108 protein-coding genes, 3 tRNA genes and 1 other RNA gene (1 of these 112 running past the window's edge) are annotated in these 114,386 nt (G+C 70.7%); 74 read left to right on the top strand and 38 right to left on the bottom strand.

Annotation, left to right across the window (positions count from 1 at the left end; translation table 11 throughout):
• Positions 1-6 precede the first annotated feature (6 nt).
• The 4 genes from P0Y48_08190 (at position 7) to P0Y48_08175 (ending at position 4,221) form a co-directional block, all read left to right on the top strand.
• Entirely contained in the window at positions 7-504 is a 498-nt protein-coding gene (locus tag P0Y48_08190) for a bifunctional nuclease family protein (protein WEK12457.1), read from the top strand.
• 52 nt (positions 505-556) lie between these two features.
• On the top strand, positions 557-1,516 hold the full coding sequence (locus P0Y48_08185; protein ID WEK12456.1) for a squalene cyclase: 960 nt from the start codon (positions 557-559) through the stop codon (positions 1,514-1,516).
• A gap of 72 nt (positions 1,517-1,588) precedes the next feature.
• The gene (locus P0Y48_08180) at positions 1,589-2,908 is read left to right on the top strand and encodes a PLP-dependent transferase (protein WEK12455.1); all 1,320 of its coding nucleotides are present in this window, start codon (positions 1,589-1,591) and stop codon (positions 2,906-2,908) included.
• Positions 2,905-4,221: an LLM class flavin-dependent oxidoreductase gene (locus P0Y48_08175; GenBank protein ID WEK12454.1), complete on the top strand. Its 1,317-nt coding sequence runs from the start codon at positions 2,905-2,907 to the stop codon at positions 4,219-4,221. Before P0Y48_08180 ends, P0Y48_08175 begins: the two co-directional genes overlap by 4 nt.
• A 337-nt stretch (positions 4,222-4,558) precedes the next feature.
• Here the strand turns inward: P0Y48_08175 and P0Y48_08170 are convergent, their stop codons facing one another.
• The 4 genes from P0Y48_08170 to P0Y48_08155 all read right to left on the bottom strand — a co-directional run bounded on the left by P0Y48_08170 (position 4,559) and on the right by P0Y48_08155 (position 7,807).
• Positions 4,559-5,476 carry an ABC transporter substrate-binding protein gene (locus P0Y48_08170; protein ID WEK12453.1) on the bottom strand — a complete coding sequence of 306 codons (918 nt, stop codon included), beginning with the start codon at positions 5,474-5,476 and terminating at the stop codon, positions 4,559-4,561.
• A gap of 68 nt (positions 5,477-5,544) precedes the next feature.
• Complete coding sequence (locus P0Y48_08165) at positions 5,545-6,279, bottom strand: ABC transporter permease (GenBank protein WEK12452.1); 735 nt, start codon at positions 6,277-6,279, stop codon at positions 5,545-5,547.
• Positions 6,276-6,956, bottom strand: coding sequence for an ABC transporter permease subunit (locus tag P0Y48_08160; GenBank protein WEK12451.1), 681 nt, complete (start codon positions 6,954-6,956; stop codon positions 6,276-6,278). The genes P0Y48_08165 and P0Y48_08160 overlap by 4 nt, the downstream gene beginning before the upstream one ends.
• Positions 6,953-7,807 carry an ATP-binding cassette domain-containing protein gene (locus P0Y48_08155; protein WEK12450.1) on the bottom strand — a complete coding sequence of 285 codons (855 nt, stop codon included), beginning with the start codon at positions 7,805-7,807 and terminating at the stop codon, positions 6,953-6,955. Before P0Y48_08155 ends, P0Y48_08160 begins: the two co-directional genes overlap by 4 nt.
• Before the next feature lie 95 nt (positions 7,808-7,902).
• Here P0Y48_08155 and P0Y48_08150 point away from each other — a divergent pair, with 95 nt between their 5' ends.
• Complete coding sequence (locus tag P0Y48_08150; protein ID WEK12449.1) at positions 7,903-9,312, top strand: NAD(P)/FAD-dependent oxidoreductase; 1,410 nt, start codon at positions 7,903-7,905, stop codon at positions 9,310-9,312.
• A gap of 6 nt (positions 9,313-9,318) precedes the next feature.
• On the opposite strand, the gene P0Y48_08145 is transcribed toward P0Y48_08150, so the two are convergent.
• Both P0Y48_08145 and P0Y48_08140 read right to left on the bottom strand, forming a co-directional pair.
• Positions 9,319-9,687, bottom strand: a complete 369-nt coding sequence (locus P0Y48_08145; GenBank protein WEK12448.1) for an HNH endonuclease signature motif containing protein — start codon at positions 9,685-9,687, stop codon at positions 9,319-9,321.
• A gap of 31 nt (positions 9,688-9,718) precedes the next feature.
• Positions 9,719-10,435 carry a TetR family transcriptional regulator gene (locus P0Y48_08140; GenBank protein WEK12447.1) on the bottom strand — a complete coding sequence of 239 codons (717 nt, stop codon included), beginning with the start codon at positions 10,433-10,435 and terminating at the stop codon, positions 9,719-9,721.
• Between the two features lie 95 nt (positions 10,436-10,530).
• On the opposite strand from P0Y48_08140, the gene P0Y48_08135 reads away from it, so the two are divergent.
• From P0Y48_08135 to P0Y48_08050, 18 genes are all read left to right on the top strand, one after another.
• Positions 10,531-11,184 carry a DUF4386 domain-containing protein gene (locus P0Y48_08135; GenBank protein ID WEK12446.1) on the top strand — a complete coding sequence of 218 codons (654 nt, stop codon included), beginning with the start codon at positions 10,531-10,533 and terminating at the stop codon, positions 11,182-11,184.
• Position 11,185: 1 nt separating this feature from the next.
• The gene (locus P0Y48_08130) at positions 11,186-12,265 is read left to right on the top strand and encodes a crosslink repair DNA glycosylase YcaQ family protein (protein WEK12445.1); all 1,080 of its coding nucleotides are present in this window, start codon (positions 11,186-11,188) and stop codon (positions 12,263-12,265) included.
• 114 nt (positions 12,266-12,379) lie between these two features.
• Positions 12,380-13,585 carry an ROK family transcriptional regulator gene (locus P0Y48_08125; protein ID WEK12444.1) on the top strand — a complete coding sequence of 402 codons (1,206 nt, stop codon included), beginning with the start codon at positions 12,380-12,382 and terminating at the stop codon, positions 13,583-13,585.
• Positions 13,582-14,553 carry a sugar ABC transporter permease gene (locus P0Y48_08120; protein ID WEK12443.1) on the top strand — a complete coding sequence of 324 codons (972 nt, stop codon included), beginning with the start codon at positions 13,582-13,584 and terminating at the stop codon, positions 14,551-14,553. Before P0Y48_08125 ends, P0Y48_08120 begins: the two co-directional genes overlap by 4 nt.
• Positions 14,546-15,361, top strand: a complete 816-nt coding sequence (locus tag P0Y48_08115; protein ID WEK12442.1) for a carbohydrate ABC transporter permease — start codon at positions 14,546-14,548, stop codon at positions 15,359-15,361. The genes P0Y48_08120 and P0Y48_08115 overlap by 8 nt, the downstream gene beginning before the upstream one ends.
• Positions 15,362-15,409: 48 nt before the next feature.
• The gene (locus P0Y48_08110; GenBank protein ID WEK12441.1) at positions 15,410-16,660 is read left to right on the top strand and encodes a sugar ABC transporter substrate-binding protein; all 1,251 of its coding nucleotides are present in this window, start codon (positions 15,410-15,412) and stop codon (positions 16,658-16,660) included.
• A gap of 98 nt (positions 16,661-16,758) precedes the next feature.
• Complete coding sequence (locus P0Y48_08105; protein WEK12440.1) at positions 16,759-17,883, top strand: glycoside hydrolase family 15 protein; 1,125 nt, start codon at positions 16,759-16,761, stop codon at positions 17,881-17,883.
• Positions 17,880-20,114 (top strand): glycoside hydrolase family 31 protein, encoded by a 2,235-nt coding sequence (locus P0Y48_08100; GenBank protein WEK12439.1) that lies wholly within the window; start codon positions 17,880-17,882, stop codon positions 20,112-20,114. The genes P0Y48_08105 and P0Y48_08100 overlap by 4 nt, the downstream gene beginning before the upstream one ends.
• Positions 20,115-20,118: 4 nt before the next feature.
• Positions 20,119-20,625, top strand: a complete 507-nt coding sequence (locus P0Y48_08095; GenBank protein WEK12438.1) for a DUF427 domain-containing protein — start codon at positions 20,119-20,121, stop codon at positions 20,623-20,625.
• A gap of 113 nt (positions 20,626-20,738) precedes the next feature.
• On the top strand, positions 20,739-21,761 hold the full coding sequence (locus P0Y48_08090; GenBank protein ID WEK12437.1) for a LacI family DNA-binding transcriptional regulator: 1,023 nt from the start codon (positions 20,739-20,741) through the stop codon (positions 21,759-21,761).
• The gene (locus tag P0Y48_08085; protein ID WEK12436.1) at positions 21,758-22,690 is read left to right on the top strand and encodes a PfkB family carbohydrate kinase; all 933 of its coding nucleotides are present in this window, start codon (positions 21,758-21,760) and stop codon (positions 22,688-22,690) included. Before P0Y48_08090 ends, P0Y48_08085 begins: the two co-directional genes overlap by 4 nt.
• Positions 22,691-22,785: 95 nt before the next feature.
• The gene (locus tag P0Y48_08080) at positions 22,786-23,748 is read left to right on the top strand and encodes a nucleoside hydrolase (GenBank protein ID WEK15039.1); all 963 of its coding nucleotides are present in this window, start codon (positions 22,786-22,788) and stop codon (positions 23,746-23,748) included.
• Between the two features lie 47 nt (positions 23,749-23,795).
• A complete protein-coding gene (locus P0Y48_08075; protein ID WEK12435.1) occupies positions 23,796-24,638 on the top strand; it encodes an ECF transporter S component in 843 nt (280 codons plus the stop codon).
• Between the two features lie 6 nt (positions 24,639-24,644).
• Positions 24,645-25,424, top strand: coding sequence for an energy-coupling factor transporter transmembrane component T (locus tag P0Y48_08070; protein ID WEK12434.1), 780 nt, complete (start codon positions 24,645-24,647; stop codon positions 25,422-25,424).
• Positions 25,421-26,269, top strand: a complete 849-nt coding sequence (locus P0Y48_08065) for an ABC transporter ATP-binding protein (GenBank protein ID WEK12433.1) — start codon at positions 25,421-25,423, stop codon at positions 26,267-26,269. Before P0Y48_08070 ends, P0Y48_08065 begins: the two co-directional genes overlap by 4 nt.
• Positions 26,266-27,120, top strand: coding sequence for an ABC transporter ATP-binding protein (locus tag P0Y48_08060; protein WEK12432.1), 855 nt, complete (start codon positions 26,266-26,268; stop codon positions 27,118-27,120). The genes P0Y48_08065 and P0Y48_08060 overlap by 4 nt, the downstream gene beginning before the upstream one ends.
• A gap of 63 nt (positions 27,121-27,183) precedes the next feature.
• A complete protein-coding gene (locus P0Y48_08055; protein WEK12431.1) occupies positions 27,184-27,840 on the top strand; it encodes an NAD(P)H-binding protein in 657 nt (218 codons plus the stop codon).
• Between the two features lie 93 nt (positions 27,841-27,933).
• Positions 27,934-29,268 carry a M18 family aminopeptidase gene (locus P0Y48_08050; GenBank protein ID WEK12430.1) on the top strand — a complete coding sequence of 445 codons (1,335 nt, stop codon included), beginning with the start codon at positions 27,934-27,936 and terminating at the stop codon, positions 29,266-29,268.
• On the opposite strand, the gene P0Y48_08045 is transcribed toward P0Y48_08050, so the two are convergent.
• Both P0Y48_08045 and msrA read right to left on the bottom strand, forming a co-directional pair.
• Positions 29,239-30,207 carry a hypothetical protein gene (locus P0Y48_08045; protein ID WEK12429.1) on the bottom strand — a complete coding sequence of 323 codons (969 nt, stop codon included), beginning with the start codon at positions 30,205-30,207 and terminating at the stop codon, positions 29,239-29,241. The genes P0Y48_08050 and P0Y48_08045 overlap by 30 nt on opposite strands.
• 15 nt (positions 30,208-30,222) lie before the next feature.
• On the bottom strand, positions 30,223-30,777 hold the full coding sequence (msrA, locus tag P0Y48_08040) for a peptide-methionine (S)-S-oxide reductase MsrA (GenBank protein WEK12428.1): 555 nt from the start codon (positions 30,775-30,777) through the stop codon (positions 30,223-30,225).
• 172 nt (positions 30,778-30,949) lie between these two features.
• On the opposite strand from msrA, the gene P0Y48_08035 reads away from it, so the two are divergent.
• The 4 genes from P0Y48_08035 to P0Y48_08020 all read left to right on the top strand — a co-directional run bounded on the left by P0Y48_08035 (position 30,950) and on the right by P0Y48_08020 (position 35,434).
• Positions 30,950-31,576, top strand: coding sequence for a PadR family transcriptional regulator (locus P0Y48_08035; GenBank protein WEK12427.1), 627 nt, complete (start codon positions 30,950-30,952; stop codon positions 31,574-31,576).
• A 4-nt stretch (positions 31,577-31,580) separates the two neighbouring features.
• Entirely contained in the window at positions 31,581-33,269 is a 1,689-nt protein-coding gene (locus P0Y48_08030) for an AarF/UbiB family protein (GenBank protein ID WEK12426.1), read from the top strand.
• Positions 33,270-33,482: 213 nt separating this feature from the next.
• Positions 33,483-34,700 carry an MFS transporter gene (locus P0Y48_08025; GenBank protein ID WEK12425.1) on the top strand — a complete coding sequence of 406 codons (1,218 nt, stop codon included), beginning with the start codon at positions 33,483-33,485 and terminating at the stop codon, positions 34,698-34,700.
• A 179-nt stretch (positions 34,701-34,879) separates the two neighbouring features.
• The gene (locus P0Y48_08020) at positions 34,880-35,434 is read left to right on the top strand and encodes an NYN domain-containing protein (protein WEK12424.1); all 555 of its coding nucleotides are present in this window, start codon (positions 34,880-34,882) and stop codon (positions 35,432-35,434) included.
• 159 nt (positions 35,435-35,593) lie between these two features.
• Here the strand turns inward: P0Y48_08020 and P0Y48_08015 are convergent, their stop codons facing one another.
• From P0Y48_08015 to P0Y48_08005, 3 genes are all read right to left on the bottom strand, one after another.
• Complete coding sequence (locus P0Y48_08015; GenBank protein ID WEK12423.1) at positions 35,594-36,052, bottom strand: hypothetical protein; 459 nt, start codon at positions 36,050-36,052, stop codon at positions 35,594-35,596.
• A gap of 273 nt (positions 36,053-36,325) precedes the next feature.
• Entirely contained in the window at positions 36,326-37,237 is a 912-nt protein-coding gene (locus P0Y48_08010; protein ID WEK12422.1) for a hypothetical protein, read from the bottom strand.
• A 73-nt stretch (positions 37,238-37,310) separates the two neighbouring features.
• Positions 37,311-38,660, bottom strand: coding sequence for a DUF222 domain-containing protein (locus P0Y48_08005; protein WEK12421.1), 1,350 nt, complete (start codon positions 38,658-38,660; stop codon positions 37,311-37,313).
• Between the two features lie 290 nt (positions 38,661-38,950).
• Here P0Y48_08005 and P0Y48_08000 point away from each other — a divergent pair, with 290 nt between their 5' ends.
• Together P0Y48_08000 and P0Y48_07995 are read left to right on the top strand one after the other, a co-directional pair.
• Positions 38,951-39,127 (top strand): hypothetical protein, encoded by a 177-nt coding sequence (locus P0Y48_08000; protein WEK12420.1) that lies wholly within the window; start codon positions 38,951-38,953, stop codon positions 39,125-39,127.
• A gap of 51 nt (positions 39,128-39,178) precedes the next feature.
• Positions 39,179-39,955 (top strand): isocitrate lyase/phosphoenolpyruvate mutase family protein, encoded by a 777-nt coding sequence (locus P0Y48_07995; GenBank protein ID WEK12419.1) that lies wholly within the window; start codon positions 39,179-39,181, stop codon positions 39,953-39,955.
• Positions 39,956-39,973: 18 nt separating this feature from the next.
• On the opposite strand, the gene P0Y48_07990 is transcribed toward P0Y48_07995, so the two are convergent.
• On the bottom strand, positions 39,974-40,675 hold the full coding sequence (locus P0Y48_07990) for a hypothetical protein (GenBank protein WEK12418.1): 702 nt from the start codon (positions 40,673-40,675) through the stop codon (positions 39,974-39,976).
• Positions 40,672-41,187, bottom strand: coding sequence for a MarR family transcriptional regulator (locus P0Y48_07985; protein WEK12417.1), 516 nt, complete (start codon positions 41,185-41,187; stop codon positions 40,672-40,674). The genes P0Y48_07990 and P0Y48_07985 overlap by 4 nt, the downstream gene beginning before the upstream one ends.
• 74 nt (positions 41,188-41,261) lie before the next feature.
• Between P0Y48_07985 and P0Y48_07980 the strand changes: the two genes are divergently transcribed.
• Positions 41,262-41,663, top strand: coding sequence for a hypothetical protein (locus tag P0Y48_07980; GenBank protein ID WEK12416.1), 402 nt, complete (start codon positions 41,262-41,264; stop codon positions 41,661-41,663).
• A gap of 12 nt (positions 41,664-41,675) precedes the next feature.
• On the opposite strand, the gene P0Y48_07975 is transcribed toward P0Y48_07980, so the two are convergent.
• From P0Y48_07975 to P0Y48_07960, 4 genes are all read right to left on the bottom strand, one after another.
• Entirely contained in the window at positions 41,676-42,053 is a 378-nt protein-coding gene (locus tag P0Y48_07975) for a hypothetical protein (protein WEK12415.1), read from the bottom strand.
• Positions 42,044-42,370 carry a hypothetical protein gene (locus P0Y48_07970; protein ID WEK12414.1) on the bottom strand — a complete coding sequence of 109 codons (327 nt, stop codon included), beginning with the start codon at positions 42,368-42,370 and terminating at the stop codon, positions 42,044-42,046. Before P0Y48_07970 ends, P0Y48_07975 begins: the two co-directional genes overlap by 10 nt.
• The gene (locus P0Y48_07965; protein ID WEK12413.1) at positions 42,367-42,906 is read right to left on the bottom strand and encodes a helix-turn-helix transcriptional regulator; all 540 of its coding nucleotides are present in this window, start codon (positions 42,904-42,906) and stop codon (positions 42,367-42,369) included. The genes P0Y48_07970 and P0Y48_07965 overlap by 4 nt, the downstream gene beginning before the upstream one ends.
• A 67-nt stretch (positions 42,907-42,973) precedes the next feature.
• Complete coding sequence (locus P0Y48_07960) at positions 42,974-44,011, bottom strand: beta-propeller fold lactonase family protein (protein ID WEK12412.1); 1,038 nt, start codon at positions 44,009-44,011, stop codon at positions 42,974-42,976.
• Positions 44,012-44,260: 249 nt separating this feature from the next.
• On the opposite strand from P0Y48_07960, the gene P0Y48_07955 reads away from it, so the two are divergent.
• A complete protein-coding gene (locus P0Y48_07955; protein WEK15038.1) occupies positions 44,261-44,917 on the top strand; it encodes a CoA pyrophosphatase in 657 nt (218 codons plus the stop codon).
• 63 nt (positions 44,918-44,980) lie between these two features.
• Positions 44,981-45,071: transfer RNA gene (locus P0Y48_07950), tRNA-Ser, on the top strand.
• A gap of 68 nt (positions 45,072-45,139) precedes the next feature.
• Here the strand turns inward: P0Y48_07950 and P0Y48_07945 are convergent.
• The 5 genes from P0Y48_07945 to P0Y48_07925 all read right to left on the bottom strand — a co-directional run bounded on the left by P0Y48_07945 (position 45,140) and on the right by P0Y48_07925 (position 50,609).
• A complete protein-coding gene (locus P0Y48_07945) occupies positions 45,140-45,886 on the bottom strand; it encodes an ATP-binding cassette domain-containing protein (GenBank protein ID WEK12411.1) in 747 nt (248 codons plus the stop codon).
• Positions 45,883-46,875 (bottom strand): ABC transporter permease, encoded by a 993-nt coding sequence (locus P0Y48_07940; GenBank protein WEK12410.1) that lies wholly within the window; start codon positions 46,873-46,875, stop codon positions 45,883-45,885. Before P0Y48_07940 ends, P0Y48_07945 begins: the two co-directional genes overlap by 4 nt.
• 44 nt (positions 46,876-46,919) lie before the next feature.
• A complete protein-coding gene (locus tag P0Y48_07935; GenBank protein ID WEK12409.1) occupies positions 46,920-47,963 on the bottom strand; it encodes a substrate-binding domain-containing protein in 1,044 nt (347 codons plus the stop codon).
• A gap of 107 nt (positions 47,964-48,070) precedes the next feature.
• Positions 48,071-49,234: a LacI family DNA-binding transcriptional regulator gene (locus tag P0Y48_07930; GenBank protein ID WEK12408.1), complete on the bottom strand. Its 1,164-nt coding sequence runs from the start codon at positions 49,232-49,234 to the stop codon at positions 48,071-48,073.
• Positions 49,227-50,609, bottom strand: a complete 1,383-nt coding sequence (locus P0Y48_07925) for an FGGY family carbohydrate kinase (protein WEK12407.1) — start codon at positions 50,607-50,609, stop codon at positions 49,227-49,229. Before P0Y48_07925 ends, P0Y48_07930 begins: the two co-directional genes overlap by 8 nt.
• A gap of 143 nt (positions 50,610-50,752) precedes the next feature.
• Between P0Y48_07925 and P0Y48_07920 the strand changes: the two genes are divergently transcribed.
• Positions 50,753-51,721, top strand: coding sequence for a ketose-bisphosphate aldolase (locus tag P0Y48_07920; GenBank protein WEK12406.1), 969 nt, complete (start codon positions 50,753-50,755; stop codon positions 51,719-51,721).
• A gap of 61 nt (positions 51,722-51,782) precedes the next feature.
• Here P0Y48_07920 and P0Y48_07915 read toward each other — a convergent pair whose 3' ends face one another.
• The 3 genes from P0Y48_07915 to P0Y48_07905 are packed head-to-tail and all read right to left on the bottom strand — an operon-like array spanning position 51,783 to position 56,327.
• Positions 51,783-54,062 (bottom strand): DUF3488 and transglutaminase-like domain-containing protein, encoded by a 2,280-nt coding sequence (locus P0Y48_07915; protein ID WEK12405.1) that lies wholly within the window; start codon positions 54,060-54,062, stop codon positions 51,783-51,785.
• Positions 54,049-55,296 carry a DUF58 domain-containing protein gene (locus P0Y48_07910; protein WEK12404.1) on the bottom strand — a complete coding sequence of 416 codons (1,248 nt, stop codon included), beginning with the start codon at positions 55,294-55,296 and terminating at the stop codon, positions 54,049-54,051. The genes P0Y48_07915 and P0Y48_07910 overlap by 14 nt, the downstream gene beginning before the upstream one ends.
• A gap of 8 nt (positions 55,297-55,304) precedes the next feature.
• The gene (locus tag P0Y48_07905) at positions 55,305-56,327 is read right to left on the bottom strand and encodes a MoxR family ATPase (protein WEK12403.1); all 1,023 of its coding nucleotides are present in this window, start codon (positions 56,325-56,327) and stop codon (positions 55,305-55,307) included.
• Between the two features lie 82 nt (positions 56,328-56,409).
• Here P0Y48_07905 and ffs point away from each other — a divergent pair.
• Positions 56,410-56,506, top strand: an RNA gene (ffs, locus tag P0Y48_07900) — signal recognition particle sRNA small type.
• A gap of 50 nt (positions 56,507-56,556) precedes the next feature.
• On the opposite strand, the gene P0Y48_07895 is transcribed toward ffs, so the two are convergent.
• The 4 genes from P0Y48_07895 to P0Y48_07880 are packed head-to-tail and all read right to left on the bottom strand — an operon-like array spanning position 56,557 to position 59,775.
• Positions 56,557-57,177 carry a hypothetical protein gene (locus tag P0Y48_07895; protein ID WEK12402.1) on the bottom strand — a complete coding sequence of 207 codons (621 nt, stop codon included), beginning with the start codon at positions 57,175-57,177 and terminating at the stop codon, positions 56,557-56,559.
• A gap of 26 nt (positions 57,178-57,203) precedes the next feature.
• The gene (locus P0Y48_07890; GenBank protein WEK12401.1) at positions 57,204-57,812 is read right to left on the bottom strand and encodes a hypothetical protein; all 609 of its coding nucleotides are present in this window, start codon (positions 57,810-57,812) and stop codon (positions 57,204-57,206) included.
• A gap of 35 nt (positions 57,813-57,847) precedes the next feature.
• Positions 57,848-59,527 (bottom strand): alpha/beta hydrolase, encoded by a 1,680-nt coding sequence (locus P0Y48_07885; GenBank protein ID WEK12400.1) that lies wholly within the window; start codon positions 59,525-59,527, stop codon positions 57,848-57,850.
• Complete coding sequence (locus P0Y48_07880) at positions 59,527-59,775, bottom strand: hypothetical protein (protein ID WEK12399.1); 249 nt, start codon at positions 59,773-59,775, stop codon at positions 59,527-59,529. The genes P0Y48_07885 and P0Y48_07880 overlap by 1 nt, the downstream gene beginning before the upstream one ends.
• Before the next feature lie 229 nt (positions 59,776-60,004).
• Here P0Y48_07880 and pta point away from each other — a divergent pair, with 229 nt between their 5' ends.
• From pta to P0Y48_07860, 4 genes are read left to right on the top strand one after another with little or no spacing between them, the layout of a single operon-like run.
• Positions 60,005-62,149 (top strand): phosphate acetyltransferase, encoded by a 2,145-nt coding sequence (gene pta, locus P0Y48_07875; protein ID WEK12398.1) that lies wholly within the window; start codon positions 60,005-60,007, stop codon positions 62,147-62,149.
• Entirely contained in the window at positions 62,146-63,351 is a 1,206-nt protein-coding gene (locus tag P0Y48_07870; GenBank protein ID WEK12397.1) for an acetate kinase, read from the top strand. The genes pta and P0Y48_07870 overlap by 4 nt, the downstream gene beginning before the upstream one ends.
• Before the next feature lie 50 nt (positions 63,352-63,401).
• A complete protein-coding gene (locus tag P0Y48_07865) occupies positions 63,402-64,133 on the top strand; it encodes an HAD-IA family hydrolase (protein ID WEK12396.1) in 732 nt (243 codons plus the stop codon).
• A 49-nt stretch (positions 64,134-64,182) separates the two neighbouring features.
• Positions 64,183-66,723, top strand: coding sequence for a glycosyl hydrolase family 65 protein (locus tag P0Y48_07860; protein WEK12395.1), 2,541 nt, complete (start codon positions 64,183-64,185; stop codon positions 66,721-66,723).
• Here P0Y48_07860 and P0Y48_07855 read toward each other — a convergent pair.
• A complete protein-coding gene (locus P0Y48_07855; GenBank protein WEK12394.1) occupies positions 66,720-67,889 on the bottom strand; it encodes an NAD(P)-binding domain-containing protein in 1,170 nt (389 codons plus the stop codon). The two genes, P0Y48_07860 and P0Y48_07855, sit on opposite strands and share 4 nt — an antisense overlap.
• A gap of 71 nt (positions 67,890-67,960) precedes the next feature.
• On the opposite strand from P0Y48_07855, the gene P0Y48_07850 reads away from it, so the two are divergent.
• The 3 genes from P0Y48_07850 to P0Y48_07840 are packed head-to-tail and all read left to right on the top strand — an operon-like array spanning position 67,961 to position 71,699.
• The gene (locus P0Y48_07850) at positions 67,961-70,183 is read left to right on the top strand and encodes a DNA polymerase III subunit gamma and tau (protein ID WEK12393.1); all 2,223 of its coding nucleotides are present in this window, start codon (positions 67,961-67,963) and stop codon (positions 70,181-70,183) included.
• Between the two features lie 2 nt (positions 70,184-70,185).
• Complete coding sequence (recR, locus tag P0Y48_07845) at positions 70,186-70,779, top strand: recombination mediator RecR (protein ID WEK12392.1); 594 nt, start codon at positions 70,186-70,188, stop codon at positions 70,777-70,779.
• Positions 70,779-71,699 carry a DMT family transporter gene (locus tag P0Y48_07840; GenBank protein WEK12391.1) on the top strand — a complete coding sequence of 307 codons (921 nt, stop codon included), beginning with the start codon at positions 70,779-70,781 and terminating at the stop codon, positions 71,697-71,699. Before recR ends, P0Y48_07840 begins: the two co-directional genes overlap by 1 nt.
• A 59-nt stretch (positions 71,700-71,758) precedes the next feature.
• Here the strand turns inward: P0Y48_07840 and P0Y48_07835 are convergent, their stop codons facing one another.
• Positions 71,759-72,175, bottom strand: a complete 417-nt coding sequence (locus tag P0Y48_07835; protein WEK12390.1) for a hypothetical protein — start codon at positions 72,173-72,175, stop codon at positions 71,759-71,761.
• Positions 72,176-72,308: 133 nt separating this feature from the next.
• On the opposite strand from P0Y48_07835, the gene P0Y48_07830 reads away from it, so the two are divergent.
• Positions 72,309-73,595, top strand: coding sequence for an aspartate kinase (locus tag P0Y48_07830; protein ID WEK12389.1), 1,287 nt, complete (start codon positions 72,309-72,311; stop codon positions 73,593-73,595).
• A 211-nt stretch (positions 73,596-73,806) separates the two neighbouring features.
• Here the strand turns inward: P0Y48_07830 and P0Y48_07825 are convergent, their stop codons facing one another.
• Positions 73,807-74,556: an NAD(P)H-binding protein gene (locus P0Y48_07825; protein WEK12388.1), complete on the bottom strand. Its 750-nt coding sequence runs from the start codon at positions 74,554-74,556 to the stop codon at positions 73,807-73,809.
• 89 nt (positions 74,557-74,645) lie between these two features.
• Here P0Y48_07825 and sigJ point away from each other — a divergent pair, with 89 nt between their 5' ends.
• From sigJ to P0Y48_07790, 7 genes are all read left to right on the top strand, one after another.
• On the top strand, positions 74,646-75,545 hold the full coding sequence (gene sigJ / locus P0Y48_07820) for an RNA polymerase sigma factor SigJ (protein ID WEK12387.1): 900 nt from the start codon (positions 74,646-74,648) through the stop codon (positions 75,543-75,545).
• Positions 75,546-75,663: 118 nt separating this feature from the next.
• Positions 75,664-76,734: an aspartate-semialdehyde dehydrogenase gene (locus P0Y48_07815; GenBank protein WEK12386.1), complete on the top strand. Its 1,071-nt coding sequence runs from the start codon at positions 75,664-75,666 to the stop codon at positions 76,732-76,734.
• A 145-nt stretch (positions 76,735-76,879) separates the two neighbouring features.
• On the top strand, positions 76,880-78,310 hold the full coding sequence (gene mqo / locus P0Y48_07810) for a malate dehydrogenase (quinone) (GenBank protein ID WEK15037.1): 1,431 nt from the start codon (positions 76,880-76,882) through the stop codon (positions 78,308-78,310).
• 24 nt (positions 78,311-78,334) lie between these two features.
• Positions 78,335-80,272 carry a DUF2207 domain-containing protein gene (locus P0Y48_07805; protein WEK12385.1) on the top strand — a complete coding sequence of 646 codons (1,938 nt, stop codon included), beginning with the start codon at positions 78,335-78,337 and terminating at the stop codon, positions 80,270-80,272.
• Positions 80,273-80,292: 20 nt separating this feature from the next.
• Complete coding sequence (locus tag P0Y48_07800) at positions 80,293-80,949, top strand: thymidine kinase (protein WEK12384.1); 657 nt, start codon at positions 80,293-80,295, stop codon at positions 80,947-80,949.
• A gap of 210 nt (positions 80,950-81,159) precedes the next feature.
• Positions 81,160-81,882 (top strand): FCD domain-containing protein, encoded by a 723-nt coding sequence (locus P0Y48_07795; protein ID WEK12383.1) that lies wholly within the window; start codon positions 81,160-81,162, stop codon positions 81,880-81,882.
• A 41-nt stretch (positions 81,883-81,923) separates the two neighbouring features.
• Positions 81,924-83,195, top strand: a complete 1,272-nt coding sequence (locus P0Y48_07790) for an alpha-hydroxy acid oxidase (protein ID WEK12382.1) — start codon at positions 81,924-81,926, stop codon at positions 83,193-83,195.
• A 6-nt stretch (positions 83,196-83,201) separates the two neighbouring features.
• Here P0Y48_07790 and P0Y48_07785 read toward each other — a convergent pair whose 3' ends face one another.
• From P0Y48_07785 to P0Y48_07770, 4 genes are all read right to left on the bottom strand, one after another.
• Complete coding sequence (locus P0Y48_07785) at positions 83,202-83,966, bottom strand: HAD-IIB family hydrolase (GenBank protein ID WEK12381.1); 765 nt, start codon at positions 83,964-83,966, stop codon at positions 83,202-83,204.
• A gap of 77 nt (positions 83,967-84,043) precedes the next feature.
• Positions 84,044-84,117, bottom strand: a tRNA-Pro gene (locus P0Y48_07780).
• Between the two features lie 33 nt (positions 84,118-84,150).
• Entirely contained in the window at positions 84,151-85,092 is a 942-nt protein-coding gene (locus P0Y48_07775; protein WEK12380.1) for a metallophosphoesterase, read from the bottom strand.
• A 44-nt stretch (positions 85,093-85,136) separates the two neighbouring features.
• Positions 85,137-87,767: a transglycosylase domain-containing protein gene (locus tag P0Y48_07770; GenBank protein WEK12379.1), complete on the bottom strand. Its 2,631-nt coding sequence runs from the start codon at positions 87,765-87,767 to the stop codon at positions 85,137-85,139.
• Between the two features lie 88 nt (positions 87,768-87,855).
• On the opposite strand from P0Y48_07770, the gene P0Y48_07765 reads away from it, so the two are divergent.
• Together P0Y48_07765 and P0Y48_07760 are read left to right on the top strand one after the other, a co-directional pair.
• The gene (locus P0Y48_07765) at positions 87,856-88,071 is read left to right on the top strand and encodes a hypothetical protein (protein ID WEK12378.1); all 216 of its coding nucleotides are present in this window, start codon (positions 87,856-87,858) and stop codon (positions 88,069-88,071) included.
• A complete protein-coding gene (locus P0Y48_07760; protein ID WEK12377.1) occupies positions 88,071-88,538 on the top strand; it encodes a RidA family protein in 468 nt (155 codons plus the stop codon). The genes P0Y48_07765 and P0Y48_07760 overlap by 1 nt, the downstream gene beginning before the upstream one ends.
• 269 nt (positions 88,539-88,807) lie before the next feature.
• Here P0Y48_07760 and acs read toward each other — a convergent pair whose 3' ends face one another.
• Positions 88,808-90,772 carry an acetate--CoA ligase gene (acs, locus tag P0Y48_07755; protein WEK12376.1) on the bottom strand — a complete coding sequence of 655 codons (1,965 nt, stop codon included), beginning with the start codon at positions 90,770-90,772 and terminating at the stop codon, positions 88,808-88,810.
• Between the two features lie 527 nt (positions 90,773-91,299).
• Here acs and P0Y48_07750 point away from each other — a divergent pair.
• The 11 genes from P0Y48_07750 to P0Y48_07700 all read left to right on the top strand — a co-directional run bounded on the left by P0Y48_07750 (position 91,300) and on the right by P0Y48_07700 (position 101,096).
• Complete coding sequence (locus tag P0Y48_07750; GenBank protein ID WEK12375.1) at positions 91,300-92,229, top strand: TadA family conjugal transfer-associated ATPase; 930 nt, start codon at positions 91,300-91,302, stop codon at positions 92,227-92,229.
• Complete coding sequence (locus tag P0Y48_07745; protein ID WEK12374.1) at positions 92,226-93,134, top strand: type II secretion system F family protein; 909 nt, start codon at positions 92,226-92,228, stop codon at positions 93,132-93,134. Before P0Y48_07750 ends, P0Y48_07745 begins: the two co-directional genes overlap by 4 nt.
• 54 nt (positions 93,135-93,188) lie before the next feature.
• Positions 93,189-93,428, top strand: coding sequence for a DUF4244 domain-containing protein (locus tag P0Y48_07740; GenBank protein ID WEK12373.1), 240 nt, complete (start codon positions 93,189-93,191; stop codon positions 93,426-93,428).
• Between the two features lie 26 nt (positions 93,429-93,454).
• The gene (locus P0Y48_07735) at positions 93,455-93,802 is read left to right on the top strand and encodes a TadE family type IV pilus minor pilin (GenBank protein WEK12372.1); all 348 of its coding nucleotides are present in this window, start codon (positions 93,455-93,457) and stop codon (positions 93,800-93,802) included.
• Between the two features lie 16 nt (positions 93,803-93,818).
• Complete coding sequence (locus P0Y48_07730; protein ID WEK12371.1) at positions 93,819-94,136, top strand: helicase; 318 nt, start codon at positions 93,819-93,821, stop codon at positions 94,134-94,136.
• 245 nt (positions 94,137-94,381) lie between these two features.
• The gene (gene topA, locus P0Y48_07725; protein ID WEK15036.1) at positions 94,382-96,997 is read left to right on the top strand and encodes a type I DNA topoisomerase; all 2,616 of its coding nucleotides are present in this window, start codon (positions 94,382-94,384) and stop codon (positions 96,995-96,997) included.
• Positions 96,994-97,650, top strand: coding sequence for a dTMP kinase (gene tmk, locus P0Y48_07720; protein ID WEK12370.1), 657 nt, complete (start codon positions 96,994-96,996; stop codon positions 97,648-97,650). The genes topA and tmk overlap by 4 nt, the downstream gene beginning before the upstream one ends.
• 42 nt (positions 97,651-97,692) lie before the next feature.
• Positions 97,693-98,883: a DNA polymerase III subunit delta' gene (locus P0Y48_07715; protein WEK12369.1), complete on the top strand. Its 1,191-nt coding sequence runs from the start codon at positions 97,693-97,695 to the stop codon at positions 98,881-98,883.
• Complete coding sequence (locus tag P0Y48_07710) at positions 98,880-100,442, top strand: alpha/beta hydrolase (GenBank protein ID WEK12368.1); 1,563 nt, start codon at positions 98,880-98,882, stop codon at positions 100,440-100,442. The genes P0Y48_07715 and P0Y48_07710 overlap by 4 nt, the downstream gene beginning before the upstream one ends.
• 108 nt (positions 100,443-100,550) lie before the next feature.
• A tRNA-Thr gene (locus tag P0Y48_07705) sits at positions 100,551-100,623 on the top strand.
• Positions 100,624-100,703: 80 nt separating this feature from the next.
• Complete coding sequence (locus P0Y48_07700) at positions 100,704-101,096, top strand: hypothetical protein (GenBank protein WEK12367.1); 393 nt, start codon at positions 100,704-100,706, stop codon at positions 101,094-101,096.
• Positions 101,097-101,099: 3 nt separating this feature from the next.
• Here the strand turns inward: P0Y48_07700 and P0Y48_07695 are convergent, their stop codons facing one another.
• Positions 101,100-101,993 carry an EamA family transporter gene (locus P0Y48_07695; GenBank protein ID WEK12366.1) on the bottom strand — a complete coding sequence of 298 codons (894 nt, stop codon included), beginning with the start codon at positions 101,991-101,993 and terminating at the stop codon, positions 101,100-101,102.
• A gap of 99 nt (positions 101,994-102,092) precedes the next feature.
• Here P0Y48_07695 and P0Y48_07690 point away from each other — a divergent pair, with 99 nt between their 5' ends.
• The 12 genes from P0Y48_07690 to P0Y48_07635 all read left to right on the top strand — a co-directional run.
• Entirely contained in the window at positions 102,093-102,674 is a 582-nt protein-coding gene (locus P0Y48_07690) for an isochorismatase family protein (GenBank protein ID WEK12365.1), read from the top strand.
• A complete protein-coding gene (locus P0Y48_07685; protein ID WEK12364.1) occupies positions 102,671-103,753 on the top strand; it encodes a DUF2510 domain-containing protein in 1,083 nt (360 codons plus the stop codon). The genes P0Y48_07690 and P0Y48_07685 overlap by 4 nt, the downstream gene beginning before the upstream one ends.
• A 1-nt stretch (position 103,754) precedes the next feature.
• The gene (locus tag P0Y48_07680) at positions 103,755-104,750 is read left to right on the top strand and encodes a hypothetical protein (GenBank protein WEK12363.1); all 996 of its coding nucleotides are present in this window, start codon (positions 103,755-103,757) and stop codon (positions 104,748-104,750) included.
• A 45-nt stretch (positions 104,751-104,795) separates the two neighbouring features.
• A complete protein-coding gene (gene chrA, locus P0Y48_07675) occupies positions 104,796-105,986 on the top strand; it encodes a chromate efflux transporter (GenBank protein ID WEK12362.1) in 1,191 nt (396 codons plus the stop codon).
• Positions 105,987-106,150: 164 nt separating this feature from the next.
• Positions 106,151-106,291, top strand: coding sequence for a hypothetical protein (locus P0Y48_07670; protein ID WEK12361.1), 141 nt, complete (start codon positions 106,151-106,153; stop codon positions 106,289-106,291).
• The gene (locus P0Y48_07665) at positions 106,288-106,377 is read left to right on the top strand and encodes a potassium-transporting ATPase subunit F (GenBank protein ID WEK12360.1); all 90 of its coding nucleotides are present in this window, start codon (positions 106,288-106,290) and stop codon (positions 106,375-106,377) included. The genes P0Y48_07670 and P0Y48_07665 overlap by 4 nt, the downstream gene beginning before the upstream one ends.
• Positions 106,377-108,050: a potassium-transporting ATPase subunit KdpA gene (kdpA, locus tag P0Y48_07660; protein WEK12359.1), complete on the top strand. Its 1,674-nt coding sequence runs from the start codon at positions 106,377-106,379 to the stop codon at positions 108,048-108,050. Before P0Y48_07665 ends, kdpA begins: the two co-directional genes overlap by 1 nt.
• Before the next feature lie 53 nt (positions 108,051-108,103).
• Positions 108,104-110,182, top strand: coding sequence for a potassium-transporting ATPase subunit KdpB (kdpB, locus tag P0Y48_07655; GenBank protein WEK15035.1), 2,079 nt, complete (start codon positions 108,104-108,106; stop codon positions 110,180-110,182).
• A 21-nt stretch (positions 110,183-110,203) separates the two neighbouring features.
• Positions 110,204-110,818, top strand: coding sequence for a potassium-transporting ATPase subunit KdpC (kdpC, locus tag P0Y48_07650; protein WEK12358.1), 615 nt, complete (start codon positions 110,204-110,206; stop codon positions 110,816-110,818).
• A gap of 2 nt (positions 110,819-110,820) precedes the next feature.
• Entirely contained in the window at positions 110,821-113,307 is a 2,487-nt protein-coding gene (locus tag P0Y48_07645; protein WEK12357.1) for a DUF4118 domain-containing protein, read from the top strand.
• Complete coding sequence (locus tag P0Y48_07640; GenBank protein WEK12356.1) at positions 113,304-113,990, top strand: response regulator; 687 nt, start codon at positions 113,304-113,306, stop codon at positions 113,988-113,990. Before P0Y48_07645 ends, P0Y48_07640 begins: the two co-directional genes overlap by 4 nt.
• A 114-nt stretch (positions 113,991-114,104) precedes the next feature.
• Positions 114,105-114,386 carry the 5' portion of a PadR family transcriptional regulator gene (locus P0Y48_07635; GenBank protein ID WEK15034.1) on the top strand. It continues 48 nt past the right edge of the window, so the window shows 282 of its 330 coding nt (coding positions 1-282); the start codon lies at positions 114,105-114,107; its stop codon lies off the right edge, out of view.

Below are 114,386 nucleotides of genomic sequence, written 5' to 3'. Positions count from 1 at the left end.
TCGGAGGTGACCGTGGTCGAAGTGCGCGTGGCCGGCGTCGCCCTCGACGGTGCGGGGCAGCACGTCATCCTCCTCACGCCGATGGACGACGCCCAGGGCGACGGGCGTGTTCTGCCCATCTGGATCGGGGCGCAGGAGGCGACCTCGATTCTCATCGCGGTCGAGGGCGCCCAGGCGCCGCGGCCCCTCGCGCACGACCTCATGCGCGCGATGCTCGCCGAGACCGACACGGTCGTCGACCGCGTCGAGGTGACGCGTATCGAGGACGGCACGTTCTACGCCGAGATCACCCTCCTCACCCCCGGCGGGCCGCGGATCGTCGATGCCCGCCCGTCGGATGCCGTGGCCCTCGCGTCGCGGACGGGCGCGTCGGTGTTCGTCGCCGACGACGTGCTGGCCGAGGCCGGGGTGCCCGGCACGATCGTCGAGGGCGGCGAGGAGCAGCAGGTCGAGGAGTTCCAGCGATTCCTCGACGATGTCGACCCCGACGATTTCCGCGGCTGACGCAGCGACGAGGTCTGCCCTCCGTGTCGGGGCGTGGGCGTAGCGTGTCGGCATGATCACGCGGGACGTGCTGGACTGGTTGCTGGACTCCGACCCCACACTGCGCTGGCAGGTGGAGCGTGACCTCGCAGGCGCCCCGGCCGACGTATGGCGGGCGACGCGCGCCCGCATGGCGACGGAGGGCGATGCGGCGACGCTGCTCTCGCACCAGGATGCCGACGGGCAATGGGCCGGGGGCGCGTTCTTCCCGGGGGACATGACCGAGCCTCCTCCCGACGGCGAGCAGCCCTACACGGCGACCACCTGGACCCTGACCACTCTCCGCGAGTGGGGGCTCGATGCGGCCGTGCTCGCCGGAACCGGGGCGCTGCTGAGCCAGAACAGTCGGTGGGAGTACGACGACCTGCCGTACTGGGACGGCGAGGTGGATGTGTGCATCAACGCGATGACCCTCGCCAACGGCGCCTGGCTCGGTGAGGACATGTCGGAGCTGGCGGCCTGGTTCCCCGCCCACATCGTCTCCGACGGCGGCTGGGACTGCCAGTGGGTCGAGGGGTCGGTGCATTCGTCGTTCCACTCGACGATCAACGCGGTGCGGGGGCTGCTCGCCTACGAGAAGCTCACGGGAGACACCTCGGTGCGTGACGCGCGCCACAGCGGAGAGGGGTACCTGCTGCGTCGGCGGCTGCGCTACCGCCTCACGACCGGCGAGCGTGTGGGGCCGTGGGTCGATCTCATCGCCTACCCCTACCGAGCGCCCTTCACGCTGTTGAAAGCCGTCGATCACTTCATGGAGGCTGCGGTGCACGACGGCGTCGCACCCGACCCGCGCGCGGCGGAGGCGGTCGAGCGCCTGCGCTCGTCGCGGGGCGACGACGGCCGCTGGGAACAGGGCTGGCGTTTCGGAGGCGACACCTGGATCGCCCACGACGTGCCACCCGGTGAGCCCTCGCGGTGGGTGACGTTCCTCGCTCAGCGCGCGCTCGACCGATGGGATGCCGCGACGACGTAACACGGCGACACCGCGAGTAGGTGGCGCGGCCCCTCCCGACGCAAGATGGCTGTCGGCAAGGAGGGACACGTCATGGGCCGCAGGGGATTCACTACGAGGCAGGTCCACGAGCGCGGGCGCGCCGGGGCATCCTCTCCGCGGGCGACCCCGATCTACCTCACGGCGGGCTTCAGCTTCGACGAGTACGGCGATGCGGCCTCGCACTTCGGTGCGGGCGAGGGCTACGCGTACACCCGCATCGGCAACCCGACGATCGACGCCGTCGAGGGCGCGTTGGCGGAACTCGAGGGCGGTTCGCAGGCCCTGCTCCTGGCGAGCGGCCAGGCCGCCACGTCGGTCGCGCTGCTGAGCCTCGCTGCTGCAGGCGACCACATCGTCGTCTCGAACCACATCTACGAGGGCAGTCGCGGACTGATCCTCGACAACCTCTCCCGGTTCGGGATCGAGGCCGACTTCGTCGACGACATCGGCGACCCCGCGGCGTGGGAGGCGGCGATCCGCTCCGAGACGAAGGCGCTGTTCGCCGAGTCGATCTCCAACGCCACCAACCGCATCCTCGACATCGCCGCCGTCTCCGCGGTCGGGCGACGTCACGGCATCCCGCTCGTCGTCGACAACACCTTCGCCACCCCCTACCTGCTGCGACCGATCGAGCACGGCGCGGACGTCGTCGTGCACTCGGCCAGCAAGTTCCTCTCGGGCCAGGGAACCGTCATCGGCGGGGCGATCGTGGACAGCGGCCGGTTCGACGCGGCGCGATCGGGAGCGAAGTTCCCGCATCTCGTCGCGCCCGGTCGAGGCGGCACGGCCAGCCTCGTGGAGCGCACCGGGGGCGACGCGCGCATCGCGTACGCCCGCGAGAGCGTCGCGCCGCGCCTGGGTCCCACCCCCTCGCCGCTCAACGCCTTCTTCATCGGGCAGGGCATCGAGACGCTGAGCCTGCGGGTGGAGCGCCAGTCGGCGAACGCCCTCGCCGTGGCGACGTGGCTCGCCACGCACCCCGCGGTCGCCTCGGTGGACTATGCGGGCCTCCCTTCGCACCCCGATCACGCCCTGGCATCCGAGCTCCTGCCGGACGGGTACGGGTCGGTCTTCACGTTCACGGTGGCGGGGGATGCCGGTGATGCGCGCCGTGTCGTCGAAGCGCTCGACGTGTTCACCCACATGACGCACCTCGGCGATGTCCGCTCGCTCGTGCTCCACCCCGCCTCGACGAGCCACACCCACCTCACCGAGGCGGAGCGTCTCGCGCTCGGTGTCTTCCCCGGCACGCTGCGCCTGTCCATCGGCATCGAGGACGTCGACGACCTCATCGACGACCTCGGGCGTGCGCTGGCGGCCGGCGCAGCGTCCGTCGCTCCCGCCGTCGCCCGCGCGGAGGTCTCGGCATGAGCCGGCCGCAGCACTTCGGCTGGTTCCTCGCGCGCGGCTTCGGGCCGCACGGGTGGGGGCATCCCTACCTCGACTGGGACTGGCGGTGGACGTCGCCCGACCTTTATCAGCAGTCGGCGCGGGAACTGGAGCAGGCGGGCTTCGACTTCGTGCTCATCGAAGACGCCCCCTCGCTCGGATCGCCCGCCACGCTCGACACCCGCGTCCGTCACGCGTTCGGTGGCCCCAAGCACGACCCCCTCCTGCTGGCGCCGTACCTGTTCCAGGCGACGCGGCACCTCGGTGTCATCCCGACAGTGAACCCCGCGGCGTACCTGCCGTACACCGCGGCGAGGCAGTTCGCGAGTCTCCAGCACCTGAGCGGTCACCGCCTCGGGCTCAACGTCGTCACCGATACCGGCAGCGCCCGGCACTTCGGCGACGCACCGCAGCTCGGACACGACGCGGCATACGACCGCGCGGAGGAGTGGCTCGCCGGCATCCGCTCGCTGTGGCGCAGCTGGGGCGAGGGGGCCCTCGTGGCCGATCCGATCTCGGGCGTGTACGCCGACGGCACGCGGTTGGATGCCGTCCGCCACCGCGGCGAGTACTACGCGTTCGACGGTCCGCTCAACGCCGTGCCGTTCGAGCACGGCGAGCCCGTCATCGCGTCACCCGGAGGATCGGGTCGCGGCCTCGCGTTCGCCGGAGCGAACTCCGACGTGCAGCTGGCGCTGGCCCCGCTCACCGAGACGAGCATCCGCGAGTACCGGGCGCGCATCCATGCGGCCGCCGTCGAGCGAGGGCGTCGCCCCGAGGACATCACGATCCTCTTCGCGATCCAGCCCACGCTCGTCGCGAGCGCGGAGGAGGCGGACCGGCTGGTGGCCGCCGCCGCGCATCCCGACGACGCGGCGCTGAAGCTCATCGCCCAGCGCCAATCGAGCGATCTGGAAACCGACCTCACCGCGCTCGACCTCGACGCACCGCTCGATCCCGGCATCTTCGGCGAGCACGTCTCGCAGGGCAGCATCCGACGGCTGGTCGGCGACCGCGATGTCGCGACGACGCCCCTGCGCGCCCATCTGACCGCACTCGCTCGCCTCGGACGCATCTCCGACCGTTCGGGCTTCGTCGGCACGGCCGAGGAGTTCGCCGACCTCATCGAGGAACTGGGCGAGTGGGGCAACGACGGGGTGCTCCTGTGGGGAGACCTGCACCCGGTCACCGTCCACCGCACCCTCGACGAGCTCGTGCCCGTACTGCGACGCCGTGGCATCCTGCGGCGCGAGCAGATCGACGGCGGCCTACACGCGACGCTGCGCGCCTTCTGATTCGGGGGGCGTTTCGTCTCGGTGCTGCGCTCCTCGCTCAACGACCGGGGGTGGGTGTGGGGCGTTTCGTCTCGGTGCTGCGCTCCTCGCTCAACGACCGGGGGTGGGTGTGGGGCGTTTCGTCTCGGTGCTGCGCTCCTCGCTCAACGACCGGCGGCGGGGGTGGGGTACGGGTGCGGGCGTTTCGTCTCGGTGCTGCGCTCCTCGCTCAACGGCCGGGGTAGGTGTGGGGCGTTTCGGCTCGGTGCTGCGCTCCTCGCTCAACGACCGGTCGTGCCCCCGAGGACGACGAACGCCCCCGGAGAGTGTCCGGGGGCGTTCGCGGTGACGGGGTGTGTCAGTCGAGGCCGTTGGCGGCGAGCCAGTCGGTCGCGATGTCGGCCGACGAACGCTTGTCCTCGGTGGACTCGACGTTCAGGGCGACGAGGCCCTCAGGGGTGAGGGCGGCGCTGATCGGGTTGATGACGTCGGCGATCTCGTCGGCGATCGACTCGCTCACGAGCGGGACGACGTTGGACGCGAGGAACAGGCCCTTCGGGTCGGCGAGGGTGACGAGGTCGTTCGTCTGGATGCGCGGGTCGGCGCTGTAGACGTTGGCGACCTGGATGTTCCCCGCGACGAGCTCGTCGACGGTCGTGTCGGCGGTCGCGGAGAACGCGACGTCGACGCCGTAGACCGACTTCAGGCCCTTGGGACCGTACGGGCGCTCCTCGAGCTCGGGTGCGCCGCCGAGGGTGAGGTCGGCGATGCCGGCGAGGTCGCCGATCTCGGTGAGGTTGTTCTCAGCGGCGAACTCGGCCGTGACGTTGTAGGAGTCCTGGTCGGTGGCCGACGACTGGTCGAGCACGGTCAGGCCCTCGGGGAGCGCGTCGGCGAGGGCCGCGTAGACATCCTCGGATGCCGTGGCGGTGGTGGCCTCGTCGAAGAACTGCAGGAGGTTGCCCGTGTACTCGGGGATCAGCTGCACGCTGCCGTCTTCGAGCGACGGGATGTAGATGTCGCGCTGGCCGAGCTGGAACTTGCGCTCCACCGTGAAGCCGGCGTTCTCGAGGGCCTGGGCGTAGATCTCGGCGATGATCTCGTTCGAGTAGTACGCCTGCGAGCCGACGACGATGGTCGACGGCTCACCGGAGGCCGGCGGGGTGTTGCTGCTGTCGCCGCCGAGCGGGTCGGAGGTGGCGCAGCCGGCGAGGGCGAGGGCGGCCACCGTTGCCAGGCCGAGAGTGGCGGCGAGGCGGGTGCGGATGCGGGTCATGGTGCGGACCTTTCTGGATGGTGTGCAGATCTCGGAGTGAGCGGTGCTGTGGTGCGGGAGAGGGCGTCTCAGCCGGGGGCGTCGGCGACCTTATGCGGACGGAGGTAGGGCGTGCGGCCCTCCACGCCGCGGGGCAGCGCGACCCCGCGGGGGACGACGAGCCGCTGCAGGAGCGCGAAGAGGCCGTCGAGGGCGAGGGCGAGCGCGACGACGATGAGCGAGGCGCCGAGCACCTGGTCGAACCGGTTGAGCTGGATGCCCTGCAGGAAGTAGAAGCCGAGCCCGCCGAGCCCGGCGTACGCGGCGATGGTGACGGTGGCCACCACCTGGAGGGTGGCCGAACGGAGCCCGCCCATGAGGAGGGGAAGGCCGAGGGGAACCTCGATCTTCCACAGCACCTGCCACGGCGTCATGCCGACGGCCCGCCCGGCGTCGATCACCGCCCGGTCGATCGCCTCGAAGCCGGCGTAGGCCCCAGCGAGGATCGACGGGATGGCGAGCAGCACGAACGACACGACGGCCGCCTCGGTCTTGTGCACGACGCCGATGAGGAGCACCAGCAGCAGCAGGAGGCCGAGCGAGGGGAGCGCGCGGGCGGCACCGGAGAGGGCGACGGCGATCTCGCGCCCGCGACCGGTGTGGCCGATGAGCCAGCCGAGGGGGATGGCGATGAGGGCGGCGATGAGCACGGAGCCGAACGTGAACGCGAGGTGCTGCCAGATCGCGAGGGGAAGGGGCACCGACGAGCCGGTGAGGCGGTCGGGCGAGAAGATCCACGCGAACGCGTCGAGGAAGAGGTTCATGCGGTCGCCTCCGCGAGCACTCGGCGGGAGACCGCGCGCGACTCGCGCCGTCGCGGCTGCCAGGGCATGAGCACGCGGCCGAGCACCACGAGCAGCAGGTCGATGATGAGCGCCACTACCACGACGGCTACGACGCCGGAGAGCACCTCTTCGACGATGCGCCGCTGATATCCGTTGGTGAACAGGTAACCGAGGTTCTGCACGCCGATGAGGATGCCGACGGTCGCCAGCGAGATCGTCGAGGTGGCCGTCACGCGGAGGCCCGCGAGGAGCACGGGTCCGGACAGCGGGAAGTCGACCGCCCAGAACCGGCGCCACGGGCCGTAGCCCACCGCGACGGCCGACGCGCGCACGGCGGGATCGATCGAGTCGAGCCCGTCGGTGACCGACCGCGTCATGATCGCGACGCCGTAGACCGTGAGGGCGATGATGAGGTTCACCTCGGAGAGGAACGGGATGCCGAAGGCCCCGAGCAGGCCGAAGAGCCCGAGCGAAGGGATCGTGTAGAGGAGGCCGATGGTCGTGAGCGCGGCTCCGCGGAAGGGCGTGTAGCGCCAGGCGGCCCAGCCGAGCGGAACGGCGATGAGAAAGGACAGCACGATCGGGATCACGCTGTGACGGAGGTGGTCGAGCGTGAGGCCGCCGATGAGGTCGAGGTTGTCGAGGATCCAGGTCACGCGGGACCTCCCTCGCTTCCCTCGCTGCCGGCGTCGCCGTTCACGAGCACGCCCTGGGTGCGCCCCACGGCGTCGACGAGCACCGTGCCGCGCGGCGTGGTCTTGGCGCGCAGCGCGCGACTGCCGCGATCGACCCCGACGAATTCGGCGACGAAGTCGCTCGCGGGGTTCTCGATGATCTCGTCGGGGCTGCCGACCTGCGCGATCCGCGCGCCCTTCTCGAGGATCACGACCTGGTCGCCCAGCAGGAACGCCTCGTCGATGTCGTGCGTGACGAACACCACGGTCTTGTCGAGGTCGCGCTGGAGGCGTCGCGTCTCAGCCTGCAGCTCCTTGCGCACGATCGGATCGACGGCCCCGAACGGCTCGTCCATGAGGAGGATGTTCGGGTCGGCGGCGAGCCCGCGCGCCACCCCGACGCGCTGCTGCTGGCCGCCGGAGAGCTGCCGGGGGTACCGATCGGCCAGGCGCCGATCGAGACCCACGATGTCGAGGAGCTCGAGCGCGCGCTCACGAGCCTGCCGCTTCGGGGTGCCGGTGAGGACCGGGACGGTGGCGACGTTGTCGGCGACGGTGAAGTGGGGGAGGAGACCGGAATTCTGCAGGACGTAGCCGATGCCTCGGCGCAGCTGCACGGGATCGCGGTCGCGGATGCTCTCGCCGTCGATCGTGATGTCGCCGTCGGTGGGCTCCACGAGACGGTTGATCATGCGCAGCAGCGTGGTCTTGCCGCAGCCGGACGATCCGACGAACACGGTCGTCTTGTGTGCCGGGATCACGAGGCTGAAGTCGTCAACGGCGGTCGTGCCGTCAGGGAATCGCTTCGTGACGGCGCGGAACTCAATCGACATTTCGCCTCCGGGTCGGTCTGATCACCCAATCACACCCCAACGACATCGGCGAAGGGGGTGGCACACAGCGTCACACTTCCGGTAAGCGTGGTCGAGTGGATGCCGAAGAGTACGACCTGATCGTTATCGGAGCCGGCCCCGTCGGCGAGAACGTCGCCGACCGCGCCGTGCAGCGCGGCCTGAGCGCCGTCATCGTCGAGAGCGAGCTCGTCGGCGGTGAATGCTCCTACTGGGCGTGCATGCCGTCGAAGGCCCTGCTGCGGGCGGGAGCGGCGCTGCGCGCGGCGCGGAGCGCGCCGGGCGCGGCGGAGGCGGTGACCGGCGAGGTCGACGTCGCGGCGGTGCTGCGACGTCGCGACGAGATCGTGCACGAGTGGGACGACAGCGGCCAGGTGTCGTGGCTCGAGGGTGCCGGGATCGCCCTCGTCCGCGGACACGCACGCCTCTCGGGCGTGAAGGAGGTCGAGGTGGGCGACCGCCGGCTGCGGGCGCGGCATGCCGTCGCCGTCTGCACCGGCTCCGCCTCGCTCCTGCCCGACGTTCCCGGACTGGCGGATGCCGGGCTGTGGACGAGCCGCGAGGCCACCGGGGTGCGCGACGTTCCGGCATCCCTCGTCGTGATCGGCGGCGGCGTCGTCGCCGTCGAGATGGCCACCGCGTTCGCGTCGTTCGGCACGAAGGTCACGGTGCTCTCCCGGTCGGCGCTGCTGCGCGGCATGGAGACGTTCGTGGGCGACCGCGTCGCGGCGGGGCTGCGCGCCTCTGGCGTCGACCTGCGCCTCGGCGTCGAGACCTCCCGGGTCGACCGCACCGGCGGCGGTGAGGTCGTCGTGACGCTGACCGACGGGTCGGAGGTGCGGGCCGCGGAAGGGCTCGTCGCCACCGGGCGGGTGCCGCGCACGACCGATCTGGGACTCGAGTCGGTCGGGCTCGAGCCCGGCGCGTGGCTCGACGTCGACGACACCCTCCGCGTCCGCGGACACGACTGGCTGTACGCCGTCGGCGACGTGAACCATCGCGTGCTGCTCACCCACCAGGGGAAGTACCAGGCGCGGGCGGCGGGCGACGTCATCGCGGCCCGAGCGCGCGGCGGCGACATCGACGACGCGCCCTGGGGCGCCCACGCGGCGACCGCCGACCACCGCGCCGTGCCGCAGGTCGTCTTCAGCGAGCCGGAAGCTGCGGCCGTGGGTCTCACGGAGATCCAGGCGCGCGAGGCCGGCATCCCGGTGCGGGTGCTCGATTACGACCTCTCCTGGGTGGCCGGGGCGAGCACGTATGCACAGGATTACGTCGGGACGGCGCGCGCCGTCGTCGACGAGGAGCGCGGAGTGCTCGTGGGCGCGACGTTCGTCGGGCCCGACGTCGCCGAGATGCTCCATGCCGCCACGATCGCGATCGTGGGGGAGGTGCCGGTCGCCCGCCTGTGGCACGCCGTGCCGGCGTACCCGACGGTCAGCGAGGTCTGGCTGCGCTGGCTGGAGGCGTACGGGCGCCCGGAGTGAGTCCCGTCAGGCCGGAGGTCCGGACGCGGCTCGTAGGTTCGCGGCGATGCCGTACCAGGCCACGAGGAAGGCGGGCTCGTCGAGGCGCCGCCGCCGCATCCACACGGTGACCTCCTCGTTGCTCTTGCTGGCGTTGCACGAACGGCACGCGGGGACGACATTGTCGAGCGTGTAGCGACCGCCGCGCGAGATCGGCAGCACGCAGTCCTTCTGGAGCGCCACCCCGTCGGCGCCGCAGTAGGCGCACCGTGCCCACGCCTCGAGGATGTCGAACCACTCGGCATCCGTCAGGTCGCTGCCCGACGCCGCCACGCGGCGTGCGCGTCGCCGCGATGCGCGAGCGCGCCGACTCTGCGACGGCCTGGGCGTACTCATGCCCCGACCGTAGCGCCGGCCGATCGGCGGCTCACGCCGACGCGCGCGGGACGTCGGAACGCCACCCCGCCGCGTGCAGACGCTCGATGGCGTCCAGGAGCAGGTCGAGCGTGAAGTCGAACTCGGCATCGGGGACACACGCCCCCGATGGATGCCGGGCGGCCGCATCCGCGGCGACCGCCGCCACGTGAGGGTAGCGCTCCGCCATCGCCCGCTGCGTCTCGGCATCCGGGGTTTCGGCAGTCGGGGCATCGGGGGTCCGATCGGGTCCGCCGGTCGGGGCGGTGAAGGCCTCCGGCGAGAACCCCCAGATGCGGCTCCCGAGGGCGTGCATCGCGTGGTGGACCAGGTCGGCCGACAGGCCGGAGCGGAAGAGGTCGCCGGCGACGGCATCCATGTGGGCGAGCACCGTCGGGGTGGGGGAGGTCGCGGCCTCGATGGCGCCGCGGAGCCACGGATGCCGCCCCACGGCCGCTCGCGCCGACGCGATGCGGGCCGTGATGCTGTCGCGGGCTCCGAGATCGGCGGCGGGGGCGGCGAACCCGGCGACGACGGCGTCGATCATGCCCGCGACGAGGTCGTCCTTGTCGGCGACGTGTTTGTAGAGGGCCATAGGGACCACGCCGAGCCGCGTCGCGAGGCCGCGCATGCTGAGTGCCGCGAGCCCGTCGGCGTCGGCGGCGTCGATCGCCGTCGCGATGACGCGCGCGCGATCCAGTGGGACGCGGGCGGTCGCGGGTGCGGGCATGGGTCCATTGTCGGGCACTTGCCGAAGTGTACGCCGTACACCTACGATGACGACAGAGGTGTACGCCGTACACCGCCGACTCGGAGGGCTCTCCTATGACCGATCGCCGCCTCGCGCGCACCGCCGGCATCCTGTACCTGCTCACGTTCGCCACCTCCATCCCGGCGCTGGCCCTCAAGAGTCCTGTCCTCGCCGGATCGACCGCCGCCGACGCCGCGACACTGGCGCGCGCGGGGGCGCTGCTGGAGGTCGTCCTCGCGGTGGCCTGCGTCGGGACGGCGGTCGCCCTCTTCCCCCTCCTGCGCCGTGCGGTGCCCGCGCTCGCGCTCGGCTTCGTCGCCTCGCGGGTGCTGGAGGCGGGACTCGTGCTCCTCGGGATCGCCGCGCTCCTGGTGGTCGTCACGACGGGCGACCCCGCCGCCGTCGCCCTCCACGACGCGGCGTTCCTCCTCGGGCCGGGGCTCCTCCCGGCTGTGAACGCGCTGCTCCTGGGCACCGCCCTGCTCCGCACGCGGCTCGTCCCACGCCTCATCCCCGTCGTCGGACTGATCGGTGCGCCGCTGCTCCTCGTCTCTGCCGGCGCGACGCTGCTCGGCGTGTTCGACCAGGTCTCCCCGGTCGCCGCGCTGCTCGCGCTGCCGATCGCGGTGTGGGAGTTCGCGCTGGGGGTGTGGCTCACGGTGCGTGCGGTGCCCGGAACGCCGCGTCGCTCCCCGTCGCAGCGTCGGGGGGCGCCGGTACTGTCGTGACATGCACCGCCTCTCGAAGGACGATGCGCGCCGACTCGCCGTGCGCGCGCAGCTGCTCGACGCGCAGCGCCCGGGAGACGTCGTCGAGGTGGCCGAGCAGCTCGGGTCGCTCAAGATCGACCCGACCGCGACGATCGCCCCCGCCGAGCAGACGATCCCCTGGAGCCGGATCGGCTGGTCGTACGAGCCGGGTCAGCTGAGCAAGTCCGTCGAGCAGGACCGGTTGCTCTTCGAGCACGACGGGCACTTCCACGCGGCGAGCCTCATGCCGGCGATGGTGGCGCGGATGCGCGGCCGGGTCTTCCGCGCGCAGGCCACGGAGTGGCTGGCCGCCAATGCGCGCTTCCGCGCCGACGTGCTGGCGAAGCTGCGCGCCGACGGGCCGCTGCTGGCCTCGGAGATCGCCGACTCCAGTCAGGTCGCGCACAAGGACGAGGCGGGCTGGTACGGCTCCAATCAGGTGCCGCGCATGCTCGAACTGCTCTCCTACGTCGGCGAGGTCGGCATCGTACGGCGGGAGGGGCGCCAGCGGGTGTGGGACATCGGCGAGCGCGTCTACCCCGCCGACCTCCCGGTGCCGTCGTACGAGGAGGCCGGGCACCTGCTCGAGGCGCGGCGGCTGCAGGCGGCCGGCATCGCGAAGCGGAAGTCGCCGTGGACGCCCGTCGGGGATGCCGGGGAGCCGGCGACCGTCGAGGGCAGCACGTGGGCGTGGCGGGTCGATCCGGCGGCCATCGCGTCGCTCGACGACGACCCCGGTGGACGTGTCGCGATCCTGAACCCGTACGACGGGATGCTGTTCGACCGGCCGCGGCTCCGGGAGCTCTTCGAGTTCGACTACGTCCTGGAGCAGTTCAAGCCCGCCTCGCAGCGGAAGTTCGGGTACTTCGCGCACCCGATCCTGCTCGGCGACCGGTTCGTCGGTCAGCTCGATGCGCAACTGGACAAGAAGAAGGAGACCCTCGTGGTCTCCACGGTGCATGAGATGACGCCGCTGGATGACGAGGAGGTCGAGATGATCCGGTCCGAGATCCTCGACCTGGGGGAGTGGTTGGGCGTTCCCGTCGTCGGTCTGCGCTGAGCCGCCTCGCTGAGGGCCCTCGGACACAGCTCCTCCGCGCCGTGTCGAAACTGATGCTTGACGCGACCGCCACTTACTTCTACGGTTTATTCAGTCATAAACAAAGGGGTTACCGTGGCGGCAGTTCGGAGTCAGGCGGACGTCAATCGCACCGCGATCCTGGCGCATCTCGGAGCGCAGGGCTCGACGTCGCGCGCCGACCTCGCCCGAGCGCTCGCCGTCTCGCCTGCGCTCGTGACCCAGCTCACGCGCGATCTTCTCGCCGACGGTCTGATCGAAGAGCTCGAGGTCGCCAGCAGCGGCGGCCGCCCGGCCCGCCTCCTGGGTCTCGTGGCCACCGATCTCGCCGCGGTCGGCGTGAAGGTCGCCCCCGACCACGTCGCCTTCGTCGAGGTCGGCGTCGACGGCATCGTCCGCCGTGCCGACGTGCAGCCGTTCGACGCGGTCTCGCCGCTCGCGGCATCCCACCTCATCGACGCCGTCCGCCGCTTCATCGACGGGCGCGGCGCCGGTCGCCTCCTCGGCATCGGCGTGGGGCTCCCCGGCACGGTGGCCCAGCAGGGCATCGGAGTCGTGGACTCCACACAGCTCGGCTGGGTGCAGGTGCCCCTCGGCGAGCAGCTGCGCCGCGCGCTCCACCTGCCCGTCGTCGTCGAGAACAACGTCAACGCGCTGAGCGCCGCCGAGCAGCTCTTCGGCCACGGCCGGAACCTGCGCAACGTCCTCGTCGTGACGGTGGGCAACGGCGTCGGGGCGGGACTCATCGCCGACGGTGCGATCGTCCGCGGACGATCCGGCGGGGCCGGCGACTTCGGTCACACGCCCGTGCGCGAAGACGGTCCCCTCTGCCAGTGCGGCAATCGCGGATGCCTCGAGGCCATCATCGGACAGGGCGCCCTCGTCACCGACGCCCGCTCGATCCGGCTCATCGGGGCGGAGGAGGGCATCGACGAGTTGCGCGCCCTCGCGGACGCGGGCAACAGCGAAGCCCGCGAGATCTTCGCGCACGCGGGGCACCAGCTCGGCAGGGCGATGGCGGGTGCGGTGAACCTGCTCGACCCCGAGGCCGTCGTCCTCTCGGGAGAGGGCGTGCAGGCGTGGTCGCATTGGCAGGATGCCTTCGACGCAGCGCTGCGCAACGCGCTCGTCCCGGGGAAGCGCGGGGTGTCCGTCGAGGTCGAGCGGTGGGACGACGATCGCTGGGCGCAGGGGGCTGCCGCCCTCGTGCTCGCGACCCCGTTCGACGCGCAAGGCGTCGCGGGCGACCAGGGTCGCCTCGTTCGCGAGCGCCTCGTCGCCGCCGTGGAGAAGCGACCGTGAGCGTCGCACTGACGGCACGCGCCGCGGCGGAGGGCGCGACCACGCAGCGACCGACCGGACCGGGTGCGCCGGTGCAGCGGCGCGGGATGCCGGGGCGCCGACGCCTCCGGTACGCGCTGACGGTCGCCGTCTTCCTCCTCCCGAGTCTCGTCCCGCTCCTGGCGTTCGTCATCGGTCCGATGCTCAGCGCGGCATGGACGAGCCTCCACTCGTGGAATCTGATCGGCCCCATGCAGTGGGTCGGGCTGGACAACTACGCGCACCTCCTCACCGACCCCGCCACGCGCGACGCGTTCCTGCACACGCTGTACTACATCGCCGGCTACCTCCCGATCGTCTATGTCGGCGGACTCGCGCTGGCGCTCGCGCTCAACGCGCGACTGCGGGGCCGGGCGGTGCTCCGCGGCGTGTACTTCCTGCCCGTCATCACGAGCTGGGTCGTCGTCGCTCTCGTGTGGCGGTGGCTGCTGAGCCCGAGCAACGGTGTCGTCAACAGCGTGCTCGCCTGGTTCGGCATCGAGGGGCCCGGCTGGTGGGCCGATCCGGCCTGGTCGATGCCGTCGATCATCCTCGCCTCGGCGTGGAAGGACCTCGGATTCGTCATGGTGATCCTGCTCGCCGGCCTGCAGTCGATCAATCCCGACCTGTACGAGGCGGCGCAGCTCGACGGCGCGGGACCGTGGCGGCGACTGGTCAGCGTCACCCTCCCGATGCTGTCGCCGTCGACGTTCTTCGTGATCGTGCTGTCGCTCATCAACGGGTTCCAGGTCTTCGACCAGGTCTACGTGATGACCGGGGGCGGGCCGAACAACTCGAGCCAGGTGATCGTGCAGCAGGTCTACGACCTGACGTTCCGCTACGGGCAGGCGGGCATGGCATCCGCCCTGTCCTGGCTCCTGTTCTTCGTCATCATGATCGTCACGCTGGTGCAGTTCGCCGGTCAGAAGCGGTGGGTGAACTATGACTAAGCCGCTGCCGCGCCTCGCGCTGTACGTCGTGCTCGTCGCGGGAGCACTCATCATGGTGTTCCCCTTCGTGTGGACCGTGGTCACCTCGATCACCCCCGGCGCCACCCTGACCACGACGCCGACGCTCGTGCCCGCGAACCCCTCGCTCTCGCCCTACGCCGAGCTGTTCGATCGCGTGCCGTTCGCGAGGGTCATCGCCAACTCGCTGCTCATCGCGATCGCCAGCACGCTGCTCCAGCTGATCACGAGCGCCATGGCGGCGTACGTCTTCGCGCGGATGCCGTTCCCCGGTCGCGGCGCGCTGTTCGTCGTGTACCTCGCGACCATGATGATCCCGTTCCAGGTGCTGATCGTCCCGCTGTTCGCGGAGATGAAGGCCCTCGGCCTCATCAACACGTACGTCGGCGCGATCCTCCCCACGATCGCGACCGCCTTCGGGGTGTTCCTGCTCCGGCAGGCGATCACGAGCGTTCCGTACGACCTGGACCAGGCGGCGACGCTCGACGGGGCGGGGCACTTCCGGATCTTCGTGCAGATCATCTTGCCGCTCATCCGCCCGGCCCTCGCCACGCTCGCCGTGTTCGCGTTCCTCAACACGTGGAACAGCTTCCTGTGGCCGCTGATCATCCTCCGCGACCCGCTCATGCAGACACTCCCCGTGGCCCTCACCAGCCTGCAGGGCCAGTACTCCACCCAGTGGGACGTGCTGATGGCCGGGTCCGTGATCAGCATCATCCCGATGTTCGCCCTTTACGTCTTCGCCCAGAAGTACATCGTCCAGGGCGTCGCCGGTGCCGGCCTGAAGTAGGCGCGGCACCACCTGCACCACCACCCGAATCAAAGGAGATCGCACCACATGTACCGCAAGACCGCTCTTGCCGCCGGCGCCCTCGCCGCAGCCTCGCTGCTGGCCGTCACCGGCTGCACGTCCTCGGCGACGCCGAGCCCCGACGCGACCGACGAGGAGGTGACGATCAGCTACGCCAACTTCATCTCGAACGGCGGCAACGAGGAGAACCTCCAGACGATCGTCGACGCCTTCGAGAAGGCCAACCCGGGCATCAAGGTCGATGTCACGACCACCGACTACGCCAACTACTTCACGCAGCTGCAGACCGACCTCGCCGCCGGGACGCAGGCCGACGTCTTCGACGTGGATGCCGGTGCGTTCGCCAACATCCAGGCGTCGGGGGTGCTCGCGCCTCTCGACGGCGTCGACACCTCGCTGTACCGCGCGGGCGTGCTCGACACGTACGCCGTCGACGGGACGCAGTATGGTCTGCCGTCGTCGTTCTCGAACGTCGTCCTGTTCTACAACAAGGAGCTGTTCGACGCGGCGGGCGTGGACTACCCGACGTCGGATTGGACCTGGGCCGACGAGAAGGCCGCCGCCGAGAAGCTCACCGATAAGGACGCGGGCGTGTGGGGCGACTACCAGCCGATCTCGTACTACGAGTACTACAAGACCGTCCAGCAGGCCGGCGGCAGCTTCCTGGCTGACGGTGCCGCAGGGTTCGGCTCGGATGCCGGGCAGGCAGCCGCGGAGTGGCTGACGGGCAAGTCGGGCACCGTCATGCCCACCGCCGCCGACGGAGCGGGAACCCCCGACTTCGACACCAACCTCTTCAAGGAGGGGAAGCTGGCGATGTGGCACACGGGCATCTGGATGATCAGCCTCGTGGGCGACCTGCCGTTCGAGTGGGACATCGCCGTCGAGCCGGGTGACACCCAGAAGGCCAGCGCCACCTTCTCCAACGCGGTCGTCGTGTCGCAGTCCAGCGAGCACCAGGAGGCGGCGCAGAAGTGGGCGCAGTTCCTCACGAGCTCGAAGGAGATGGTCGACGTGCGCCTGAACGCAGGATGGGAGCTGCCGGCCATCAGCGACGAGTCGCTGCTCGCGCCGTACCTCGAGAAGACGCCCCCGGCCAACCGGATCGCCGTGTTCGACTCCCTCGAGAACGTCGCCGAGGCGCCGCAGCTCGGCGCGAACGCGACTCAGATCCAGGATGCCGTGGGTAACGCCCTCGGTGAGATCGCCGCGGGGCGTGCGACGGTGGCCGACGCCATCCCGGCGCTCGCGACCGAGGTCGACGGCCTGCTGCCGTGACCTGCGCCGCGGCGGACGGGGAGGCTCCCGTCCGCCGCGGCCGTACGCCCACCCCACGCCGCTCCCGCCGCACCCGCCGCTTTCGAACCGAGGACCCCGTGCCCGTGACACCCCCCGACGCCGCCGCGCTCGCCGCCCACAGCCTCCGGCTCATCACCGGCCTGCAGACGCCCGAGGGCGCCTACCCCGCGAGCCCGTCCTTCTCCGCCTACCGCGGCTATTGCTGGTTCCGCGACGGCGCGTTCATCGCCGACGCGGCGTCGGCGGCCGGCGAGATCGCCTCCGCGGAGCGGTTCTTCGACTGGTGCGCGCGCGTGCTGGTCGCACGGGCCGATCACATCCGCTGGATCGTCGCGGAGAGCGAGGCGGGTCGCCCGCCCGCCGCCGAGCGCATGCTTCCGGCGCGCTACACCTTCTCCGGTGACGACGGTGCCGACGAGTGGTGGGACTTCCAACTCGACGGCTACGGAACGTGGCTGTGGGCCCTCCGCGCGCACGCCGAAAGGCACGGCACCGACCTTTCCCGCTGGGCGGATGCCGTGGAGCTGACGGTGGACTACCTCGTCGCCTCGTGGCAGCGCCCCTGCTACGACTGGTGGGAGGAGCATGCGATGCACGTGCACGTCTCGACGCTCGCGTGTGTCGCCGCCGGACTCGACGCCGCCCGGCCGCAGCTCTCCGGCGCACGCGCCGAGCGAGCCGCGACCTCGTCCGCCGCGATCGTCGAGCTCATGCGGACGGAGGGCACGCTCGACGGGCGGCTGCGCAAGTGGCTCGGGAGCACCGCCGTCGACGGCAGCCTCGCCGCGGCCATCGCGCCGCTCGAGGTGATCCCTGCGACCTCGCCGCTCGGCGCAGAGACGATCCGTGTGCTCGAAGCCCACCTGACGGTCGACGGGGGCGTGCACCGCTTTCTCGGCGACACGTTCTTCGGCGGCGGGCAGTGGCCGCTCCTGACCTGCTTCCTGGGGCTCGCCCAGCTCGCGGCGGGCGACCGCGCCAGGGCGCAGGAGCTCTTCACGTGGGCAGCATCGACCGCCACCGACGACCTCGATCTGCCCGAGCAGGTACCCGGCCACCTCATCGCGCCCGGCATGAGGCAGGAGTGGATCGACCGGTGGGGCACGGTGGCCACCCCGCTCCTGTGGAGCCACGCCATGCTGCTCCGCCTCGGCCTCGCCCTCGACCTCTTCACTCCCGATTCCCTGAAGGACCCCCGATGATCCGCCACCGCCCGGCCGGCTCCGGCCACCCCTATTCCGTCGACACCGAGCAGCGGCATCCCGTCGTCCCCGAAACCGGGAACACGGCCACCCTCGGCGTCCGCGCCGACGGCGAGGTGACCGCGGTGACGTGCCTGCTGGAGTGGGTGCCCGACGACGGGAGCGACGGCGACGAGACCGTGCTCGACCTCGCGCCGGTCGCGACGACGTCGCGAGGGCGCCTCACCGACGGCGGTCACCTGGCGTCGGCGCAGAGCCGTCGCGCGCGAGCCGTGGGCGGCTGGCAGGTCACGACGCCCGCGCTGCGGTCGGGCGGACGCTACCGCTACCGCTTCACGGCGACCTCCCGCACCGGGCGCCGCGAGCAGTCGCGGACGTTCTCCTTCCGGGCCGCGATCTGGCAGGACGCCCCCGAGGCCGTGGTCGAGACGGGTCGATCCCGCGTCGTCGCGGGATCGGTGCAGCGACTCCACGACGGTGAGCGGGCGTGGCGGGTGCGGTTCGCGCTCCCGCTCGCGGCGGGCGAGCGGGTGACGGGCTTCGGCGAGCGCTTCGACACGCTCGACCACACCGGTTCCGACCTCGACTCCGTCGTCTTCGAGCAGTACAAGAGCCAGGGTGCGGAGCGGAAGACCTACCTCCCCATGCCGTTCGCGCACGTCGTGGGCAGCGAGGGGTGGGGCTTCCACGTCGACACGTCGCGGCGCGTGTGGTTCGACCTGGGCCGGACGGATGCCACCCGGATCGCGGTGGAGACGGAGACCGGTGCCGACGGGGTCGCCGATCTGCGACTGTTCGACGGCGCCCCGACCGACGTGCTGAGTGCGTTCCTCGATCGTGTCGGTCGCGCGGAGGAGCTTCCGGACTGGGTGTTCCGGCTCTGGGCGTCGGGAAACGAGTGGAACACGCAGGCGGAGGTGATGCGGCAGATGGACTTGCACGTCGCGCACGACACCCCCGTCGGTTCCGTCGTCATCGAGGCCTGGAGTGACGAGTCGACGTTCACGGCGTTCCGCGACGCGCAGTACGAGGTCTCCGCCGACGGGGCGCCGCATCGGCTCGACGACTTCACGTTCCCGGCCGACGGTGCCTGGCCCGACCCTCGCGGGATGATCGACGAGCTGCACGGCCGTGACGTGCGCCTGCACCTCTGGCAGATCCCCCTGCTGAAGATGCGGCCGCACCCGACGGGTCAGCTGGCTGCCGACGCGCGGGCGGCGATCTCCGAGGGTGTGCTCATCCGCGAACCCGACGCCCGAGGACGGCTCCGGCCGTACCGCAACCGCGGCTGGTGGTTCCCGCTGTCGCTCATGCCCGACCTCACCGATGAGGGCGCCGCGCGCTGGTGGACCGAGAAGCGCCGGTACCTCGTCGAGGAGCTGGGTGTGGACGGTTTCAAGACCGACGGCGGGGAGCACGCGTGGGGTGCTGAGCTCGTCTACCTCGACGGGCGGCACGGCGACGAGAAGAACAACACCTTCCCCGTGGCGTACGCGGCCGCGTACGGCGAGCTGCTGCGTTCGGCCGGGAAGGCGCCGGTCACGTTCAGTCGTGCGGGGTTCACGGGCTCGCAGGCCCACGGCGCGTTCTGGGCCGGCGACGAGAACTCCACGTGGGAGGCGTTCGCCTGGTCGATGAACGCGGGACTGTCGGCGGCGTCGGCGGGCATCGTCTACTGGGGCTGGGACATCGCCGGATTCTCGGGAGAGATCCCCGATTCCGAGCTGTACATCCGGGCATTCCAGGCGTCGACGTTCGTGCCGATCATGCAGTACCACTCCGAGTTCAACCATCACCGCACGCCGTCGCGCGACCGCACGCCGTGGAACATCGCCGAGCGCACGGGTGACGACCGCGTGCTCGCGCTGACGCGAACCTTCACCCACCTGCGCGAGCGGCTCGTGCCCTACCTGGCCGCGTCCGCTCGGGAGACGATCGCGACCGATCGGCCCCTCATGCGCCCGCTGTTCTTCGACGACCCGCAGGCGTGGGATGCCGTGGGCGACACCACCCAGTGGATGCTGGGCGCCGACCTCCTGGTGGCCCCCGTGCTCGCGCCCGGCGCACGCACACTGGACGTATGGATTCCGGAAGGGGAGTGGGTGGACGCGTGGTCGGGTGAGCCCGTCGCCTCCGGTGCCCGCGTGAGCGTGCCGGTGTCGATCGAGCGGATCCCCGTGTTCGTCCGCGCGGGCTCTCAGGTCCAGCACGCGTTCGCCGACGTACAGTGAAAGCATGTCGCGTCGCCTTCCCGTCACCCCCGATCCGCTCCGCGAGGGTCAGGAGTCGGTGTGGGACTATCCCCGTCCGCCCCGTGCAGAGCGGGTGTCGTCCCGCGTGACGGTCGAGCTCGGCGGTGCGGTGATCGTCGACACGACCGATGTCGTGCGCGTGCTCGAGACGAGCCACCCGCCCGTGTACTACGTGCGCGAGAGCGACTTCGCACAGGGATCGCTGCGACCGGCATCCGGGTCGTCGTTCTGCGAGTACAAGGGCCGCGCCGCCTACTTCGACGTCGTGAGCGGCGGCGAGGTGCGCGAGCGCGCCGCATGGGGCTATCCCGATGCGTCGGGCGGCTTCGCGGAGCTGCAGGGCCGCGTGGCCGTATACGCGCGGGGAATGGATCGCTGCACGGTCGACGGTGAGACGGTCGAGCCGCAGCCCGGCGGCTTCTACGGCGGCTGGGTGACCTCGTGGATCGCGGGGCCCTTCAAGGGGATACCCGGTTCGATGGGCTGGTGACGGCGGGCCGTCGCCAGCGATTCTCGCGGCGACGGTTGCCAAACCGCTGACACCCTCGCTACTGTCGGCACCAGCGCAGTAAGCGCTTACGTTCGCAACGACGCGAGGGTGACATGGTGACCGTGTACGACGTGGCACAGGCCTGCGGCCTGTCGATCGCCAGCGTGTCCCGCGCCCTCAACGGCCAGCCCGGTGTCTCCCGGGCGACCGCCGAACGCATCGCCCGCATCGCCGGCGAGCTCGGCTATCAGCCCAACGAGGTCGCGCGTTCCCTCGTCGCCAAGTCCACGCAGACGATCGCGCTGCTGGTCCCCGACATCACGAACCCCTTCTTCCCCGAACTCGTCAAAGGCGTGCAGTCGGTCGCAGACGAGAACGACCTCCTCCTGCTCCTGGTCGACGCGCCGAAGGATGCCGACGAGCTCCGCCCGCGGCTGGCGGCACTGCAGCGCAAGCAGGTCGACGGCATCCTGCTCGTCGCGAGCGCTCTCGACGGGCGCACGGAGGAACTGTTCGGCGACGTGCCCGCGGTGCTCCTGGACCGCGGTCGAAGCGGACGGCACGCCACGGTGCGCGTCGATCAGGAGGCAGCCGGCTACGCGGCGACTCGGCACCTCATCGACGCCGGGCACACCCGCATCGGACACCTCGCCGGACCGGAGGTGCTGGAGGTGTCGCAGGACCGGCGGGCGGGGTGGGCGCGAGCGCTCACCGAGGCGGGGCTTCCCGTGGAGGATCGACTCGTCCTCGCGGGCGACTTCGAGGAGGAGGGCGGTCACCGCGCCGGCGCGCAGCTCCTGGACCGCAACCCCGACCTCACGGCGGTGTTCGCCGCGAACGATCTGAGCGCGATCGGGCTGCTGGCCCTCTGCGCCGAACGCGGCATCGACGTGCCGCGAGACCTCTCCGTCGTGGGCCTGGACGGCATCGAACTCGCCCGCTACACGACCCCCGCCCTCACCACGGTCGCCCAGCCCATCCGGGAGCTCGGCGAGGCCGCGTGCCGGAGTCTCCTCGCGCTCATCTCGGGAGGCGGCCCCGTCGCCGACGTGACCCTTCCCACCCGGCTCGTCGCCGGAGCGAGCGTGCACGTCGTGAACCGTGACGCCGCGGTCGCCGTAGGGGTGCCCCGATGACCGCCGCCGGCCGCGTGATCGTGTTCGGCTCCCTCAACGCCGACATCACCTTCGAGGTGCACCGACTCCCGCAGGCGGGGGAGACCGTCGTCGCGGGCGGCGTGCGCCGTGCGTCGGGCGGCAAGGGCGGCAACCAGGCGTACGCCGCAGCGCGCACCTCCACACGTCCCGTGCTCATGGCGGGGGCCGTCGGTGACGACGAGGCCGGCGTGAGCCTGCGCGACGACCTCTCGACCGCCGGTGTGGACATCGGACTGGTCCGCGTCGTCGAGGGAGTCTCGGGCATGGCGATGATCGCCGTCGACGAGGAGGGCCACAACGTCATCGTCGTCGCGCCGGGCGCCAACCACGTGTGGCCGGAGGTGCCCGCGCTGCCGCTCGAGGCGGACGACGTCATCGTGCTGCAGCTCGAGGTCCCGCTCGACGTCGCCGCGCAGGTCGCCCGCCAGGCGGTCGCGCACGGGGCCCGCGTCGTCCTCAACGCCGCCCCCGTCACGCCCGGAGCCGACGGTCTGCTCGCCGACGTCGACGTGCTCGTCGTCAACGAGGTCGAAGCGACCGATCTGCTGGCCCTGAGCACGATCGACGCCGAGGCGGTCGCCGCCGCCGCGCGCGAGCGTGCCCTGGCCGTCGTCGTCACGCTGGGCTCCGACGGTGCGCTCGTGGCCGACGCCGAGGGCCGGGTGACGCGCGTGCCCTCCTTCCCCGCCGACGCGATCGACACGGTCGGCGCGGGGGATGCCTTCGTCGGCGCCTTCGCGGCGGCCCTCGCCGGTGGCGCCGACCTCGTCGCCGCCGCCCGACGGGGGGCGGCGGCGGGCTCGCTCACCGTGACGGTGCGCGGAGCACGGCATCCGGGACTGCATCCCCTCCTCGTCGACGACCTGCTCGACTCACAGCCCGATTCCCCCGGAAGGACGATGTCGTGACCGATCCGCACACCTCCACCCCCGACGCCCCGCGCGTGCCGCTGATCGTCGACGTCGACACCGGCATCGACGACTCGCTCGCCCTGCTCTACCTCATGGCCAGCCCCGAGGCCGAGATCGTCGCGATCACCTGCACGGCGGGCAACGTCCCCGCCCAGCAGGTCGCGATCAACAACCTCGCGTGGCTCGATCTCTGCGGGTACGACGAGGTCGAGGTGGCGCTCGGGGCCGAAGTGCCGCTCGTGCAGCCGCTCATGACGACCGAGGAGACCCACGGCCCCCAGGGCATCGGGCACGCGGTCCTCCCGGCGCCGCAGCGCACCGTGTCCGACCGGCATGCCACCGAGGTCTGGATCGACGCCGTGCGCCGTCGGCCGGGAGAGATCGTCGGGCTCGTCACCGGTCCGCTCACGAACCTTGCACTGGCCATCACGCTGTGCCCCGAGCTGCCGACGCTGCTCAAGCGACTCGTCATCATGGGCGGCGCGTTCAACCACGCGGGGAACACGCTCCCTACGACCGAGTGGAACATCGCGGTCGACCCGGAGTCGGCGAAGATCGTCTTCGACGCCTTCTCGGGGCTGCCCGCCGACCGGCATCCCGTCATCTGCGCTCTCGACGTCACGGAGCGCATCGAGATGAAGCCGGAGCACGTCGCCGCCCTCGCCCGGGCCGCCGGCAGCACGCCGGAGGAGGTCATCTCGCCCGACGACCCCGAGGGCACACGGTCTACCGCCTCCCACGCGGTGATCCGTCACCTGTCGGATGCCGTCCGGTTCTACATGGAGTTCCACCGCGCCTACGATCAGGGGTTCCTCGCGCACATGCACGACCCGTTCGCCGCGGCCGTCGCGCTCGACCCGACGCTGGCGACCACCCGGCCGGCCACCGTCGACATGGAGCTCGCCGGCACCCTCACCCGCGGGCAGACGGTCGCCGACTGGCGCGGCATGTGGGGGCGCCCCCACAACGCGGCGATCGTCGTCGACACCGATCCCGAAGAGTTCTTCCGCCGCGTCGTCGACCGGGTCGGTCGCCTCGCGCGCAACGTCGGCTGAGAGGCCGCCACACCCGCAACACACCCGAAGAATGCAAGGAGGCATTCATGTCCACCACCGCTCCCGCGAAGACCGGCGACTCCCGCCGGCTCCGCAACACCGTCCTCATCGCGGTCGGGTCGGTCGTCATCGTCGCGACCTACCTGTACCTCGTGATCGGCCAGCCCGCCGAGGTCGCCGAGAGCAGCACCAGTCAGGCCTCGCTCATCGCGATCGCCGGCTACGTGATCGGCGCGATCCTTCTGGCGGCGGGATCGATCCACCGCCTTCCCACCGCGACGATCGCGATGATCCCGGTCGCGATCGCGCTCAACATCGTCGTCGGCCAGATCGTCGCGCTCCTCGGGCTCCCGGTCTACATCGACTCGATCGGCACCGTGCTCGTGGCCGCGCTCGCCGGTCCCGCCGCCGGTGTCGTCACCGGCATCCTGACGAACGTCATCTGGGGTCTCACGCTCAGCCCCATCGCGCTGCCGTTCGCCGTCGTCCAGGTCGTGATCGGCGTCATGGCCGGGTACGCCGCCCGCTACGGCCTGTTCCGCCGGTTCTACCTCGCACCCATCGCGGGCCTCGTGACGGGCATCGTCGCCGCCGTGGTCTCGGCGCCGATCTCTGCGTTCATCTTCGGCGGAGCCACCGGCGGCGGTACGGGAGCCATCGTCGGCGCGTTCCAGGCGATGGGGCAGTCGATCCTCGGCGCGACGACCCTGCAGGGGCTCCTGTCCGATCCCCTCGACAAGGCGATCACCTTCACGATCGTGGTGCTGATCCTCGCCGCCCTCCCGAGCCGGTTCCGCCAGCGGTTCCCGTTCGTGCGGCAGTACCGGGTGTTCGGGAAGGCCCCGACGACGGCCACGAGTCGTCGCGCGGCGGGAACCTCCGAGGACTGAGAAGACATGGCGTCGACGCTCTACGTGGACCGGCCCTCGCCGATCCACCGCCTCAATCCGGTGACGAAACTCGTGATCCTCGTCACCGTGATCGTCGTCGTGTTCGCGATCCCGTTCTGGTGGGTCGCGGCGGGCGTCGTCGCCGTCGTCATCGTGCCGGCCGCCGTCGTCTCGGGCTGCGGCGGCCGGCTCGCCCGGTTGGGTCTCACGATCCTCCTTCCCCTCGTGATCGTGCTCTTCGTGGTGCAGGGGCTCACGTTCCCCGGCGGACGGACGGCGCTGTGGGAGTGGGGACCGCTGGCCCTCACGACCGAGGGGCTGATGTTCGCGCTCGGCATCGGCTCGCGGATCGTCTGCCTCGTGCTCGCCTCGATCCTGTTCGTGCTCACGACGCACCCCGGCGATCTGCTCACGGCGCTGACCGAACGCGGCATGTCTCCCAAGTTCAGCTACATCATCAGCTCGACCCTGCAGCTGATCCCCGCGTTCCGCGACCGCGCCGACGGCATCCTGCTCGCTCAGCAGGCGCGCGGACTCGCCGTCGGCAAGGGCCTGCGCGGGAGGGTGGGCGCGATGATGCCGCTCCTGGCCCCCCTCGTGCTGGGGATGTTCACCGACGTGGAGGAGCGTGCCACCGCGATGGAGGCGCGCGGATTCGGGTCGACCGCGCGCCGCACGGCGCTCACCCCCGTGCCCGATTCGACCGCTCAGCGCATCGTGCGCTGGTCGATGCCCCTGGTCGCCCTGGCGGCGATCGTCCTACCCCTTGTGACGGGAGTGCTGTGATCACGCTGACCGACATCGGCTACGCCTACCCGGATGCCGAGCACTTCGCCCTCGAGAAGGTGTCCCTCCGCGTGGAGCGGGGGGAGATCGTCGGGATCGTGGGGGCGTCGGGTGCGGGCAAGACCACGCTCGCGAAGATCATCTCCGGCTTCATCCCGCACGTCGACGGCGGGGAGCTCACGGGATCGGTGGAGGTCGACGGCGCCGACGTCTCGCAGCTGAGCCTGTCCGAGGCCGTGGCGAAGGTCGGTCTCGTCATCCAGAACCCCTTCAATCAGATCTCCGGTGCGAAGTACACCGTGCGCGACGAGATCGCCTTCGGGCTGGAGAACCTGGGCGTGCCTCGCGAGGAGATGGCCGAGCGGGTCGTTGCCGCCGCCGAGCTGCTGCGCATCGGGCATCTCATGGACTCCTCGCCGTACGCCCTTTCCGGCGGGCAGCAGCAGCTTGTCGCGATCGCGTCGATGGTCGTGCTGCGCACCCCCGTGCTCGTCATGGACGAGCCGACGTCGCAGCTCGATCCCGCCGGAACGCGGATGGTGTTCGACGTGCTGTCGGCGCTCCGCGACGCAGGCACGACGATCGTGGTGTTCGAGCACAAGGTGGAGCTCCTGCGCGAACACTGCGACCGCATCGCCGTGATCGCCGGTGAGACGGTCGCTGCGGCCGGTGAGCCGCGGGAGATCCTCGGGGATCCGAGAATGACGCAGTGGGGCATCGATGCGACGCGCTTCACGCTCGCCGCTCGCGCCGCGGTCGCCCGCGGCCTCGGTGATCGGGGCAGCGCACCGCCGGTGTCGATCGACGAGGCGGCCGCGTTCTTCGCCGAGGCGGTGCGCGCATGAGCGGCGTCGCCCTCCGATTCGACGACGTGCGGTTCCGGTACCCGTCGGGCACCGAGGCGCTGCGGGGTGTGTCGCTGTCGATCGACGCGGGGGAGCGCGTGGCCATCGTCGGGCAGAACGGCGCGGGCAAGACGACGCTCGTTCGCCACCTCAACCGCATCTTCGTTCCCACGAGCGGCACGGTGACGGTGGGAGAACGGCCGACGTCGGGGAGCACGATCGCCCAGATGGCGACGCTCGTCGGGTACGTGTTCCAGAATCCCGACGAGCAGATCTTCGCGCGCACCGTGGTGGCCGACGTCATGTTCGGGCCGCGCAACCTCGGGGCAGGCGAGGAAGAGGCCCGGGAGCGGGCGCTCGCCGCGCTCACGACCGTCGGTCTCGCCGACCAGGCCGATGCGCACCCCCACCAGCTCTCGCTGTCCGAACGCAAGCGCGTCGCCCTCGCGGGCGTGCTCGCCATGCGCACCCCCGTGCTCGTGCTCGACGAGCCCACGACCGGCCAGGACGCGCGAGGCGTCGAGATGATCGCGAGGGTCGTGGCGGAGGTGAGCGCCGAGGGGCGCACCGTCGTGGCGATCACCCACGACATGGACTTCTGCGTAGAGCACTTCGACCGCGTCATCGTGATGACGCAGGGCGAGGTACGCGCCGACGGCACCCCGGAGCAGGTGTTCGGGCGGAGCGACGTGATCGATGCCGCGCGGGTGGAACCGCCGCAGCTCATGCGGCTCGCGGCGCGGCTCGGCTACACCGAGCGGCCGCGGACCGTCGACGCGTTCGTCGACGCCGTCGCCGGCCGAGGCGACGCACCCGGCCTCGGCGGCCCCGGGGCCTCGACGGACGCGTAGGGTCGAGGCGACGGAAGAAGCGCCGGCCCGATCATCGGGTCGAGGCGACGGAAGGAGCCACCCATGGCACGCATCCTGCTCATCGGCGGACACGGGAAGGTGGCGCTGCGCGCCGAACCGCTCCTCGCGGAGGCCGGACACGACGTGACGGCTGTGATCCGCAACCCGGCGCACGAGGCGGAGGTCGCGGCGACCGGTGTCCGCCCGCTCGTGGCCGATGTCGAGAACACCGACCTGGACGGACTCGTCGCCCTCGTGAGCGGGTACGACCTCGTTGTCTGGACCGCCGGTGCCGGCGGCGGAGACCCGGCGCGCACGTACGCGGTGGACAGGGATGCCGCGATCGGCTCGATGGATGCCGCCCTCGCCGCGGGGGTGTCCCGGTACGTCATGGTCTCCTACTTCGGCGCCTCCGAGGACCACGGCATCCCCGAGGACGACGGCTTCTTCGCGTACGCGGAGGCGAAGGCCGCCGCCGACGCGCACCTGCGTTCGACCGCCCTCGACTGGACGATCCTCGCGCCGTCCGCGCTGACCCTCGATCCCGCCACCGGACGCATCGACGTGCCGGCATCCGAATCGGGTTCGGTCTCGCGCGGCGACGTCGCGGCCGTGATCGCCGCGACCGTGGTGGAGCCGGCGACGGTGCACCGCACCATCCGCTTCAACGCCGGCGAGGTGCCCATCGCGGATGCCCTCCGTGCTGTCGCGGGGGAGTGAGCCTCCGGCGCCCCTGCCCTCGCCCTTGTCGTCGCCGCCCGAAGCACGCCGCCCGAACTACGCTGGGTGAGGCCCCGACCCCCGAGGAGGACCGTGTCCGACACCGTCGCCCCCACTCCCGCTCCCGCCCCCGAGTCCGCACGTGACGCCGCGCCGGATGCCGGCGCGCGCCGCCGTCACGCGGAAGACCTCGCCGACTTCGTCGCGGCGTCGCCCTCGAGCTTCCATGCGGCCGCCGAGGTCGCCCGTCGCCTGACCGCGGCGGGCTTCGCCCCGCGGGAAGAAGCGGAAGCGTGGCGGGTCGCCCCCGGCGACCGTGGGCTCGTCGTCCGTGACGGTGCCGTGATCGCCTGGGCGATCCCGCCGACGGCGACGGCCGAGACGGCCCTGCGCATCTTCGGCGCACACACGGATTCGCCCGCCTTCAAGCTCAAGCCGCGGCCCACGACGGGGCGCGCGGGGTGGTTGCAGGCCGGCGTCGAGATCTACGGCGGCCCGCTGCTGAACTCGTGGCTCGACCGCGAGCTGCGGCTCGCGGGCCGGCTCGTGCTCGACGACGGAACGGCCGTCGACGCGGCGACCGGTCCGCTGCTGCGGCTGCCTCAGTTGGCGATCCACCTCGACCGCGAGGCCAACGACCACCTCTCACTCCACAAGCAGGCGCACACCCAGCCGGTGTGGGGTCTGGGTGCTCCCGAGTCGGCCGACCTCCTCGCCGAGCTCGCGACCGCGGCGGGAGTGGATGCCGCCCGCATCCGCGGCTATGACGTCGTGACGGCGGACGCGGCGCGAGGGGCCGTGTTCGGGAAGGACGACGTCTTCTTCGCGAGCGGGCGACTCGACGATCTCGCGTCGGTGCACGCGGGGCTCGTCGCGCTGGAGAGCGGCGCCGGGGGCGGCGAGCACATCGCGGTCTTCGCCGCCTTCGATCACGAGGAGGTGGGATCGGCCACCCGCTCGGGGGCGTCGGGCCCGTTCCTCGCCGACGTGCTCGAGCGGCTCCAGTCAGCCCTGGGTGCCGACCGCGAACAGCAGTTGCGCGCCCTGGCGGCGTCGTGGTGCGTGTCCAGCGACGTCGGTCACTCGGTGCACCCGAACTATCCGGAGAAGCACGACCCCGTGGTGCAGCCGGTCCTCGGGTCCGGTCCGATCCTCAAGATCAACGCCAATCAGCGCTACGCGACCGACGCGGCGGGCGCCGCGGCATGGCACGGCTGGTGCGCCGAGGCAGGGGTCGAGAGTCAGGAGTTCGTCTCGAACAACGCGGTACCGTGCGGGTCGACGATCGGACCGCTCACGGCGACGCGGCTGGGAGTGCGGACGGTGGACGTCGGCATCCCCATCCTCTCGATGCACTCCGCTCGCGAGCTCGCCGGCACGGCCGACCTGCTCGCCCTGTCACGCGTCGCGGGCGCCTTCTTCGCCTGAACGCCGCCGGCGAAGGGCCGCACGGATGCCGAGGCCGAGCGCGGCCGTGACGAGGCATGCGACGATCGGCCGCCATGCGAGCTCGGGCGTCAGCAGGGCGAGCGTGAACACCTGGACGGCGCCCTCGATCATCCCGGCCGGATCGTTCCACAGCACGCGGCTGCCGAGCGCGTAGCCGACGCCGGTGAGCGCGGCCGGACCGATCCACACGATGGCCAGCGCCGCGACGCCCGCGAGGATACGCCCGGCACTGCCTATACCCGCCCAGGCGATCGCGGCGCCCGCCAGCATCGGCGGCACCCACTGGACGAGGGTGAGCAGCGGCGGGATCTCCGTCGGCACGGTGCCGAAGGGAACGATGAGGGCCGAGAGCCAGGGGCCGGCCGCGACCGCGCCGACGGCGAGGGCGACGACGGCCCCGGCCCGCGGTGCCTTCGCGAGGAGGGCGACCACTCCCGCCCCCACGCCGATCGTCAGGACGGCCCCCGTCGTGAGGGCCGTGACGTAGAGGTCGGCCTCGCGGCCGTCGGGCAGGGTCGATCGGGTCGTCGCGGCGCTCTGCGCCACCGCGATCGCCTGCGTCGCGATCGCGCCGGCCAGCAGGAGCAGCGTCGCCCAGCGCGTGCGCCGCGATCCGAGCGCTCGTCCCGCGACCCCGACGAGCGCCGCACCGAACAGCAGGATGGCCGCGACGAGCGTCGCCGTGTAGGGGTGAAACGGCAGCAGGACGACGGGCACGTCGGGCGGAATCTCCGACCACAGGTTCTGCAACGGCATCCGTCCGCCCGTGATCAACCACGGCAGGAGCGCCGCCACGGCCCCGACGACCCCCACGGGAAGGAAGGTCCACGCGCGCCTCGTAGCGTCCGGGGTCCCCGGGGTGCCGGGGGTCGCCGGGGTGCCCGGGGTCGCCGGGGTGCCGGGGGTCGCCTCGCTCATGGGCGACAGCCTAGGTCACGCGGTCGGCGCGGCCTCCTGCGCGTCGCGGCTCGGCAGCACCCAGCCCGCGCGCGGGAAGTGGCACGTGTAGCCGCCGGGGTGCTTGATGAGATAGTCCTGGTGCTCGGGCTCCGCCTGCCAGAACCGACCCGCGGGCTCGATCGTGGTCACTGCGGGCGCCGGCCACAGCCCGGAGGCGTCGACGTCGGCGATCGTGTCGCGGGCGACCTGCTCCTGCTCGGGCGTCAGCGGGAAGATGGCCGAGCGGTAGCTCGATCCGATGTCGTTGCCCTGACGGTTGAGGGTCGAGGGGTCGTGGATCTGGAAGAAGAACGCCAGGACGTCGCGGTACGTCGTCTTGGTCGGGTCGAAGACGATCTCGACGGCCTCCGCGTGACCGGGGTGGTTGCGGTAGGTCGCGTGATCGTTCTGGCCGCCCGTGTAGCCGACGCGCGTGTCGAGCACGCCGGGCTGGCGGCGGATCAGGTCTTCCATGCCCCAGAAGCAGCCGCCGGCGAGAACCGCCGTCTCGGTGCCGGGGGTGCGGGTGATGCTGCCGTCGTCGCTCATGAGGACTCCTTCTGTCGAACTCAGTTTCTCAGGTCATCGGAGACAACGCGCGGGTGTGACGGTTTGGTCCCGCCGATCCTTCGGGTTGGCTGTGAGGACGTCACGCGGACTCCTGTTCGCCTGTCGCGCGATGTATCGTCGACTATCGCTCGATATATCGTTGGAGGACGACATGAACGACTCATTCAGCGGCAGGTTCCCCTCGCAGGGCTTCGGCGGCTCCGGAGGCCTCGGCGGCGCGATGCCCCAGGAACTCTGGGACACGCTCGGCGAACTGAAGAAGGGCTTCGAGCAGACGTTCGGACAGGGGTTCGGGCAGGCTTTCGGACAGAAGGTCGGCACGCGGGTCGGTCGCGGTGACGTCCGCGCGGCGATCCTCTCGCTCCTCGCCGAGCAGCCGATGCACGGCTACCAGATCATCCAGCAGATCGAAGAGCGCAGCGGCGGCTCGTGGAAGCCCAGCCCGGGCTCCGTGTACCCCACGCTCCAGTTGCTGACCGACGAGGGTCTCATCGAGGTGGAGGAGTCGGCCGGACGCAAGACCTACTCCCTCACGGATGCCGGGCGTGCCGAGTCCGAGCACACCGACCGTCCGTGGGCGTCGTCGGAAGAGGGGGAGCAGCCGGCCGGTCGCGAGCGCCGCCACGGTGGCCACGGCGCGCTGCCGAAGGCCGGTGCGAACCTCGCCCAGGCGGCCATGCAGGTCGGCCGCACGGGAACGCCGGAGCAGATCCAGGAGGCCGTCGACATCATCGACGACGCCCGGCGCAAGCTCTACGCGATCCTTGCCCAGGGCTGAGAGGATGCCGGGCGGCCGCGCCCGGTATCGTCGCATCCTCCGCTTCTCCGCACGCGCGATCGCGCAGGCGTGGTGGTACGAACTGGCCCTGCCGCGCCTCGGCCTCCGTCGCGTCGCCGACCGCACGCGCGCCCATCGGCTCCAGGTCACCGCGCGCCGATTCCGCGCGCTCGCCGTCGACCTCGGCGGGCTGATGATCAAGGTGGGTCAGTTCCTCTCGTCGCGGCTCGACGTGCTGCCGCCGGAAGTCACCGGAGAGCTCGAGCAGCTGCAGGACGAGGTGCCGCCCGTTCCGTTCCCGGAGATCCGCGCGCTCGCGGAGGCGGAGCTGGGCGTGCCGTTGTCGCGCGCCTTCGCCGCCGTCGACGAGCGCCCCCTGGCCGCCGCATCGCTCGGTCAGGCCCACCGCGCCCGGCTAGCCCCGGAAGACGCGGCGCTGGCCGGTTTCGAGGCGGTCGTGCTGAAGGTGCAGCGCCCCGGCATCGACGCGATCGTCGAGATCGACCTCGCCGCCCTCCGCCGTGTCGCAGGGTGGTTGAGTCGCGTGCGCATCGTGTCCGACCGGGTCGACATGCCCGCGCTCGTGGAGGAGTTCGCACACACGAGCAGCGACGAGATCGACTACGTGCACGAGGCGGCCAACGCCGAGCGCTTCACGGCGAACATCGCCGACGGCGCCCGCGTCGGCGCGCCCGAGATCGTGTGGGAGCGCACCACGCGACGGGTCCTGACCCTCGCCGACGTCACGGCGATCAAGGTCAATGACGTGGCGGCACTGCGCGCGGCGGGCATCGACCCGGCAGAGGTGGCCACCGAGTTCGCGGCCGTGATGTTCGACCAGCTCTTCGGAGACGGCTTCTTCCACGCCGACCCGCACCCGGGCAACATCTTCGTCACCCCGCACGCTCCCGATGTGTCGGGCCGCACGTGGCGTTTCACCTTCATCGACTTCGGCATGATGGGGCAGGTTCCCGAAGGACTCCGCCGGGGGCTCCGACGCGTCGTCATCGCGGTCGCCGCGCGCGACGGACGGGGGCTGGTCGCCGGCATCCAAGAGGTCGGTGTGCTCTTGCCGTCCGCCGATACGGCCGACCTGGAGCGCGCGCTGACGCAGCTGTTCGCGCGCTTCGGGGGCATGGGGTTCGCAGAACTGCAGGAGGTCGACCCTCGCGAGTTCCGCGACTTCGCCGACGAGTTCGGCGAGGTCGTGCGCTCGCTTCCGTTCCAGTTCCCCGAGGACTTCCTCCTCATCATCCGGGCGATGTCCCTGACGTCGGGACTGTGCAGTGCGCTCGATCCGTCGTTCAACATCTGGAATGCGGTCGAGCCCTACGCCCAGCGGCTCCTCAGCGAGGAGAGCGGTGGCGTCGTCCGCGACGTCGGCGCACGCGCATGGGGCGCCGTGCGGGGTCTCGCCGCCGTGCCGGGGCGCCTGGACGAGCTGCTCACGCGGGTGGAGGAGGGGCGGCTGGCGGTGCAGAGCCCGTCGGTGGAACGCCGCCTGGGACGCCTCGAGCAGGGCCTCCGCCGCCTCGTGTCGGCTGTCGTGTTCGCGGCCCTCTTCGTGGGCGGGATCGCGCTGCGCGCACAGGATGCCGTCTTCGGCACGATCGTCATGGCGCTGTCGGTGCCGCCGTTACTGCACGCGGTCCTCGCGGGCATCGGCTCGCGTCGCTCGCGCTCTCGGCGGTAGACGCTCGCGCTCTCGACGGTGGGCGCTTCCGCTCTCGACTGTTGACGCTTCCGCTCTAGACGGTGGACGCTCCCGCTCTGTCAGGTGGACGATTCCGCTCTCGACGGTAGAATGGGGTCTGTCCGCGCCGTCCGGCGCTGGACTCGGTGCATCTACCTGCTTCTGGAGCAAGGCGGCACGTACACACGAGCTGACCGTTCCGGAGGCACCTGCATGACGTCGATCGTCGACGACCGTTCCCTCATCCAGCACACCGGCTGGGGCTATTTCCCCGTCGCATTCGTTGCGCGACTCCCGTTCGCGATGATGGTCGTGGGGGTGCTCACCCTCGTCGCGTCCGCGACCGGGTCGGTCGCGCTCGCCGGCCTCACCTCGGGTGTCGTGGGCGTCGGTGTCGTCGTCGCGGGACCCATCATCGGCGACCTCGTCGACCGGCACGGGCAGCGCGCGGTGCTCGTCCCCGTGGGGCTCGCCAACGGCATCCTTCTCGCGCTGTTCCCCGTCGTCGTGCTCGCGGGCATGCCGGAGCCGCTCGTGCTGGTCGCCGCCGCTCTGATCGGGCTCTCCGCGCCGCAGGCCGCCGCGCTGTCTCGCACGCGACTCGTGGCGATCGCGCGGGACCGCGTGCACGGAGCGCGTCGCGAGCGCACCCTCTCCCGAGTGATGTCGTACGAGTCCGCGGCGGACGAGACCGCCTTCGTGATCGGACCGGTGCTCGTCGGCGTGCTCGCCGCCTTCCTCGCGCCGTGGGCACCGATCGCGGTCGCCGCCGCCCTGAGCTTCGCGTTCGTGACGGCGTTCGCGTTGCACCCCACCGCGGCGCTCGCTGACGGCGATCCCGCGGTGCCGACCGAGCGCGCGCCGTGGTCGGCGGTGCTGTCGCGGCCCGTGCTGATCCTCGCGGCGGCGACGTTCGGCGTCGGACTGTTCTTCGGGTCGACGCTGACCTCGCTCACCGCCTTCGCCCAGAGCGCGGGCGACGGAGAGAAGGCGGGCCTCCTCTACGGGCTCATGGGGGTGGGGTCGGCGGCGCTCGCCCTCACCGTCATGCTCCTCCCGGCGCGCTTCTCGCTGCGCGCGCGGTGGCTCGTGTTCGGCGGCGTGCTCGTGGCATCCGCTGCGGGTTACGCGCTGTCGCGCGATCTTCCGGCGGTGATCGTGATGCTGTGTCTCATGGGTCTCGGCGTCGGGCCGACGCTCGTCACGCTCTTCAGCCTCGCCGGTCAGCGCAGCCCCGTGGGGCGATCCGCGTCGGTCATGACGCTGCTCGGCTCGTCGCTCACGCTCGCGCAGGCGCTGTCTTCGGCGGTCACCGGCGCGCTCGCCGAGGCGACGTCCGCGCAGGTGGCGATGGCGCTCCCGTTCATCGCGTCGGTGCTCGTGCTCGTCCTGGGGGTCGCCAACGCCGCCCAGACCCGTCGTCGCCGCTGAGGCTGAGGCCGGGGCTAAGGTCGAGCCCGAGACGTCGTGCTGATTCGTCCTCCGAGGGGCATCCCGGCGGCATCCGCGCGGTCGTCCGCCGAGGCACCCGCGGGGGCGTCCCCGCCCGGTGCGTGACTCCGGCCCTGCTACGGTACGGGGCAGTGGTCCGAAGAGCGGTGGGAGTTTCTGTGGCCGAACGCAACACCTGGGTCCTCGTCGACGGCGAGAACATCGACGCGACCCTCGGTGGATCGATCCTCGGGCGCAGGCCCCAGCCCGATGAGCGCCCGCGCTGGGATCGTCTGCTCTCGTTCGTCGCCGGCCGGTGGAACCAGCAGGCAAAGGGCCTCTTCTTCCTGAACGCCACGGAACACCTGCCGATGTCGTTTGTGCAGGCGCTCCTCGCCCTCGGTTACCGGCCGGTGCCCCTCTCGGGGCCGTCGGATGCCAAGGTCGTCGACCTCGCCATCCAGCGGACGCTCGCGGCACTCGAGGCGCGGGATGCCGATGTCGTGCTCGTCAGCCACGATCGCGACTTCGTCGAGGGTGTCGCCGCCCTCGCCGGGCCCGACCGTCGCGTGGGCGTCATCGGCTTCCAGGAGTTCCGCAGTGCCGAGCTGACCGCCATCCCCGACGTCGAGTTCTTCGACTTGGAGTACGACGCGCAAGCGTTCGACGCCCGCCTCCCGCGCGTGCGAATCATCCCCATCGAGGAGTTCGACCCCGCCGCCTTCCTCGACTGACCCCACGCCGCGGGTGCGGTGCGGTGGTGCGCGGTGGCGTGCGGTGCGCGGTGGCGTGCGTCGTGGGCACAACGGAGGAGATTCGCGTTCCGGAGGGAGCGCTGTCGGCATCCCGTCCTCCGAAACGTCGATCTCCTCCGCTGTGCCGTACGGTGGCGGTCAGGATGCCGTGTCGTCGTCGCCGGTGCGCTCGCCCGGCCCGTCGCCGATCCCGTCGGGCGGCGGGAGGGCGAGGCGACCGCTCGCCCGGGCGATGCCGTCGAGGTCGCGCTTCCCGCCGTTCCGACGCGTCGCCGAACGGTAGGACGAGCGGATCTCGCGGGTGACGAGGTCGACGACGAGAGTCCACGGGTCGGTCGTCACGAGGAGCCAGCTGCGGCGTCTGCTCCACGCCTGGTCCTCGACGACGTCGAGGGCGACACGCGCGATCCCGCCGGGGTCGGTGGTGGCGCCGATGTCGGCGAGGAGCCGCTGCTGGACGGCGGGCGCGACGCGCACCCGCGCCTGGGCGAGGAAGCGGTCGCGGTCGTCGTCATCGCGGTCGGAGCCGCACAGGTCGGAGCGCAGCGTTGCGAAGAAGGAGCGGAACTGGTCGTCGCTCCACAAGGGAGTGTTCATGATGGGTGTCTGTTCTGGAGAGTGGGTCGATCAGAGGGCACGTGCCGGCGGGATGCCGACGCGTGCGCGCTATGCCTCTGGGAAGGCACAGCCTCCGAAGCCCGAGGAACACGTCACGGTCGCACGCCGAACGGCGCCGAGAGCGGCGCGGTAGGGGCGATCGGTGACAGACACGGTCACTGAAACTAGCGGTGCCAGCCGCTCCGGGTCAAGCGCGGCGGCTGCGGATCAAGCGAAGCTCAGGGCGACGGGCGGCTCAGGGTCGACGAGAGCTCAGGATGTGGTCGCCGCGGCGATGATCGCGTCGGCGATGATCGCGGTGGCATCCGGAGCGACGTGGAGGTTGAGCGCGGGTTCGATGAGCTCCGCCTCGAGGACGACGAGTCCGTGTTCCTTGGAAGCCACAGTGTCGACGCGGGCGTAGAGGGGCAGCCCTGCGCCCGTGATGCGAGCGACGGCGGCGAGTACGTCGCCCGCGAAGGCGCGTTCGGTGGCGCTCGTTTCGACGGGTTCGGGATGCTCGACGTAGACGCCGCCGATCAGACCGCCGCCGTGTGCCAGCAGCGCGCCCTTCGCGATCGCATGGCTGAAGTGTCCGTCGAACAGGTAGAGCGCCTTCTCCGCCCCGGCGGTGAGCTCCGCGATCTCGGGCTGGATCATCGCCACGCCCCCGGCGGCGATGATGCGTTCCGCGAGCCCGAGGGCGGCGGGGTCGGACGCGTCGTACAGGCCGGTGTCTCGAGCGCCGGCGGACACGGTGGGCTTCACGACGACGCGGTCGTGACCTCGCGCAGCGAGGTCTTCCCGCGCTTGCGTGACCGTCGTGGTGTAGATCGTCGGAACCGTGCGGATGCCCTCGGCTTCGAGGTCGCGCAGGTAGGACTTGTCCAGGTTCCAGCGGACGACGCTCGGCGGATTGAGAACACGAGTCGCCTTCTCGGCGCGGTCCAGCCAGGTGGCGAACTCGGCGGCGCGCTCGGGGTAGTCCCAGGGCGAGCGGATGACCACCAGGTCGTATGCCGCCGGGTCGTCGCCGCGATGCCACACGACCGGTTCGGCGTTCGCGCCTCGCTCGCGCAGTGCGCGGAGCAGCAGGGGCGTGTCGTGGTCGGGGTCTTCCGCCGAATAGCTGTCGGTGACGACGATCCCGATGCGCGCGTCGACGCGGGGCGAGGTGGATGACACGACGCCCCAGCGTACCGGTCCTCTGGGCCTGCACCGCTTCGGCCTGCATCGATGAGGGCTGCATCGATCGCGCTCAGGATGATGTTGGCTCGGCGGGCGGACCTGTATCGGTGATCTCTATCTCCATCTCCGTCTCCGTCGCGTATTCCGTGGTGAACACGAGGGTGCGTGCGGGGTGGTCGGGGTATTCGCGTCCGGTGGGGCTGGTCCAGTGGAGGATGCCGTCGGGGGTTTGCCGGACTCGCCAGGCGGAGTGGTGTTTGAGGGTGTGGTGGCGTCGGCACAGGTGGGCGAGGTTCGTGAGTTCGGTGGGGCCGTCGTGTTCTCGGGCGATGGTGTGGTCGATGTCGGATCGGCCGGTGGGTATGCGGCAGCCGGGGAACCGGCAGTGCTCGTCTCTGACGCGGAGGGTGCGTTTGAGGTGGTCGGATGGCCGGTATCGGTCGGTGGCGAGGACGGTGCCGGTGACGGGGTGGGTGAGCACCCGGTCCCACCCGGTGGCAGTCCCGGCGAGGCGGAGCGCAGTCGCCGTGTCGATCGGTCCCTTCCCGACCAGTTCGGCGGGGATGTCGTCGTGGCCGACCGCGGCGAGCACAGGCACCGTGACCTGCACCCGCGCAATGATCGCCTCCCCGGCCGGGATGGCGTCGTTGGTGGTCTCAGGTGACGCGTGTCCGGAGAGGAGCAGGTCGGCGAACACGTCGGCGCGCACCTCGCCGATCCGGCGCGTGTCGGCGGGGCGGGTGTCGACCGCGCTCGCTCCACCGCCCGCCGCGCCTCGGGCATCCATCACGCGCCTCGCGTATTGGTCGAGGCGGTCGCGGATGCCGTGGGCGATCGCGGCGGGCAGGATGGCGATCAGTTCCGCCATGCCGTCGTCGAGGTCACGCACCCACACCTCCCGCTGAGTTGCGGCAGCCGTGTGACGTTCCTGCAGCGGGACCGGTTGCAACCGTGCGGCTAGCAGCCGGGCGGCGGGCTTGAGCCGTCCCGGTGTCTCCCGCCGCGCGACCTCCAGGGCCGCGTCTTCGAACACGGCCCGGGCGGCGTTGTCGTCGATCCCCACGCCCGCATCGACCACCACGCGCACATGCCCGCGGGACACGTCACCGGCGGCCCACGCCGCGAACGTCGCGGGGAACTTCTCCAGGAGCATGACGGCATCGGACATGTGCTTCTGCACGGTCCGGTCCGACACGCGTGCGGAGGCCCCGATCTGCGCCGCGAGGGAACGGAGCGGGATGTCGGCCACCGACGAAGGTCCACCGGCATCCTGTGCCATCGCCTGGGCGATCTCGACCGCTTCGGCCAGGAGTGCGACCTCGCGGGCTTGGGCCACCGCGGCATCACGGCGGGCGTCGGCGAGCGCGTGCAGCAGCGTTTCGATGCGCTGTTGCCATGAGGTGCCGGTGTTGCCTGTCATACGTCGATTCTTCTCGGGGCCACCGACACTCAGACCGACAAAACCCAGATCAACACCGCTTCCTGTGGATAACTCCCGACACGCCGAGGCTGTGGAGGAGGGTGCGGCGTTTCGTCTCGCTGCGCTCACTCAACGACCGGGCGCCGTTTCGTCTCGCTGCGCTCGCTCAACGACCGGGCGGCGTGTGGCGCTTCGTCTCGCTGCGCCCGCTCAACGACCGCGGCTGCGCCCGCTCGACGACCGGGCCGCCCCGCTCCGACCGACGCGGCTACCTCGCTTACGCTGGAGGTATGAACAAGAGCACCCTGTGGACCGTCGTCGGAGTCGTCGTTGCGGTGATCATCGCCTGGGTGCTCGTCAACGTGCTGTTCAGCCTCATCGCCTTCGCCTTCAAGCTGCTCGCGGTCGCCGTCGTCGCTCTCATCGTCTTCTTCGTGCTGCGGCTCGTCTTCCGTCGCGCTGACTGACCGTCCGCCCGGATCGGCCCCGTCCCGTCGCTTCGTGGGTAGCGTGGAAGCATGACCACGAGCCAGCGCGCCCAGACCCTGTCCGCCCTCCACGCCGCGCCGGAGATCCTCCGCGTCGTGAACGTGTGGGACGTCGTGTCCGCCCGTGCGGTGCTCGACCTCCCCGAGACGAAGGCGATCGCGACCGCCGGGCACTCCATCGCCGCCACCTTCGGGTACGCCGACGGTGAGAACATCCCGCTCGACCTGGTGCTCGACATGGTGGGTCGCATCGTCGCGGTCGCCGGAGACGTGCCGGTCAGCGCCGACCTGGATGCCGGTTTCGGCAACCCCGGCGAGACCGTTCGTCGGGCGATCGGTGTCGGCGCGGTCGGCGCGAACGTGGAGGACCGGCTGAAGCCCCTCGCGGAGTCGGTCGCCACTGTCGAGGCGATCGTTCGCGCGGGAGAGGCGGAGGGTGTGCCCTTCGCGCTCAACGCCCGCACCGATGCGTTCGTGCGGGCCGGAGACCGGCCGCTGTCGGAGTCGATCGCCGATGCCGTCGAGCGCGGGCGGGCCTACCTCGCGGCGGGAGCCGATGTCGTGTTCGTGCCCGGCATCCTGGACGCCGACACGACGCGCCAGCTGGTCGAGGGGATCGGCGAGCGCAAGGTCTCCGTCATCGGCCTGCCCGGTGCGCTCACGGCGGCCGAGTACGAGGCGCTCGGCGTCGCACGTATCTCCTACGGTCCGATGACGCAGCGCGTCGCCCTCACCGCCCTGCAGGACCTGGCCAAGGATCTCTACGCCGACGGAGCGATCCCCGCCTCCACGCGCGCGCTCAACTGATCGCCCCTCTCCGCTTCCTCACGGGATGTGATGACGGACCGCGTGGAGAAAACCTTCCAGATCGTCGACCCACAGGCGGACGGTCGATACGGCATGTGCTCCTCCCCGCGGCGCAAGTTCCGGGAGGCGCACCGTCGTTGGGCCCTCCAAGGTGATCTCGACGTTGGTGGCATCCTGCATCCGTAGCGACAGCACCCGGGCGTCGTCGGGGCCGTCGATGCGCGGCGACTTCGGTTCGTCCGTGCGCGTGGATCGTGCCACGGCGGCGATGTCGTCCCAGGGGAGGTCGATGTCGATCTCGAGGCCTTCGCGCACCCTGATCCCATGCGGTCCGACGGTGTGGGGGCGCATCAGATACGCGCAGAGGAGCCCGATCATCCAGGTCAGTCCCCAGATCCCGAGGATGAGCAGGCCGATGCGCACCGCCGGCCACGGGTGCACGATGAGGTCGATGATGGGGATCTCGACGGCCGATAGGACGATGAAGACGATGAGGATGGTCCGGACGGGGGAGTCGTAGCGGAATCCGCTCGCGCCGGCCGGGACGGCAGGTCTGCGTGCGATCGCGCGGCCGATCGCGGCGTAGATCCCGAGTTCCAGGCGCAGCGCCCGGAGGATCCAGGAGCCGGCGCGTCCCACGCGGCCGCTGCGGACCGCGTGGGACGCCGCGTGGGACGGTGTCGCCGCGGGGGCGGCCGTGCCGGAGTTGATCTCTGTCATGACACTGCGGATGCGGATGCGGATGCGGATGCGGATGCGGGTGCGGGTGCGGGTGCGGCGGCGGAGGCTTCCCCGGCGGCCTCTGCGGCGATCAACTCGATGAGCCGCGCGGCGACCGCCTCCAACCCGCGATCCAGGGCGTCGCGGTCGGCAGGGGCTACCGCGGCGCGCAGCTGCGCGTTGAGCTCGGCGTGACGCTCGACCGTTTCGCGCATCAGCGCTGCACCGTCCGGCGTGAGGGCGACCAGATGCGCACGCCGGTCGTCGGGGTGTGCCGTGCGGAGGAGGTGCCCGGATGCCTCGAGTGCGTCGACGTGGGCACTGATCGTTCGGGGGGTCAGGTCCAGCGTCTCGGCGATCGTCTGCTGGGTGACCGGGCCGGCATGGTGGACCGTCCACAGCACCGCCATGCGCGACTCCGAGAGCGGGGTGCCGGCGTACTCCCGAGCCATGTCCTGTTGGAACAGGTGCGACACCAGGAGGAGCCGATCGAGCAAGCGCGGAGCGGGCATATCCGTACCTTACCTCATAGTTACACTATGTAACCATATTCTCCGTGTCCGGGGTCGGTGCAAGACTGGCCGCCATGACGCGCTTCGCGATCGACGCCGATACCGCACTCCGACTCGTCTCCGACGGTCGCGCACCGTCGGCGCCCCACACCCTCGTCGGCCCGACGGTCCTGCGCACCCACGCGCTGGAGACCCTGTACCGCGATGTCCGCGCGGGGCGCCTCACCGATGCCGAGGGCCGCCGCCTCCTCGACGGCGTCGCGACGCTGAAGATCCGCCTCCTCGGCGACCGCGTGTCGAGGGCGACCGCGTGGCGGATTGCCGTCCGTCTCGATGCGCAGAACACGCGGCTCGCGGCGTATCTCGCGGTGGCGACGCTCCAGGCCGACGTCCTGGTGACCGACGACCCGGAGTTGCGCACTGCGGCCGAGCACAGCGGTGTGCCGCTCGGCGGGTTCGACGATCTTCTCCGCTGACGTGAGGTGCGCTCACCCGAGCGCGACGATCAGCGTCGCCGCGATCAGGACGCCGCACACCGGCGTCATCATCAGCCGCTCTGACCGACTTCGCGAGGCGGCGTTCATCACGATGCCGAGACAGAAGTACGCCAGCAGCACCCAGGTCGAGACGACCACGAACGGCAGATCGGACCCTGGCAGCGTGCCCGCGCGGGCCAGCAGCAGCCACGCGAACGCGACGTAGAGGACGATCGAGAGCGCGCTGCCGATCCGCAGCGACCGGGGCAGCACCCGATGCGCCCCGCCCCAGACGAACCGACCCCAGGGCATCCCGGCTGCGACGCACACCTGCAGCGCTGCCAGCGCCGCGAGCAGGATGACGGCGACGGTCGCCGCGATCACCGCCACGCGAACACCGCGACGAGGAACGCCGCGTACACCGCGCCGGCGGCCAGGGCGAGTCGGTTCGACAGCGGCGTCCATCGCCCGCGCGCGACAGCGATGGTGAAGGCGATGGCCAGGAGAGCCCACACCGCGGTGTGCCCGGCATCCACGATCACCGCCCTTACTCCCGTGGCCCCGGGAACCTCGACACCGTCTCCGGCCGTCGCGAAGACGACCGTCACGGCGGTCGCCGCCGCGGCCGCAGCGGCGAACCATCCTCGGCGAGAGGCTGCCCGGCGCGGTGCGCTGTCGCGCTGCGGCGTGCTCTCCGGCGCGGTCATCGCACGTCCTCATCGAGCTCGCCGATCCACTCCACGGCCAGCCGTGCGGTGCGCAGCCCGTATTCCAGCACCGCGCGCTGGTAGGTGAAGACCTCGCGGTGCTCCGCCGCCAGCGAGGGGGCCTGTGTGTCGAGTTCGCGTCGGACGCCGTCGAGCTCGGCGAGGGTCGACGCCGCCTGTTCGCGCGCCGCCCGGATCACGCGGCGACGGTCCTCCGCGGAATCGAGGCGGCCGAGCAGGAAGACCTTCGCCAGGAGGATCGTCTCGGCATCCGCCCCGGCGGGGATCGGCGCGAGCATCCAGGCGTGCCAGTGCGCGCGCCCCGCGGGGGTGATCGTGTGGATCTTCCTCCCTCGGGCGCTCCCGGCATCCTCTTCGACGGTGACGTCGCCCTGCGCGACGAGCTGCGCCAGGTTGCGCTGGATGCTGCCGTAGCTGGCGCTGTAGAAGAGCGAGACGCCGGCGCGGAATCGCTTATGCAGGTCGTACAGCGACAGGGGGCCGGACAGCAGCAGTCCGAGGATGACGAAGGGCATGCGCGCTCACTCTCACGATATATCCGTGAGATATATCAATATCTCCTCAGGAGATATTGCGCAAGCCTCAGACGAACCGCACCCAGTTCGCGCCGCGTCCCGTCTCCGTCCGCTGCAGCAGGTGAAGGTGCTCGCCGTCGACGGCGTAGAGCGACACCTCCGTCGACCTCTCGCCCGCCGCGACGAGGAATGCGCCGTCCGCACTCGTCGCGAACCCGCGCGGCTGCGCCTCGGTGACCGTGAAACTCTGCGCCGCCGACAGGCCGCCGTCGGCGCGCACGTCCAGTGAGCCCAGCGTGCTCTCGGTGCGCTCCGAGGCCCAGAGGCGCCCCCCGACACCCCAGTGCAGGTCTGCTCCCCAGATGAAGTGATTCGCCATCGGATCGGCGCCGAACACGCTGTTACCGAGGCCCTTCGAGGGGTCGACGAACGACGCGGCTCCCCGAGGGGTCAGCGCGCCCGTCTCGGTGTCGCGCGCGAAGTGGAGCACCTCGCCGGAGAACTCGGTGATGACGTACACGGCACCCTGCGCCTCGTTCAGCTGAAGGTGGCGAGGTCCGCTCCCGGCCGGGGCGGGAGCCGTCGCGGGAGTGAGGGGATGCAGCGCGAGGTCGTCGCCGAGGGCGTACTGGGCGACGAGATCGGCCCCCAGTGACACGAAGTACGCGAACCGCCCGTCGGCGCTCGGCAGCACCGAGTGGAGGTTCGGGTAGTGGATGGTGGAGACCGGCTCTCCGACGACCCCGTCGACGACGGGCGCGCTGATGCCGTAGCCGCCTCCGTAGGACGCTGCCAGAAGGGCCGCGCCGCCACGCGTCAGGGCGATGTAGTTGACGTTTCCGGCAGGGAGGTCGCGGCGGGTCAGCGGCGTGAGCCGGCCCGTCGTGCGGTCGAGCGAGAGGGTCTGGATGCCGGGCGGCTGCTCGGCCGTCGAGCCCTTCACGGCGGCGAACACGAGGTCGCGCTCAGGGTCGACGGCGAACGTCGAGCAGCCCGGGAGGCCGTCGGTGACGGAGAGGCGATCGAGCCGCTCCCCATCGAAGCGGAAGGTGCTGATGCTGCCGTCGCCGGCGTTCGCGACGAGGACGAGGGAGGGAGAGGTCACGCTTCGATCGTAGGCCGCACCGGTGGGACAGCGGGCGCGGCCCGGGTACAGGCAGAATCCGGTCTGTGGCGGCGGTTCGTCCGGCGCGGGGCCGATTCTGCCTGTAACCGGGCACGTGCGCCGCCGCACCTCCCACCGCCACCCCGCCTCAGCGTCGCCGGCGCGTCGTAGCCTTGACGGGTGTCCACCGAACCGCCTCCGCCCGCCACTCGTGACGGACAGGCGGATGCCGGTGCCCGCGCCGAGTTGATGGCCCTCGCCGCCGCGGGCGGTCCTGCGTTCGCGCGCGACGCACCGCCCGCGGTGGCGGGGGCGCGGGCGGCGGCCGTGCTCATCCTCTTCGGCGTTCTCGACACCGTTCCCGCCGGTCGCGACGCCGCGGACGCGGTGGTGTCGCGCGACCTCGACGTGCTCCTCCTCGCACGCGCCACGACGCTCCGCTCCCACCCCGGACAGGTCGCCTTCCCCGGCGGCCGCGTCGACCCGGGCGACGACGGCCCCGTCGCCGCCGCGCTGCGGGAAGCACAGGAGGAGACGGGGCTCGATCCGGCCGGCGTCGACGTGCTCGGCATCCTCGACGACGTGCCGCTCGACTACTCGCGCCACCTCGTGACACCCGTGCTCGGGTGGTGGCGGCAGCCGTCGCCGGTGCGCGTCGTCGACGTCGCGGAGTCGTCGGCGGTCTTCCGTGCTCCCGTCGCCGACCTCCTCGACCCGCGTCGTCGTGGCGTGACCGTCATCCGTCGGGACGGCCAGGAGTGGCGGGGGCCGGCCTTCCTCGTGCCCCGGGAAGGCGGCTCGCATCTTGTCTGGGGGTTCACGGGGATGGTGCTGGACACCCTGTTCACCCGTCTGGGGTGGACAGAGCCGTGGGACGAGTCCCGCGAGATCCCGCTCGAGGGCTGATCGCCGCGATCGACAGTGGCCCGGGAACGGACCACGGATGCCGTACTGATAGAATCGACCCTTGGAAGTGTGTCCGAGCGGCCTAAGGAGCATGGCTGGAATCCATGTATACGGTTTTCCCGTATCGCAGGTTCAAATCCTGTCACTTCCGCCACAGATGAAGAGCGCCACCCCGTCGGGGGTGGCGCTCTTCGCTTTCCGGGGTCGGCGTCGGGGGGCGCCTCAGACCGTGCGCACGGCGCCGGTGACCATCCCGACGAGCTGCTCGCCCGTCACTTCCTCGGTGCGCGTGCCGCCCACGACGCGGCCGCCGCGCATCACCCACACCTGCTGCGAGAGGCGCTTGACCTGCTCGAAGTTGTGCGAGACGACGAGCACCGTCTTGCCGCCCTCCACGACGCGGCGGATGAGCGCCTCGACCTGCGCCGTCTCGTTCAGACCGAGCGCGGCGGTCGGTTCGTCGAGGATGATCATGTTCTTCGCCCACATCACGCCCCGGGCGATCGCGACCGCCTGCCGCTGACCTCCGGACAGCCGCTTGACCGAGCGTCCTACACCGGGCACGTTGACGGCCAGGTCGGCCACGAGCTCGGCCGCGCGCCGCTTCATCTCGCCGCGGCGGAGGAAGCGGAAGCCCGGGATGCCGGAGACGAGCTCGCGGTCCATGTACATGTTCTGCCAGACGCTCAGCTGGTCGCTGAGGGCGAGGTCCTGGTAGACGGTCTCGATGCCCTTGTCGCGGGCGTCGCGAGGGCTGGAGAAGCGCACCGGTTCGCCGTCGATGCGGATCTCGCCCTCGTCGGGCGTGTACAGGCCGGTCAGGCACTTGACGAGCGTCGACTTACCGGCGCCGTTGTCGCCGACGATCGCGGTGATCTCGCCCGCCTTGATCGTGAGCGACGCGCCCTTGAGGGCGTCGACGTTCCCGAAGGACTTGTGGATGTTCTCGACGACGATCTTGTCCGTCACTTCCGCCCCCTCATGAGCGTCGCGGCCGCGATGACGACGATGCCGATCATCAGCGGCGAGTAGAAGGCGCTCACGCCGAGCAGCGTGAGGCCGGACTGCAGGAACGTGAGCAGGATGGCCCCGATCACCGGACCGTAGATGGTGGCGCGTCCGCCGAAGAGGCTCACCCCGCCGAGCACGACGGCGGCGATCGCCTTCAGCAGGTAGTCGGTGTTGGTCGCCGGCTGGCTCGATCCGATGTAGCTGGTGAGCATGATCGCGCCGATCCCCGCCATGCCGCCGCAGATCATGTACCCCGCGAGCTTGATGCGCGGCACCTTCAGGCCCATGGCCTTCGCGGCATCCGGATTGTCGCCGACGGCGAGCAGGTGGGTTCCGAACCGGGTGTGGAAGAGCACGACGTGCAGCACGATGGCCAGGGCGATCGCGATGAGGAAGTTCACGCGGATGCCGCCGAGGTTCGCGGTGCTGATCGCGGTGAGCGCGCGCTCGGGGATCTGCACGGGCTTGCCCTGGGAGATGATGAGGCTCAACCCCATCACGACGCTCAGGGTGCCGAGCGTCACGATGAAGTCGGGGATCCTCACCCAGCCGATGAAGGTGCCGTTGAGCGTTCCGATCGCGAGCCCCGTGAGGAGTGCGATCCCGCAGCACGCGAGCAACGGCAGCCCCGCCTGGTACGCCGTCGCCAGCGTGACGCTCCCCAGGGCGACCGTGGCCGCCAGGGAGAGGTCGATGCCGGCGAGAGTGACGGCGAACGTCGCACCGAGGGCGAGGATGATCGGGATCGTCGCGTCCGCCAGCATGCTCGTGATGCTCGGCCACGAGAGGAATCTCGGGTTGATCGAGCCGAGCACGATGGCGAGCACGACGAGCGCCACGGGCGCAGCGAGCTTCATCCACGTCTCTTCCGAGCCGAGGGTGCGGCGCACGGCGTGAGCCGCGTCGTCGACGCTCGGTCGTGTGCGTGAGGGCGTCTGGGTGGTCATGGGTGAGGATCCCCGTCTCTTCCTGTGTTCTCTGGCTGTCCGGGTCAGTCGAACGGGTTCGGCACCTCGAAGCCCTCCGGCGGAGCCGGGAAGGCGTCGAGCGCAGCCTGCGCGTTGTCCTTGGTGACGATCAGGACCGGCGTCTCGACGTTGTCGGGGATGTCCGCCCCGCCCATCGCCGCGACGCAGGCCTGCACGGACTGCACGCCCATGAGGTACGGGAACTGCTCGATCGCGGCCGGCTGACCACCCGCGACGATGTCCTTGAGCTGGTCCTGCGTGCCGTCGATGCCGACGACGGCGACCTCACCGGTCTTGCCGGCTTCCTCGACGGCCTGCTGGATGCCCATCGCCATGTCGCCCGACGGGGTGAAGAAGCCCTTGATGTCGGGGTTCGCGATCAGGATCGTCGCCGCTGCGCTCTTGGCCTTCGCCTTGTCGAAGTCGGCCGCGACCGTCTGGGTGATCTCGAGCTTGCCCTCGACGGCCTTCTCGAAGCCCGCGAGGCGGGCGATGTTGCCCGGGTCGGCGACCAGTCCGCCGATGAGCGCCACCTGCGAGCCCTCGTCGACCAGGTCGAGCATGGCCTCGCCACCGGCGGCGCCGGCCGTCTCGTTGTTCGTGCCCACGTAGGTCGTGACGTCGACGCCCGCGTCTGCGGCGGCATCCAGGTCGATCGGCAGGTCGAGGTTGACGATCGGCGTGCCCGCCTCGCTGACGGGGACGAGGCCGGTGAGCAGGTTGGTCTGGCTCGTCGGGTTGACGACGTAGCAGTCGTAGCCCGCGGTGACGAGCGCGTTGAGCTTGGAGGCCTGGCCCGAGTCGTCGGTGACGTTCTCGGCCGCCACCACGGTGAGCTCGACGCCCGCCTCGTCGGCGGCCGCCTGGGCGCCCTCGGCCATCGCGCCGAAGTACGTGTTGTCGAGCGGCTTGATGACGAAGGCGATCTTGCCGCCCTCCGTCGTGGTGCCGCCGGGCTCGGTCGCGTCGGGCGTCTCGGTGCCCGCGCAGCCGGCGAGGGCCAGCGCTAGGATGGTCGCCGTCGCAGCGGCCGCTCCCGCGGTCCGCATCCGGGTGATCGTGGTCATTTCTCTCCTTCGAGTGTGATTCGTTCTCTGGTGCGACGCGGCTGGCCGCAGTGGTTGCTTTGCTGGCACACTGCGGTCAGCTGACCCGTCCGTCGCCGACGGGAGTCTCAGGATGCCGGGAGCGGCCCCATCATCAGCGGCGCCTGCGTCAGCGGGATGCACCCGCATGTGGTGCCGAACTCGATGTCGATGTCGACGCTGACGCTCCGCGGCGGCAGCGTCGGGTCTTCCGTCCGTTCGGCGAGCAGCTTCATGGCCTTCGCCGCCACGGTGTGCACCGGCACCACGCCCTGCGTGGGCTTCAGCCCCGTCACCGTCGCCTCGCCGATCGAATCGATCGTCGTGACGAGGACGTCGCGGGGGATGTGCAGCCCGAGGCGCGCGATCGCCGCCATCGCGCCCCAGAACATGCGGTTGTTGGTCGTGAAGACGCCGAACGGCGGCGTGAGCGTGCGGAACAGCTCCAAGGCCCCGGCGGCCGCGTCGTCGGGGGTGGTGTGGCCTGCGCTGACGTGGTGCTCCAGCCCCGCCGCGTTCATCACCCGCGCGTATCCGCTCTGGCGGTCGCGGACGTTCGAGATGGCCGTGTTCCCGGCCAGCAGGGCGACCTGGCGCAGTCCGTGGTGCGTCACGAGGTGGCCCACGAGCCTTTCAGCGGCGCGCCGATTGCCGGCGAGCACGTGATCGGCGGTCTTGCGCACCGAGGGCACGGTGCGGTCGACGATCACGGTCGGGATCTCCGAGACCGCGTCGGGCAGGCTCGGGGCGCCGCTGGGGAGCACGATCAGGCCGTCGACGCGCTGCTGCCGGAAGGTGCGCAGGTAGCGCTCCTCCTGGTCGGCCTCCTCGTCGGAGTCGCCGAGGAGGAGCGTGGGGGAGGTCGGCGCCAGCCGCTCCTCGATCGCGCGGGTCAGCAGGGCGAAGAAGCCGTTGCGCACGTCGGGGATGATGAGGCCGATGAATCCCGATCGCTTCGTGCGCAGGCCGGTCGCCGCGGCATCCCCGACGTACGCGAGCTCCTCGACGGCGGCCATGACCTTCTCGCGCATGGCCGGTGCGACGTAGGCCTCGCCGTTGAGCACGCGCGAGACGGTCTTCGTCGATACTCCGGCGTGCTGGGCGAGGTCGACCAGTCGTGTCGGGCGGCGGAAGCCGCGCGGTGCACCCGCGTCGAGCTCGCTCATGACACCCGCCGGTACACGCAGGCGGTGCAGGACGGCGATGCCCAGGATGATGACGCACGCATGGATGGGTGCTCCTCTCTCACCCATGGCGCAGCGCGCTCGGGGACTCGGGGACGACGGCGGACAGCGGAACGGTGTCGGCGGGCGGGTACTGCTCCGGTGTCCACCATCCTGCCGCGACACCGGCCAGCAACCCGGCGCCGCGCGAGACGGCCTCGCGTTCGGCGGCCATGGCGAGGGGATGCCGTGCCCGGCGCAGCTTCGCCTCCACCCACCGGCGGCTACGCAGGCCGCCTCCGATGAGCAGTGTGGGTCCGGTGACGCCGCTCAGCGCGCGCAACTGGGCTTCGGCCTCCGCCGAGGCGGACGCGTATCCCTCGAGCGTCGCCGCCCAGGCCTCCTCGGCGGGGCGGGAGAGGAGCTCGGCCGGGATGCGTCCCTCCTGCATGTCCACCAGGGTGGCGAGGTCGAGCGGCTCCGCCTCCACGCGGATCGCGCGGAACTCGATGTCGTCTCGCTTGACGCGCAGCGCCCGCTGCAGGTGCCGGGTCGCGAGTCCGGGGCGCAGCGTCTCCCACAGGAGCATGTGCCGCGGGGTGCCGGGCCACGCGGTGACGGTGAGGTCGCCGAGCTGGTCGGGCCAGGCCGGGTGGGGCTGCGCGGGGTCGGCCTCCCAGGCGACGACGAGCGGCTCGCCGGTGCCCATGGAGTCGATCACCTCGGTGCGGTCGCCTCCCGCGCCGATGACGCCGACGGGGTGGTCGTGCCCGGCGATGGTGACCGGGATGCCGGCGGGCAGCCCGCTCCAGGCGGCTCCGTCGGCCGAGATGTGTCCGAGGGCGGTTCCGGCGATGCGTGCGGGAGCCCACACGAGGGAGTCGAGACCGACGCGTGCCAGGATCTCGCGGTCGTACTCGCCGCGGGTGGGGTCGAACGCGCCGCTCGTGGCGGCGAGCGAGTGCTCCTGCGCGAGGGCGCCGGTGAGGCGCCACACCGTGAGGCCGGCCACGCCGGTCCACGTGCCGCGTGCGTCGTAGCCGTGCCGGGCGAGCCAGCCGAGCTTGGCGATGCTCGTCACGCTGCGTGGCTGGCGGCCGGTGCGCCGGTGGATCTCGGCCTCGCCGAACGCATCGAGCAGTTCGTCGACGATCTCGGTGCCGCGTTCGTCGTGCCAGGCCACGAGGGGGAGGACGCTCGGTCCGTCGGCGTAGATGGCCGTGCCGGTCTCGCCCATGCTGGCGACGCCCACGGCGGCGATGCGGGTGGCGAGGACGCCGAGATCTTGGATCGCGGCGCGGATCGCGGCGAACAGAGCCTCCGTCGACATCTCGACTCCGAAGGCGCTCGCGGCGAACGGCGTCGGTGCGACCCCGATGCCGAGGGAACGGCCGTGGCGGTCGATCGCGTTCGCCTTGATCGACGATGTGCCCAGGTCGATGCCCAGCAGCAGCTCGTCGCGCATTCTCACTCCTCGTCTTCCTCGACTCCGGCGGACAATCTCTGTCCATCGATGGACAAACTAACACCCGACACCTAGTCTGTCTACCGTTGTCAGAAATCACCGCCCGTCGCTGCAGACGGGCACGAGAAACGGAGGACGAGCTCTTGGCTCTCATCACTCTCAGGGCGGCGCTGGATGCCGCACGCGCAGGAAGCTACGGTGTCGGAGCCTTCAACGTGACCGATCTCGCCCAGGCCGAAGCGGTGCTCGACGCCGCCGCGGCCACCGACTCCCCGGTGATCGTGCAGACGATCGCCGGAGCCTCGGTGCACGGTCGCGACGAGCTCTTCTGGCAGGCGCTCGTGAACCTCATCGGCAATTACCCCGACGTGCCGGTCGTGCTCCACCTCGACCACGGCGCCTCCTACGACGACTGCGTGCGGGCGATCGGCGCAGGCTTCACGAGCGTCATGATCGACGGCAGCATGCGGGACGACCACGTCACCCCGGCGACCTTCGAGGAGAACGTCGAGGTCACGCGCCGCGTCGTCGAGTACGCTCACGCGCGCGGTGTTTCCGTCGAAGGCGAGCTCGGCACGATCGGCGGATCGGAGGACGGCGGCGCGAGCAGCAAGGAGATCATCCTCGCCGACCCCGACGAGGCGGCACGGTTCGTCGCCGAGACGGGCGTCGACGCCCTCGCGGTCGCCATCGGCACCTCGCACGGCGCGTACAAGTTCACGAGCCCGCCCGACGGCACCGTGCTGCGCATGGACCTCATCGAGGAGATCGCCGCGCGCATCCCCGACACCCACCTCGTCATGCACGGGTCGTCCTCGCTCCCGGCCGATCTGCGCGAGACGATCAACGCGCACGGCGGCAAGCTCCCCGAGTCGTGGGGCGTTCCCGAGAGCGAGAAGGCGCGCTCGACGAAACTCGGGATCCGCAAGATCAACCAGGGCATGGACTCCCACATGGCCCACAGCGCCGCGGTGCGCACCTACCTCGACGCCGACGGCATCGGCGTCGACCCCGCGCTGTACGGCAAGCCCGGGCGTGAGGCGATGCAGCGCATCGTCGCCGACCGCATGCAGGTGTTCGGCCAGGCGGGCCAGTCCTACCGCCACCGCTGAGCGAGACACCCACGCAACCCGAGCGGCCCGACCCGCGAGCCACCGCTCGCCGGTCGGGCCGTCAGCTCGCCGGTGTCGCCGAGGAGCCGGCGAAGGCGGAGCCGGGCCGCACCACGAGCGATCGCGGCAGGAGCACCGCGGCGGCCCGGGCGCCGGCCGACAGCTCGGACAGCAGTGCGGTGCGCACCGCCTCGGCATCCTCCGCGAGTGTCGCCGCTCCGGTGACGCCCGTGCTGTCCCGGGCGTAGCTCGCCCGTTCGATCGCGGCGACGAGACGCGCGACGACGGCATCCGGTGCTCCGTGCTCCGCCACCAGACGCGCGCCGAACCCCCGCGGCGACTCCGCCGCGGGAACGGAGATGCCCACGTCGATCGCCGCCTCCTGGAGCATGCGCCATGCGGCACCGGCATCGCCGTCCGCCGCCCGCCGGGAAAGGCTCCGCCGGCGCACCGTGCGCACCAGCACGGGCAGGCCGCCGACGACGAGGATGCCGCCCACGGTCAGCAGGTACGGCCGCAGATCGACGAGGCGCAGGGTGGAGGCCGTGGCATCCGTCGGGATGTCGTCGGGACGCTCGACGGGCGCTGCCGAAGCCGTCGAGGTGGGCGTGGTCGTCGGCGTCGGACCCGCGATGTCCTCCCCGCCGTCGTCGACCCCCGCCTCGCTCGCCGGCAGGAAGCGCGTCTCGTTGCCGAGGCTCTTCGTAGGCTCGAACGCCACCCACCCGATGCCCTCGAAGTGCACCTCGGGCCAGGCGTGCAGCTGGCTGGTCTTGACCTCCGCGAGCCGCTGACCCTCTTCGGTCTCACCCGTGTAGGTGCCGGGGAGGAATCCGACGACGATCCGCGACGGCATGTCGAGCGCGCGAGCCATGAGCGCGAACGCCCCGGCGAAGTGGATGCAGTACCCCTCCTTCGCCTGCAGGAACGCGGCGACGGCATCCGAGCCCGTCCCGTCGAAGCCCTCCAGCACGGGGGCTTCCAGCGAGTAGGTGAACTCGGGCCCGCGGAACCACTCCTGCAGTGCGTCGAGTCGGTCGTAGTCCGTCCGTGCACCGGCCGTCACCTGCTCCGCCAGCTCTCCCACCAGCGCGGGCGTGGACTCGGGGAGGGCCTGTACATCGAGCGTGAGCCCGCGCACCGTGGCTCGTGAGGCACGCACCTGCTCGAGCGTCGGGCGCGGCACCTGCGAGACCACTTCGTATCGCTGACCCTGGGTGCTCGCCTGACCGCTGAGCACCGTCCGGCTGTACGGCACGGCGCGCCACAGCCCCTCCAGTCCGTCCACGCTCACCGCCGGGTACGACACCGGCAGGTAGGAGGAGGAGAGGTTGGAGATCGCGATGTTGGTGCGGTACTGCGTGACCCTGATGTCGTCGTCCACGACGACGGGCTCCATCCCCTCGTCCCACAGGGGCACCGAACGCGGCCGATCCGGACGCCACACGTCGCCGTCGAACTCCGACAACGTCGCGACCCTGAGATAGGGGAGGGTCGGTCCGTCGGTGCGCACCGTCATCACCGTCACGTCGTCACGGCGGCGGAGATCGTTGCCGAGATCGAGGGTCGGGTCGATCGTCGCCAGTGTTCCCGTGCCCGAGCCTGCGGCGACGGGCGCCGGGAGTGCCGGCGCGCTGATGAGCGTCGCCACGACGGTCACGACGCCGATGGTCGCCGCCATCGCGGTCACGCCGGACGAGGTTCCCGGCTCGGGCGCTTCGCGCGTGCGCGTCTCGGCGCGGATCAGCGCGAGCACCGCGCAGGCGAGGAAGACGAACGCCAGCACGTTGACGCCGCTCGGGACGGCGATCGCCGGGATCAGCCAGACCGCCACGAGAGCGATGGATGCCAGAAGCGGCATACGCGCGGTCAGCACGACGTGGTCGAGGGCGATCGTGAGGATGCCGATCGCTCCGATGATCAGGAACGTCAAGGACTCCGACGGTGCCATCGGCGCCACGCCCAGCAGGATCTCGGCCGACGCCTGCTGCACCGTGGCGACCGCGGCGTCGACGACATGCGGCGTGGGCACGATCCCGAAGAGGGCCTCCCGCCCGAAGAACACCGCCGTGATGCCGGCGGCCCACACCGCGACCTCGGCCAGCGTCACCCCGACGGCAGGCGCGCGCAGTCGCCGCAGCGCCGCCCCCACCAGGAGGAGCGTTCCCGTCACCGCGGGAACACCCCACAGCCAGGCGCCCGGGGCGACGACCGTCAGCAGCGGCGCCGCCGCCGCGATCATCCCGAGCCAGAGGGCGAGCGACAGGCGCCGTTCGCCGCGACGATGGGCCGACTCCGCCTCGGGCGCCGCGAGGGCCGACGCCGTGTCAGACGCCGACACGGCGGCCTCCTCTGTCGACGGCTCCCGCCCACGCTGCGGCGAGGTCGCTGCCCGGCGGGATGGATGCGGTCCGCCACCCCGTCGCCGCGGCCCGCGCGAGCGCGTCGGCGCGGGGGGCCACGACCAGCAGGAGGGGGAGGGCGCTGTGGTGAGGCAAGGCCGCCAGTGCGTCGGCATCCGTGCCGTCGAACACACCCGTGATGACGACGAGCGGACCCGTCTGCACCCCCGCGAACAACCGCACGAGCGGCGTCGGATCGGACGCCCGGCGCACGGCGGTCACGCGCGCGAAGCTCGTCAGGAGCCGGTCGACTCCCGAGGCGTCGCCGCCGTCGATCGGTTCGGCGAGTTCGGACCCGTCGAGGTCGATCACGGTGACGCGATAGCCCTCTCGCACGAGACGGGCGGCGGTGGAGACGCACGCCGTCACGGCGGCTTCGAATCCCGCGTCCTCGCCGGGTGCCCGCATCGCCTCCTCGCTCCAGCGCGCGGCGCTGCAATCGAGCACGACCACCGCTTCCGGCGTCGTCTCCTGTTCTTCCTGCCGCACCATCAGTTCGTCGCGGTGCGCACTGGCACGCCAATGGATGCGGCGCATCGAGTCACCGGGCACGTAGTGGCGGGGGATGAGGTTGTCCGCGCCCTGGCCGAGCTGATTCGTCGTCGAGTGCATGCTGCCGCCGGCTTCCCCCGGCAGTTCGGAGAGGGCACCGAGTTCGACCGCCTGCGGCGCCACCGTCAGCAGCGACGGCTCGCCGACGGTCGTGCGGCGTCGGGCGAATCCGAACGGGTCCGTCGAGGTGACCGTGAGCGGGCCGACCGGGTGGATGCCGCGTCGCCCCGGAGTCAGGTCGTACTCGAGGTCGACGCCCCGACTCGCGATCCCCATGCCGGATGCCGTGGCGGGGAATCGGCCGTGCGCTTCGGCATCCATGCCCGGGGCGAGCGCATCGCGCCACGCCCCCTGCGCGACGGGGAGCGGCGAGCGGATCTGCACCCGCGCGTGCACGCGAACCTCTTGACCGGTCGTCGCGACGTCGGGGTGGAACGACCGCGTCACCGTCTCGGACCGCCGCACGACGTACAGGGTCACGATGCTCGCCGCGACGGCGGTGAGCAGCAGCACACTGACGTAGATCAGCTCCGTGACGACGAACTCGTGCGCCAGCACGAAGCAGAGCACACCGAGCACCACCGCCCCGGTGCCTCGGAGCGTCAGCGGCCAGCGATTCACGGTAGGCCTCAGCGAGTGGCGAGCGGCACGCGCACGGAGTCGGCGATCGAGCGCAGGACGGAGCTGACGGCATCCGAGGCGGTGTGTCCGCGGGTCGCGCTCGTTCCCCGGGCGGCGATCATGCGGTGCGCGAAGACCGGGTCGAGGAGGGTGGCGACGTCGTCGGGGATGACGAACTCCCGACCGTCCAGCGCAGCCCAGACCTTCGCGGCGCGCACGAGTTGCAGCGTGGCGCGCGGGCTCGCACCCAGACGAACATCGGGATGCGACCGCGTCGCGCGCGCCAGTCCCACGGCGTACTCCTCGACGGCGGGGGAGACGTGGACATTGCGCGCCCAGGCGATGAGCTGCCGAACGCGCGCCGAGGTGAGGACGGGCCGAACATCGTCGAGCGGGTTCAGGGTGTCGCGTTGGCGCAGCATGAGCGCCTCGGATGCCGCGTCCGGGTACCCCATCGAGACGCGCATCATGAAACGGTCGCGCTGCGCCTCCGGGAGTGCGTACGTGCCCTCCATCTCCAGCGGATTCTGGGTGGCCACGACGAGGAACGGGTCGGGAAGGGCTCTGCTCGTCCCGTCGACCGTCACCTGGTGCTCCTCCATCGCCTCCAAGAGGGCGGACTGCGTCTTCGGTGAGGAGCGGTTGATCTCGTCGGCGATGACGATGTGGGCGAACACCGCGCCCTGCTTGAACTCGAACACTCGGTCGACCGGGTTGTACACGCTTACGCCGGTCACGTCGCCGGGAAGGAGGTCGGGAGTGAACTGGATGCGGCGGACCGTGGCATCCACCGTGGCCGCCAACGCCCGCGCGAGCATCGTCTTGCCGACGCCCGGGACGTCCTCGATGAGGAGGTGCCCCTCGGCGAGGAGACACACGAGCGCGGCGCGGACGGCGTGGGGCTTGCCGTCGATCACCCGTGTGACGGACTCGGCGATCGCCGTAGTCTCCTGCGCGAACTGCTCAGCCGTGACGTCCTCGCGAATCGGTGGAGCGTCGTCACGGAGCGTGTGGGTGTGATCGTCGGGCATGCGTTCCCCTTCGCCGCGGCGGTGCGTTTCTCGATGCTAACCCGGTGCGGCATGCGCGCGGCCGGACGTCGGGTAAACTTGCAGAAGCTCTCCGCGAGACGGCATCCAGGCCAACTCCCCCAGGACGGAAACGTAGCAAGGGTAACCAGGCTCTGCCGGGTTCGCGGAGAGTCTTTCTTTTGCCCGGCGACTGCCGGACGCACGGCCGCTCGATCCCGGCGCCTGACCATCATGGTGTCGGGGTGGGGTCGGGGTAGCGCGGGGCGTCGAGGGGGAACAGGAAGAGGGGTTCGGCGTCGGGGCGTTCCGTCTTGGGGAAGTAGGGGGTGCGGTCTCCGATGCCGGTCTCTTCGAACATTTCGGCTTTGAGCGCGCGGTTGTTACCCGGGTGGCAGTCGGTCGTGATGTTGAGGTGGAACCCGCCACCGTGGGGGGTGGAGTCGAACACGAGCCGGCTGATCCCGTTGCCGCGGGCGATGATCACCCAGATCGCGTCGGGGTCATCGGTCGGACTGATGGATGCGTCCAGCCCGGCGGCGGTGATCGCCGCCGCCGCCGCTTCGTACCGTTCCAGCCGCAATGCCGGATCCGGCGACCGCAGATACCGCGTGAAGTAGAACTCGTATCCGCGGCCGTCGCGACACGAGTCCGGCAGAGCACCGTAGTCACCGACTTCCCACTCGCCGTCGTAGACGGCCGTGAGGATGTCGGTTGCGATCGCCCGGTAGGCGAGGTAATGACCTTTCGCCTGCGCGTACAGCTCCGCGCCCGTCGGCACCGGTTGCGCCGCGCACCCCGTCACCATCGCGACCACCAGCACCACCACACCGAACCAACGCCCATGACGCATCCGTCCTCTCGTTCCGACCCGAGCCGTCATGGTGTGGGGGTGGGGTCGGGGTAGCGGGGGGCGTCGAGGGGGAACAGGAAGAGGGGTTCGGCGTCGGGGCGTTCCGTCTTGGGGAAGTAGGGGGTTGCGTCGAACACCGGGGTGGGTTCGTCGAAGAGGAGGGTGACCAGTTCCTCGCTGTCGCCCGGGTGGCAGTCGGTGGTGATGTTGAGGTGGAATCCGCCGCCATGGGGGGTGGAGTCGAACACGAGCCGGCTGATTCCGTTGCCGCGGGCGATGATCACCCAGATCGCGTCGGGATCGTCGGTCGGGCTGATGGATGCGTCCAGCCCTGCGGCGGTGATCGCCGCGGCCGCCGCTTCGTACCGTTCCGCCCGCAACGCCGGATCCGGCGAGCGTAGATACCGCGTGAAGTTGAAGTCATAGCCGCGGTTTCCGTCACATGACCCGGGGAGTGCGCCGTACCCGGCGCCCTCCCCGCCGACTTCCCACTCGCCGTCGTACACGGCCGTGAGGATGTCGGTTGCGATCGCCCGGTACGCGAGGTAATGACCCTTCGCCTGCGCATACAGCCCCGCGCCCGTCGGCACCGGTTGCGCCGCGCACCCCGTCACCACCGCCGCCACCAGCACCACCACAGCAACCCAACGTGCAAAACGCTCTCGTCCTCTCATTCCGACCCGACCCCTCCCTGCGCGGTACCCGGGGAACCCGTCGCGACGATCGAGACGAAGTTGTAGAACGACTCCGTTCCATCGATGAGGTAGCCCTGATCGGTGAAGTCCCACGGCGCTTCTGCGCCCAGTCCCGAGGCATGCGTCGAGTGGCCCGGTGTGGGAGTGAGCCGCGTTCCCGTGTGCTGCGTCGGCGTCGCGAGCGAGCCGTCGTCGTTGCGCGCGTACCCCCCGTCCGAGTCGAACGTCGTCACGCCGGGCACATCCTCGGGCGCGACGGGGTGCACGCCGGACGCCCGGCCGACGATCGCCAGCGAGTCGCCCGGTGCCCGTGTGGCGAACATCTCGACCCCGGAGAAATCTCCGCGGGCCGTCGGCGGCTGGTGCCGCGTCGTTGCCGTGAGCGCGGGGATGAGGCCGGCGCTGCCGAACGTCACGAAGCGATCAACCGACAGATTGTCGGCGGCGGCGCCAATCGCCGCCGCCGCCGTCGTCGACCCGTACGAATGCGCACCGACCGTGAGCACGGCCGCCGCGTTCGCGCTCCGCACGCCGCCGAGGAACGTCGAGAGCCGGCCCGCCCCCTCGTCCGCGTGGGCATTGCCGGGCTCCTCCACGAAGTTCGGGGTGTCGTAACCGAACCACACGATCGACGCTGACGCGCTCACCTCGTGCGGTACCGCTGTGACCGCATCGTTCATGTGGATGGCGGTTTCGGTCCACGGTTCGAGGTCGGCCGTCGTCGTCATCATGCCGGGCACCAGCAGCGTGACGTGGGACGCGCGTGCGACATCGCCGAAGCTCACCGACGCGAGCACCTGCGACTCGGCATCCGGCTGGAAAGACAGGAGTCTTCCGCCGCTTCGGATGGACTTCGCGATGGCCGTGAACTCCGCGTTCTCGGGGTCAGCCGCGATCACGCGGTTCAGACGCACCATGTTCGCGGCGTGACGCGCGGCATACGGGATGCCTTCCAGGTTTCCGATGATCTCCGGAGACGTCGCGATCAGCTCCTCGCGCACGGACGGGGACAAGGCCGCCCATTCCTTCGCCACCCGGTCGGGGTCGCCCGAGATCACGGCGTGCAGACGGGATCGCAGCGCGAGCCCGGAATCGCCCGCCACCGCGATCACATCGGCGAACTCGTCGAGCGCGCGTTCGTAGGCGGCATCCCACCGTCCGAACCAGTACTCGTAGTCCTCCCACGCGGCATCCCGTCGCGCTGTCGCGGCCGTCGTGGCCTCGTGCGCCGTCTGCCGCGCCCACGTCGTCGCGGGGCTGTCGTCGTCGAGCAGCCGTGTCGCCTCCTCCTCCTGCTGTGCTGCCTGCGCCGCCGCGTGCGCCGCCGTGATCTCCGCGACGAGGTCGCGGATGCGCGGGGCGGCCGTGTCGAACTCGTCGAAGTAATGGCCGAGCGCGCGTTCCACGCGACCGGCCAGCGTCGTCACGGCGGAGAGGACGTCGCCGGCCGTGGTCGCGTCGGCACGCAGCGCATCGATCGCCTTCCCCTCGCCGTCGATTCGCGCGACGCCGTGAACGAAGGGTGCGAGCCCATCCAGGTCGCCTCGGAGCATGCCCATGACCCGCACCACTTCGGTCATCCGACCCGATCGGCCATCGAGCTCCAGCAGGGGATACCCGCGCGTGGGCGAGGTGAGGGAGACGACCTCGACCATCAGCCGACCGCCCGCGCGATCTCGACGTCGAGCGCGGGGAAGTCGGCGACGATCGACTCGGCCCTCATCCGCAGGTCGCTGAGCCGGGAGTCCAAGAGGGTACGCGAACGCTCGAACTCCTGGAGAGATTCACCGGCGATGACCATCAGCTGACCGCGGTTGGCGGGGAATCCGATTCCCGGATCTTCGGAGAACTCGCCGCCGCCGGCCAGCATGCTCTGCAGCGCCGCCAGGGTCGAGGTCACCATCTCGAGACTTTGGGTATCGACGTCCACATCTGCCACGTGCCACCGCCGCCTCTCCTCATCGCCTGCATCGACGCTTCTCGACGCTTCGCCGATTTCTCTCCTTCGAGGACGCGCGAGGGCCCGACATCTGACGGCGCGCTCGTCGACACCTCCGATTTCCGGGGGAGCGGGAGGTTTTGTCCGGGGCCTCTCCTGGCCGCCTCTCGGGCGCGCCGCCTAGGCTGAAGCGGTGGCCAAGAGCATCTACATCACGTCGACCGAAGGTCTCTCGGGGAAGTCCACGATCGTCCTCGGGGTGATCGACGCCCTCACCCGCGTGTCACCCAAAGTCGGTGTGTTCCGGGCGATCGCGCGGTCGACGACCGAGCGCGACTACGTGCTGGAGATGCTGCTCGACCACGTGGGCGTCGAGCTCAAGTACGACGAGTGCATCGGCGTCACCTACGACGACGTGCGTCGGGATGCCGATGCCGCGCTCTCCAAGATCGTCGAGCGGTTCAAGGCCGTCGAGGCCAAGTGCGACGCGGTCGTGATCGTCGGCAGCGACTTCACCGACGTCGGGTCGACCTCCGAACTCGGGTACAACGCGCGGATCGCCGCGAACCTCGGCGCCCCGGTGCTCCTGGTGCTCAACGGCCGCGCGGGCGAGGGCGACCGGCTGGGCGTCAGCGTCGCGCGCACCCCCGAGCAGCTCGCCCAGGTCACCGAACTCGCTGTGGCCGAGGTGCGCACCCACCGCGCCGAGTTGTTCGCCGTCATCACCAACCGCGCCGACCCGGTCAAGCTGCATGCGATCAACGACGGCATCCGCAAGGTCGTCGCCGATGTCCCGGCCGCCGACGGGCACCGCGAGGCGGCTGTGGGAGTGTGGTCGATCCCCGAAGACCTCTACCTGGTGGCTCCGGCCGTGCGCGACGTGATGCTCACACTCGAGGGGCGTCTCCTTCGCGGCGACGAGGACCTCCTCACGCGAGAGGTGCTCGACGTCGTCGTGGCGGGCATGTCGCTCAACAACATCCTCCCGAGGCTGCGCGAGGGCGCGATCGTCATCGTCCCGGCCGACCGCACCGAAGTGCTGCTCGGGCTGCTGCTGGCCAACTCCTCCGGCACCTTCCCGTCGATCTCCGGCATCATCCTCAACGGTCCCTTCCCGCTCCCGGATGCCGTGGAGCGTCTCATGGTGGGCCTCGACTCCTCCCTGCCGATCATCCAGACCGATCTCGACACCTACGACACGGCGGTGCGCGTGATGGGCACGCGCGGACGCCTGGCGGCCGGTTCGCAGCGGCGCTACGACACGGCCCTCGCCCTCTTCGAGCAGAACGTCGACACCGAGGAGCTGACGACGTCGCTCGGCCTCACGACCTCGCACGTCGTCACGCCCCTCATGTTCGAGTACCAGCTGCTGGAGACGGCGCGCGCGTCGCGTAAGCGCATCGTGCTGCCAGAAGGCGGCGACGACCGGGTGCTGCGCGCCGCCGCAACGGTGCTGGCCCGCGGCATCGCCGACCTCACGATCCTCGGCGACGAGGCCGAGGTCCGCGGACGCGCGGTCGAACTGGGCCTCGACATCAGCGCGGCGCAGGTGCTGAGCCCCTTCGACCCCGCGACGGTCGACCGCTTCGCGACCGCATACGCGGAGCTGCGCAAGCATAAGGGCGTCACCTACGAGAAGGCCGCCGACACCATCACCGACGTCTCGTACTTCGGCACGATGATGGTCCATCTCGGGATGGCGGACGGCATGGTCTCCGGCGCCGCGCACACGACGGCGCACACGATCCGGCCGGCGTTCGAGATCATCAAGACGCGCCCGGGCGTCTCCGTCGTCTCCAGCGTCTTCCTCATGGCCCTCGCCGACCGGGTGCTCGTCTACGGCGACTGCGCGGTGATCCCCGATCCCAGCAGCGAGCAGCTCGCCGACATCGCGGTGTCGTCGGCGGCGACGGCCGCACAGTTCGGCATCGAGCCGCGCATCGCGATGCTGTCGTACTCGACGGGGGAGTCGGGCACGGGCGCCGATGTCGACAAGGTGCGCGCGGCCACCGTGCTCGTGCGCGAGCGCGCTCCGGAGCTGCTGGTGGAGGGCCCGATCCAGTACGACGCCGCCGCGGATGCGGCCGTCGCCAAAGCCAAGATGCCCGAGTCCGAGGTCGCCGGGCGGGCCACGGTGTTCGTGTTCCCCGACCTGAACACCGGCAACAACACGTACAAGGCGGTGCAGCGTTCGGCGGGAGCCGTCGCGATGGGCCCCGTCCTGCAGGGACTGAACCGCCCGATCAACGACCTGTCGCGCGGCGCGCTCGTCGAAGACATCGTCAACACCATCGCGATCACCGCGATCCAGGCACAGAACCAGGGAGAGCACGCGTGACCGTCGTCCTCGTCATCAACAGCGGCTCCTCGTCGTTCAAGTACCAGCTCCTCGACGTCGAGAGCGAGCGGTCGCTGGCATCCGGTCTCGTCGAGCGCATCGGCGAGGAGCTGGGTTCGGCGCGTCACAAGGTGATCGGGACGGAGGGGGATGCCGAATCGGCGCGGGAGCTGCCGATCCCCGACCACGCCGCCGGCTTCGCCGTGATGCTCGCCGCCTTCGCGGAGAACGGCCCGTCGCTCACCGACAACCCTCCGGCGGCGATCGGCCACCGGGTGGTGCAGGGCGGCGCGCGGTTCTTCCAGCCGACGCTGATCGACGATCTCGTCGAGATCAACATCGACGAGCTCTCGGTACTGGCGCCGCTCCACAATCCGGGCGCTGTCCAGGGCATCCGCGCCGCGCGGGAGGCGTTCCCCGACCTCGCTCACGTCGCGGTGTTCGACACGGCGTTCCACCAGACACTCCCGCCGGCGGCGTACACCTACGCGATCGACCGCGACATGGCGCGCAAGCACCGCATCCGGCGCTACGGATTCCACGGTACGAGCCACAAGTTCGTCAGCCGCGCGGCCGCCGAGCACCTCGGCAGGCCGCTGCGCGAGCTGAAGCAGATCGTGCTGCACCTGGGCAACGGCGCGTCGGTCACCGCGGTCGACGGCGGGCACTCGGTGGAGACCTCGATGGGTCTCACGCCGCTGGAAGGGCTCGTGATGGGCACCCGATCCGGCGATATCGACCCTTCCGTGCTCCTCGTGCTCGCCCGCCGCGAGGAGATGAGCCCCGGTGAACTCGATGCGTTCCTCAACAAGCGCAGCGGCATGCTGGGCCTCGCCGGCGTCTCCGACATGCGCGACATCGAAGAGCGCAGGGATGCCGGCAACGGCGCCGCGATGCTCGCCTTCGACGTCTACGTCCACCGGCTGCGGGCCTACCTCGGTGCGTACATCGCTCAGATGGGCGGCGTCGACGTGATCTCGTTCACGGCGGGCGTGGGTGAGAATTCGCCGCTCGTGCGGGCCGCAGCGCTCGAGACGCTCGGGTTCCTCGGCATCCGGGTCGATCCCGTGCGCAACGAGACGCGAGCCCGGGGCATCCGCGCGATCTCGACCGACGACTCCGACGTCACGGTGCTGGTCGTGCCCACGAACGAGGAGCTCGAGATCGCCCGTCAGACGATGTCGATCGTCGGGCGCGCCTGATCCCGCCAACGCCTCTCCCACGGGTCGGGGCTCGCGACTACGCTGGTCGAGTGACAGCCGCTCAGCTCCCCGATCTGACCTCGTACGACGGCGTTCTCTTCGACCTCGACGGAGTGCTCACTCCGACGGCGGAGGTGCACATGCACGCCTGGCAGACCATGTTCACCGAGCTCTTCACCGCGTGGGACATCACCCCGCCCTACTCGGAGCGCGACTACTTCGAGTACCTCGACGGCAAGAAGCGCTACGACGGCGTCGCGAGCCTCCTGCGCTCGCGCGACGTCGAGGTGCCGTGGGGTGATCCGTCCGATCCGCCGTCGGCCGACACCGTCTGCGGCATCGGCAACCGGAAGAACGACGTGTTCTCCAGCGTGCTGCGCGCCGAGGGGATCACCCCGTACCCCGGCTCGCTGGCCCTCGTCGACCGGCTGCGGGCCGCGGGAGTGCCGATCGCGGTCGTATCCAGTTCCAAGAACGCGGAGGAGGTGCTGCAGGTCGCCGGCATCCGTGACCTCTTCCCCGTCGTGATGGACGGTGTCATCGCCGAGCGCGATGGCCTTCCCTCCAAGCCGGCCCCCGATGTGTTCGCCGAGGGCGCCCGCATGCTGGGCGTCGATCCCGCCCGCAGCGCCGCCGTCGAAGACGCGCACTCCGGCGTGCAGTCCGCCGCGGCGGCAGGGTTCGCGCTCGTGGTCGGTGTCGACCGCGGCGTGGGTGCCGACGTGCTCCTGTCCTCGGGGGCACATGTCGTCGTCGACGACCTGTCCGCCTTCGTCTCCTGAACGACCCCGTCGTACCGTTCTCCGTCGACCTCCAGACCAGAGGAGCTCCATGATCGATCGCGATCGCTTCCCCGTCGACCCGTGGCGTCTCGTCGAGCGCACGTTCTCCCTCGACGACGTGGGGGTCACCGAGACCCTCTTCGCCCAGGGGAACGGCTATCTCGGCCTCCGGGGGAATCACCCGGAAGGCCGTCATGCCCACGAGCACGGCACCTTCGTGAACGGCTTTCACGAGATCTTCCCGATCCGTCATGCCGAGCAGGCCTACGGCTTCGCCGAGGTCGGGCAGACCATCATCAACGCGCCCGACGCCAAGGTGATGCGCGTGTACGTCGACGACGAACCCCTGTCGTTCGACGTGGCCGACGTGCGCGAGTACGAGCGTGCCTTCGACTTCCGCACGGGAGTGCTGACGCGGCACGTGCGGTGGACCACCCCGAGCGGCAAGGACGTCGTCATCGACTTCGAGCGCATGGTGTCGTTCGAGGAGAAGCACCTGGCCGTCATGCGCGTCACCGTCACGGTGCTCAACGCCGATGCCCCCGTCACCGTGAGCTGCCAGCTCATCAACCGACAGGACGGCCAGGACGTCTACGGCGGCGGCGGCCCCGCGGGGAAGGCCAAGGCCGGCTTCGATCCCCGCAAGGCGGAGAAGATCGACGAGCGCGTGCTCCAGCCCCAGGAGTTCTGGCAGGACGGCCTGCGCTCGGCGCTGGCGTACCGCGTCACCGCCTCCGGCATGACGATCGCCGTCGTCGCCGACCATGTCGTCGACACCGAGAACGAGTACTCGGCACGCACGCTCGCCGAGCCCGACATCACCAAGAACGTCTTCCGCGTCCAGGCGAAGGCGGGCGTTCCCACGACGGTCACGAAGCTCGTGAGCTACCACACCTCCCGCGGCGTGCCCGCGCGCGAACTCGTCGACCGCGGCCGCCGCACCCTCGACCGCGTCGGTGCGGAGGGCGTGCAAGAGCAGTTCGACCGCCAGGCCGCGTGGGCCGAGGCCTTCTGGCAGCGGTCCGATGTGGTCATCGAGGGTCGCGACGACCTCCAGCAGGCCACCCGGTGGTGCCTCTGGCAGTTGGCGCAGGCGGCCGCGCGGGCCGACGGGCAGGGGGTGCCGGCCAAGGGCGTCTCGGGCTCGGGCTACAGCGGCCACTACTTCTGGGACACGGAGATCTACGTGCTCCCGTTCCTCATCTACACGACTCCGCTGTGGGCGCGCAACGCGCTGCGGATGCGGTACCTCATGCTGCCGTCGGCGCGGAAGCGTGCCGGTCAGCTCAACGAGGCGGGTGCGCTCTTCCCGTGGCGCACGATCAACGGCGAGGAGGCGTCGGCCTACTACGCGGCCGGCACCGCGCAGTACCACATCAACGCCGACGTCAGCTTCGCTCTCGGCAAGTACGTGCGAGCGACGGGCGATGACGAGTTCCTCCACCGCGAGGGCGTGGACATCGCCGTCGAGACCGCCCGCCTGTGGACCACGCTCGGTTTCTGGCGCTACAACGAGACCGGCGACCCCGAGGTGTTCCACATCCACGGCGTCACCGGCCCCGACGAGTACACGACGGTCGTCAACGACAACCTCTTCACGAACGTCATGGCCCGCTACAACCTGCGCTTCGCGGCGCGTGCGGTGCGCGAGATGGAGGAGGACGAGCCGGAGCGCTACGCCCACATGGTCGACCGCCTGCGTCTCGAGCCGGGCGAGCCGGAAGCCTGGGACCGTGCCGCCGAGGCGATGCACATCCCGTACAGCGAGGCGCTCGGTATCCATCCGCAGGATGCGGTGTTCCTCGAGCGGGAGGTCTGGGATCTCGAGAACACTCCGCCGGAGCAGCGGCCTCTCCTCCTGCACTTCCACCCACTGGTGATCTACCGCTACCAGGTGCTCAAGCAGGCCGACGTCGTGCTCGCGCTGTACCTGCAGGGCAACCACTTCACGGCGGAGGAGAAGCTCGCCGACTTCCAGTACTACGACCCGCTCACGACGGGCGACTCGACGCTGTCCGCCGTCGTGCAGTCGATCCTCGCGGCCGAGGTGGGGTACCAGGATCTCGCCCTGGAGTACTTCCGGGAGTCGATCTTCGTCGACCTGGGCGACCTGCACCACAACGCCGCCGACGGTGTGCACGTCGCGTCGGCGGGCGGCGTGTGGACGGCGCTGGTGGCCGGCTTCGGTGGCATGCGCGACCACTTCGGCGACCTGTCGTTCGACCCGCGCCTCCCGGCCGACTGGCCGTCGCTGTCGTACACACTGCACTGGCACGGCACCGAGCTGAAGATCACGGTGACCGCCGACGCCCTCACGGTCGTGGCGGGCCCGGGTGAATCGGTGGGCTTCGAGGTGCGCGGGGCTTGGTACTCGGTCGAGGGTGGCGGGACGGTCGTCGTGCCGCTCGAGGGTCAGGGCCCCGTGCTGCCGGGCCGTCCGACGCTCGGCGACATCAGTGAGCAGCTGCGCGAGGACGGGTCGATGATCTCGGCATCCGTCCCCATCTCCACCGCCACGTCGTCGATCCCGGTGATCACCGGATCGTCGCCCACGTTGACCGAGAACGGCAACCTCGGCGTCGACTCCTAGGTCGCCGCGAACCCGGCGGGTGCGGAGGCTCCGGCTTCCGCACCCGCCGTCGGCGTTTCTGCTGCCCGCATCGGGGCGTGGCGGCGGTCGGCGACGATGGCGCGCACGGCGTCGCGGCCGGCGCGGTTGGCGCCGACGGTGGACTGCGAGGGCCCGTAGCCGATGAGGAAGAGCCGCGGGTCGTCGAGGGAACGTCCGTCGGCCACACGGATGCCGCCCGCGGGGGTGCGCAGCCCGAGCGGCGCGAGGTGGGCGATGTCGGCGCGGAATCCGGTGGCCCACAGGATGACGTCGGCCGGCTCGAAGGAGCCGTCCGGCATCCGCACGCCGTTCTCCTCGATCGAGACGAACATCGGATGCCGTGCGAGCACACCCCGTGAGTGGGCGGCTCGCGCCCACGGAGTCCAGTGCTGGCCCGTCACGGAGATGACGCTGCCGGGCGGGAGTCCGCGGCGCACGCGTTCTTCCACGCCGGCGATCGCGGCGATCCGCGCGGCCGTGTCGAAGTCGCCGGCATCCCACTCGACTTCGCGGCGCGTCACCCAGAAGGTGTCGGCGACGCGGGAGATCTCGTCGAGGAGCTGGATCGCCGAGACGCCCGCCCCGACGATCACGACGCGCCGGCCCGCGAATTCCTCGGCGGAGACATAGTCGTGGACGTGGAGCTGCCGGCCCGCGAACCGGTCCTGCCCCGGGTAGTGCGGCCAGAACGGACGCCGCCACGTGCCGGTCGCGTTGATCACGTACGCGGCGCTCCACGTTCCCGCGTCGGTCTCGACGAGCAGACGCCCGTGCGGGTCGTCGTCGGCGCGACGGACGGCCGCGACCCGCACGGGACGGCGTACCCGCAGGTCGAAGCGCGCCTCGTACGCGGCGAAGTACGCGGGCAGGACGTCGCGGCTCGCCGCTGCGGGGTCTGCCGGCGGCACCGCGAATCCCGGGAGTTCGTGGATGCCGTTCACGGTCGCCATGCGGAGCGACGCCCAGCGGTGCTGCCACGCGCCTCCCGGAGCGGTTTCGGCGTCGAGCACGACGAACGACCCCGCTCCCGCGACTTCCGGCGGACCGTCGACGGGACCGAAACCGCGGCGGCGGAGGTGATAGGTGGCCGAGAGGCCCGCCTGCCCGGCGCCGATCACGACGACGTCGGCGGGTGCAGGCTCCATGCCGGGGGCAACGTCCTCGGGGGCGGGGTTCTTCCCGTCGCGATGTCTGCGGGACGCCGTAGTCTGTTCTGGTGACCACCGCCCTGTATCGCCGCTACCGGCCCGAGTCGTTCGGCGAGATGATCGGGCAGTCCCAGGTCACCGAGCCGCTCATGACCGCGTTGCGCGGCGACCGCGTGGGTCACGCCTACCTCTTCTCCGGCCCCCGTGGCTGCGGAAAGACCACGTCGGCGCGCATTCTCGCCCGATGCCTCAACTGCGCTCAGGGCCCCACCGACACGCCCTGCGGAACATGCGACAGTTGTGTCGAACTCAGCCGCGGCGGCGGCGGTTCGCTCGACGTCGTCGAGATCGACGCGGCATCCCACAACGGCGTCGACGATGCGCGCGACCTGAGGGAGCGGGCCGTCTTCGCTCCGGCGCGCGACCGCTTCAAGATCTTCATCCTCGACGAGGCCCACATGGTCACGGCGCAGGGCTTCAACGCGCTGCTCAAGCTCGTGGAGGAGCCGCCGGCGCACGTCAAGTTCATCTTCGCGACGACCGAGCCCGAGAAGGTCATCGGCACGATCCGCTCGCGCACCCACCACTACCCGTTCCGGCTGGTCGCTCCGGCGGCCATGCTCGAGTACGTCGAGCAGTTGTGCACGGCCGAGAACGTGTCGGTCGAGCCGGGTGTGCTGCCACTCGTCGTCCGCGCCGGTGGCGGATCGCCGCGCGACACGCTCTCGTTGCTCGATCAGCTCATCGCCGGTTCCGATGACGGCGTCGTGGGATACGAGCGGGCCGTGGCACTGCTCGGCTACACGCACGGCGAGCTGCTCGACGAGGTCGTGGAGGCGTTCGCGCGCCACGATGCCGGAGCGGCCTTCGCCGCCGTCGACCGCGTCGTGCAGACCGGTCAGGATCCGCGACGTTTCGTCGACGACCTCCTCGAACGCCTGCGCGATCTCATCATCGTCTCCGCCACCGGAGCGGGGGCCTCTGCCGTCCTGCGGGGAGTCCCGGTCGACGAACTGGAGCGGATGGGCGTCCAGGCGTCCGCCTTCGGCACCGACCGTCTCTCGCGCGTCGCCGACATCGTGGTGACGGCTCTCGACGACATGTCCGGCGCTACGTCGCCGCGGCTCCAGCTCGAACTGCTCGTGGCACGCGTGCTGGCGAGCGCGGCGCCCGCGCCGCTCGTCTCCGCGGCGCCGTCCGCTGCGCCCGCGCAGGTGGCGGTCCCGGTGACGCCGAGCGCCGCTCCCGCCGCGCAGGTCTCGACCCCTGTCGCCGCGTCGTCCGCCGCGTCCCCTGCGCCGGCCGTGCCGGTCTCCGCCCCGCCCGGCGCTGCTTCCCCGGCACCCGAAGCGGCTCCGGTCGCCGACGCGGTCCCGGCCGCACCCGCCGTGCCGTCGGGTCCGCTCGCGCTGTCCGACGTCGTCGCGGCGTGGCCCCGGGTTCTCGCGGCCCTCGAGCCGGTCAGTCGATCGTCGTGGATGCTCGCGTCCGCGGCGCATCCCGTCGCCTTCGCCGGCGACGTGCTCACCCTCGCCTTCCACAGCGCCTCCGACGTCACATCCTTCAAGAAGCTCGCCGGCGGCAAGGGCCCGAGCGAAGACCTCCGGGGCGCGATCGTCCAGGTGCTCGGCGTGCGGGTCAAGTACGTCGCGCGCCACGATCCCTCGATCGGCGGTCTCGGCGGTCTCGGCGACCCCGGCGGTTCCGATGGTGCCGCTGCGTCGGGCGACGCCGATGCGGAGGGTGCGTCAGGTCCGTCACCCGAGACCGCGCCGGACGGCAACCGCCGCGACGCGCCGGCGGCACCACGCCCCGGTGTGCCCACCGCCTCGGCGGCGCCGCGACCTGCCCCCGCCCGTGCCCCCGAGCCCACGCGCTCCGCGCCCGTCGCCTCGGCCGCCGCCGCTCCCGTGACGGAGTGGGCCGTCGCCCCGATTCCGGGCGGCGACGCTGCTCCCGCACCGCTCGCCGTCGATGAGGAGCCCGAGGATGCCGCGGCCCCGGCATCCGTTCGCACGCTCACGCGCGAGCACGACGGCGACGTGCTCACCGACGCGGACGCGCCGATGACGGCCGAGGAGGAGGAAGAACTTCCGCCCCCCGTGATCGCCGACGCTCCTCTTCCGCCTCGTGCTCCCGTCGCCGTCGAGCGTCCGATCGAGCGGGCCGCGCCCGCCCGCACGTCGCGGCCCGGCGGGATCGAGCGTGTCGGCGAGGCCGTCGTCCGCCAGATTCTCGGCGCGACCTTCGTGCGCGAAGAGCCGTACACCCCGCCCGCGAGGTTCCAGTAATCATGTACGACGGCATTGTTCAAGATCTCATCGACGAGTTCGGTCGCCTTCCCGGCATCGGACCGAAGTCGGCGCAGCGCATCGCGTTCCACATCCTCCAAACGCCCACCTTCGACGTGTCCCGGCTCTCGCACCTGCTGGGGGAGCTGCGTGAAAGGGTGCGATTCTGCGAGATCTGCGGCAACGTGTCCGAGCAGGAGCGCTGTGGCATCTGTCGGGATCCGCGTCGCGATGCCACCTTCATCTGTGTCGTCGAAGACGCCAAAGACGTCTCGGCCATCGAGCGCACGCGGGAGTTCCGAGGGCTGTACCACGTGCTCGGCGGCGCGATCAGCCCCATCGCGGGGATCGGTCCCGACGATCTGCGCATCACGCAGCTGATGCAGCGACTCGCCGACGGCACGGTGCAGGAGGTCATCCTCGCGACCAATCCCAACCTGGAGGGCGAGGCGACCGCAACCTACCTCAGTCGGCTGCTGCATACGCTCGAGATCCGCGTCACCCGGCTGGCGTCCGGGCTTCCCGTGGGTGGCGACCTCGAGTACGCCGACGAAGTCACCCTCGGCCGCGCCTTCGAGGGGCGTCGCACCGTCTGATGGGCGCCACCACGGTCTCGGGGCGCGGCTGGCTGCTCTACGGCGCGATGGCCGTGCTCTGGGGCATCCCGTACCTCTTCATCAAGGAGGCCGTCGACTCCTACTCGCCCGCCGCCATCGTCGCCGGGCGCACCCTGCTGGGCGCGCTCATCCTCCTTCCGCTCGCTCTGCACCGACGAGCGCTCACGCCGGCGCTTCGGCTCTGGCCGTGGGTGCTGGCTTTCGGCGCCATCGAGATGGCCGGCCCCTTCCTGCTCCTCGGTCACGCCGAGCAGACGCTCTCGTCGGGGCTCACGGGTCTCCTCGTCGCTACCGTGCCCCTCTTCGCGGCGATCATCTCGCTGCTGCGCGGGGATCGCGGCGTGCTGTCCCCGGCCCGAGCCATCGGCCTGGGCGTGGGCTTCGCGGGGGTCGCGGTCATCGTCCTCGGACCGGGACTCGCCGTCGCCGATCCTCACGACGCGCTCTGGGCCGTGGGACAGGTGCTGCTGGTCGCCGTCCTCTACGCCATCGCGCCGTTCCTCATCGCGACGAAGCTGAAGGACGTGCCGTCGCTCGGCACGATCACGCTCTCCCTCCTGATGATCGGCATCGCGTACCTGCCCTTCGGCCTGCTGACGCAGCACGAGGTGCCGACCGTCCGCTCCACCGTGTCTCTCGTGGCCCTCGGCATCCTCTGCACGGCCGTCGCCTTCCTCGGGTTCTTCGCGCTCATCCGCGAGGTGGGCCCGGTGCGCGCGCCGCTGTTCACCTACGTCAATCCGGTCGTCGCGATCCTGCTGGGGGTCGTGATCCTGGGCGAGCCCCTCTCGCCCGGACTCCTGCTCGGCTTCCCGCTCGTCATCGTCGGATGCTGGCTCGCGGCGACGGGCGGACGGTTGCGCAGGCGACCGATCGCGAACGAACTCCCCATCGTCTGACCGTGCACGCCTCGCACGCGGGGTCGTCCGCAGGCCCGGACCCGCCTGCGGGCGCGAGGTCAGTCGAGCGGTGCGAAGGCTTCGGGATCGTTCGCGAACGCGACCTGCAGTGCCGCGTCGATGTCCTCGTCGGTGAGGGTATAGGTCGCATCGATGCGTTCGGCCGCGTCGGAGAAGTCGTCGTCGTCGTCATCGTCGTCGTCACCGGTGACGAGGTCGCGCTCCTCCAGCACCGCGTTGTCGATCGCCGCGGCCGCGTCTTCGAGACCGAGGAAGCGGTAGGCATCGACGACGGCGTCGCTCGTGTACACCTCGTCGTGCGCGTGCAGTTCGACGGCGTTCAGCAGCCCGCCGTTGTGGACGAGCCCGTGGAACGTGAGCACCGTCAAGAGGGCGGCGTCACCGGGGTGGGTGGCATCGGTGGGAGAGGCGAGGTCGAGGGCACGTTCCCAGATCGCGTCGGTGTGAGCGCTCATGCGTTACACGCTACGCGTTCGGGGCCGTCCGTCACATGGCCGTCGTGGCATCCGACCCCTTCTAAGATGGGACGTCGGGGCCGGTTCCGGCCCGCCCGGCCCCTACGGCCGGAGGTTTCCCGGGAGTTGTGCAGTGGCGCTGATCGTCCAGAAGTACGGCGGATCGTCGGTCGCCGACGCCGAGAGCATCAAGCGCGTCGCGAAGCGGATCGTCGACGCCCGCCGCGCGGGTCACGATGTTGTCGTCGCCGTCAGCGCGATGGGCGACACGACCGACGAACTCCTCGATCTCGCGCACGCCGTCGCGCCGATCCCCGCGCCGCGAGAGCTCGACATGCTTCTCTCCTCGGGTGAACGCATCTCGATGGCCCTCCTCGCGATGGCGATCCACTCCATGGGGTTCGAAGCCCGGTCGCTCACCGGCAGCCAGGCGGGCATGATCACCACGGCCCACCACGGTGCCGCCCGCATCGTCGACGTCACTCCCGTGCGCGTGCGGGAAGCGCTCGACGAGGGGGCGATCGTCATCGTCGCGGGCTTCCAGGGCTTCAACCGCGACACCCGCGACATCACGACACTCGGGCGGGGCGGTTCCGATACGACCGCCGTGGCTCTCGCCGCCGCGCTCGACGCCGACGTGTGCGAGATCTACAGCGACGTCGACGGCATCTTCACGGCCGATCCGCGCGTCGTGCCCAAGGCGCGCAAGCTCGGCACGATCGGTGCCGAAGAGATGCTCGAGCTCGCCGCCAACGGTGCCAAAGTCCTGTACATCCGTGCGGTGGAGTACGCTCGCCGCCACGGCGTCATGATCCATGCCCGCTCGACGTTCAGCTCGGGGGTCGGCACGTTCGTGCTCGGACCCGGGATGAGCATTCCCGAGGGCGTAGAAGGGGTTGAAGTGGAAGAGCCGATCGTCGCGGGAGTCGCGACCGACCTCAGCCAGGCGAAGATCACGGTCATCGGGGTTCCCGACGTTCCCGGCAAGGCCGCGGAGATCTTCAAGATCGTCGCGCGCAGCGGGGCGAACGTCGACATGATCGTGCAGAACGTCTCGGCGGCCGCCACCGGACGCACCGACATCTCCTTCACGCTCCCCAAGGCGGATGCCTCGGCGGCGCTGCGGGCGCTCGCGGCAGAGCAGCAGGGCGTCGGTTTCGAGAGCCTCGTCCACGACGATCAGATCGGGAAGCTGTCGGTCGTCGGTGCAGGGATGCGCGCCCACAGCGGCGTCTCGGCGACCCTCTTCGAGGCGCTGTCGACGGCGGGCGTGAACATCGAGATGATCTCCACGTCCGAGATCCGCATCTCGGTCGTCGTCCGCGGCGACGAACTGGCCGACGCTGCGCGCATCGTGCACACCGCCTACGGTCTCGACGGCGACGCGGAAGCGGTCGTCTACGCCGGCACCGGGCGCTGATCCGCTCTTTACCCGGTCGTCGCGCCCGCTTCCCGGTCGTTGAGCGAGCGCTTTCCGGTCGTTGAGCGAGCGCTTTCCGGTCGTTGAGCGAGCGCAGCGAGACGAAACGCGATCGCCGTTCGTCTCGTCGCTGCGCTCCTCGCTCAACGACCGGGGTGAGGCGGGCCCTTTACCCGGTCGTTGAGCGAGCGCAGCGAGACGAAACGCAGCTTCAGCTTCGCTCGGCGAGCCATTCGATGAAGCTCGGGCCGAGCAGCTGCGCCTCCGGCCCCGGTAGCGCGAATCCCTGCCGCATTCCGCGCATCTGCGGTCCGGGGAGGCTCATCGGCAGCACCGGTCCCCGACGGCCCTCGTGTCGCACCCACGCGCGGACCATGTCCGACAGCGCCTCCTCGTGGGGGCCGGCGATGTCGTCGGCGCGCCCCGCGGGAGCACCTTCCGCGAGGGCCACGAGTCTCTCGGCCACGGCCGACGCCGCAATCGGCTGCACGCGGGCGCGCGGGGCGATCTGCAGGGGTCCGAGCTTCGCCTGCGCGGCGACCTGCTGCGCGAACTCGTGGAACTGGGTGGCGCGCAGGATCGTGGACGGCACCGTGCCCGCCGCGTATTCCGCCTCCTGGGCGACCTTCCCGGCGTAATAGCCGTGCGGGTTGCGGTCGATCCCCACGATGGACAGGACGACGATATGGCGGATGCCGGTCTCGGCGGCGGCCGTGAGGAGGTTCCGCGACGCCTGTTGGAAGAACGCGACCGACTCTTCCGCGCTCATCGTCCCGACGCTGGCGACGTCGATCGCGACGTCGGCGCCGGCGAGGGCGGCGGCGAGACCCGCTCGGGGCGGCTGCAGCACGTCGACGCCCGTCGAGCGCGCCAGGACGACGGCGTCGTGCCCGCGGGCGTGTGCGGCGGCGACGACCTCCCTCCCGACGGTGCCTGTTCCTCCGATGACGGCGATCCTCATGGTGTTCCCTTCCTCGATCGGTCAATGTAACGACGACGCAGCCGCGCAGAATGTGAGGTGACGCGTCGGCGCGCACGAGAGGGCGGGGTGTGGACGAGACGACGAGCGAAGCGGAACTGGCCGGCGGCGGACTGCTGGCGGCGGAGCGACCGCGCCTCCTTGCCGCCGCCTACCGGATGCTCGGCACCCGTGCCGACGCCGAGGATGCCGTCCAGGAGGCCTTCACCCGATGGCTTCGCCTCAGCGATGAGGAACGCGGCGCCGTCCGTGCTCCGGGCGCCTGGCTCCTCCGCGTCACGGGACGCGTGTGCCTGGACGTGTGGGGCTCCGCGCGGCGCAGACGCGAGCTGTATGTGGGGGAGTGGCTCCCGGAACCCCTCCCGGTGCACGCGGATGCCGCGGACGATGACCCTGCGGAGCGTGTCGAACGGGCGGACAGCGTCTCGACCGCGCTCCTCCTCGTGCTGGAGACACTGACGCCCGCCGAGCGGGTCGCGTTCGTGCTCCACGACGTCTTCGCGGTGTCGTTCACCGAGATCGCCGACGTCGTCGGCCGGACGCCGGCGGCGTGCCGTCAGTTGGCCGCGTCGGCCCGTCGCCATGTGGGATCGCGGCCCGGCGTCGGGGTGTCACGCGACCGCCATTCCGCCCTCGTGCGCGCCTTTGCGGATGCCGCGGGGTCCGGCCGCCTCGAGGCGCTGGTCGCCGTCCTCGACCCCGACGTGGTGCTGCGCTCCGACGGGGGAGGCCGGGTCTCCGCCGCGCGGCGTCCGGTCCGCGGCTCGGACGATGTCGCCCGATTCCTTCTCGGCCTCGCGCGGAAGCAGCCGGAGGCCACGTACGAGCCCGTCGTGCACGGCGACGGCGACGGCATCCTGATCCGGCTGGACGCTGCCGTCGCCGCGGTCGTCTCGTTCGCCACCGATGGGGCGCGCGTGACCGACATCTGGATGATGCGCAATCCCGACAAGCTCGGTGCGTGGCGTTGACGGATGCCGGGGCGTGCCGACGCCTGGGCGTCACACGGTCGGGGTGGTGGTGAGCGGCCGGTAGAATCGCGGCAACGCCCACTCGGGCACGCCCCCGCTTCACCGGCAAGGATCCACCATGACTCGCATCTCCGAATCCGGACTCTCCGTCGCCGTCGTCGGCGCCACCGGCCAGGTCGGCACCGTCATGCGCGAGATTCTCGCCGAGCGCGATTTCCCGATTCGCGAACTGCGTCTGTTCGCCACCGCCCGCAGCGCGGGCACGTCGGTCGAGTTCGCGGGCGAGTCGATCGTCGTCGAAGACGTCGCCACGGCAGACCCGTCGGGCATCGACATCGCGCTGTTCAGCGCCGGCGCCACCGGTTCGCGCGCGCACGCCCCGCGCTTCGCCGAGGCGGGTGCTGTCGTCATCGACAACTCCAGTGCCTGGCGCATGGACCCCGAGGTGCCGCTCGTCGTCAGCGAGGTCAACCCGCACGCGATCGAAGACCTCCCCAAGGGCATCATCGCCAATCCCAACTGCACCACCATGGCCGCGATGCCCGTGCTCAAGCCGCTTCACGCCGAAGCGGGGCTCGAGCGCCTCATCGTCAGCACCTACCAGGCGGTCTCGGGCTCGGGCCTCGCCGGGGCGCAGGAACTCCTCGGGCAGGTGGAGGCGGTGCTCGCGCAGGGCAACACGCTCGATCTCGTCCACGACGGCTCCGCGGTCGACTTCCCCCAGCCCGAGAAGTACGTGGCGCCCATCGCCTTCGACGTGATCCCGCTCGCCGGCTCCCTCGTCGACGACGGACAGGGTGAGACCGACGAAGAGAAGAAGCTCCGCAACGAGAGCCGCAAGATCCTGGAGCTGCCCGACCTGCGCGTCGCGGGAACCTGCGTCCGGGTGCCGGTCTTCACCGGTCACTCGCTGTCGATCCACGCCGAGTTCGCTCGGGAGCTCACGCCCGAGCGGGCACGCGAGATCCTGGCATCCGCTCCGGGCGTCGCGCTCGAAGAGGTGCCGACCCCTCTGCAGGCGGCCGGGAACGACCCGAGTTACGTCGGCCGCATCCGCGCCGACCAGTCCGCCCCGGAGGGCAAGGGTCTCGTGCTGTTCATCAGCAACGACAACCTCCGCAAGGGTGCCGCGCTCAACGCCGTGCAGATCGCCGAGCTCGTCGCGGCACGCCTCACCGCCGCCGTCTGACGGGGCGCCGCGCATATCCGGGGTGAAAGAACCCCGATCCTTGACGGACGAGGATGCCGCAAGCCGTCGGAGCCGGGGAAAACCGGGCCTAGACTGGAACATCGTGAGTGAACCAGTCGACGTCGTCCTGATCGGCGGTGGCATCATGAGCGCCACCCTCGGAACCCTCCTGAAGCAGTTGCAGCCGGAGTGGAAGATCGTCGTCTGCGAGCGCCTGTCGGAGGTGGCCCAGGAGTCCTCCAACGCGTGGAACAATGCGGGCACCGGTCACGCGGCGCTGTGCGAGCTCAACTACATGCCCGAAGCTCCCGACGGGACGGTCGATCCGGCCAAGGCGGTCGGCATCAACGAGCAGTTCCAGCAGAGCCGCCAGCTGTGGACGTCGCTCGTGGAGCGGGGAGTGCTCGACGAGCCGTCGACGTTCATCAACGCCGCGCCGCACATGACGTTCGTCCGCGGCGAGAAAGACGTCGCCTACCTGAAGAAGCGCTACGAGGCGCTGAAGACGCAACCGCTGTTCGCCGGCATCGAGTACTCGGAGGACTCGCGCGTCATCAACCAGTGGGCCCCGCTGCTCATGCAGAAGCGGCGCAAGGGCGAGCCGTTCGCGGCGACCCGCGTGCCGGCCGGCACCGACGTCGACTTCGGCTCGCTCACGCGCCAGCTCTTCGACGACCTCGCCGACAAGGGCGTCGAGGTCGTCACGAACCGAGAAGTGCGCAACCTCACGCGCCAGAAGGACGGCACGTGGAAGGTGTCGTACCGTCACTCGCTCGGGAAGACCCCGGGCAGCCTCACCGCGCGCTTCGTCTTCGTCGGTGCGGGCGGCTGGGCCATCAAGCTGCTGCAGCGCTCCGGCATCCCGGAGATCAAGGGGTACGGCGTCTTCCCGATCGGCGGGCAGTGGCTGAAGACCAGCAACCCCGCCATCGTCGCCCAGCACAAGGCGAAGGTGTACTCGCAGGCGTCCGTCGGCGCGCCGCCCATGTCGGTGCCGCACCTCGACACGCGCATCGTCGACGGCGAGGCGTCTCTGCTGTTCGGGCCGTTCGCGACGTTCAGCCCGAAGTTCCTCAAGAACGGGCGGATCACCGACATCATCGCCCAGGTGCGCCCTTCCAACCTGTGGCCCATGATCAAGGTCGCGATCGACAACCCGGGCCTCATCGGCTACCTCGTCAGCGAGCTTCTCAAGAATCACAAGAAGAAGGTCGATTCCCTGCGCACCTTCATGCCGACCGCGAAAGACGAGGACTGGGAGCTCCTGCAGGCCGGTCAGCGCGCGCAGGTCATGAAGAAGGACCCCGAGAAGGGTGGCGTGCTGCAGTTCGGCACCGAGGTCGTGACGTCGGCCGACGGTTCGATCGCGGGTCTCCTGGGTGCATCGCCGGGGGCGTCGACGGCGGCGTCGATCATGCTCGGTCTCCTCAAGCGCTGCTTCCCCGACCGGCTCGCCGAGTGGGAGCCCACGCTGCGCGAACTGATCCCCAGCTACGGCGACACGCTCAACCCCCGTCCCGAGGTCGCGGAGGAGTCGCTGCGACGCACGGCGGCGGCCCTGCAGATCAACCCGTGACAGCGGTTCGATAGCCTGGACCGCGTGCCCAGACGACGGATGCCGCGCGCCCTGCTGACCCTCAGCCTCCTCGTCGGAGTGCTCCTTCCGCTCGGAGCGCCGGCCGCCGCGCACGCGGGCGTCGACGACTTCACGTTCGACTCGTTCACGGGCGACTACTACTTGAGTCGCTCGAGCTCCGACGCGGGCGAGCTGTACGTCATCGAGACGCTCGTGGCATCCTTCCCGGACTCCGATCAGAACCGGGGCATCGTTCGGGCACTCCCGCGCGTGCAGTCGGGGATCGATCTCTCGACGCGCGTCGTGAACGTCGTCGGTGCCGACGGCGAAGCCGTGCCGTGGTGGACGGAGTCGGATGACGAGTGGGTCTACGTGCTCACCGGCGACGATGCTTTCGTCCACGGCGATCAGACGTATGTCATCAGCTACACGATGAGCGACGTCGTCGTCCGCTACCCCGACACGGGCGCGGACGAGTTCACGTGGGACACCGTCGGCGTCGATCACGCGCAGCCCTTCGACGATGCGACGGTCACGGTGCACCTGACGGGTGATGTGGCCGCCGACCTGCTCGACGACCGGACCGCGTGCTACCAGGGGCCTGAAGGATCGACCACTCCCTGCGCCCTCTCCGGCCCCGAGACCGATGCCCCGTGGCCGGCCGAAGTGACGTCATGGGCCGGATGGCACGGATCGTCCGCGGCCGGCGCGCAGGCCTTCTCGGTGGCGGCGGGTGCCCTCGGGCCCGACGAGAACGTCACCGTGTCGATGGGGTTCCGCCTCGGCAGCTTCGCGGCAGCCAGCCCGCCCCCGCCGCCGCCCTACCCGTGGTGGCAGTGGATCGTGCCCGCGCTCGCACTACTCGCCGGTGGCCTCGGCATCCCCGTCATGCTCGTCGTCCGAGCGCGGATGCGGCGCAATCCCGACACGACGCCGGTCATCGTCCGCTACGAGCCGCCCGCCGACGAGTCGCTCACCCTCTCCGCGGGCACCCTCGACGTTCCCGCCCGAGCACTCGCCGCGCACACCGTCGACCTCGCCGTGCGCGACAAGGTCGCGCTGCACGCCCACGGGGACCGCGACGATCCGGCCGACTTCACGGTCGAGCTGATCGACCGCGACGGCCTCGACCACGACGACCGCCGCGTCGTCGAGTTGCTCTTCGGGCGCGCGGCCGAGATCGGCGCGACCGCGTCGCTGGCGACGTTCGCCGAGCGCCCGCCCAAGCGTGCGGTGACGTACGTCCGGCGCATCGACGAGTTCACGATCCAGCGCGGATATCGTGCCGCCGCTCCGGGATGGATCGCTTCGCTGCGCACGTGGCTGCAGTTCGGGAGTCTCCTGCTCGGCCTCGTGCTCCTCATCGCGCCGGAGTGGTTCACGGCTGTCGACGACGGCGGGTTCGGGTGGGTGCGCGTGCTCGCTATCGTCCTGTGCGGCGTGACGATGTTCGGAATGCCGTTCGTGCCGCTGCCGCGGTCGGTGCTCACCGTCGCCGGCGGTGAACACGTCCACGAGCTCGACGGCATCCGCACCTACCTGGCGCTCGCCGAGGAGGAGAGGCTCCGTGCCGCCCAGGCGCCGGCGACCGCGGATCTGGTGTCATCGGGTCTGCGCGCCTTCGGCGACGACGCCCCAGGCTCCGTCGTCAACCTCTACGAGAGGCTGCTGCCGTACGCCGTCCTATTCGGGCAGGAGCAGGAGTGGGCGAAGGTGATCCGGGCTCGGCTGCCCGAGGCGGCGGTGTCGCAGGTGGCGCTGCTCGATGCGCTGGGATCGCACGCGCTCGCGGATGCCTCCGCGTCGGTGGGCCGGTTGGCCGCCACGCCGATCTCGTCACCCGGCACGAGCCGGAGTTCGTCGTGGAGTTCATCGAGCAGTGGATGGTCGAGTTCGGGGTCGTCGTCGGGCGGCGGCTTCTCCGGCAGCGGCGGCGGGGGCGGCAGCTTCGGCGGACGCTGACGGCCGAATAGACTCGTCCGGTGGCCAAACTGTACTTCCGCTACGGCGCGATGAACTCCGGGAAGTCGACGGCTCTGCTGCAGGCGGCGTTCAACTACGAGGAGCGCGGTCAGCACGTGCTCCTGGCCAAGCCCGAGATCGACACGAAGGGCGCTGATCGGATTTCGAGCCGGCTCGGTGTCGATCGTCTCGTGGACTTCCTCATCACCCCCGGCGACGATCTCCGCGCCCTCTTCGGCGTGCATCGCGAGCGGGTGCGGGCCGTGGCCGAGCAGGAGGCGCTGATCCCCGAGTCCGCCGCGACAGGAGCGCGTCCCGATGTCGCGTGCCTCATGATCGACGAGGCGCAGTTCCTCACGCCGGCGCAGGTGGACGATCTGCTGCGGATCGTGGTGGAGGACGGCATCCCGGCGTTGGCGTACGGCATCCGCACCGACTTCCAGACCCGCGCGTTCCCGGGGTCGGCTCGCCTCATGGAGCTCGCGCACAGCCTCGAGGAGCTCAAGACCATCTGCCGGTGCGGGCGCAAGGCGCTGTTCAACGCGCGGCTCGTGGGTGGGCGGTTCGTGTTCGACGGCGATCAGGTGGCGATCGACGAGCTCACGGCCGACCGGGTCACCTACGAGTCGATGTGTGCGGAGTGCTATCTGCGCGAATCCGGCGGTCGTCTCAGCTGACGGGCGTCGGTAACTCCTTCGCGACGGGAGTCGGCGCGGCCGGAACCCGCGGGATTCCGGGGGAGCGGTCGCACCTCACGCGCACGGTGGAGGAGTTACTGACATCCGCCTCGTGAACGCGCCGACCGCGGGAACTGTTGTAACGTTTCATTCGGTGGTGGCGCGGCCAGACCACACGAGGTAATGTGGCCAGACCACGGAAGGGACCCGATGACCGACTCCACACCGGCACGCGCCTGGCGCGTCGTGCTCGAGAAGATCGAAGCCGACCTCCTCGAAGGGCGACTCGGGCCTGGCGACCGGCTGCAGCCCGAGCGCGAACTCGCCTCCACGCTCGGCGTCGGGCGGTCGAGTGTGCGTGAAGCGCTGCGAGTACTCGAGGTCATGGGGCTCATCCGCACCGCGACCGGATCCGGACCGACGGCCGGCGCGATCGTCACCGCCACTCCCCACGGCGGGCTCGCCCAGCTGCTGCGCCTCCAGGTCGCCGCGCAGGGTTTCCCCATCCCCGACGTGTACGAGACCCGCCTCCTGCTGGAGGAGTGGGCCGTCGCCCATCTCGCCGCCCAATCCGAAGCCGACCTCGCCCCGGCCCGGGCAACGCTCGAGGCGATGGATGCCGAGGGCCTCACGGCCGAGGAGTTCCTGGCCCTCGACACCCAATTCCACCTGCGCCTCACCGACGCGGCGGGCAACATCGTGGTGGCGGCGACGATGGCGGGTCTTCGCACCACGATCGAGAGCTACATCCGGGCGGGCGCCGAGCGCATCCCGGACTGGGAGTCCACCTCGACCCGTCTCCGTCACGAACACGCCGACGTGCTGCGGGCGATCGAGGACGGCGACGCAGATCGGGCACGCGAACTGCTGCGCGCGCACATCACCGGCTACTACGCCGACGCCGGTCTCCCGGCTCCCGCACACTCCCTCTGACGACACCCACCCCGGCGATCCCGCCACGAGAAGGACGACACATGGTTCAGCGACAGCTGCCGAAGATCCCCGAGCTCCTGGAGCTCATGCAGTTCAAGAAGCCCGAGCTCGACGGCACGAAGCGTCGCCTCGAGTCCGCGCTGACGATCTCCGACCTGCGTACGATCGCGAAGCGTCGCACCCCGAAAGCCGCGTTCGACTACACCGACGGGGCCGCGGAGGGGGAGCTCTCCCTCTCGCGAGCGCGGCAGGCGTTCGAGGACATCGAGTTCCATCCCGACATCCTCCGCCCCGCCGAGCACGTGGACACGTCGGTCGAGATCCTCGGCGGACCGTCCGCTCTGCCGTTCGGGATCGCGCCGACCGGCTTCACCCGGCTCATGCAGACCGAGGGGGAGATCGCCGGTGCCGGCGCTGCGGCGGCCGCCGGCATCCCGTTCACCCTGTCGACTCTCGGCACGACGTCGATCGAGAACGTGCGGGCCGCCAACCCCCACGGACGCAACTGGTTCCAGCTGTACGTCATGCGCGACCGCGAGATCTCCTACGGACTCGTGCGTCGGGCGGCGGATGCCGGATTCGACACGCTCATGTTCACCGTCGATACGCCGATCGCCGGCGCGCGGCTCCGTGACAAGCGCAACGGCTTCTCGATCCCTCCCCAGCTGACCGTGGGGACGATCGTCAACGCGATCCCGCGCCCCTGGTGGTGGATCGATTTCCTCACGACCCCCAAGCTCGAGTTCGCCTCGCTCACGACCACGGGCGGCACGGTGGGCGAACTCCTCAACGCCGCCATGGACCCGACGATCAGCTACGACGATCTCGCCGTCATCCGAGAGATGTGGCCCGGGAAGATCGTGGTGAAGGGCGTGCAGAACGTCGACGATTCGAAGCGCCTCGTCGACCTCGGGGTCGACGGGATCGTGCTGTCCAACCACGGCGGTCGCCAGCTCGACCGCGCGCCCATCCCGTTCCATCTGCTCCCGCAGGTGGTGCGCGAGGTCGGGAAGGATGCCACCGTCATGATCGACACGGGCATCATGAACGGCGCCGACATCGTGGCATCCGTCGCTCTCGGCGCGAAGTTCACGCTCATCGGCCGCGCCTACCTGTACGGCCTCATGGCCGGCGGGCGTCGCGGAGTCGACCGGACGATCGCGATCCTGAGGTCGGAGATCGAGCGCACGATGACGCTCCTGGGGGTGTCGTCGCTGGCCGAACTCGAGCCGCGTCACGTCACCCAGCTGCAGCGGCTCGTTCCCGTCGCAGCGCCCGCCGCGCGCCGGGCACCGACGCGCGTCAAGGCGTAGCGGGGATCAGCGCACCGGAAGGGTCGGCAGGAGCGCTTCGAGGTAGGTGACGGTGTCTTCCCACCCGGTGACCGCGTGGCAGGTCACACCCATCGCGAGCACGGGGTAGTCGTTGCCGTGCTCGTCGAGCCGGTCGCCGACGAAGAGCATGTCGTCGAGAGGGATGCCGGTCTGCTCCGCGAGCTGCCGCATCCCGTAGGCCTTGTCGATGCCGCGGCGTGTGATGTCGACCGATGTCGAACCGCCCGAGCGCACTTCCAGGTCGGGGACGCGGGCGGCGACCGCGTCGCGCAGCGCGTTCTTCTTCGCGCCGTCGGGGTCCCATGCCGTCTTCGCGTCGACGGGGGCCTTCTGGCCGAGCGCCGAGAAGGTGATCTGCGACCCGCGGTCTTCCAGGATGTCGCCCCACGTGTCGGACTCCCACACGCCCAGCCTGCGTGCTTCCTCTTCCACAGCGGTCAGGGCGCGTTGCTTCTCGTCATCGGTGAGCGCGTGGGCGTAGACGGTACGGATGCCGTCACCCTCGATGCGGTAGTACTGCGTGCCGCAGGTGGGCAGCAGGTGGAATCGGCCGAGGGATGCGGCATCCGCCTCGGGAAGGCGGTCGACGACCTGCGCCGTGAACTGCTGCAGCTGTCCGCCGGAGATGATCGCGACGTCGACACGCTCTGCGAGCGCGAGCAGGAGCTCGCCCATGCGGGGGGAGATCGCGCTCTTGGACGGTGCGAGCGTGTCGTCGAGGTCGAAGGCGACGAGGCGGGGCGTGGTCATGGCGCAGACTCCGTATCGGCGGTGGTGCGAGAAAGGCTCCGCCCGTGATCGAAATCAAAGGCGGAGCCCTCGTGCAGTCGGGGTGACAGGATTTGAACCTGCGGCCTCGTCGTCCCGAACGACGCGCGCTACCAAGCTGCGCCACACCCCGTGGCAACCCTCCGAGTCTACCCCGTTCCGGCGCTCACACCGAATCGGCGCGCGACTCGTGTTCCGGGCGACGAGCGACCAGTTGCAGCACGGAGGCCTCGGGGCGGCATCCGAAGCGCACGGGCGCGTAGATGGAGTGTCCGAGCCCGGCGCTGACGTTGAGCGGCACGGTGCGACCCGCGTGATGCCACTCGCTGAGACCGCGCGCCTGATCGAGCGGGATGTCGCAGTTGGCGACGAGAGCGCGCCGCGAGAACGGGATACGAACCTGCCCGCCGTGCGTGTGCCCGGCGATCAGCATGTCGGCGCCGAGCTCCGTGAAACGGTCGAGTACGCGGCGATACGGCGCGTGCGTCACGCCGAGAGTGAGGTCGGCGGCCGCCGGCACCTGCCACCAGCGACCGCGCCGCACGCGATCGAGCGCTGCGGCGCTCGCGTCGAGGTCGTCCCAGTCCCGGTGCGCGTCGTCGACGCCGAATGCGTCGATCACGAAGCCCCGGACGGTGCGTCGCGCCGCAGTGTCGTTCACGTCGGTCCAGCCGAGCTCGTCGGTGAAGAACGCGTCCATCGCGGGGGTGTCCAGGCTCGACGCGCGTGCCTGATGGCCGGACGGGCCGGTGAAGTACAGCAGCGGATTGCGCGCCGAGGGGCCGACCACGTCGTTGGAGCCGTGGACGAAGAAGCCGGGAACACCGCGCAGGGGAGCGAAGGCCGAGCGGATGCCGCGAAGCCCGTCTTCGTGGCCGAAGTTGTCACCCGTGTTGATGACGAGATCCGGCTGTACGGCCTCAGCGGTCGCCGCGATCCATTGCTGCTTGCGCTTCTGCCACGGAGCCATATGGGCGTCGGACAGGTGGAGCACCGTCAGTGAGGGCGCCCCGGGCGGGAGCACGGCGAGCTCATGCCGGCGGACGGTGAACAGGAAGCGCTCGACGCCGACACCCCAGACGGCCGACCCGACGCCGACCGCCCCCACGGTTGCAAGAGCCGTGAGGGCGGTGCGGGTCGCTGCGGAGGCGCTCAGTCGTTGCCCCCGTCGTTGCCGTTCCCATTGCCATTGCCGCCACAGTTGGGGGCCTGGTACAGGATCGTGATCCGGTCGTTGCGACCGACGATCGTGCCCGCCGCCGGGTCGGTGCCGGTGACGACACCCGGCCCCGGAGCGCCGTCGGTCTGCGTGCACTCACGCTCGAGCCGACTGAATCCGGCGGCACGCAACGCGTTCTCCGCGTCGTCGGGGGTGCCGCCCACCGACGGCACGGCGACGCCGCGACCGTTGGAGGGGGTGATCGTCACGGTCGTCCCGCCGGCGACACGGCCGGCGCCGGGGTTCTGTTCGACGATCGTGCCGGCGGCCTCGGTCGCATCGATCTCATCGGCGACGGTGACCGAGAAGCCTTCGGCGCGCAGCGTCGAGGTGGCCTCGTCCACGGTCATGCCGACGACGTTGGGAAGCTCGACCAGCACGCGCTTGGTGAGCTCCTTGTCGGGGCTCGGGAAGGCGTCGCCACCGTACTTCGCGTTGGCCGCGCGCTGCATGTTCGGCCAGATGCTGTTACGGATCCGCGACAGTCGGTAGCCGGCCATGTAGTGGTTGTCGAGGCGCTCTTCACCCTTGACGTTCCCGACCCACACCACGGTGGTGACCTCGGTGCTCGAGCCGTCCATCCACGTGTGCAGGAACTGGTGGATACCGGTCTTGCCGAAGATGGGGGTGCCGTCGTAGGTGCGGGCGCCCGAACCGGTGCCGTCGCCCTGCATGACGCCCTGCAGCGTGTAGGCCGTCGTCGAGGCGACGGCCTCGCTCAGCACGCGCTTGCAGGTGGTCTCGGGGATGGCGTGGTCGGTGCCGTCCGCGTTCACGACGCGATCGATGGCCTTCGACTCGCAGAGGGTGCCGTTCGCGGCGATCGCCGCGTACGCCTGTGCCATGTCGATCGGCGCGACGTCGACCGAGCCGAGCACGTCATAGGGTGCGTTGTCTCCCTCGGCGATCGGCTTGCCGTTGCCGAACGTGACGCCGAGCTTGCCGGCAACCTTGTTCGTGCTGCATACCGAGATACGCTCGGCCATCGCGATGAAGCCCGAGTTGAGCGAGTCCTTCGTGAAGTTGTAGATCGAGCCGTTGTAACCCTGGCTGTTCTCGAAGTTTCCGACCTTGTTGTTGCCGTTGGCATCCTTGCCGGAACCTGTCTGGACCACCTGGGTCTGGCCGTCGCAGCGGTCGACCGTCTTGGGTCCGACGCGTCCGTTGAGGTACTCGTTGACGGAGTGGCCCTGCTGCAGCCAGTTGATGAGGCTGAAGACCTTGTAGGTCGATCCCGCAGCGTGCCCGCCGCCGCCGTCCTTGCTGCGGACGTTGTAGTTGACCGCGGTCGTCTTGCCGTTCTCCTTGGTCGCCGCGGCTTCGTAGTCGCGGTTCTGGACCATCGAGAGGACGCGGCCGGTACCGACTTCGACCTGGATGCCGGAAGCGCCGAGGTTCATGTAGTCGACGCGCGGCTCGACGACGGAGATGGCGGAGTTCGCGGCCTTCTGGAGGTCGTAGTCGAGAGTCGTGTAGACCTTGAGCCCACCGCGGCGGAGGGCGGCGGCACGCTCTTCCTTCGTCTCGCCGAAGGCCTTGTCGTTACGGATGATGTGCGTCACGTAGTCGCAGAAGAACTCCGCGCCCTTGGCCTGCCCGCAGCCGCTCGTGCGCTTCTTGATCTTGGGCTCGATCTTCGAGGCCTTCGCCTCGTCGTACTCGTCCTTGGTGATCTTGCCGTCGGCGAGCATGCGTCCGAGGACGTAGTTGCGTCGGTCGAGGGTGTCGGCGTAGCCGTCTTCCGCACTGTTGCGCGCGTTGCCCGCCTTGTCGGTCCACGAGCCGTCGGGGCGGTCGATCCGGAAGGTGTTCGGCTCCTGCACCATGCCCGCGATGGTGGCGGCCTGAGCGATCGTGAGCTTGTCGGCCGAGGTGCTGAAGTAGTACTGGGCTGCGGCGCCGATGCCGTAGACCGTTCCACCGAACGACGCGATGTTCAGGTAGCCGAGCAGGATGTCGTTCTTCTCGTACTCCTTCTCGAGCTGGATCGCGTAGCGCATCTCCTGGAGCTTGCGCTGGTAGCCTTCCGCGCCCTCGTTGACCGTCGTCTGGAGGAAGCACGCCTGCACTTCTTCGTCGGTCGCCGCGTCGAACTCGCAGTTCTGCTGCAGCACGTTCTTGACGTACTGCTGCGTGATAGTCGAGCCACCGCGGGTGTTGCTGCCCGACGCGTTGCCCGCGAGCGCCTTCAGCGTGCCGAGCAGGTCGACGCCGCCGTGCGAGTAGAAGTTCTTGTCCTCACTGGAGAGGATCGCGTCGTACATGACCGTCGCGACCTGGTCGTACTTCACAGGAATGCGGTTCTGGTCGTAGAACTGGGCCATCAGCACGTTCTTGCCGTCGGCGTTCTTCTTGTAGATGCGCGTCGGGAGCATGAGCGAGGCGGGCTCGAGGTAGCTCGGCATCTTGTCGAACATCGTGATGGCGCTGGATGCCGCATACCCGGACACCGCGATGGCGGGGGTCACGGTCGCGGTGATCAGCACACCGGCCACGGTGCTGAGACCGATGAGGCCGAGAAGGCCTCCGAGCACGCCGGTGGCTGTCCGTTTCGATTGGGGCATAGGCTTGATCGTAAGGGAGATACCTGGGGGAAGCCTCGGTAGGGCCCCGCATGCCGCGCCTATCCGTGACGTCGAACGGGAGCACCGAATGACCACGTGGGAGTACCTCACCACGCCGCTGCTGATCCACAACACCGCTGCGATCCTCAACAACTGGGGCAAGCAGGGGTGGGAGCTCGTCCAGGTGGTGCCGGGGCCCGAGGGCGGACTCGTCGCCTACTTCAAGCGTCCCACCGGCGGCGGAGCGGCCAACGCCGGACTCGGTGCCGCCGCTCAGGCGGCCCAGCAGTTCGAGGGGGCCTGATGAGCATCTCCCAGCGCCTCGCCGAGCTCGGCATCGACCTTCCTCCCGTCGTCCCGCCCGTCGCCGCCTACGTGCCGGCGACCGTCCACGGCGGCCTCGTCTACACCGCCGGGCAGTTGCCCATGGTCTCCGGTGCGCTTCCCGCGACCGGCAAGGTCGGCGACGGCCACGGCCTGGTCCCTCCCGCCGACGCGCAGGCCTATGCCCGCCAGTGCGCGCTGAACGGAATCGCCGCTGCGGCCGCTGTCGCCGGCGGCGTCGACAATCTGGCGCGGGTCGTCAAGGTCACGGGCTTCGTGGCATCCGTGCCCGAGTTCACGGGTCAGCCGCTCGTGGTCAACGGCGCGAGCGAACTGCTCGGCGAGGTGTTCGGCGAGGCAGGCGTCCACGCGCGATCCGCCGTGGGCGTGCCCGTCCTGCCGCTGGACAGCCCCGTCGAGGTCGAGTTCATCTTCGCCCTCGCCTGACGGTCTCTGACGGCCCGCCTATGGCTGCGGCGGCGCCGGCGGCGGCGGCGGACCATGTCCCACTTTGTGCGGCCCATGTCCCACTTTGTGTAGACCATGTCCCAGTTGCGGTCGTTGAGCGGGCCTGAAAGCGACCGAAACGGGGACATGCCGAAGCGACAGACACGGCTGACCGAAACGGGGACATGCCGAAGCGACAGACACGGCTGACCGAAAGTGGGGCATGACCCGACCGAAACCGGGACATGCCCCACCAGGGATGCCGCGGGCTACTTGACCTGCGCCGAGATCACCGACATCACCGCGGTGTCGGCGAGGGTCGTCGTGTCGCCGACCTCGCGCCCCTCGGCCACGTCGCGCAGCAGGCGACGCATGATCTTGCCCGACCTCGTCTTGGGTAGTTCGCCCACGATGTAGACGTCGCGCGGCCGAGCGATCGGTCCGATCTGCTCGCCGACCCACGCGCGGAGCGTTCCCGCCAGGCCCTCGGGGGAGTGCGCGTCGAGGTAGGACTGCTTGATGATCACGAACGCGACGACCGCCTGACCGGTCGTCTCGTCGGACGCTCCCACGACGGCCGCCTCGGCGACGGCCTCGTTGCCGACGAGGGCCGACTCGATCTCCGTCGTCGACAGGCGGTGGCCCGAGACATTCATGACGTCGTCCACTCGACCGAGGAACCAGACGTCTCCGTCGTCGTCCAGCCGTGCGCCGTCGCCCGCGAAGTAGAAGCCCTGCTTCTCGAACTTCTCCCAGTAGGTCTCCCGGAACCGCTCCGGGTCGCCCCAGATGCCCCGCAGCATGCTCGGCCACGGCTCGGTGAGCACCAGCAGCCCGCCGTTGCCGTTGCCGACGTGCTCACCGCTCTCGTCGACCACGTCGACGGAGATGCCCGGCAACGGCACCTGCGCGGAGCCGGGCTTGGTCTCGGTGACGCCGGGCAGTGCCGAGACCATGATCGCTCCGGTCTCGGTCTGCCACCACGTGTCGACGATGGGGGCCGTCTTCCCGCCGATGATCGAGCGGTACCACATCCAGGCCTCGGGGTTGATCGGTTCGCCGACCGATCCGAGCAGTCGCAGTGACGACAGATCGAACTTCTGGGGGATCGCGCGGCCGAGCTTCATGAACGAGCGGATCGCCGTCGGGGCGGTGTAGAGGATCGTGACGCCGTACTTCTCCACGATCTCCCACCAGCGTCCGGGATGCGGGGTGTCCGGCGTGCCCTCGTAGAGCACCTGCGTCGCGCCGTTGGCGAGGGGGCCGTAGGCCACGTAGGAGTGGCCCGTGATCCAGCCGATGTCGGCGGTGCACCAGAAGACGTCGGTCTCGGGGTGCAGGTCGTGGACGACCTTGTTCGTGAAGGCCGCCTGCGTCAGGTAGCCGCCCGAGGTGTGGAGGATGCCCTTCGGCTTACCCGTCGTGCCCGACGTGTAGAGGATGAAGAGAGGGTTCTCCGCGGGGAACGGCTGTGCCTCGTGCTCGGCGGATGCCGCGGGCACCACGTCGTGCCACCACACGTCGCGGTCGGCCTTCCAGGTGACCTCGTTCTCGGTGCGGCGGACCACCAGGACGTGCTCGACACTCTCCTGAGGACCGGCGCCGCGGTCGGACAGCGCCTGATCGACGGCAGGCTTCAGCGGCGACACGCGGCCCTTGCGGTAGCCGCCGTCGGCCGTGATCACGAGTTTCGCGCCGGCGTCGTCGATGCGCGTGCGGAGGCTGTCGGCCGAGAAGCCGCCGAAGATGACGGAGTGGATGGCGCCGACCCGCGCGACGGCGAGCATCGCGGCGATGGCCTCGGGGATCATCGGCATGTAGATCGCCACGCGGTCGCCGTGACCGACGCCGAGGTCGCCCAGCACGTTCGCGAGGCGCTTGACCTCGTCGGTGAGCTCGGCGTACGTGACGCGACGCTCATCGCCCGGTTCCCCCTCCCACAGGAGCGCGACGCGGTCGCCGTGACCGGCTTCGACGTGGCGGTCGAGACAGTTGTACGCGACGTTGAGCTCGCCGTCGGCGAACCATTCGGCGAACGGCGGGTGGGACCAGTCGAGAACCGTCGAGAACGGGGTGTGCCAGTGCAGAGCGCGCGCCTGCTCGGCCCAGAAGGCCTCCCGGTCGGCCGTCGCCTGCGCGTAGAGGTCGGCGGTCGCGACGGCGTTGCGGGCGAACGCCTCGCTCGGTGCGAACCGGCGGTCCTCGTTCAGCAGGTGGTCGATCTGGCTGCTCATGCGCGCTCCCTTGCGGCTCGGGCTCACGGGACGACGTCGTGACTCCGTGACGATTGCGCACAATCTATCCGCGGTGCGCACCGTCGACTACCGCCGATAGTGGGTGGCACGCGGATGGTGATATATCGGCCGCCACGCGCTCCGGGTGTTTGGCCGGCTTACGGCCTCCGCGTATGCTCGGAGCCGGCCGAACTCAGATTCTGGCGTGACGGCGTGCCCGCAATCCCCCGTAGCGGACGCCGTCCCGGGCGGCATCCTTCCCCCCAAAGGATGCCGCCCCTCTCCATGTCCGGAGAGCTTTCGCGCTCGGGGTCTCCTCCCCAAGTCCTGGCGCAGACGCGTCCTCCACGGGGGGCTCCACGGGTCCGTGCGCGAGGCTCTCCCCGCCCTACCGTCGAGGGATGACCGCGCCGTTCCTCGTCCACCCTCGCGTCGCATCAGAGGGGGGTCTCGCCCGCGTCGCGGCGGACCCCGTTGCGGGTGTCCCTTCGGTGCGACGGGTCGGATCGAGCGCGTCCGCGCGACTCGTGCCGGAACATCCCGCGCTCGGCGCTCTGTTGCCGCACCTCGCCGATCCCGACGTCACCGACGTGTTCGTCAACGGTGTCGACGGACTGTTCGTCGACCGAGGTCGCGGGGCGGAGCGCATCGCCGCCTGGGACGCCGATGAAGAGTCGGTGCGCGAGCTCGCGGTCGCGGTCATCGCTCTCGGAGGCCGCCATCTCGACGATCTCTCGCCCCTGGTCGACGTGCGCTGGGACAACGGCGCACGGGTCCATGCCGTGCTCCCTCCCGTCGCCTGTGCGGGGGCGACCGTCTCCATCCGGCTGCCTTCCGCCGTGCCTCCGTCGCTCGACGAACTGATGCGGCGAGGTGCGATGGACGCAGCAGTCGAACGGCGGTTGAGGGAGCTCGTCGCGCGCCGTGCGAATCTGCTCGTCACGGGATCCACCGGAGCGGGCAAGACCACCCTGTTGGCGAGCCTGCTCGGTCTCGTTCCCGCCACGGAGCGGATCGTGACGATCGAAGATGTCGCCGAGCTGCGTATCGACCATCCGCACCACGTGCGCCTCGAGGCGCGTCAGCCCAATCTCGAGGGTGCCGGCGGCGTCGGGCTCGCACGTCTCGTCCGCGAAGCGCTGCGAATGCGCCCCGACCGCCTGGTGGTCGGAGAATGCCGCGGCGAGGAGGTGCGTGAGCTCCTCACGGCGCTGAACACCGGCCACGACGGCGGCGCCGGCACCGTCCACGCCAGCGGGCTCGCCGACGTTCCGGCTCGGCTCGAAGCACTCGGCGCGCTCGCGGGCATGAGCGACCGCGCGGTCGCCCGGCAGGTCGTCAGCGCGATCGATGCGATCATCCACATCGAGCGCGGACGAGACGGCATCCGCCGCGTCACGGGGATCGCACGTCCGGTCGTCGTCGACGACCGCCTGTCGATCGCGGAGGCGCCGTGACGAGGGCAGATCGTCGATCCATCCCGGATGCCGAGACGGTCGCGACCGACGTCCACCGGCTGGCGGTGCTTCTGCAGGCGGGTCTCACTCCGGCGCGGGCCTGGGGGGAGATCACGGCGAGCACCGCACCGGTCGGGGGTATGGCGGGCCCGATCGATGACACGGCGATCGCGGAGAAGGTGATCGATGGTGCCGGGATCGCCGAGGCCTGCCGGCGTCGCGGCGGGGTGTGGGCGGAGGTGGGGATCGCGTGGCGCGTGGCCACAACGGTGGGCGCGCCCCTCGCGCCGAGCCTCCGGACGGTGGCCGAGACTCTGCGCGACGCGGAGCAGGCCCGCCACGACGTCGCCGTTGCGCTCGCGGAGCCCGCGGTCACCGCGCGGCTCATCGCGTGGCTTCCGCTCCTCGCGATCGTTCTGGTCGCCGCCTTCGGCTTCGACGTCGCTGGCGCGCTGTCCAGTCCGCTGGGGCTCGCCAGCGCCGGGGGTGGCATCGCTCTCATGGTCGTCGCGCGGCGTTGGACGGCCACGCTCGTGCGGCGAGCGCAGCCGCCAGACGGCATCGCGGGATGGTCGCACGAGCTCGTGACGATCGCGCTCAGCGGCGGTGTGTCGATCGATCGCGCACTCGCCGTCGTCGAGGATGCGGGGTGCGCCGATGCGCGGGATGCCACGGCATCCGTCCTCGCACTGTCACGCCGATGCGGAGCGCCGGCCGTGGAGCTGCTGCAAGCGGAGGCGGCCGACCGCCGCCGTGCCACCCGGACCGAGGGGCGGCTGCGCGCCGCGAAACTGAGCGGCCGACTCCTCCTGCCGCTCGGGGTGTGCACCCTGCCCGCCTTCCTGCTTCTGGGGGTCGCGCCCATGCTCCTGTCCGTGCTGTCGTCCGCCCCCGTCGTCTTCTGACCGATCGGCTCAGCCTCAGACCGCCCAGCCACTCGAAACCAGAAAGGAGTCCTCATGACTCATCACCGCTCTCTCCTCCGGAAATCTCGCCCGCATCCGGCCGGATTTCCCGACCTCACGCGTCGCCGGTCTACGCGGCTGTTCGCCGACGAGACCGGCGCCGCCACCGCGGAGTATGCGATCGCCACGATGGCGGCGGTCGCCTTCGCGGGCCTCCTCGTCGTGATCATGCGCAGCGACGAGGTACGCGGCATCCTGACCGACCTCGTGCGTCGCGCCCTCACCGTCGAGTGAGCGGGCGTCGGGTGAACGGGCGTCGGATGACCCACCGTCGGTCGATCGGTGACGACCTCGGATCGGTGGCGGCGGAGTTCGCGGTCGTCGTCCCCGCCGTCGTGCTGATCGTCGCGCTCGCCGCGGCCACCCTTGCGGGCACGTCCCGGCAGGTGCGGCTCGAGCAGGCGGCTGCCCAGGGTGCGCGACTCGCGGCCCGTGGCGAGGGCGACGGCCGCGTGCGCGAGGCGGTCGCCGTCCTCGTCTCCGGCGCTCGCGTCGCGATCGGCTCCGACGGAGACTTCGATTGCGTCGACGTCTCCGCGCCCAGCGGCGTGCCGCTGCCGCTTCCCGCCCTGACGGCGAGATCGTGTGCCCTTTCGGGAGGGCTGTGATGGCGGGGTCGCACTCGTGAGCGGCCTCGCCCTCGCCGTCGGCGCCACCGCCGTCGTGGCGACGCTCGCGGTGGGCTGCGCGACCGCCGGCGCGGTATCGGTCCGCATGGCTCGGGCGGCGGGCGCGGCCGACGCTGCGGCGCTCGCCGCCGCCGATGCGGCATCCGGAGCCATCGCGGGGGAGCCGTGCGCACGGGCGGCCGAGACGGCTCAGCGTGTGGGCGGCGTCCTGCTCGGGTGCGACGTCGACGGGGTGGTCGCGACGGTCATGGTGGCCGTGCCGCTCGGTCCGTTCCAGCCGACGGCGAGGGCACGGGCGGGGCCGCCGGGGTGAGCTCGGCCCGTGCCGTCGCCTCGCGGGTCGCCGCACCTGCGCCGTGAGAGAACACGGGTGCTGCGACCTCGATCCCCGGGCGCTCTCGGAGATTGCACCCCTGTGCGGTGTGTATGGTGTGCATCGAAGAAAGGACGCCAGTGGCTGAAGGCACCAAGGGCACGAAAGGCGCGGGCACGAAGAGCGCGACCGGCACGAAAGGCGCGAGCGGCAAGAAGCTCGTGATCGTCGAGTCGCCGACCAAGATGAAGTCGATCCAGGGATACCTGGGCGACGGCTACGAAGTGCTCAGCTCCGTCGGTCACATCCGCGACCTCGCAGAGAAGAAGGACATCCCCGCCGAGCTCAAGAAGACCTCCGTGGGCAAGTACTCGATCGACATCGAGAACGACTTCACCCCTCTATATGTGGAGAGTGATCGCGGCAAGAAGACCGTCGCCGAGCTCAAGCGCGCACTGAAAACCGCCGACGAACTGCTCCTCGCCACCGATGAGGATCGCGAAGGCGAGGCCATCGCGTGGCACCTGCTCGAGGCGCTGAAGCCGAAGGTCCCCGTCAAGCGCATGGTCTTCCACGAGATCACGAAGGATGCCATCCGCGCCGCCGTCGACAACACCCGCGAACTCGACCTCGCTCTCGTCGACGCGCAGGAGACCCGCCGCATCCTCGATCGGCTGTACGGCTGGGACGTCTCCGACGTCACGCGCCGGAAGGTCGGGCAGGGAACGTCCGCGGGCCGCGTCCAGTCCGCCGCCACGCGACTCGTGGTCGACCGGGAGCGCGAGCGCATGGCGTTCGTGTCCGCGTCGTACTGGGACGTCGAGGCGCACGCGGCGAAGGAGTCCTCCGACGCCTTCGCGACGCGACTCTCCCGCCTCGACGGGGCGCCCCTCGCCCGGGGCACCGACTTCGACGACCGCGGCGAGCTGAAGAAGGCCGTCGTCGTGCTCACCGAAGGCCAGGTGCGCGACCTCGCCGCCGCCATCGAAGCCGTCGGAACGGGCACCGTCACCTCCGTCGAAGCCAAGCCCGGAACCCGGAGCCCCAAGCCGCCGTTCACGACTTCCACGCTCCAGCAGGAGGCCGGCCGCAAGCTCTCGATGAGTGCCAAGCACGCCATGGGCGTCGCGCAGCGGCTCTACGAAAAGGGCTTCATCACCTATATGCGCACCGACTCGACGGCACTGTCGACGCAGGCCGTGTCGGCCGCGCGCGCACAGGCCGTCGCGCTCTACGGCGACACGGCGGTTCCCGCGAACCCGCGCAGCTACCGCAACAACAGCAAGAACGCGCAGGAGGCGCACGAGGCGATCCGCCCGTCCGGCGAGGACTTCCGCACGCCCGCCTCCGTCGCGTCCTCCTTGGACCGCGACGAGATGCGCCTCTACGACCTGATTTGGAAGCGCACCGTCGCCAGCCAGATGGCCGATGCGAAGTACGAGACCACGACCGTCACGATCGATGTCGCCGCCGGCGGCAAGGTCGCCGCGTTCACGGCATCCGGCACCGTCTACACCTTCAAGGGGTTCCTCGACGCCTACGAGGAAGGCCGCGACGAGAAGCGCGGGGACGCCGACAAGTCCGACGACCAGTCGCTCCCGGCGCTCACCGTCGGCGACGCGGTCAGCCTCCGCGACATCGAGGCGAAGGGGCACGCGACGAGCCCGAAGCCCCGCTACACGGAGGCATCGCTCGTCAAAGCGCTCGAAGAGAAGGGCATCGGTCGGCCCTCGACGTTCGCGAGCATCATCGACGTCATCCTCAACCGCGGCTACGTCAGCAAGCGCGGACAGGCGCTCGTGCCCAGCTGGCTCGCGTTCAGCATCGTCCGCCTTCTCGAGCAGCACTTCTCCGACCTCGTCGACTACGACTTCACGGCGGCTCTGGAAGACGACCTCGACGCGATCGCCCGCGGTGAGCAGGACCGTGCCGAGTGGCTCCGGAAGTTCTACTTCGGCGCGGACGACCACGTCGGGCTCCGCAACGTCGTCGACAACCTCGGTGACATCGATGCGCGCGAGATCAACTCGACGCCGATCGGCGACGTCGCCGTGCTCCGGTTCGGCCGCTACGGCCCGTACCTGGAGGTGCCCGGCGATGACGAGAACCCGCGCCGGATCAACGTACCCGACGACCTCGCACCCGACGAGCTCACTCCCGCGAAGGCGCAGGAGCTCATCGACGCACCCGTCGGCGGCGACCGGGTACTCGGCCAGAACCCCGACAACGGTCGCGACATCGTCGTGAAGGACGGCCGCTTCGGTCCCTACCTGGAGGAGCTTCTGCCGGAGAGCGAAGCACCGGTCGAGGAGGCGCCGAAGAAGCGCGGAGCGAAGAAGGATGCCGCACCCAAGCCGCGCCGCGCCTCGCTGTTCAAGAGCATGTCTCCCGAGACGATCGACCTCGACACCGCGCTGAAGCTCTTCGGGCTCCCGCGCGTCGTCGGTGTCGACCCCGAGACGGGGGTCGAGATCACCGCCCAGAACGGCCCCTACGGCCCGTACATCAAGAAGGGCACCGATTCGCGCAGCATCGGCAGCGAAGAGCTCATCTTCGACATCACGCTCGATCAGGCCCTGGAGATCTACGCGCTGCCGAAGTACGCCAACCGCGCCGCCACCTCGCTGAAGGAGTTCGAGGCCGACCCGGTGAGCGAGAAGCCGATCCGCATCAAGGACGGCCGCTTCGGTGCCTACGTCACCGACGGAACGACGAACGTCACGATCCCGCGCGGACAGACGCCCGACGACATCACCTACGAGATCGCCGTGCAGATGCTCGCCGAGAAGCGCGCGAAGGGTCCCGCCCCCAAGCGCACGACGCGTCGGCCTACGACCCGCAAGACGCCGGCCAAGAAGTGAGCTCACCCGCGCCGCAGCCCATCCCGGCGAAACCGGGCGGGCTGTGGATCACGTTCGAAGGCGGCGACGGGTCCGGCAAGACGACGCAGGCGACCCGACTGGAGGAGTGGCTGCGCGGCGAGGGGCGCACCGTCGTACGCACGAGGGAGCCCGGTGGAACCGAGGTCGGCAACCTCATCCGCGACATTGTCCTCCACCATCGCGGCGACATCGCCCCCCGAGCCGAAGCGCTCCTCTACGCCGCCGACCGTGCGCACCACGTCGCCACGCTCGTGCAGCCGGCGCTCGCGCGTGGCGAGGTCGTGATCCAGGACCGCTACCTCGACTCCTCCGTCGCCTACCAGGGTGCCGGTCGCGTGCTCGACCCGGGCGAGATCCGCGACCTGTCGCTGTGGGCGACGGGCGGCTCGCTTCCCCATCTCACCGTGCTCCTCGATCTCGATCCCGCCGCGGCACGGCACCGCCTCGACGCCGACGACAAGCCGTTCGACCGGCTCGAGGCGGAGAAGGCCGACTTCCACACCCGGGTGCGCGAGGCCTACCTCGCGCTCGCCCACGCGGAACCCGACCGCTTCCTCGTGCTCGATGCGACGCGGCCCGTCGAAGAGTTGGCGGAGGGCGTGCGCACGCGCGTCGCCGCGCTCCTCTCCTGACCGCCCGACGCGGCGTCGTCGGCACCCCGTAGGCTGGTCGCCATGACGACGGCACCCTCGGCACGCCCCGCGTCGCACGGGGCACCCGCCGCGGCGCGAGAGGTTCCCTGGGGCGAGGTGTGGGGCCAGGCGGATGCCGTCGCGCAGCTGCAGGCGGCCGCGTCCGACCCGGCGCAACTCGCTCACGCGTGGTTGATCACCGGACCGCCCGGGTCGGGCCGTTCGACCCTCGCCTACGCGTTCGCCGCCGCCCTCATCGCCGAGCCCGGCGACGAGACGGCCATGCGTCAGGTGCTGGCCGGCACCCACCCCGACCTCGCGGCGCTGCGCACCGAGGGCGTCATCATCTCGATCAAGGATGCGCGGGCGCTCGTGGAGAGGTCGTACTTCGCGCCGTCGCTCGGCCGCTACCGCGTGATCGTCATGGAAGACGCCGACCGCATGGTCGAACGCACGAGCAACGTGCTGCTGAAAGCCCTCGAGGAGCCGCCGGAGCGCACTGTGTGGGTGCTGTGCGCGCCGAGCGACGCCGACCTGCTCCCCACGATCCGGTCGCGCGTGCGCACGCTCCGGCTGCGCGAGCCCGACGTCGACGATGTCGCCCGCCTCATCACACAGCGCACCGGTGCCGACCCGGCCGTCGCCGAGCAGTCTGCACGCCTTGCCCAGCGTCACATCGGTATGGCCCAGCGCCTCGCCACCGACGAAGCCGCCCGCGCCCGCCGCGACGAGACGCTGCGCGCGGTGCTGCGCGTGCGCGGTGTGGGCGATGCGGTCGACGTCGCGGCGCGTGTCGTGCAGGCCGCCACGGAAGATGCCAAGGCGCTGACGGCGGAACGCGACGAGAGCGAGCGGGAAGCGCTGTTGCGCACCCTCGGCATCCCGGCCGGCAGCGCCGTGCCGCCCGCTGTCCGCGGACAGTTGAGCGCGCTCGAAGACGATCAGAAGCGGCGCGCGACGCGCAGCCTGCGCGACGGCATCGACCGTGTGCTCACCGATCTCGAGTCGATGTACCGCGACACGCTCATGCTGCAGTTCTCGCGGGGCGACGACCTCATCAACCGCGAGCTCGCCGACGAGCTGACCGCCCTGGCCGCCGCGTGGGACGCGCCCCGCACGCTCACGGTGCTCGACCAGATCTCCGTCACCCGCACCAACCTGGAAGGCAACGCCGCGCCCGCGCTCGCGCTGGAGAGCCTTCTCATCACCGTCGCCAGCGGAAGGACCCCGTGAACCGCACTCGTCGTCTCCTGACCGTCACCGCCGGGCTGGCGGTGGCCGCCCTCACCCTCAGTGCCTGCGGCATCCTGTGGGACCCGAAGACCGAGGCCTCGCCGTCCGCGGCGCCCAGTTCGTCTCCGAACCTCGACAGCGTCCCCGCCGGCTTCGAGGACTTCTACGGGCAGGCGTTGTCGTGGGAGGAGTGCGAGGGCACCGACCCGGGCAGCTATGACTGCACGACCGTGACGGCGCCCCTGGACTGGAGCGACCCGGATGCCGGCGAGATCGAGTTGGCGGTCATCCGCCGCGCGGCGTCCGGCCGCGACGCGCAGGGATCGCTCCTCACCAACCCCGGCGGTCCGGGGGCCAGCGGTTACGACATGATCGCCGACAGCGCGCTGTTCGCCGTGGGCGACGAGCTGGCCGACGCGTACGACGTGATCGGGTTCGACCCGCGCGGTGTCGGGCGGTCGACCGCCGTGACCTGCCTCGACGCGGCGAAGATGGACGCGTACCTGTTCGACATCCCCGCCGACCCGCGCGGCAGCGCCGGTTGGGAGGCCGAGCTCACCGAACGCAACGACGAGTTCGTGCAGGCGTGCATCGACGGCAGCGACGGCATCCTCCCGTTCATCACGACCGACAACGCGGCCCGCGACCTCGACCTCCTGCGGGCGGTGCTCGGCGACGCGAAGCTCAACTACCTCGGCTACTCGTACGGCACCTTCCTCGGCGCGACGTACGCCAAGCTGTTCCCCGCACAGGTCGGGCGCCTCGTGCTCGACGGGGCCATCGATCCCGCGATCCCGGGCCTCGACGTCGGCACGATCCAAGCGGTCGGCTTCGAGTCGGCGCTGCGTGCGTACATGGCCGACTGTCTCGACAGCAGCGAGTGCCCGTTCGACGGTTCGGTCGACGAGGGGATGGCCGACCTCGGCACGTTGCTCGCGAGTGTCGACCGCTCGCCACTGCAGGCGTCCGACGGCCGGGAGCTCGGTGCCGACTCCCTGCTGACCGGCATCATCGCCGCGCTGTACTCGCAGGAGAGCTGGAGCTACCTGACGATGGCGCTCGACGACGCGCTCGGCGGGAACCCGGACACGGCGTTCCAACTCGCCGACTTCTACTACGGCCGCTCGCCCGACGGCGCGTACGCAGACAACTCGACCGAAGCGTTCCGCGCGTACAACTGCATGGACTATCCGCTCGACACCGACGATGCCGATCAGGCCGCCGCCGAAGCCCTCATCGCGCAGAAGGCGCCCACGATCGCACCGTATTGGCAGGGCGTCGACGTGTGCGAGGTGTGGCCGGCAGAACCCACCGGCGTGCGCGAGCCGATCACCGCCGAGGGCGCCGCGCCGATCGTCGTCGTCGGCACCACGAACGACCCCGCCACGCCGTACGAGTGGTCGGAGTCGTTGGCCGATCAGCTGTCGTCCGGCGTGCTCGTCACGCGCGTAGGGGAGGGGCACACGGGGTTCAACAAGGGCAACGCGTGCGTCGATGACGCCGTCGTCGCCTACCTGATCGACGGCACGGTGCCCGAAGACGGGCTGCGGTGCGAGTGACGCTCGTCGACGCGGCGGGGCGTTCGAGGCAGGACCGCGGAGCACGGTTCGCGGCACCCTCACCGACCCTGTAAGATCGTTGATCGTGCATGCGTGAGCAGAGCACGCGCCACCTTAGCTCAGACGGCAGAGCGATTCACTCGTAATGAATAGGTCAAGGGTTCGATTCCCTTAGGTGGCTCGACAAGCAAGGCCCGTCGCTCGGCGGGCCTTCGTCGTACGGGTCGCGCGCGGCGGCGATCCGAGGGCTCAGGAGGCCGGGTGAACGCGCTCGATGCGGTGATCGAGGTCTTCGCGTGGCTCGGTTTCGGCGGTGCGGTGGCGCTCGGCATCCTCGCTCTCGTCCTTTGGGCGGCCGACGGAACGTGGCTCCCCGCCGAAGCGCTCGTCGACCACGAGGATGCCGGGACATTCCTGCGCTGGTACGACGCCGACGGCGACGCGAACAGCGCCCGGGTGACCGCCCATGACGCCGCCGAACTCGCGGGCGTCGATCGCGTGCCGATCTGGTATCGCTACGGGTGGCGCGACCGCATGCGCCTCACGCGGCGTGCACCCGCGCTCACGGGCGTCGCCGTCGCTGCGGCGGGGCTGCTGGCGCTCGGCGTCATCGCCCTCGTGACCTCGTGGGTGCTGCTGTTCGTCCGCGGCTGAGCTCTACGACACTGCGAGCAGCACGCCGGCGGTGAGGGCCAGCGCGAGCCCGACGGACTGTACCCGCGCGATGTGCTCGCGCAACACGATCGCGGCCAGCAGCACCGTTCCCGCGGGGTAGAGCGCGGTGAGTGCGGAGATCACCGCGAGATCGCCGCCGGAGCGGAGCGCGATCACGAGGAGCAGGTTGGCGGTCGCGTCGACGCAGCCGCACACCACCGCCAGCAGCCACGCCCGCCGAGCCGGAGACGAGTTCTCGGCGCTCGTCAGCACCGAGGCGGCCGCGCGTCCGCGCCGCACCGCGACGGCGACGGCGCCGAGCACGACCACGCTCGCGATCGTGCCCGCCACGGCACGGTTGACCAGCAACGGAACGACGCCGCTGTCGGCGCTCGTCCGATCGAGGAGGACGAGGAAGGCGCCGATGGCGACACCCGAGCCGACGGCCATCACGACGGCCTTCAACGACGGTCGCGTGATGCGCTCCCCGGGGAGGAACGCGACGAGGACGATCGCGACGACAGCCACGACGAGACCGACGTAGCCGATCGGCGCGAGGCGTTCGCCCTCGACGAGCAGTCCCCACAGCATGGGGGCGACGGCCGACACCACGGCGGTGAGCGGCGAGAGCACGCTCATGGGCCCGATCGCGAGACAGGCGTAGAGGAGGCCGACCGCCACAGCTCCGGCGATGCCCGAGGCGGCTCCCCACGCGACATCTTCCGCCCGCCACACGCCGCCCAGCACCGGGAAGGCGACCGCCAGCACGAGCAGGCCTGAGAAAGCGGCGACCGCCGTGACGAGAAGCGGCCGCAATCGCCGCGCCGCCAGGCCCCCGAGGAAGTCGGCCGATCCGTATACGAGGGCGCCCAGGAAGGCGACGGAAGCGGCGAGCATGATCGACAGCCTAGGGAAGCGGCGCGTGAGTGACCCTCCGGCGCCAGTGATCCGGCTTTCCGGAGTTGTGAACGCGGCGGGCCCGGCTACGCTCGATGTATGACCCGGGCGCTGTTCATCGTCGACGTGCAGAACGACTTCACCGAGGGCGGCGCTCTCGGCGTGACGGGCGGGGATGCCGTCGCCTCAGGCATCACGCAGCACCTTGCGGCGCACGCCGGAGAGTATGCGCTGATCATCGCTTCGCGCGACTGGCACGACGCAGACAACGACAACGGGGGCCACTTCGCCGACGGCGACCCCGACTTCGTCGACACGTGGCCGGTGCACTGCGTCGCGGGCACGCCCGGCGCCGAGTACGACCCAGGCCTGGACACGACCGCGGTGACGCATCACGTGAAGAAGGGCCAAGGTCGCCCGGCCTACTCGCTGTTCGAGGGTGTCACCGACGCGGGGGAGACCGTCGGCGACCTCCTCTCGACGTTCGGCGTCGTCGAGGTCGACGTGACCGGCATCGCTACCGACTATTGCGTCCGGGCCTCCGCGCTCGACGCCCTCGAGCACGGCCGCCACGTGCGCGTGCTCACCGACCTGGTTGCGGGCGTCGCCCCCGCATCCTCCGAATCCGCCCTTGCCGAACTCGCCCACGCGGGCGCCGACCTCCAGGAGAGCACACGATGACGACCCCCGCAGGCTGGTACGCCGACCCGACCGACCCTTCGCGCACGCGGTGGTGGGACGGCGCGCAGTGGACCGAGCACACCGCGCCCCTGCCGACGGCCCCGGCTGCCCCGGCCGCCCCGGCTGCCCCGACCGCTCCGGCCGCAGAGACTCCGGTCGCGGAGGCCGCCACTGCGGAGACACCGGCCGAAGTCGCGACGCCCGTCGAGGCTGCAACGCCCGTCGAGGCTGCCCCTGCCGACGAGGCCGCAGCCGACGCCGAGGCCGCTCCGGCGGCTGCGTCGTCCGAGCCGATCGCGCCGTCCGAGCCGAACGCCCCGTCCGCGCCCATCGCGCCCGCCGCCCCGCCGCTGCCGCGATACGGCGAGTACGCGCCTGCCGCGCCTGCCGCGCCCGCGACACCTGAGGCGCCCCTCGCTCATCCGGTCTCCGCGCCGGCGTACGGCGCTCCCGGCGCCTACGGCCAGGCCGCGTACGGTCAGGCTCAGGGCGCACCCGCCTACGGTCAGCCTGCGCCGGGCTACGGTCAGTCCGCTCCCGCATGGCCCGCTGCGGCCCCGCCGGTGGCGTACGGACCGTCGGCTCCCGGGGCGAACACCCACACGATCTGGATCTACCTCGCGATCGTGGTCTCCACCCTGCTCCCGGTGTTCACCCTCTTCCTTCTGAACCCGAGCTCGTTCGGCGACCTGGTCCGGCTCGAGACGATGGGCGGCTCGGATTCGGCCGCCGTCGCCGCGGTGATGTCCGACTGGATGCTCGCAAGCATCCTCATCCAGGTGTTCGTGTACGCGGGGATCGGCGCGTCGATCGTCTTCTCGTGGCTCGACTGGCGGGAGCTCAAGAAGCGCGGCGTGGCCCGTCCGTTCCACTGGGCCTGGTCGTTCTTCGCCCTCATCGTCTCGATCGGCGTCTACGTGATCGGACGGACCGTCGTGCTGCGTCGCGAGACCGGATCGGGACTCGCGGCCCTGTGGGTGTGGATCGGCTCCATCGTCGCGAGCATCGTCATCGCGCTCGTGTGGTTCAGCTACTTCTGGCAGCAGATGATGATCCTCCTCACGCACACCGGCGCCTGACGTGTTCCGGCGCGCACTGGCGGTCGTCCTGATCGTCGTGGGTGTCGTCCTGACGCCGGTCGCGACTATCGCGGCGTGGGCGCGCGTCGCGCTGGTGGACACCGACCGGTTCGTGGCCGTGCTGTCGCCGCTGGCGGCCGACCCCGCCGTTCAGGAACTCCTCGTGGACCGGTCGACGACCGCCATCGCGGCCAGGCTCGACGCCGAGACGCTCCTGGGCGACCTCTTCGCCGGTCTCGACGACCTCGATCTCCCTCCCCGGGCACGCGCTGCCCTTCCGCTCCTGCGGGGCGCGGCCGCCCAGAGCGTCGAGACCCTGATCGAACGGACGGTGACCAACCTCGTCACGTCGGACCGGTTCGCCGACACGTGGACGGTCGCCCTGCGCGCGACGCACACGGCCGCCCTCGTCGTGCTGACGCGCGACCCGGGCGATGCGCTCGGGGTGAGTGACGACGGTGGGCTGCAGCTGCACGTCGATGCGGTCGTCGCCGCGGCACGGCAACGCCTGATCGACGAGGGTGTGGTGGCGGCGGCGCTTCTGCCTGCCGTGCCGCTGACGGTGACGCTCGGGTCTGCGGAGACGCTGCTGACGGCGCGCGCGGTGTACGCCGCGGCCGTCACGGTGGGGGCGTGGATGCCGTGGGCGGTCGCCGTGCTGCTCGCCGCCGGTGTGCTGCTGAGCCGTCGCCGGGGGCGCGCGCTGGCGTGGACCGCGGGTGCGGTGGCGGTCGTCGCTGCGCTGGCGCTCGTGTCGCTCGCCGTCGGACGCGGTGTCTTCACGGATGCCGCGGGGGATGCCGGGGTGGCGGCAGGATCGATCTACGACGCGGTCGTCGCCTCCCTCGCGACGACCTTCGGTGTGCTGGCGCTCGTGGGCGCCGCTTCGGCCGCTGCCACGCTCCTCCTGCGACGGCTGCGGGCCGGCGGACACGGTCTCGCCGCGGAGAGTGCACGCGTCGACGTCTCGCGGGCCGAGGCTGCCCGCACCGACTGACACCGCTTCACTCCCTGTTCACCCCGGTCTGGAAGAGAGGAAGGCATGCCCCGCGCCCTCGCCGTGTTCCTCGTCTTCCTGCGTCTCGGGCTGACGTCGTTCGGCGGTCCGATCGCGCACATCGGCTACTTCCGCGCCGAGTTCGTCGAACGCCGCAAGTGGCTGACGGAGGACGAGTTCGGTGAGCTCGTCGCCCTCTGCCAGTTCCTGCCCGGCCCCGCATCCAGTCAGCTCGGCTTCGCGGTCGGTCTGCTGCGCGCCGGGACGGCCGGTGCGCTGCTCGCGTTCGTCGCCTTCACGCTCCCATCCAGCGTGCTCATGTTCGCGGCCGCCGCCGGCGCGTCGCTGCTCACGGGCGACGTCGCCGAGGGCGCGATCCGGGGACTCCTCATCGTCGCGGTGGCCGTCGTCGCCCACGCCGTGTGGGGCATGTCGCGCACGCTCACCCCGGACGCCGTCCGCGCGCTGATCGCGGCGGGGGCGGCGGCCGTCGTGCTGCTCGTGGGCGGCTCGTGGAGTCCGCTCGCGGCGATCGGGCTCGGCGCGCTCGCAGGGCTCCTGTGGTGTCGCACGGCAGCGGATGCCGTCACCGCTGCCCCATTCGGATTCCGGATACCGGTCGCGGTGGGCGCGGGGAGCCTGGTCGTGTTCGGGGTGCTGCTCGTCGGTCTCCCGCTGCTCGCCGCGACGACCGGCGAGGGCACGATCGCTCTCGTGGATGCCTTCTTCCGTTCCGGCGCGCTCGTGTTCGGCGGCGGTCATGTCGTGCTGCCGCTGCTCGACGCCGCCGTCGTGCAGACGGGGTGGGTCTCGCCCGACCAGTTCCTCACCGGCTACGCCGCCGCGCAGGCCGTGCCCGGCCCGCTGTTCACCTTCGCGACGTACCTCGGCGCGATCGCGACCACGGGTCCCGGCGGCGCCGTCGGGGCGATCGTCGCGACGCTGGCGCTGTTCCTCCCGGGGTTCCTCCTCCTCGTCGGCGTGCTGCCCTTCTGGAACCGCCTGCGCCGGCGGACAGGCGTCGCGGCGGCGATGCGCGGGGCGAGTGCGGCGGTCGTCGGCATCCTGGGTGCCGCGCTGTACGACCCGGTCTTCGTCGAAGCGGTCCGCGGGCCGGTCGACCTGGCGTTCGTCGTGGCCGCCTTCGTGCTGCTCGGGCCGGCGCGGGTACCGGCGTGGGCGGTCGTGCTCGCGGGAGGGGTCGCCGGGGCGCTCACGGGCGCCTTCGCGGGCTGAGGCGGCGCCCCGGCGTGAGCGCCGCGTAAGGGTCGACGCGTTGCCCGTATGGATCCCGTGAGGACGTCCCTGCGCGGCGCAGGACGGGTGTGTGATCGGGAGTCGCGCCCCCTTGGCGCACGGCCCGCCTTCCGCGGGTCGCCCGCTCATCGATCGGACTTCCCGTGCTCGACCTCCTCTTCGTCGCCGGCATCCTCTTCCTCTTCCTCGTCGTCGGTCTGCTCGCGACCGCCCTCGAGCGGCTGGGGCCGCCCGCCTCCGGCGCGGCAGCGCTCCCCGCTCGCGCGAAGGAGGAGCGTCGATGATCGTCTTCGACGTGCTCGCGGCCCTCCTCGGTGTCGCCGCCGTCGGCTACCTTGTCGTCGCCCTCCTGAAGCCGGAGTGGTTCTGATGGAGTGGCTGTACGCCGGTGCCGGCCTGTTGACGGTGGGGCTCGTCCTCGCGCTCGCCCACCGTCCCCTCGGGGACTACATGGCGTGGGTGTACACGTCGCCGAAGGATGCCGCCGTCGAACGCGGCCTGTACCGCGCGATCGGGGTCGACCCGCGATCGGGGCAGACCTGGTCGTCGTACGTGCGCTCGGTGCTCATCTTCTCGGCCGTCGGGGTGCTGCTGGTCTACGCCCTGCAGCGCCTTCAGCCGTGGCTCCCGTTCGCGCTCGGACTCGACGCGCCCAGCGAACACCTCGCGTTCAACACGGCGGTGTCGTTCGTCACCAACACCAACTGGCAGTCGTACTCGCCGGAGCAGACCCTCGGCTACACGGTGCAGGCGACGGCCCTGGCCGTGCAGAACTTCGTTTCGGCTGCCGTCGGCATGGCCGTGGCGGTCGCGCTCGTGCGCGGATTCGCGGCCAGACGCGACGTGACGCTCGGCAACTTCTGGGTCGATCTGGTGCGAGGCACGTTCCGCATCCTCCTGCCCTTCTCCCTCGTGGCCGCCGTCGTCCTGCTCGCGGGCGGCGTGGTGCAGAACCTGTCGGGATTCGTGGAGACGGCCACCGTCTCCGGCGGAACACAGCTGCTACCGGGCGGTCCGGTCGCCTCGCAGGAGGCGATCAAGCTGCTGGGCACCAACGGCGGCGGGTTCTTCAACGCCAACTCGGCGCACCCGTTCGAGAACCCGACGGGCTGGACCAGCCTGTTCGAGATCGTGCTCATGCTGCTCATCCCGTTCGCACTGCCCCGCACGTTCGGAGCTCTGCTCGGCGACCACCGGCAGGGGCGGGCCATCCTCGTCGCGATGGTGACGCTCTTCGTCGCCTCCACGCTGGCGCTCACCGCCCTCGAGCTCGCCGGTAACGGCAGCGCTCCGGAGGCGGCCGGGGCCGCGATGGAGGGCAAGGAAGCGCGATTCGGCATCGTCGGGTCCACCCTGTTCGGCTCGACGAGCACCCTCACGTCCACCGGCGCCGTCAACTCGATGCACGACTCCTACACCGCCCTCGGCGGCATGATGCCGATGCTCAACATGATGGTGGGCGAGCTCGCGCCGGGAGGCGTGGGCTCGGGGCTCTACGGCATCCTCGTGATCGCGGTGATCGCCGTGTTCATCGCCGGGCTCCTCGTGGGTCGGACCCCCGAGTACCTCGGGAAGAAGATCGGCCCGCGCGAGATGAAGCTGGCGAGCCTCTACATCCTCGTGACACCCGTCCTGGTGCTGGTGGGCACGGCGGCGAGTTTCGCGATCCCGGGCGTGCGCGAAGACGTGCAGAACACGTCGATCTGGAACCCCGGCGTCCACGGCTTCTCCGAGGTGCTGTACGCCTTCACCTCCGCGGCCAACAACAACGGCTCGGCCTTCGCCGGGCTCACGGCCAACACGCCGTGGCTGAACACGGCGCTCGGCGTCGCGATGCTCCTCGGTCGGTTCGTGCCGATCGTGCTCGTGCTCGCGCTCGCGGGCTCTCTCGCGGCACAGGATGCCGTTCCCGCTACAGCCGGAACCCTCCCCACGCACCGCCCGCTGTTCGTGGGCCTGCTCATCGGGACGATCCTCATCGTCACCGCGCTCACCTATTTCCCCGTACTCGCGCTGGGTCCCCTGGCGGAAGGGCTGGTCTGACCGTGTCCACTCTCACCGACGCCTCTCCGAGGCCCGTTCCCGCCCGTCGGGGAATCGGGGGCGCCGCCCTGGCGGCAGCCCTTCCCGTGGCGCTGCGCAAGCTCCACCCGCGCGCCCAGTGGCGCAATCCCGTGATGTTCCTCGTCTGGATCGGCGCGGTCCTCACGACCGCGATCGCGGTGGCCGAGCCGTTCCTCGGAGGTCCGCGGCCGTCGGGCGGCGCGGCGGTACCCGTGTCGTTCACCGGAGTCATCGCTGCGTGGCTGTGGCTGACGGTCCTGTTCGCGAACGTGGCGGAGGCGGTGGCGGAGGGGCGCGGCAAGGCGCAGGCCGACAGCCTCCGCGCGACGCGGACGAGCACGGTCGCCCAGCGGGTGACCTACGACCCCGAGGGCGACCCCGACGCGACGGATGCCGTGCCCACCGCCGTCTCGTCGGCCGACCTGCGCGTCGGCGACATCGTCGTCGTGACCGCGGGAGACCTCGTCCCCGGCGACGGCGACATCGTCTGGGGCATCGCGTCGATCGACGAGTCGGCGATCACGGGGGAGTCCGCCCCCGTCATCCGCGAGTCCGGCGGCGACCGCAGTGCGGTCACGGGCGGCACGCGCGTCCTCTCCGACCGGATCGTCGTGCGCATCACGTCCAAGCCGGGCGAGACCTTCGTCGACCGGATGATCGCTCTGGTGGAGGGGGCGGCTCGGCAGAAGACGCCGAACGAGATCGCGCTCGGCATCCTGCTGGCGAGCCTGTCGATCGTCTTCGTCGTCGTGGCGCTCGTGCTCAACCCGCTCGCCTCTGCGGCCGCGTCGCCCGTGAGCGTGCCGGTGCTCGTCGCGCTGCTGGTCTGCCTCATCCCCACGACGATCGGCGCGCTCCTGTCGGCGATCGGCATCGCCGGAATGGACCGGCTCGTCCAGCGCAACGTGCTCGCCCTGTCCGGTCGCGCCGTCGAGGCGGCCGGCGACGTCACGACGCTGCTGCTGGACAAGACCGGCACCATCACCTACGGCAACCGACGGGCGACCGAGTTCGTCCCGCTCGCGGGCGTGCCCGAGCACGAGCTGACGGCCGCCGCCGCGCTCTCCTCGCTCGCCGATCCCACGCCCGAGGGCAGCTCGATCGTGGCGCTCGCCGCCGCGCAGGGCGTGACCCCGTCGGCGGTGGACGGGCAGGTCGTGCCGTTCACGGCGCAGACGCGCATGAGCGGACTCGACCTCCCCGACGGCACCCGCATCCGCAAGGGGGCCGGCTCCGCCGTGCTCGCCTGGCTGGAGGATGCCGGTGCGCCCCCCGCACCGGAGCAGCGCGCGGAGTTGGAGCGCGAAGTCGAACGCATCGCCGGCTCGGGCGGCACTCCGCTCGTGGTCGCCGAGCTCGGCCCGCGCGGCGGAGGGCTCCGGGGCATCGTCCACCTGAAGGACGTCGTCAAGGACGGGCTCACGGAGCGCTTCGCCGAGTTGCGCGCCATGGGCATCCGCACCGTCATGATCACGGGGGACAACCCGCTCACCGCCGCCGCCATCGCGCGCGAGGCGGGGGTGGACGACTTCCTCGCCGAGGCGACCCCCGAGGACAAGCTCGCCTACATCCGGGCCGAACAGGCCGGGGGCAGCCTCGTGGCGATGACCGGCGACGGCACCAACGACGCCCCCGCGCTCGCGCAGGCCGACGTCGGCGTGGCGATGAACTCGGGCACCTCGGCCGCCAAGGAAGCGGGCAACATGGTCGACCTCGACTCCGACCCGACGAAGCTCATCGACATCGTGCGGATCGGCAAGCAGCTGCTCATCACCCGCGGCGCCCTGACCACGTTCTCGATCGCGAACGACATCGCGAAGTACTTCGCGATCATCCCCGCGATGTTCCTGACCGTGTTCCCCGGGCTGTCCGCGCTGAACATCATGGGGCTGCACTCCCCGGCATCCGCCGTGCTCTCGGCCATCGTGTTCAACGCGCTGATCATCGTGATCCTCATCCCGCTCGCCCTGCGGGGCGTGCGCTATCGGGCCGCGGATGCCTCGGCGATCCTCGGCCGCAACCTGCTCGTGTACGGGCTGGGCGGCGTCGTCGCCCCGTTCGCGGGGATCTGGGCGATCGACCAGCTCGTGCGCCTCATTCCCGGATTCTGACCCTCGTCTGGAGACATCCCCATGAACACCACCGCTCGCGCCACCGTGCGCACCTTCGGGGTCGCTGTCCGGGCCCTCGTGATCCTTACCCTCGTGCTCGGGGTGGGCTACACCGCCCTCGTGACCGTGTTCGCGCAGACGGCATTGCCGGCGCAAGCGAACGGGTCGCTGCTGCGTGACGCCGACGGTACGGTCGTCGGGTCGACCCTCCTCGGACAGAGCTTCACGGATGCCGACGGCCTGCCTCGGCCGGAGTACTTCCAGTCCCGCCCCTCGGCCGCCGGCGACGGCTACGACCCCACGAGCTCCAGCGGCAGCAATCTCGGCCCCGAGAACCCCGACCTCGTGGCGGCGATCGAGGAGCGGCGTGCGGCCGTCGCGGCCCTCGAGGGGGTCGCACCGGGCGACGTTCCCGCCGATGCGGTGACGGCATCCGCCTCCGGGCTCGACCCGCACATCTCACCCGCCTACGCTCGAATCCAGATCGATCGCGTCGCCGCCGCGCGCGGGCTCGACCCCGAACGGGTACGCGAGCTCGTCGCGGACCACACGCAGGGGCCCGACCTCGGGTTCCTGGGCGAAGCGGTCGTCAACGTCGTGGAGTTGAACGCGGCGCTGGATCGCCTGGGAGGCTGAGAATGACCGCACGTGGGCGGCTGCGCGTGCTGCTGGGGGCCGCGCCCGGCGTCGGCAAGACGTACGCGATGCTCGAAGAGGGCGCTCGCCGCCGCGCCGAGGGCACCGACGTCGTCATCGCGGTCGTGGAGACGCACGGGCGCGCCGAGACCCTGCGCATGACGGACGGATTCGAGGTCGTGCCTCGCCGGGCCGTCGCACACCGCGGAGTCACGCTCCACGAGATGGACCTCGATGCGGTGCTGGCGCGGCGGCCCGAACTCGCGCTCGTCGACGAACTCGCGCACACCAACGCGCCCGGCTCCGCCCACGAGAAGCGCTGGCAGGATGTCGCCGCCCTGCTGGAGGCCGGCATCGACGTGATCTCCACCGTCAACATCCAGCACATCGAGTCGCTCAACGACGTCGTGGAAGAGATCACGGGTGCCGTGCAGCGGGAGACCGTGCCCGACGAGGTGCTGCGGGCGGCCGACCAGGTCGAGGTCGTCGACCTCGCGCCGCAGGCCCTCCGCGACCGCCTCTCCGGGGGCTTCGTTTATCCGGCAGAGCGCATCGACGCCGCCCTCTCCAACTACTTCCGCCTCGGAAACCTCACCGCGCTGCGAGAGCTCGCCCTGCTGTGGCTGGCCGACGAGGTCGACCACGCCCTGCAGGGCTACCGCGCCGAGCACGGCATCGACCGGCGCTGGGAGGCGCGCGAGCGCGTGGTCGTCACGTTGACCGGCGGTCCCGAGGGGGAGACGCTGCTGCGCCGCGGTGCGCGGATCGCGGCGCGCTCCGGCGGCGGACAGCTACTGGCGGTGCACGTGACCAGTCAGGACGGGCTGCGCGCACCGCACCCGGCATCCCTCGCCGAGCAGCGCGCGCTCGTCGAGAAGCTCGGCGGCACCTTCCACCAGGTCGTCGGCGACGACGTGCCGCGCGCGCTCGTGGAGTTCGCGCGCTCGGTCGACGCGACGCAGCTCGTGCTCGGGGTCAGCCGCCGCAGCCGCCTCGCGGCGCTGCTCACCGGGCCCGGCATCGGGGCGACCGTGATCCGCGAGTCGGGTGACATCGACGTGCACATCGTCACCCACTCGGCGGCGGGCGGGCGCTTCGCGCTGCCGCGTCTGGGCGGTGCGCTGACCATGCGCCGGCGGCTCGCGGGCTTCGCGGTCGCGATGCTCGGCGGTCCGCTCCTCACGTGGCTTCTGGTGAGTTTCCGCTCCGCCGAGTCGATCACGAGTGATGTGCTGAGCTATCAGCTCCTCGTGGTTGTCGTGGCCCTCGTCGGCGGCATCTGGCCGGCGCTGTGGGCCGCGGTGCTGAGCGGGATCACCCTCGACTTCTTCTTCGTCGAGCCGCTCTACACGATCCGGGTGCACGAGCCGCTGCATCTCCTCGCGCTCGCGCTCTACGTCACGATCGCGGTGCTCGTGAGCTTCGTCGTCGACCGGGCCGCACGCAAGACCCGCGCCGCGCGGCGGGCGGCGGCCGAGTCCGAACTCCTGCAGACCGTCGCCGGGAGCGTCGTGCGGGGGAGCGGGTCGGTCGAAGCGCTCGTCGAGCGCGCCCGCGAGGCGTTCGGGCTGGCCGGCGTGCGGCTCACGAACGACGGCGAGGTCGTGGCCACGAGCGGCGAGCCGCTGCCCGATGGCCGGCATGCGACCGTTCCCGTCGGTGATCGCGCCGTCCTGGAGCTCCACGGCCACTATCTGCCCGCGTCGGAGCGGCGGCTGCTCGCCGTGATCGTCTCCCAACTCGAAGCGGCTCTCCAGCATCGCGACCTCGCCGAGACGGCGCGCGAGCTCGAGCCGCTCGCGGCATCCGATCGGGTGCGCAGCGCCCTCCTGTCCGCGCTCAGCCACGACCTGCGGCGCCCCCTCGCGGCAGCGACGGCGGCCGTCGGCGGGCTCCGCGTCGGTGTCGCGAGCGAGAGCGACCGCGACGAGCTGATCGAGACCGCCGGTGAGAGCCTCGCGACGCTCGGGACCCTCGTGACGGATCTGCTCGACGTCAGCCGCCTGCAGGCGGGCGCCCTCGCGATCTCGCTCGCCGACGTCGACCCCGCCGACGTCGTGCTGCCGGCGCTCGACGAGCTGGGGCTCGGTCCCGGCGTCGTCGACCTCGACCTCGCTCCGGTCACCGTCCGCGCCGATCCTGTGCTGCTGCAGCGCGCGGTGGTCAACGTCCTCGCCAACGCCGTGCGCCACTCGCCGGCCGGTCGCAAAGTGCGTATCGCGACGAGTGTCTTCGGCGACGCGGTCGAGATGCGCATCGTCGACCACGGTCCCGGGGTGCCGGCCGATCGTCGCGACGACATCTTCCTGCCGTTCCAACGGCTGGGCGACACGGACAACACGGCGGGGCTCGGCCTCGGCCTGGCCCTCTCGAAGGGGTTCGTCGAGGGGATGGGCGGTACGCTCACGCCGGAGGACACACCCGGAGGAGGGCTCACGATGGTGATCGCGCTGCCGCTCGCACAGCCGTCGAACGGAGTGCCGGAGTGAGGATCCTCATCGCCGACGACGATCCGCAGATCGTGCGCGCGCTGCGCATTACCCTCTCCGCGCAGGGGTACGACGTCGTGACGGCCGCCGACGGCGCCCAGGCGATCGCCGCCGCCGTCGACCGTCGACCCGACATCTACCTGCTCGACCTCGGCATGCCCGCCCTCGACGGCCTCGACGTGATCCACGCGATCCGCGGCTGGTCCGACGCCCCGATCCTCGTGGTCTCGGGCCGCACCGGTTCCGGCGACAAGGTCGACGCCCTCGATGCCGGGGCGGACGACTACGTCACCAAGCCGTTCGCCGTGGACGAGCTGCTCGCCCGCATCCGTGCGTTGACGCGGCGCGCCCCGCAGCAGGAGCCCGACCCCGTCGTGGAGCTCGGCGACGTGTCGGTCGACCTCGTCGCGCGCAGTGTGACGCGCGTCGTCGACGGACGCACGGAACGCATCCGGCTCACCCCCACGGAGTGGCAACTGCTGGAGATCCTCCTGCGAAACCCCGGCCGACTCGTCACACGGCACACGATCCTCACGACCATCTGGGGCTCGGAGCACGTGAGCGACACCGGCTATCTGCGGCTGTACATCTCCCAGCTGCGCCGGAAGCTCGAACCCGACCCCGCGCACCCGCGATACCTGCTCACCGAAGCGGGGATGGGCTACCGCCTGCAGCTCGACTGACCGCACCGGCATCCGCTCGGTATTCAGTCTTGCTATCTACCGGTACTCGGCGTTACTATCTAGCGGTAGTCAGTGACAGTGACTACCACACGATCGACACGCGACGGAGGCGGCATGGGCAAGCAGGCGACCGAGATGCTCAAGGGCGTCCTGGAAGGAATCGTGCTCGCGCTGCTCGCGGACCGCCCCGCCTACGGCTACGAGATCACCGCATCGCTGCGCGACCGGGGGTTCTCGGACATCGCCGAGGGCACCATCTACGCGCTCCTCGTGCGAGTCGAGCAGCGCGGCCTCGTCGACGTCGAGAAGGTGCCGTCCGAGAAGGGCCCGCCGCGCAAGGTGTACTCGCTCACCGACGACGGCCGCGCCTACCTCACCGAGTTCTGGAGGACCTGG

This window comes from Candidatus Microbacterium phytovorans (assembly GCA_029202445.1).
Lineage (GTDB): Bacteria > Actinomycetota > Actinomycetes > Actinomycetales > Microbacteriaceae > Microbacterium > Microbacterium phytovorans.
Note: the sequence above shows the minus strand (reverse complement) of the source record. Positions and strands in the feature narration are given on the sequence as shown.

Excerpts from the sequence above, each read along its gene's own strand:
- P0Y48_08185 (WEK12456.1), top strand. The coding sequence starts at position 557 with ATGATCACGCGGGACGTGCTGGACTGGTTGCTGGACTCCGACCCCACA.
- P0Y48_08180 (WEK12455.1), top strand. The coding sequence starts at position 1,589 with ATGGGCCGCAGGGGATTCACTACGAGGCAGGTCCACGAGCGCGGGCGC.
- P0Y48_08175 (WEK12454.1), top strand. The coding sequence starts at position 2,905 with ATGAGCCGGCCGCAGCACTTCGGCTGGTTCCTCGCGCGCGGCTTCGGG.
- P0Y48_08170 (WEK12453.1), bottom strand. The coding sequence starts at position 5,476 with ATGACCCGCATCCGCACCCGCCTCGCCGCCACTCTCGGCCTGGCAACG.
- P0Y48_08165 (WEK12452.1), bottom strand. The coding sequence starts at position 6,279 with ATGAACCTCTTCCTCGACGCGTTCGCGTGGATCTTCTCGCCCGACCGC.
- P0Y48_08155 (WEK12450.1), bottom strand. The coding sequence starts at position 7,807 with ATGTCGATTGAGTTCCGCGCCGTCACGAAGCGATTCCCTGACGGCACG.
- P0Y48_08145 (WEK12448.1), bottom strand. The coding sequence starts at position 9,687 with ATGAGTACGCCCAGGCCGTCGCAGAGTCGGCGCGCTCGCGCATCGCGG.
- P0Y48_08140 (WEK12447.1), bottom strand. The coding sequence starts at position 10,435 with ATGCCCGCACCCGCGACCGCCCGCGTCCCACTGGATCGCGCGCGCGTC.
- P0Y48_08135 (WEK12446.1), top strand. The coding sequence starts at position 10,531 with ATGACCGATCGCCGCCTCGCGCGCACCGCCGGCATCCTGTACCTGCTC.
- P0Y48_08130 (WEK12445.1), top strand. The coding sequence starts at position 11,186 with ATGCACCGCCTCTCGAAGGACGATGCGCGCCGACTCGCCGTGCGCGCG.
- P0Y48_08115 (WEK12442.1), top strand. The coding sequence starts at position 14,546 with ATGACTAAGCCGCTGCCGCGCCTCGCGCTGTACGTCGTGCTCGTCGCG.
- P0Y48_08110 (WEK12441.1), top strand. The coding sequence starts at position 15,410 with ATGTACCGCAAGACCGCTCTTGCCGCCGGCGCCCTCGCCGCAGCCTCG.
- P0Y48_08100 (WEK12439.1), top strand. The coding sequence starts at position 17,880 with ATGATCCGCCACCGCCCGGCCGGCTCCGGCCACCCCTATTCCGTCGAC.
- P0Y48_08095 (WEK12438.1), top strand. The coding sequence starts at position 20,119 with ATGTCGCGTCGCCTTCCCGTCACCCCCGATCCGCTCCGCGAGGGTCAG.
- P0Y48_08090 (WEK12437.1), top strand. The coding sequence starts at position 20,739 with ATGGTGACCGTGTACGACGTGGCACAGGCCTGCGGCCTGTCGATCGCC.
- P0Y48_08085 (WEK12436.1), top strand. The coding sequence starts at position 21,758 with ATGACCGCCGCCGGCCGCGTGATCGTGTTCGGCTCCCTCAACGCCGAC.
- P0Y48_08080 (WEK15039.1), top strand. The coding sequence starts at position 22,786 with ATGGCCAGCCCCGAGGCCGAGATCGTCGCGATCACCTGCACGGCGGGC.
- P0Y48_08075 (WEK12435.1), top strand. The coding sequence starts at position 23,796 with ATGTCCACCACCGCTCCCGCGAAGACCGGCGACTCCCGCCGGCTCCGC.
- P0Y48_08070 (WEK12434.1), top strand. The coding sequence starts at position 24,645 with ATGGCGTCGACGCTCTACGTGGACCGGCCCTCGCCGATCCACCGCCTC.
- P0Y48_08060 (WEK12432.1), top strand. The coding sequence starts at position 26,266 with ATGAGCGGCGTCGCCCTCCGATTCGACGACGTGCGGTTCCGGTACCCG.
- P0Y48_08055 (WEK12431.1), top strand. The coding sequence starts at position 27,184 with ATGGCACGCATCCTGCTCATCGGCGGACACGGGAAGGTGGCGCTGCGC.
- P0Y48_08045 (WEK12429.1), bottom strand. The coding sequence starts at position 30,207 with ATGAGCGAGGCGACCCCCGGCACCCCGGCGACCCCGGGCACCCCGGCG.
- msrA (WEK12428.1), bottom strand. The coding sequence starts at position 30,777 with ATGAGCGACGACGGCAGCATCACCCGCACCCCCGGCACCGAGACGGCG.
- P0Y48_08035 (WEK12427.1), top strand. The coding sequence starts at position 30,950 with ATGAACGACTCATTCAGCGGCAGGTTCCCCTCGCAGGGCTTCGGCGGC.
- P0Y48_08030 (WEK12426.1), top strand. The coding sequence starts at position 31,581 with ATGCCGGGCGGCCGCGCCCGGTATCGTCGCATCCTCCGCTTCTCCGCA.
- P0Y48_08025 (WEK12425.1), top strand. The coding sequence starts at position 33,483 with ATGACGTCGATCGTCGACGACCGTTCCCTCATCCAGCACACCGGCTGG.
- P0Y48_08015 (WEK12423.1), bottom strand. The coding sequence starts at position 36,052 with ATGAACACTCCCTTGTGGAGCGACGACCAGTTCCGCTCCTTCTTCGCA.
- P0Y48_08005 (WEK12421.1), bottom strand. The coding sequence starts at position 38,660 with ATGACAGGCAACACCGGCACCTCATGGCAACAGCGCATCGAAACGCTG.
- P0Y48_08000 (WEK12420.1), top strand. The coding sequence starts at position 38,951 with ATGAACAAGAGCACCCTGTGGACCGTCGTCGGAGTCGTCGTTGCGGTG.
- P0Y48_07995 (WEK12419.1), top strand. The coding sequence starts at position 39,179 with ATGACCACGAGCCAGCGCGCCCAGACCCTGTCCGCCCTCCACGCCGCG.
- P0Y48_07990 (WEK12418.1), bottom strand. The coding sequence starts at position 40,675 with ATGACAGAGATCAACTCCGGCACGGCCGCCCCCGCGGCGACACCGTCC.
- P0Y48_07985 (WEK12417.1), bottom strand. The coding sequence starts at position 41,187 with ATGCCCGCTCCGCGCTTGCTCGATCGGCTCCTCCTGGTGTCGCACCTG.
- P0Y48_07980 (WEK12416.1), top strand. The coding sequence starts at position 41,262 with ATGACGCGCTTCGCGATCGACGCCGATACCGCACTCCGACTCGTCTCC.
- P0Y48_07970 (WEK12414.1), bottom strand. The coding sequence starts at position 42,370 with ATGACCGCGCCGGAGAGCACGCCGCAGCGCGACAGCGCACCGCGCCGG.
- P0Y48_07965 (WEK12413.1), bottom strand. The coding sequence starts at position 42,906 with ATGCCCTTCGTCATCCTCGGACTGCTGCTGTCCGGCCCCCTGTCGCTG.
- P0Y48_07955 (WEK15038.1), top strand. The coding sequence starts at position 44,261 with ATGGCCCTCGCCGCCGCGGGCGGTCCTGCGTTCGCGCGCGACGCACCG.
- P0Y48_07940 (WEK12410.1), bottom strand. The coding sequence starts at position 46,875 with ATGACCACCCAGACGCCCTCACGCACACGACCGAGCGTCGACGACGCG.
- P0Y48_07935 (WEK12409.1), bottom strand. The coding sequence starts at position 47,963 with ATGACCACGATCACCCGGATGCGGACCGCGGGAGCGGCCGCTGCGACG.
- P0Y48_07930 (WEK12408.1), bottom strand. The coding sequence starts at position 49,234 with ATGGGTGAGAGAGGAGCACCCATCCATGCGTGCGTCATCATCCTGGGC.
- P0Y48_07925 (WEK12407.1), bottom strand. The coding sequence starts at position 50,609 with ATGCGCGACGAGCTGCTGCTGGGCATCGACCTGGGCACATCGTCGATC.
- P0Y48_07905 (WEK12403.1), bottom strand. The coding sequence starts at position 56,327 with ATGCCCGACGATCACACCCACACGCTCCGTGACGACGCTCCACCGATT.
- P0Y48_07895 (WEK12402.1), bottom strand. The coding sequence starts at position 57,177 with ATGCGTCATGGGCGTTGGTTCGGTGTGGTGGTGCTGGTGGTCGCGATG.
- P0Y48_07885 (WEK12400.1), bottom strand. The coding sequence starts at position 59,527 with ATGGTCGAGGTCGTCTCCCTCACCTCGCCCACGCGCGGGTATCCCCTG.
- P0Y48_07880 (WEK12399.1), bottom strand. The coding sequence starts at position 59,775 with ATGGTGACCTCGACCCTGGCGGCGCTGCAGAGCATGCTGGCCGGCGGC.
- P0Y48_07860 (WEK12395.1), top strand. The coding sequence starts at position 64,183 with ATGATCGATCGCGATCGCTTCCCCGTCGACCCGTGGCGTCTCGTCGAG.
- P0Y48_07855 (WEK12394.1), bottom strand. The coding sequence starts at position 67,889 with ATGGAGCCTGCACCCGCCGACGTCGTCGTGATCGGCGCCGGGCAGGCG.
- recR (WEK12392.1), top strand. The coding sequence starts at position 70,186 with ATGTACGACGGCATTGTTCAAGATCTCATCGACGAGTTCGGTCGCCTT.
- P0Y48_07840 (WEK12391.1), top strand. The coding sequence starts at position 70,779 with ATGGGCGCCACCACGGTCTCGGGGCGCGGCTGGCTGCTCTACGGCGCG.
- P0Y48_07835 (WEK12390.1), bottom strand. The coding sequence starts at position 72,175 with ATGAGCGCTCACACCGACGCGATCTGGGAACGTGCCCTCGACCTCGCC.
- P0Y48_07825 (WEK12388.1), bottom strand. The coding sequence starts at position 74,556 with ATGAGGATCGCCGTCATCGGAGGAACAGGCACCGTCGGGAGGGAGGTC.
- P0Y48_07815 (WEK12386.1), top strand. The coding sequence starts at position 75,664 with ATGACTCGCATCTCCGAATCCGGACTCTCCGTCGCCGTCGTCGGCGCC.
- mqo (WEK15037.1), top strand. The coding sequence starts at position 76,880 with ATGAGCGCCACCCTCGGAACCCTCCTGAAGCAGTTGCAGCCGGAGTGG.
- P0Y48_07795 (WEK12383.1), top strand. The coding sequence starts at position 81,160 with ATGACCGACTCCACACCGGCACGCGCCTGGCGCGTCGTGCTCGAGAAG.
- P0Y48_07790 (WEK12382.1), top strand. The coding sequence starts at position 81,924 with ATGGTTCAGCGACAGCTGCCGAAGATCCCCGAGCTCCTGGAGCTCATG.
- P0Y48_07785 (WEK12381.1), bottom strand. The coding sequence starts at position 83,966 with ATGACCACGCCCCGCCTCGTCGCCTTCGACCTCGACGACACGCTCGCA.
- P0Y48_07770 (WEK12379.1), bottom strand. The coding sequence starts at position 87,767 with ATGCCCCAATCGAAACGGACAGCCACCGGCGTGCTCGGAGGCCTTCTC.
- P0Y48_07765 (WEK12378.1), top strand. The coding sequence starts at position 87,856 with ATGACCACGTGGGAGTACCTCACCACGCCGCTGCTGATCCACAACACC.
- P0Y48_07760 (WEK12377.1), top strand. The coding sequence starts at position 88,071 with ATGAGCATCTCCCAGCGCCTCGCCGAGCTCGGCATCGACCTTCCTCCC.
- acs (WEK12376.1), bottom strand. The coding sequence starts at position 90,772 with ATGAGCAGCCAGATCGACCACCTGCTGAACGAGGACCGCCGGTTCGCA.
- P0Y48_07740 (WEK12373.1), top strand. The coding sequence starts at position 93,189 with ATGACTCATCACCGCTCTCTCCTCCGGAAATCTCGCCCGCATCCGGCC.
- P0Y48_07735 (WEK12372.1), top strand. The coding sequence starts at position 93,455 with ATGACCCACCGTCGGTCGATCGGTGACGACCTCGGATCGGTGGCGGCG.
- topA (WEK15036.1), top strand. The coding sequence starts at position 94,382 with ATGAAGTCGATCCAGGGATACCTGGGCGACGGCTACGAAGTGCTCAGC.
- P0Y48_07715 (WEK12369.1), top strand. The coding sequence starts at position 97,693 with ATGACGACGGCACCCTCGGCACGCCCCGCGTCGCACGGGGCACCCGCC.
- P0Y48_07695 (WEK12366.1), bottom strand. The coding sequence starts at position 101,993 with ATGCTCGCCGCTTCCGTCGCCTTCCTGGGCGCCCTCGTATACGGATCG.
- P0Y48_07690 (WEK12365.1), top strand. The coding sequence starts at position 102,093 with ATGACCCGGGCGCTGTTCATCGTCGACGTGCAGAACGACTTCACCGAG.
- P0Y48_07685 (WEK12364.1), top strand. The coding sequence starts at position 102,671 with ATGACGACCCCCGCAGGCTGGTACGCCGACCCGACCGACCCTTCGCGC.
- chrA (WEK12362.1), top strand. The coding sequence starts at position 104,796 with ATGCCCCGCGCCCTCGCCGTGTTCCTCGTCTTCCTGCGTCTCGGGCTG.
- P0Y48_07665 (WEK12360.1), top strand. The coding sequence starts at position 106,288 with ATGATCGTCTTCGACGTGCTCGCGGCCCTCCTCGGTGTCGCCGCCGTC.
- kdpA (WEK12359.1), top strand. The coding sequence starts at position 106,377 with ATGGAGTGGCTGTACGCCGGTGCCGGCCTGTTGACGGTGGGGCTCGTC.
- kdpC (WEK12358.1), top strand. The coding sequence starts at position 110,204 with ATGAACACCACCGCTCGCGCCACCGTGCGCACCTTCGGGGTCGCTGTC.
- P0Y48_07645 (WEK12357.1), top strand. The coding sequence starts at position 110,821 with ATGACCGCACGTGGGCGGCTGCGCGTGCTGCTGGGGGCCGCGCCCGGC.